Below are 115,343 nucleotides of genomic sequence, written 5' to 3' on the forward strand. Positions count from 1 at the left end.
GGGGGGGGAGAGCCGGTTGCGCAGCTCGTTCAGCATGACGGCGAACAGCACGGCGGTGACCAGCGTCGAAACGATAAACACGAGATTGTACAAAATCGTGTTGCGCGTAATCGTCCAGGCGTCCGGGGTTTTAAACAAATACTCGAAATTTTTGAAGCCGATCCAGTCGCTGCCCCATATGCCTTTCGAGTAATTGATTTTTTTGAACGCGATGATCGTGCCGAACATCGGCAAGTAATTGTTGATCAGCAAGTATAACGCCCCGGGCAGCACCATCAGGAGCAAAAACCTGTCTTTTCGCAACCTTCGCAGCAACGTCGTTCTTTTTTCGCTCTTCCTCCGCTCCATGCCGGCTACCTCTTTTCTCGCTGCAATGATCGTTTCTTAAACGCTTGCTGTACCTTTATTATAAAAACGCTTACAGCACGAAAATACGAACGGAAATGACCTCATTGACGATATTGTGACTTCTGTGTGTAACGTATCACTGGCCCGCCATTCGGCCGAGCGTCATGTTTTTCCATGCGGCGTTGCGAGCGCGGACGCGTTTACTCGAGCGGACGCCTCTTCCAGCATTTTTATAAGATCTCGCTATAACCGAAGCGTTCCAGCACGGTATCTCGCAGGGTACGGAAAAGCGAACTTCCACGCAACAAAAAAGCGACCTTGCACAGCCGGACAGGCTGTCAAAGTCGCTTTTTTCACAGCTTAAAGACGCTTACCCTTCTCCTTCGTCCTCCAGCTCATGAAAGTGCTGCGGCAGCTGCAGCCGGACGACGGCCCCCTTCTCGCTGCCGTTCTCGAACGCAATGCTCACGCGTCGCCGAACTTCATGCGCAGCCGGTTCAGCACGTTCCATATGCCGAGCCGCCCTTTCGTCGTTCCCGTGCCGAAGTCGCCGCTCCGGAACCGCGCCAGCAGCTCCGGCGGAAACCCTTTCCCGTTGTCGGCGATTTCCACCTCCATGCAGTTCCCGCCCTCTGCAGCCGCTCTTACCGCAATATCGACGCGGAAAACCGACTTCCCTTTATCCATCCCGTGAACGATAGCGTTCTCGACAAAAGGCTGCAGCGACAGCGGCAACACCCGGCATGACCGGAATTGCTCGGGCAAGTCGATGTTGTACGCCAGCTTGTCGTGAAAACGGAGCGCCTGAATGTCGAGATAGTTGCGGATATGCTCCAGCTCTTCCTCGAGCGTGATCGATTCGCGGTGGGAGCGCGTTATAAAGCGAAAATAGTCGGCGAGATGCTCGGCCATCCGTTCGACGAGCCGGTTTTCGCCGAGCAAGGACAAGCTGTGAATGACGTTGAGCGAATTCAAATAAAAGTGCGGGTTGATTTGCGCCTGCAAATGCTTGAATTCGGCTTCCTGCGCTTTCAGCTTCTCCTCGTACACGTTGATTTTCAAATTGCGGATTTGCGAAACCATCGTATTGAACGTTTCGATCAAAAACTTGAGCTCCGTCGAGTTGTTCACTTTGAGCCGAATATCGAAATTGCCCATCATCATTCTGCGCATGCCGACAATGAGCGCATTCATCGGCACGAGCAGCACCCGTTTCAAGAAATACGAGTAACAAACGAGCACGACGAGGGCGCCGATCGGGATGAGCACGATCACCCGCTGGAAAAAAGGGAGCTGCTGCAGCTTTTCCTTTTCGGGGACGAGCGCGGCGAGGCTGAGCGGAGCGAACCGGAAGTTCGCGCCGGTGAGCAAGTACGATTCGCTCCCGGAGCCGTCGCGGAACACCCGGTATCCGCTTATGCCTTGCTGCAGCTGGCGGCGGATTTCCTGCAAGCCTGAAGCCGATACGTTCGTTTGCGTGAGCGGCTTTCCTGCGGACGTGAGCAGGACCGATTTCCAGTGCGCCCCGAAATCGAGAGTCTGCAGCGGCGCCAGCATCGGCTCCACGTCGACGATGGCCCCGACCCAAATTTCCGTATCCGTCGCCTTCTCCACTCTGACGAGATAGTTTTTGCCATTGTACGATGCAGGCAGCCAGTCGCGCACCCGCGTGGCGTCGCTTTGCTTCATAAACTGTCGAACGAGCTCTTCATTGCGCCGATTCGTCTCATACGTGCGCTGCGTCGCGATCAGGTCATCATTTTTGGCGTTGTAGACGAACAAGGTGTCGACGATTTTGTAGGTGTTGATATCGTCTTTCATCTTGTTCAGCATCGTTTGCTTGGCCAGAAAATAGTCCCCGCTTTCGGCCGGATACAGCCAAAGCGTGACGAGATATGGGTACGAAGCATCGGAGGTTATTTGCCTGAGCAAATAATAATCCGTCTCTTCCAGCGATTTGTCGATTTCCGAGACGTGGAGCGAAAGCGCGGTGCCGATCGACTGCGACACTTCCTCCCGCACGATCCGCATCGCTTCGTAATTGTTGTAAAATAAAAACAGCGCGAGCGGCACAAGAATGAGCAAAAAACCGGAAACGAGCTTGAATCTGAGCGAATGTTTGTGCACGCGCCCCGCCTCCTTGTACGCTTATAGCTGTATCGTATCATATCGGGTTGAGGCGCGCTTCTTCCAAACTATGCAAGCAGAGTGAGCGGATCACCGGAGGAGATATGGGCAATCGGGACAGCAGGCAGAAGCGGCCGCAGCCAGTCGGCCAAGTACCGCATCCCTTCATCCTCGCTGCCGCAGTGGCCGAGCACGACGAGCCCCCGCGGCCGGCCGCCGGCGCATGCATCGCGCACATATTCGCACGTCTGCCACTCGGCCGTCTCGCCGCAGACGACTGCGTCGACATCGTCGCGGCGCAAATAGTCGATCTGCCTTTCCGCCCCTACGGCGCCCAGCAGCATCCCGATCTGGCGGCACGCCATCTCCGGGTCGCCGGCGATACGCACGAACGGCAAAGCCAGCTTATGCTTCAGCTCCAGCGCCAGCGAGCGCAGCGTCGTCGCCGGCACGACGGCCATCGCCGGACGACCTAAGTCCAAATACGGCTCCCAGCCGAGCTTCCGCGCAACGCCGGTCAAAATGCCGTCCGGCCGATGGGCGTGCCAATAATCGTGGAACCGCCATACGGTTAAGCCAAGCTCTTCGAGCGTGCGGCGCTTCGTTTCGTAGACCGGATCGCCGGCCAAACCGTCGGTACGGTCGTGATGGTTGTAGTACGTCGGCTCGTGCGTAATGATCAGGTTGGCGCCGAGCGACGCCGCCTCGCGCATGACGCGATGCGTGACGGTAAACGCCGTAACTATGCCGGTCAGCGGCTGCGACGCATCGCCGCATTTGACCGTATCGACCGAGCCTTCCCGCGACGCGCCGGGAATTTGCGCCATCATCGTATCGATCGCTTGTCTAATCGTCATCGTCATGCCGAACAGCCCTCCTCATTCGCATTAACGGTGATCCTCATGCCTTTATGATGCCTCCATCCCGAGCGCGATGCGGTTCGCCTGCTCGTACAAGCTTTCGCTGACGGGCGTCTCGAGCATCCGCAAGTTGTGCAGCACGTGCTCCAGCTTTTTCGAGCCTACCAGCACCGAACTGACTCCGGGGTTGCGGTACAGAAACTCGAGCGCGAGCGCCCCTAGCGCCGCCCCGTCGTAACGGACGAGCTCCAGCAGCTTCAGCACTTTGTCCTTGTCGCGCATCTCGGCATCGAGATGATGCACGACTTTCGGCGACAGCTTGCCCATGCCGAGCCCGCCGCGAATAAAAACGCCGATGCCGCGCTCGTGCGCGAGGCGGATGTTGTCTTCGTTTTCGCGATCCAGCAAGTTGTAGTTCATTTGCAGCACGTCGAAGTCGCCGCTTTCGATGGAGCGCCGGGCCAGCTCACGGTCGATCGAGGCGCCGAGGAAGCGGATTTTGCCTTCCTTCCGCGCATCCTTCATCGCCGCCACCGTCTCTCCCCGCTCCAGCACCTGCTCGGGGCCCGGGCCAAAATGAATTTGCATGACGTCGATAACGTCCGTTTGCAGCAGCTGCAAGCTGCGGTCGATCGACTGTTTCACCGCTTTGTACGAGAAGTCGTAATACGTGCGCGGCTCGTCGCTATGCTCGCCGCATTTGGTCGCGAGCACGTATTCGCTGCGGCGGTGCGACACGAAGCGCCCGATCCGTTCCTCGCTGCGGTGGTAGGCCGGGGCCGTATCGATGAGCGTAATGCCGGCGTCCAGCACGGCGTTGAGGACTTTGCCCGCCTCGTCCTCACCCGGGCGGCGCGCCGCCTCTTCGTCGCCAAATCCCCAGTCGCGGCCGATTTCAAGCGCCCCGAAGCCGATGAACGTGACCTTCGTATTCATGCGCGGTATCGCGCGTTGTTCCAATCCTTTGCTCGCCATAAATGAAGCTCCCTTCTTTTATTCGAAAGCGCCGATTCCGTCCGCTCCGGTCCAATCGTACCGACGCGTCTCTTCGCCGCACCGCCACAGCCGCGGGCACGTCGTATCGAGCCAGTCCAGCGGCTCGCTGGCCGACTGCGGCCGCGAGGCGATCCTGAACGCTTCCCGCAGCGCCCTTTCCTGCTCGGCCCCCACCGCATCGCGCGCCGCCGAAACGAACAGCGGTGTGCCGCTGCCGGCGAGAGCGTCCAGCCATTGCGCATTATGCCGCCATGGAATGTCTCGCGTCAATCCGACGCAATCGGCGTCAACCGCAAAAAAAGCTCCGTGCTGCGGCATCCGGAATGCGAGCGTATTGACGCCGTATTTTCGCGTCCGTTCCCAAACGCGGCCGCTCGTATCGTCGCCGGTGCGCTGCAGCTCGACGTGCCCCGCGGCAAGATGACCTACCGTGTTGCAGCCGATGAGCATCATCGGCCCGGCAGCCTCGCGGATCGTGCGGTACAGCGCCGCGATAATTTCCGCTGTCGTTCTCGCTCCGTCCGCAAACCGCCAGCCGCCGTTCGTCAGCTGCCCGCCCATTTGAAAGCCCCACCGTCCGAGGATGTCGTACGTAGTGAAGTCGTATTTCACCAGGTCGTAGCCCCACGCCCGGAAGCGGGCGATGTCGTCGGCAACGAGCTGCAGCGCCTCCGGTACGCTCGGATCGAGATACCGCCCGCGGTCGCTCGCGGCAAATCTGCTGTTTGGCAGCAGCCACGACGAAGGAACCGGCAGCTTCGTCAGGAGCGGCCGGCACCAGATGCCGGGCAGCGTACCTTCGCCGCGCATCCGCGCGGCAAGTCCGGGCATGTCCGGAAACTTGCCGTTGCCGGCATGCCACGGGCCGCCGTTATAAGGGCCGTCATGCTCGCACTGCCAGCCGTCGTCGATGACCATATAAGGGCGCCTGCGGCGCGGATGACAGCGCTGCCATAAACGCCGCGTCGGCGACAATGTTATCGTGAGAGCTGTCGCCGTAGGCGTAGTACCAGTTGTTGCCGCCGTACACAGGCCCGGCGGGCAGCAGCGGCCTATCGCACAGCATGCGGCACAGAGCCGCGGCCGCCGCGAACGGCGTCTCGCTCTCCGCTCCGCTGCGACGTACGATCGTCGCCGCTTCCAGCCGCCGTCCGCCCAGGCGGACTCCGACGCCTCCGCACCGCACGTCCAGCCATAGGCTGATGCCGGTCTCGTCGGCTTGCCAGAAGCAAAACGCAACGGCGCCGGTGCGGACGCCGTACCCGTCGGTACGGACGCCGTCATAGGCGAGCCAATACCACGGCAGCACCCGCTCCGGCACGATACCGCGCCATTCGAGATCGCCGTAGCTCCGCTCCCAATGATCGTTCAAAATGCGCACGCCGGCTCCAAGCTGCTGCCGCCAGCGCAGCTTCACCCGCCGCACGCTGGCGCCGGGCGCCTCCAGCGCAACCGCGGTGCCCGCCTCGCCCGGCGCGACCGTTACGGCTGCTCCCGCGACTTCCCATACATCGCCGCTGCGCGTCATTTCTGTCCATCCCTCGGCCTCGTCCGTCTGCACCCAGACCGCATCCGGCGCCGGCATCGAAGGCGCGGAATGCGCTTCACTCCCTCGAGTCGTCAAATGGTTCCCCCGTCCTTTCAGCTTTGATCGTCGCCTTGTCGCCGGATGCCGCACACCCCTGCACTATGACGATTGTAACGGAGCCGCCGCCGCTGACGCTATCGACAAGTATGACCGAATTGACGTTATTGTGATTCGCCGAGCCCTTGGAATCGTTTGCGGTATTGTTGCGGGGTGAGGCCGACCGATTTTTTGAACGTTTTGCCGAAGTGGGAAAAATTGTCGTAGCCGAGCGATTCGCCGATATCGCTGATTTTGCGGTTCGATTCGGTGAGCAGCAGCTTCGCCCGGTTAATTTTCGAGTGGATAATGTAGTCGACGAGCGACTGGCCGGTCTCCTTCTTGAAGAGGCGCGACAAGTAGGCCGGGTTTAAATAGACGTGGGCCGCGAGCTCTTCCCTCGTCACTGTCTGAAGATGGTCGTCGATGTAGCGCTTCACCTTCTCCACCACAGCCGAGCCTTGGCGCTCTTGCTGCTCCAGTGCGTCGCATGCGGCTGCGATGAGCCGCGTCGCCCAAGCCCGGAGTTGCGAAATAGACTTCGCCGCAGTAATGTCGTCAGGCCGTTTCTTGCCTCCCATCAGCTCTTTCACCGACAAACCGTGCTTATGGGCCACATGGTACAGCAAATGCAGCACAAAATGGTACGCCCCTTCGAGCGCCTCCGCATCCGCCTTCTCCCGTTGCAATGCCGCCAGCATCGTCTCCAGCCGGCGCAGAAGCTCGTCCTTGCGGCCGGACTCGAACAGAACGACCCAGTCGTCCCGGTCGGCGGGAAGCGCCATTTTCTTTCTGGCCTCTTTGCCGGCTCCGCCCGCTGCGTGCGCCTCCGCTTCCCGGCGCAGCTCCGCGACGATAACGGTCCCCGCCGCGGCCACGTTATCATGCTCGATCTCGATCAGGCTGTGGCACTGCGCGGCGAGACGGTCGATCGGCGCCGCCTCCCCGATGTAGCACGAAAGCGTACAGTAAAAATACCGCTCGCACGCCGCGATATAGTCGCGGCAAGCCACGGCAAGCGCTTCCCGGCGCGGAAACGCCGCAGCGTCTCCGGCATACAGCAGCGCCACGTTGAGCCCGCGCCTGTCGCGCACAATATCGCTCTGCAAGCCCGGGTACAAAAATTCCGACGCCGCATTGCGCAGCGCATATTCCATAATTTCCTCGTCCCGTTCGTCGAATTCCTTATGCCAGCGGTCGACCGAAAGCAAAATCGGCAGCACCGGCGTATCCGGCTCAACCGCCATATTGGCGGCGGACAGCGACTCGCGCAAATTGGCCTCGGTCGGAACAAACCGTTCCGCCAGCACATCTTGCCAGAACCGCTCGACGAGAACCGGCTTGTGCGCTTCCCACAGCTTGACGTAGCTCCGGTATTGGGTGTAGAACTCGCGCGCCTCTTCCTGCCGCTTGATTTTGTCCACCGCTTTGGCCACGACTTCAGCCAGCTTGTCGCGCTTGACCGGCTTCAGCAAGTAGTCGAAGCTGCCGAGTCCGATCGCCTGCTGGGCGAAAGAGAAATCGGCGTGGCCTGTCAAGAAAATCGTCTCCACCGCCGGATAATGGTCCGTCGCCCATTCGACCAGCTCAAGCCCGTTCATGCCCGGCATCTCGATATCGCAAATCATCAGGTCGATGCGCTCGCTCTGCAGCTTCTCCATCGCTTCGTCCGCATCCAGAGCGCTGAACACTTTGCCGAAACCCAGCGCTTCCCAATCGAGCCCCTGCACGACTGCGCGAACCGCGAACGGCTCGTCATCGACAATCAGCACATGATACATTCCTTGCCTTCACATCCCCGAAAAGAGTGATCGTGCAATTATCGTATCATAGGTTGCGCTGCGGTGGCGATTCGGATTCCGCCGTTATAGCTTTGCCTCCCGCGACAAGCGTAACGGCGTCCATCGGCCGTTGGAAGTATTGTGATTACCAGGGTTAGACTGGCCGTGTGGCATTAAAGGCACATTGCTCACTGTTCCACCTGAGGCTTACTGCCTAGCGGCGGAATCAGCTAAGTATAGGCGCAGCTTATGCTCAATTTTGAAAAAACATAGCCATCTTCTCCATAAGTTGGGTCCATCCTCCCCCTAATTGGGACCCTGAATCCGAGCAATCGTTGCTAACCGACGCAATAAAGCCCGTGTTCGCTGAATAGAGACTTTACGGGCGCAGATTTTAAGTCAAAATGAAAAAACAAGACGTTAGCGCCCCTAAAGTCGCTCTATGCGAATTTTCGTCGCTATTCATGGAATACTCGGTCTCTGCGCGTTCATTCCGTCAAATCGGCTCCTAATAGCGCCCAGCATAACGCTGTATAACGAACCCGTTCTTTCAGCAGATTGCGAACCCATTCTTTCAACCGATAACAACCCGTCATTTCAACAAAACAACCCAGCTTATCGAAACAGAACAAAAAAAACAACTATGCCCATCGAAGCGGAACTAAGCCGGCCAGTTTGTCTTCTCCACCGCCAGCCCGCAATGCCTCATTACCGACAAGCCCAGCTCCACCTTAAATTTTCGAACACGAGCGATCTTCTAGGGTTGCGCATTTAGCCCAGCGGGACTCACTCGCTTGGCAAGCAACCAAGAGTATATCCCCGAGTGGAAAATTTTTATGAAAGCCTTAACGTTCCGATCCAACAAACAAAATCCCCCTCGCCTTATACGGAAAGGCTGCGGAGGATCCAGTTCCTATCATAGTTTATCGTAATGCTGCCGAATGAGCGGGAATTCCCCGATCCGCAGCCGGGCGCTGCCGTAAGGCACAAGCTCCAGCTTGACGGCCGGTTGCCCGGCGACGTCCGGATTGAGAGGCGGCGTTCCTGCGTTGTTTTTCTCCATTTTCCAGTTGCGCACAAGCCGGCCTGTCGCCGTTAGCCGCACCGGCGCATGCTGCGACTCGAACGGCTGCGCAGGCACATCATCGCTCACCTGCACCGCAAACTCCGTGCCTTCCTCCAGCCCGTATTTCCATGGCGAGGCCGGGTATACTTCCCAGTCGTGAAAACGTTCCCGCTCCCGCAGCAGCTGCCAGCTTTCCCGAATCGGCAGCACGTACACGAGCGGCCCCCGCTCGACGCTGACCGCATGCAAATGGCGGGACGAGGTGCGAACCTCCATCGGCAGCTCCAGCACCGCCTTGTCGCCGTCCGACCATTCGCGAAGGGCTGCAACATAACCGCGCTCGGCTTCGGGCAAAACGATCCGCTCCCCGTTGACCGTGAGCTGCGGATTCGTACACCATGCCGGAATGCGCAGCCGCAAGGCGAACCGTTCCGTGCGGCTGAGGCGGAGAGACAAACCGATTTGCTCGAGGAACGGGTACTCGCCGCTTACGTCCAGCTCAAGCTTTGCCCCAGAGCCTACAGTGGCGCGAACGGTGCAAGGCGCGTAGCTGACGGCGGCGAGGCCTCCCGCCCCGTCTCCCATCCAGAGATTGGCGGCTAGCTTCGGCCAGCCCTGGTGCATGTTCGCCGTACAGCAGCCGAAGTTGGGCTCAAGCCCGAACAAGTTTGCTTCCGGTCCGTTGCTCCATGGGCGCGGCGCGACGTTGCACATAATCTGATTCACCTGCTGGTCGTATTGATGCGCCGTCCAATCTGCGGTTATGGCGGCTGGCAAAGCGTTGAAGGCGACCTTTTCGAGAATGTCCCCGTACCGCCCCTCTCCGAACACTTTCGCCAGCTGCTCCATAGTAAACATGTATTCGACGACCGCACACAGCTCGACGCCTTGGCTCGGGTGCGTGCCGGACAGCCATTCGTCGCCCGAGAACATGCCGTGAGCTTGTCCGTGATACGTCATCAGGCTGTCGATGCCGCGGTGCACCGCCGCATGCTCCCGCTCGTCGCCGCTCAAGCGATACATCATGGCCGGCGTTTTCAGCCCCATCGCGACATTGACGACATGCGTCCGCCAGTCCCACTCCTTCACTTTCCGCCAAAACGGGAAGTCGTGATAGATCGTCGTCCAATCGGTCGTCTGGCTCGCTACAATGCGCGCCAGCTCGAGCAGCGAGCTGTCCTGCGTGCGCTCGTGGAGCCAGAAAATGGACAGCAGCATCTCCGCGCCGCGAACTTTCGCCCAGCCTTGCAGCGGACGCTGTTCGATTGTCCCGCGCACGTAGCGGAAGTACCGCTCCAGGAACGGCACGATCCGCTCGTCGCCCGTCGCTTCCGCATGCTGCGTCAGCACCTTCAGCATAATCATGAAATGCCACCAGTCCTGCTGCTTGTCGACGTCGTTGTTGACGGTTTCGATCCGCCCCGGCCCGAAATCGCCGTTCTCCTTCTGGCTCGCCAGCGACCACTCCACCCAGCGGTTCGCTTTGGCGATAAGCTTCTCGTCGCCGAGCAAATAAGCGAGCGGCAGCAAGCCGTCGACGTAATACGGCCCGCGTTCCCAGCTCTCGCCCTTGCCTCCGATCCAGCCGTTGTCGGGCCCGACATCCGCCCAATGCTCTTCCAGGTGGCCGGTCAAGCCGTTCGCCTGGATGCGCAGCTGGCCAAGCAGCCACCCGGCCGGCTTAATGGCGCCGAGCGGAAGCGGCTCAAAAACGGGTTGCTTTAGCGATACGGTCATAGCTAATCACTCCTTGAATGGGGTTCGTTGCTGTACCCAATGTACCACGTTGGAACGCATCCCCAAGAGCACCAAAAGCAACCTATTTTTATCCATTCGCAACATGACAAAGCAACAAAATCAGCTTCATACGGGAAGGTAACCGAAAACAATTGTCGAATCTAATGTGAAGAAAAGGGGTGTTCTCCATGCTGCAGTTCATTTGTCCGCCTCTGCCTCATTTTACGGTTGGCGGTGAAGATACGTATCCGATCGGAGGCAAGCATGCAAGCCGCTCCAATATCGGCGTATTCGATTTGCTCATCGTCACCCGCGGCTGCTTGTTTCTGGAGGAAGACGGGCAGTCATACGCCGTAGGACCGGGCGAATACTTGATCCTTATGCCTGACCGCTCGCACCGGACGGCGATGCCTTGCCGGGAGGAGACGCATTTTTATTGGGTTCATTTTCAAACGGTGGGCGAATGGTTCGAGGTTAGCGAGAAGCTGGCGGACGACGGCGCAAGGTCGGGCCAGCCTTATGCCCAAATCGAGCAGTTCGCTTTCTACGTGGCGAAGACGGGGGCGCTTCTGGCGCAAGAAGACGTCTTCCGCAAAATGAACGAGCTGCTGCAGCTCCACGACGATCCGGCCTCCGGCGCCCGCTGGAGACAGCAGCAGCTGTTTCACGACTTGCTATTGCAATTGCAGGAAGAGGGCGGGCGAACGGAGCTGGCGCACCATTTGCTGGTCGCCGAACGGGCCGCCGCCTGGCTGCGGCAGCGGTACAAAGAGAGCGTCAGCTACAAGCAGCTGGCGGAAGCGCTCCATTTTCACCCTAACTATATTGCGCTCTGCATGAAAAAGGCGTTTGGCTGCACGCCGCACGACTATTTGACCCGGCACCGGATCGAACAGGCGAAGCAGCTTCTGATCCATACGAACGAGCCGGTCGGCGCCATCGCCGAGCAAACCGGGTTCGGCTCGTTTCCGTACTTTGTCCGCTGCTTCGCGCGTTACGCGGGCGAGAAGCCGACGGCGTTCCGGCGGCGGTATCGGGCGGGCTAAGCTTCCATATTTCTTCCCAAAACGGAACAGCCTGCTATTTTGACCAAGCTGCCCTTGGCTCGAGGCGGCATCACAATATCCAGCCCAAGATGGAAAAGAGCCTGAACTTTGGCAGCATGAAACGAAACGCGTTCCAAAGAGGCTCTTCAATGACGAGTATGCAGGGACTAATGAATCCGGAATTCCGCGGTTTCGTCGATTTCCGCCTTATGTTCTTTCCCGCCGCAACGAATATTGACTGTCAACGGGGCATCGCTGGAGACACGGATTCGATACGAGCCGTCGGTCTCCTCTGTTGCTAACAGATCCACAGTCTTACCCGCAAACCAATACCGTCTGCAGCCTACCGTCCCCATGCCGGGTTCAAGCCTCCACGACAATTCATTGGCAACGGCATCACCCTTAAGACCGATGGCGTGTTCCAGCAAATAAAGCGTCGGCGAGATGCCGGACCAACCAACGAAATCTTTCTTGTCGGCATTTCCCGAGTCGATGGAATCGGGAGGATAATTTTCCCATATCGTACCGGTAGCTTGATAGACTTTCACGACATTATCAAGGTGGTTGAGCGCGATTTCTCTCGCCAACCCGTGATACCCGTATTTCTCCAAACCGCGAATCACCATCGTGTTGGTCGGAGCCCAGACAGACCCCTTCCAATACCCGCCCTGCGGATCATATCCCGGCTCGTCGGCGGCGCAAACCGGAACGCGATGTTTCCGGTTGAAGGTGTTCGGATCGTTCAACCATTCGGCGAGCTTGGCCGCTTGCATTTCGTCGGCAACTCCGGCCAGAAGCGCCCAATAAGCGGCAATCGTTTTGACGGGAGCGCGCCGCCCCTCATTCGTAATGTCGTAATAAAACCCCGATTGAGGATCCCACATAAGCTCGTTGATGGAATCGGTAAAGGTTTGCGCGTCTTTGACCAATGTGGCGACCTGACCGGACAGACGTTTCGCCTCGGCAACAGCCCCTTCTCCAATCTTTTTATCGACCAGGATACTTGCTATCTCAACCAAATTTCGAGCGAAGAGCACCATCTCGCAACTGATATCAACCCCGCTCCCCAAATACTTGTTGCGCGGCGAGTTGTCCATGCTGGCCCAATCGGTGACGAACAAGCCGTAGTGATTGTAAAGGTGATACCTCAGCGCATTATAATAACGGACCAGCGGTTCCCATACCAACTCCAGACGATCTCTGTCCCCCGTATGCTTGAAGCTTTCCAGCTCCGCCCAAGCTGCGATAGGGTGATTCAATGCGTCCAGCCTCATGTAAGGCGGATGTTCCACGACGCGGCCCAAGTCCGGCTTGAGCATCGCTTCATAGTCGAGGTCGTTAATTTGCGCGAGCCCCCTATGTTTGTAGTGATTATGGAAGAAAGAATGCAGCGGTTTTCGGTCGGCGTTCACCCATTTATATAAATCTTTGCCCGTCTCCCTCGCATATTGGCGGGAGATCTCGCCGTCGTCAAGCTGCTTGCAGTAAAAGTTATCTAGAGAACGGATGCCCGGGATATACGGATGGGCCAGGTTGCAAAACATGGTGATAAAGGCAGTGTCCCACAAAAAGATATTATCGCTGAATGCCGCGTCGACGAAATTGCTGACAAAGCCGCTTTCCGGCGTCGGCACATGGGTATTGCGATAAGCAATTTCCCATGTCCGCCAGTAGCATTCGATATAATCCGGACGTTTGTCGAATATAGGATCCGGCAAACGGCTGCGAGCTTCCTCGAACGTCAGGAGAGGAGTATCCGCATACGTTTTCTTACCGAAAAAAATCCCTCTTGTCCACTGTTCCGGCTGAGTCTTCTTGTTATTTGGCATGAGTCGATCTCCCTGCTCCGCTGAAGGTAATTTATTTGATTAGGTCAAGACGGCGGATCGTTCCCGCGATTTCTTCCGCAATGAGCTCATAAGCGTAGCGGCTGGGATGGATATGGTCATTTTGATCGATAAACCAGCTGATCGGGACGCCCTTCCCCACCTTATCTCTGACGCGCTCAAACACATTGATGCATGGCACATTTTCATTGTCTGCAAACTCTGCAGCGGCTTGCAGATACATCTCGCTGTATGCGGCCCATTCCTGCCTTAATTCCAGCGCCACATCCCGGTACGTCGGAACATGGTCGAGGAAATGATCCATATCCGGCGGAATGGTAATGAGGAAGACGAGCTCCGCAGGAGTCGTGGCACGCAGCACATCAAACATCCGGCGCAAGACGTTATGATAATTTCCGATGCGATGCTTCCCGTCCAGCCGATGATTGTATGCGAACGACTCGACCACGACCAGATCGGGGCTGACGGACGAAAGGCATTTTTGCGAGCCGGCTCCGAACGGATTCGGGAAATCGTGCGTGACGCGGTAAATCCCGTATTCCGCGCGGGTGCCGCTTACCCCGTAGTTAAACAGCTCAAACGGCTGCTCAGGAAATTCCCGCTCCAGCGAGTCTCTTAACTCAGGCATCTCCGATCCCCAGAAAGCGGTCATCGAATCGCCGAGACAAGCGATTTTATATTTGCGTTTCATATGATCTGCTCCCTTCTACCCTTTCACCGCTCCCGCCATCAAACCGTTGACAAATTGCTTTTGAAGCACTAAAAAAACGGCCAGCGCCGGAAGTAAGGACATGACATTCGCCGCCAAAATTTTGGACCACGGGATGTTATCCGAATTCTGAAGCATCACGGCCAGCTTAAGCGGCAAGGTGTAGTTCGCTTCGCTTTGCAGCAAGACCAACGGCATGGTGAACGAGTTCCAGTTTTGCACGAAATCGATGATTACAAGCGCCGTTATTGCCGGACGAATCAGGGGAACAACGATTTGAGTAAACGTGCGGAAATCTCCCGATCCGTCTATTTTGGCGGCCTCGAGCATTTCATCCGGGATGTCGTCGATGTACTGCTTCGTAAAAAATATGGCAAACACGGTCACGGAGAAAGGCAGGATCAAACCGAGCAGCGAATCGAACATGCCCAGCTTCGTAATAATGAAATAGAGCGGCAAGAGCAACACGGTCGGCGGTACGATCATCGTCGCGATCAAACCGGAGAACATGGCATCCCTGCCCAGAAACCGCTTTTTGGAAAAGGCGTACCCGGCCATGCTGGAGAACAGCACCGTCAGGGTAACGGTCGGAACCGCCACGAGCAGCGAGTTCGTAAAGGTGACGCTGATCTTGAGCTTGTCCCAAATGTCGGGGTAGTTTTGCCAAACCAACGTCTCGGGAAAAAAAGTAGGCGGAAATCTCGTAATCTCCAAGTCGCCTTTCAGACTCGATGCCAACACCCAATAAACCGGTATCAGGAATAAGATTCCGATTGCCCAGAGAATGACTGTGGACAGTACATTACTGCGTTTCATTCCTTCACCCCCCTAGCCTAATCTTCTCTCGACAAGTTTTCTTTGAATGATCGTTATGCCTACGACAAAGATGAACAGCAGGTAAGACATCGCGGCTGCAGGACCGAACTCGTAATATTTGAACGCCCTGTTATAGATGAGGAATGGGACCGTAATCGTAGAATCCCCAGGGCCGCCTCCCGTCATGATGTAAATCTCCTGAAATACGTTAAGCGAATGAATCAATAGCAAAATCATAACGACTAACGATATACGACTTAGCAATGGCCAAGTGATATACCGGAATTTTTGAATTTTGGTGGCGCCTTCCACATCGGCTACTTCATAAAGATCTTTTGGGATATTTTGTAAACCTGACAAATAAATGATCATGTAATACCCGATATTTCTCCAGCATGACATTAACACAATGACCGGCATCGCCCAGACCGCATTGGCCAACCAGTTGGGACCTGTCAAACCGAGCTTCTGAAGCAAGGCATTTACCAATCCTTTGTCCCCATTAAATAAAAACATGAAGATCAGGCTTCCGCTAACAATTGAGATAATATAAGGAATAAAGAAAATGGATCTGACAAAATTAACGCCCTTAAGTTTCTGATTGACAAGCATGGCAAGAAACACGGATCCAAACACGGAAAGGGGAATAAATAGAACGCCAAAATAAGCTGTATTGAAAACCGCTTTAAAAAATAACGGATTATGAAGCGCCGCCGCGTAATTGTCGAAGCCGACGAAAGAGCCGGGAATCTCGAATAAACCGGCAGTTTTAAGAGCAATCGGTTTAATATCCTTGAAGCTGACGATGACGGACCAAATGATGGGATAAATCAAAAAGAGACCTAGAACGACGATCGAAGGCAATAGAAATAAATACGCGTTAAGATCCCCAAGCTTGCTTCTTACCAACTTCACGGCAGCTCCCCCTTAAGAAATAGGGAGCCCCCGGGACTGCGGGGCGCTCCCCTCTTGTTTACTTGGAATTCTTAATGATCGCGTTGCCTTTATCCTGAACCATCTTCAAGGCATCTGCGGCGGAAATTTTCCCGGACACAGCCTGATTTAATGCGCTGGTGTAAACTTCATCGCTAATTTGTGCCCATTGCGGAATCGGATATAGCGTCATCGGATACTCGATGCCCTTCATAAACACGTTGAATTCAGGGTGATCTTTATAGAATTGCGTATCCCCCATATCTTTGCGAATCGGCATACGGTACGGATAGTATTTGCCGTCGTCTCCCTTTTCGCCCTTCATCACCATTTCTTGGCCCGGCTTGGAGCACAAAAACTTGATGAGCTTCTCGGAAGCGGCCAGTTTGTCGCCTGTAACCCCGGTAGGAACGGAGAGAAGGTACGTGGTAACCTCAGTCGCCTTGCCTGCGGGACCGGTCGGAACTTCGGCCACACCAGCCTCGAATGCGCCGTTTGTTTTCCAAGCTGTACCAACTCCCCAAGGTCCGGACATTTCCATCGCTACGACCTGGTTTCCGAAATCCGTCTGAATCGCTCCTCCGTCTTTATTGAGCGAATCCGGAGGCGAGGTTTCTTTCAACAGCTTCGTATAGAACTCCAGCGCTTTAATGCCTTCAGGGGAATTAATGGCCACTTCATACTTACCGTTATTTTGGGTTACGAGCTTGGCCCCGGCTTGACCTGCAAACAAATCGTACATCCACGCCAAGTCGCCGCTCTGCTTGCCTGCCAACCCGATCCCGAATTGATCCGGCTTTCCGTCGCCGTTCGTATCGACCGTTAGCTTTTTGGCGTCTGCATAGAGCTCATCCCATGTTTTCGGCGGTTCTTTGATTCCGGCTTTCGCAAACAAGTTTTTGTTGTAAATGATCTGGATCGTATGGCCGAGCCACGGCATCCCCATCAGTTTGCCGTTATCTTCGGCCAAACTCCAAATTTGCGGCATGTAATTCGCTTTCTCGGCCCCGAAGTCCTTCGTTAAGTCGACGAACGCTCCTTGAGCGGCCAGCGGTTTGGCATCGCCGTAAGCAACCTGAAGCACTTCCGGCGACTTTCCGCTTAAAATTTGCGTCAGCAGCTTCTGTCCGGTCTGTACGCCTCCGAGCAGCTGCACCTTGACGTCCGGATTTTCCTTCTCGAACTGGTTGATCATTTCCTGGATCGCTTTGCCTCTGCCGGAATCGCTTGCCCAAGCAATCTGCATGCTGATGTTCGTCACTTTACCGCTGCTTTGCGCCGGTGCCGATGCATCCGATTTTGGTTGGGCCGCCGGTGTTGCTGCAGCTCCGTTGTTCGTATTTGGACTGCTGCACGCCGTCATCAGTCCCATTAAACCTGCGATTGAAATTAACCCTAACTTTTTGTTCATTGGATGACCTCCTCAATGATGGCATAAGGGCGATACGATTGGATTCGTTTGAAACATAGGTTCTGTCAATCTGCAATCCGTTCCGAAAGCGGTTTCCCATGAAGCGGCAGGCTGCCAATTGAAGATCAAGATTGCAGGAATCCGTCACTTGAAGGCAGGATCATATCTCCCCGGCAATGACGCTTGGAAACAGTCCGGGGAAATGACGATCTTCATTTTCCATCACCTCCCTCAAGCCTTTTGATCCACATTACTTGATAAGGCTCCAACGACAACCGAAGGGAATTTTCCAAGTTGAAGGATTTGCCTGAAAGCAAATCGACCGCAGTTCCCCCGTTCATCCACCCCGTGTCGATAAGCGGGCAGAGCAACTGTACCGGATCGTTGGTAATGTTCACAAGCACGAGAACATGCCCGCCTTCCGACGACTTTCGCACGATCGTGAACAGCCTATCATCGCACTTTAGGACCTTCTGCGAGGCATTGGGGTGGAAGCTCGGCTCGCCGGCCCGAACCTCGATTAATGTTTTCAGGGAATGAAACACCTGCTGGCGGAGAGAACCTTCCCGTTCCAGCTCGAACTGCAGCTCATCGTATTGCAATCGCTTCCGGTTAATGGATCGGTAACGTCCGGTTGCCTTTACGCCCTCAAGATCGTTCTGAGATCCGAACAAGCTGTGAACGTAAATCGCCGGCATTCCCATAAAGGACAAGAGAATAGCATGGGCTGCGATAAACCGCTTCACCTTCAGTTCATCCGGATCCTGAGGATGGGAAAGGGCATTTAAATAGTTAACATTTAACTCGTAGGGGCTTTTCGTTCCGTCCCCGTTATCTTTATAAGAGATAAACCCGCCGTGCTCCTGCACCTTCCGGGCCATGGCGTTCACTTCATCCTTGGTCAGGATCCCTTCCACCGGGCGCACACCGATCCCGTCGTGCGACGCAAGGAAATTGAAGAAAGCCGTCTCTTCTGATGTGGGTTCAAGCGCATCGGCCCAAGCCAGAAGTTTGCTGCTGTTGCCGGTGTGAAGCGTATGCAGGGTTAGCGGCGGCAGCGGGAATTGATACACCATGTGCGCTTCGTTGGAGCCATTACCAAAATAACTGATGTTGTCCTTATGAGGAACATTCGTCTCGGTAATTATAATGGTGTCCGGGGTGGCACTTTCCAATACTTCCCGTATCACTTGTACAATTGCATGAGTTTCTTCCAAGTGCATGCAGGTCGTCCCAAGCTTCTTCCACATAAAACCGATGGCGTCCAGACGAATGTAACGAGCTCCCCGTGCCGCATACATGAGGAGGATGTCCAATATTTCAAGAAGCACCTTCTCGTTGGCATAGTTCAAATCGATCTGATCGTCGCTGAATGTTGTCCAGATGCTTTTTTCTCCTGCAGGGGTATTGAACTTGGTCAGCAGCGGCAAAGCGCGCGGACGCGTCACGCTGCTGTAATCGGCATTGGGATCGGCTTCGACAAAATAGCCCGCATATACCGTATTTCCCGCCAAATATTCTTGAAACCAGCGGCTGTGCTGAGAGATATGATTGATTACCCCGTCAAACATCAAATCAAAGTGATGCGACAGCTCCGTGATATCCTCCCAATTTCCCAGTTCGGGGTTGACCTCGCGATAATCGATGACCGAGAAGCCGTCGTCGGAAGAATACGGATAGAAGGGGAGTATATGTACTGCCGACAATATCCCCTTGCAATGACGCTGCAAAAAGTGCCCGAGTGTCTGCAGCGGCACCTCACCGCCGCTTCGGATCGAATCGCCGTAGGTAATAAGCATGACGTCCTTTTCCGATACCCAGCGTTTAGGTTCCGCCTTCAGCGATTCCGAATAGCGCTCAAGCAAACGACGGATTTGACCGATAATGGCGGAAGCCTTCTCTTGCCCGTATACGAATTCGATATTGCGGCCGATCCTATTTGAGAGTTCTTGCTCGCTATATGGAGACTTATGATCTGCGTTCATCGGAATCACCTTCCTAATGGTCTTGCAACATATGATAAATGCCAAGGAATGTACTTCGCTGCGTATCGTCGCTAATGACGACGTAAGCATGAATTCCTCTTTGAAGCAGTCCTTGGCGAAAGCCGGGAACGAATAGTTCTCCGCTTTTGGAAATTTGACCGCCGAGCACGACGATGTCGGGACTGAAAGCCTTTAACGCCGTCTCCAGGCTTCCGCCATCCGGCTGCCGAATGTATCGAACAGCCGGATCGAGTCCTCATCCCCCCGGCGAGCCGCTTCGGCAAGTCCTTTCACGTCTTGACCTTGCAGCTTTATTCCCATTTCACGGGCAAGTTCAAGTATCCCGCGCCGCGAAACGTAATCGTCAACGACGCTGGAGCGGTACGGCAGATGATACACCCAGCCGTTCTCCGGAACGTCGTCTCGCTGCCGAATCAAGCGGCCGGTCTCTACAAATCCCGAACCGATTCCGGTTCCAAGCGTAAGACAGACGGCCCGCCGATACATTGCCGCTTGTCCATAATGCGCTTCTCCCATCGCGAACAGAGCGGCGTCGTTCGCGAAGCGCACCAGGGGCTTCGCTTGGAGCCTATCGGCTATTCCGCTGTTTGTCCTCATCCCGCAGAGCAGCCGATCGCCAACGCGCATCCCGTACAGGGCCTCGAATTTATTCAACCCTCGAATATAACTGATTCCTCGCTCATAATCGAACGGTCCAGGAAAGGCGTAACCGATGCCGGCAATCTGTTCGGTGCCGTCGGGATCCGCCTTTTGCAGCACATCGGCAGCCGTACGGACAAAATGGCCGAAGATTTCATCTGCCTCCCCGTTCGCCATTGACTCGTAATGGGAGAGAGTGTGCTCCAAGAGCCGCCCCGAGGCATCGATCGCTCCCGCCTGAATAGACGTACCTCCGACGTCGAAAGCCAGGTAAATTCCTTTCTTCATCCCCGATCCCTCCGCAAGAAGTTGTTTGTCAGCCTTTGACAAACGCCTTAATCGTCGCGATGGTCCGACCGACGCTCGGCCCGCTAGGTCTGATGACAAAACGCTCGATGGAAGCCGGGATGATAAAGGTCTCCGCATAATGCACAACGAACGGCTCGAACATGCCGTCCGGGCTTTCCACGACGGCCTCTTCACCCTCAACGAGATTCAGCATTTGAACGCTTCCGTTGCCGGTGTGGAGCACAGGCTCGGAGAACCAGTGGCGGCGCGTTTCGATGAATTCGAATTCGTGCAGACCGGTTCGCTCCTCCCGCCAGCCGTTGCCTTCGGCCACCAGTTCCACCCGGCCCACTAACTCCCGTTCAACCCAGGACGTCGTTCGATCCCATTGAATGACCTGGGCGCCATGGTCCAGGTGAACCGGACGGGGCTTGCCGTCCAGACCGAGCCGATCCCAATCCCATAACTTAAAGGTGAAAATATACGGCGTCGCGCTAATCTCAAGCACCATACAATCGCTTCCCGAGCAATGAACCGTACCCGCGGGAATTAAGAAGTGATCGTGCTTGGAAGCCGGAAAAACGTTCACATACTGTTCAGCCGGAAACGAACCGCCTCCCCGCTCGGCTTTCCGCAAGTCGTTCAGCATCTGCTCCGGAGCCACGCCCTCCTTGAGGCCCAAATACACTTGAGCTCCAGGCTTGGCGTCCAGGATGTAGTAGCTTTCGTCCTGCGTATAGGGCATGCCGAATCGAGTTTGAATATAATCGGTCGTTGGGTGGACTTGCAGGCTTAGATGCTGCCCGCCCATCGTATCCAGGAAATCGAAGCGGATCGGGAACTCCGCACCGAAACGCGAGTACACTCGCTCCCCGAGCAGCGACTTCGGTTGCAGGAATACGAGATTAATCGCCGGCACTTCCATCCGGACCGAACCGAAATCCAGATACAAGCTGTTCTCCTCCGGCACACCGTCGAAGCCCCATGCATACGGATGCTCTTTGTTCGGTAAAAATAGCTTGCTCTCGAGCCATATTCCGCCCCAGACGCCAGGATCAAAATACGGCACAAGCCGAAACGGCTGCCGCGAAATCTGTTCCATCCCGTCCAGCACAGCGTCCCATAACGCCAGCTTCGGATCGTTCTGCGCATTGGTGTCGAGATAATAGTCGATCCGTTGAAACAACGAACGTTTCAAACGATCCGCCATGCGCCACTCATGAAAATAGCCCCGCTTGTATTTTCTCAGCATATCCTCGTCTTCGTTATGCGCCAGCCAATTGCCGAACTCCTTCGACCGGTAGCGAAGCTGGATCTCCCAGCGGGCCAAGTCCGCGTACACAAGCAGGTCGCCGTGAGTTACAAGTGAGGCGCCGAAGCCGATCACGATGACCGTCCCCTCGGGAACCGCCTCCACCCGCTCTCTGAGCTTTGCGAGTTTGTGCGGATCGTACATTTCTTCAATATGAAACGGCGCCATGTAACCGAACACACGATCATCCGTCAGGTAACGCTCAACCATGCCGTTAATCTTGGCGGCATCTATTGCTGCAGCTTCTGCCTCGATGACGTCAGTCGGATGGAGATAAGGCCGGAGCCCCTCCATAATTTCCTGCTGCCGAACACCCGGATAGCACTCAATGACAACAACGGACTTAGTATTGTTTTGCAGTCGCGATTGCAGAACCGTTCCGATGGCCGCATAGCCGCGGCATACATCTTGATCCCTCCCCCGAATTCCAATCGACGGCTCCTTGTTGTATGCTGTGGTCATCGCTGCCTCCCGCATTTATTATCATTATCTCTCATAATATAACATATATGAACACACTCGACTACAAAAAAATCTCTTCGCGTCCAAACAGACGCAAAGAGATTGCCTTCATCCGACTTTACACCACATGCAGTTCTACATTTGCCGACTCGCAAGCGGTGCGTACGTATTCCGGCACTCCGCTGTCCGTCACGAGCACCGACACTTCGTCCAGGCGGGCAACCGTGGCGAACGACCGGCTGCCGAATTTGGAAGAGTCAAGCAGCATTACCGTTCTCGCGGCGGACTGGATCATCACCTTCTTCACTTGCGTATCCATCAGGTTCGGATCGGTGAACCCCGCATCCACCGTGAAGCCAAGTGCGGACAGGAATGTAGTGCGGGCATGATACTGGGCGAAAAACGACTCTGCCACCGGACCGACGAATGTGCCCGAAGGCTCACGCAGCACGCCGCCGCAGCATAGCACGGTGTGACGTCCCGCCACCGCCCTCAGCTGCTGGAGAGCATCTAATCCGTTCGTCATCAGCGTCAGTTGCGAATGCTTGATATAGGAAGCCATCTTCGATACGGTCGTCCCGCCTTCCACAATAAGGACATCTCCGTCGGAAATAAACCGCTCGGCGGCATAAGCCGCAAGTTTCTCCTTCACATCGGCGTTCTTCGCCAGCTTATCGCGCAACGCCGGCTCTTTCAACAATTTATCGGCGTACATGGCTCCCCCATGGGAACGAACGACATCTCCTTGCTGTTCCAGCAGTTCAAGATCGCGACGAATTGTCATCTCGGAAACGCCGAACTGGTCGCTGAACTCTTTAATCGAACCCCCACCGTGGCGGATCAAATAATCGAGTAGAGCCTGCCTTCTCTGAATCGGCAACACAATCGAACACCTCAACATATGAAATAGGAACATTATCACATAACATAACACATCTTAGACATTTCGTAAAATAAAGATTCAATGATTTCTATATCAATTCCATCGACCCAGTTCACAATCTGTCAATTAAAATCATGTAAAATCAAGAGCGCGGCGAAATGTCGGCCCCGCTCGCACCGGACGGCGATGCCTTGCCGGGAGGAGACGCATTTTTATTGGGTTCATTTTCAAACGGTGGGCGAATGGTTCGAGGTTAGCGAGAAGCTGGCGGACGACGGCGCAAGGTCGGGCCAGCCTTATGCCCAAATCGAGCAGTTCGCTTTCTACGTGGCGAAGACGGGGGCGCTTCAGGCGCAAGAAGACGTTCCGCCCTGCACTTGCGCACGCGGACGATCCGATGGAAGAATATTGCACCGATTTTGGCACCGCCGGCCGCCGATAGCGAAACCGGCTGCCGCTTCAGCGGCAGCCGGCTAGCTTTTACAAGATCAGAACGGCTGAGTCCGATCCGGCAAGTAGCGAATCAGACGCTCCACGAACGGCTCCTGCGACGAGGACTCGTGCGCCACCATCGACAACTCTTCGACCCAGCCGAACGACCAGCGGCTTTTCGGCACGTCCGGCCAATGCTGGATGACGGCGATCGCGCCGTCCGTAAGCTGGCCGCGCAGGAACATGATGCACAGCAGCTTAGCCGCCGCTTCCCGCTCGATCGCGCTGTCCAAATTCGCCTTGTCGCCCCCGATTCCGTCCACATACCGGAGCGCTTTCGCCGTGCCGGCGGCAAGCTGCCCCCAGTGGCCTTTCGTATCGCTGAAGCCGTTTAGCGGATACGGCGTTATGCCCCGCACCCGAAGCATAAGAACGATGAATTCACCGCGAGAAATCGGATCGTCGGGCCGGAACGCACCGCCGCTGCCGTTCATATAGCCTGCGGCTGTAACTTTTTGCACATACGAGTATGCCCAATGCGAAGCCGGCACATCGTTATAAATGTAAGGTGTTTTCGCTTCCGGCAAGCCAGCCAGCCTCGATACGATCGCAGCCGTTTCCGCGCGGGTCAAGTTCGAGGCCGGATGAAATCCGCCGTCGGGATACCCGTTAAACACCGGCTGATCGATTTCCGTGCCCAGCCTGATTTCGATCGCAGGGCTTTGCACGGCGAGCCCTCCGTCCATGCCACCGGTGCACGCCACTTGGGCTTCGCCTGCCGCGGCGTCCGCCTTCACCTTCAGGTTAAAATGAATGACATCGGCCCCGTTGTTGTTCAGATCTTTCAAATTCCACGTCAGCGTTCCTTTGTCCGCTTCCCACACTGCCCCCGCCGTGTCGACAATGTCCAGACTGTCCGGCACCTTCACTTTAACCCAGGCTTTCGACATGCTCTTGTTGCTCACATAATGATACAAGATGTGCATGCCGACATGGCCGCCTTTGTCGACCGCGCGTTGGTCGGCCACGCATTGCAGCTCCAACGGAGACGCCGGATCGGCGGCAGAAACGGCCGGCAACGCCAGCACCGCGAGCAGCACGGCTGTCAAAATGCGCCGAATCCAATACGGCTTCCACATGGGATCATCCCTCCTCATTCTGATGCGGGCGACGATTCTGTAGCCCTATGCTAATCGATTCGCTTCCGGCTTATCGTTTGGAGGGGGAACATATGCCTTTTTTTCCAGTTCTTGTACATGCAGTCCCATCGACCGATATCGGATAAGAAAAACCGGAGGTTTTGCCTCCGCTTTATGACGAGAATACTTGTGCCCGGTCGGAGACCTGCGGCTTGTTGAGAATGTTTGCGGGAAAGTCTCGAATATTATTTATAGTAATGGAAAGTACCAGGGATTTATAATAATAGAAAAGGAGTGATTGCGATGGTTCAAACTGCTTTAATCATTGGAGGAACAGGGTTTCTGGGCTCCGCTATCGCCGAAGAACTGGGGCGGGCCGTGGTGGATATTTCCGTTCTAAGCAGAGGTCGAAAAATCCAATCGTCCGAGCGGTATAAGTTCATTCAAGCAGATCGTACAAACGCTGATGAGCTAATGAAGGCTTTGGGAAACCGTACCTATAATCTCGTGGTCGACTGTTCCGGTTATCAAGGTGAGGACGCGGCACATGCAGTCCGCATCTTTCGTGAAGCATGCGGTCATTATGTGTTCATAAGCACGGATTATGTATACGCCTCCAGCAGCGAAACCACCCTTCCGATCCGGGAATCGGCATTGACCCATCGGGATACCCCTTATTCCGCAGGAAAGCTGGACTGCGAGACTGTATTCCTTGAAGCTTGGAACGAATCCCGGTTTCCTGTAACCGTGCTTCGGCCGCCGCACATTTTGGGGGCGGGCAAGGGGCTGGGCTCCGACCAGGTGCTCGGCCGGCATCCCGGTATTCCGACAATGATCCGCGAGGGCAGCGGCTTGCGCTTGCTAGCGGAAGGCCAACTCCTGATCCAACCCGTATGGAATCGTGAAGTTGGTCTTTGCATCGCGCATATCGCGTGCATGGAGGAAAGCTTCGGGCAGTTGTTCAATTGCACCGGTCCGGATTGCGTGACGACACGGCGCTATTACGAGATCGTCGCGGAGATGCTGAATGTTCCGCTTCATTTTGAATCGGTTGCTGTACAGCATTTTATCCGCGAGAATCCGGATCAACGCCACTACACACGTCATCGTATCTATAATACTGGCCGATTAACCGAAGTAACCGGTTATGTGCCGCACCTTCCTGTAGAGAGTGCTATCCGCGAAACGCTGGATTGGATGCTGGCCCACGATTCCCTGCGATAGCAGAGCCCTAATAGGGATTTGGTTGTTGTCCTCTCGGAGTATCCGCAGTGTTCTTGTCCGACATATTCAACGGGCTCTTGCTCTTGGGCTTTTCAAGAACATGAAGAGAGATTGACCAATTCATTTTAAAAACGAAAAAAGCCCGCGATATCCGCGGACTTGATTCGTCACCTTCGCCTTGCTATTGATACACGTTCATCGGTTGCTGATACGGGACCTCTTGGTAAATTTGGCCGAGCGTCTGCATGACGCCCGGCTGGGCCATGGCTACAGGATACCAGCCTTTGCGCGCCATGTACGCCCATACCTCGTACGCCTGATGGGAGCACATCCGGAAAGCGTCCTCCAGGAAAGCCCTAAGCTGCGGCGTCGAGCATTCGAAAGCTCCCCACGCATAATCGCGGCCAGACCGTTTCAGCGTCAATAAGTACGAAGTCGCGATCGATCTGTCGTCCAACTGCGATAGCTTCACCTGCGGCTGAAAAGCAGGATATTGCTGCTGGGCCGGCGGCATGCCCGCCGCCATTTGCAGCTCCGGGACGTTCAGCTGATCCCGGGACCCCATCGTTTGTTTCGCGAATTCCACCTTCATGTTGTAATCCTGAATGTGGGCCGGATAATGCCGTGCGATCATGTCGCGTAGCTCGGGATCTGTAGCCTGATTCAGGAACAGAGCCATCGACTGAATGGAATTCGTGCAGCTCAGCAGCAATTCGTTTAATTCGTGGGCTTCGTGGGCAGCAAGTTGCATTGGAAATCATCTCCTCTTTAGGCATTTATTACTCAAAGTATTATTCCAACCGGGAGATGATTTATACGCGGCAAAATCCATCGAAATCCGCCAGCGGCATCCTTGTTTCCCGCGGATCAGGTTCAACCGACCGTCAGCGCATGCTTGATCGCCGCCCGTTTCGCGCGCTGCCGCCGCTCCGCTGCCGGCTCCGTCAAGAAGCCGGGCGTCCGCGCGAGCTCCAGCAGCGCTTTTTTCGCCGCATCGGCCGCACTGTTTTCTCTCTGCAGCAAGTAGTACGCAATTTGATAGCAGTAGCCTTCATATTCCTTCAAAATGACTGCCAATGCCTGCGAGTCCATGGCCTCCCGTCCTCTTGGCGGCTATTTTACGGATAAACTGTATATATCTAAATTGTCGAGCGTCTCCTCGGGATAACGATCCGGTTCTGCGAGAGCGATCTTTCCTTCGTAGATCGTGCTGCCTGTCTTCATATCGGCAATGAGGAGCGAGGGCGAATGGGGGCCATCCTTGTCAGAGCCGGTCACCATGTACAAGCGTCCGCCTTTGATCTCCATCGAGCGCGGCTTGGAGCCAGGGTGCAACGAGTATACTGCGGACTTGGCAGCGGCAATATCGTACTGAATCGCCTTTATCTCTTGACCGGTTTGTTTGTTGCTCTTGGCGAAGAAAATCGAATCGCCCGCAACCTCGATTTGCATCAGTCCCTCACGGCTGCCGCTCAAGAAATCTCCGATTTCCTTCGAATCGACCTTCACTTCCCGGCCGCTCTCCACATCGTACACAAACAATCGTCCCCCCACCTCATCGGAACGATAACCGCCGCGGGCATCTTGAATTTTCTTCACCAGGGCGGCGTAGACGACCGCATACTTGCCTGGCCCCATTGGCTTCGAGATGGTTTGCGGTTTCAGAACCGTTTCGATTCCCGGTGTTCCCGTATTGTCGTACGGCAGCGTTCGATCTGCGGGTGTTTGCCCGCTTTGCAGGCCCAGCGTGTACATGTGGATTTCCGCAGGTTTGTTTTTCAAATAATTGACCGTTACAACTTTAAGCTGTTCCCCTGCGGCCAGCACATCGTTGACGAGAATAAGCTCGTACCGTTCTCCGTCCGGCACTGCCGCTTCGTAGGAAACCGTACGCTGCTGCTTTTTGTCGAGCACCGAGACCGCGAAACGAAAATTCCTCTTGTTTGCTTCTTTGTTTCGTTCGACATTGGCGTACGCAACCCGCGCATCATCCTCGTATAATGATCTGATCTCCCGCTTTCCCCGCATGAATTGGGGATAACTTTCGATCAGCGAACCGAGCTGCGTGCCGCTCCAATCGATACCGAGCTTTTGAAACAAGTGGCGCTCCCGGCTATATTCGCTTCCTTGCGCATCGATAGAGACCGTTTCTCTCATTTCCCGGTTGCCGTACGACCCCCGCAAGGTCACTCCGTCCGCCGCCCGTCCATCGCCGGATTGCTGCTGCAGCACGAACTCAGGCAGCCGGTTCGCCGCAGCCTGCACGTAATACGAGCCGACTCCGGCTACAATGAGGGGCGCAAGCAATATCGATAACCAATACCGTTTCATCGTGGTAGCCTCCTACACCGTCACTTTGTTTTTGATCAAATATGAGCTGAGTCCGAGCGATCCGCATCCGATCAGGAAGCCGATGGCCAGCTCCATCCACCATAGTTCTCGCGGGTACAAATAGTTCGGAAACGCGCTTTCCGCCACGAACGCAGGCAAAACGAAGATGAGCACGGTTGCCGCACCGTACACGACGGCGCCGATCGCCCCTTTGAACCGGAAGCTTCGTTCAAAGAGAATCGCTGTAAAGACAACGATAACTCCGGCGAGTCCGGCCCCGTAATACAACAGAAAGTCGCCGATACGATTCGGCACCAATATTTTCAGGAGCGGATGGGTTGCCACTATGTCGGGTATGGAGAACGAGTACCTCAGATCGCTTGGAACATACCCGTTGAACGCCGCGTTTTGCAGCGGAAGAATGAGCAGCTCGAATGCGACGAGCCCCAACACCAGCAGCAGAATCGCGGTCAGCTTGGCCAAATAGACGCTCATGCGGGAGGCGGGTATCATGAGCAGCCTGTAAATGAACATATTTTTTCCGAGCCAGTCCCGATACCAGATAAGGAATACATAGAGCAGCAGCGCCGAGGCGCAGATGGCAATGGGCCCAGTAAAGAACAAACTGCCGGTCGTGTAGCGATAAAAGCTGGTCGGCCCGTATTTGGCCGCATAGTCGGCCGCACTGATCGATTCGGTAAACATCGCCTCGCGGACCTGGTTCAAATAAGAATGAGCAAACAGAAAGATTCCGGCGAATTGCAGCAGCAGCGTCAGCGCGAATAGTGCGGCGTACAGCTTCCGGATGCGAAATAGCTCATAATGGAGCAGCTTCAAATAACGATTCATGTCTGGTACACCTCTCTCATGACGTCTACAACGGATTTGCCTTCGGATAAGCGGAGCTCCTCCGTAAGGAATTCCTTGAGTACCGTGCCCCGGTCCAGCAGCACAGCTTTGTCGATCAGATGCTCGATATCGTGGATTTCGTGAGTCGTGATGAGCACGCCCCGATCCTCGATGAGATGGCTGGTGAACACGTTCGCGATCTGCTCCCTGCTGAACATATCGATGCCGGAAAACGGTTCGTCCATCAGCAAGTAATCCACATCCAGCGCCAGACCGAGCAGCATGTTGGTCTTGGCTGCGTTGCCCTTCGACAGGTCGGAGATCCGGTCATCCCGGTTCAGCTTGAAGAACGACAGCAGCTCTTCCGCCCGCCCCTCATTCCATCTGGCGTAAAAGTCCTTCATAAAGAGCAGCGCTTCGCCGATCGTCATCTGCGGAGGCATGATGATCGTATCGGGAATGAATGCCACTTTCTCGTAAAGGTGTTTATCGATCGGCTGTCCGTCGATCAGGATGCGGCCGCCTTGAATGGGCGTAAGCCCCATAATGGCTTTCATGATGGTCGACTTGCCCACCCCGTTAATGCCGATCAGGCACGAGATTTGCCCTTTATCCGCGGTGAAGCTGACGCCGCTGAGCACTTTTTTGCGGCCGTATTTCTTCGTAACCGATGTCACTTCGATCATCTCGTTATCCCCCTACTCCTTGGAACGTTCTTTGGCGTAAACCTCTTTCACGATGTGCAGCAGCTCGTCTACAGGCACATCGATCGTCTTGATCGAAGATACGAACGTATGAACCGCATCCAAAATGAGCTCTTCGCGAAGCGAGCTGAGCACGCGCTCATCCGTCGTAATCCGGCTTGGGGAATTGCCTTCCGTTCGAATCAACCCTTGTTCCTCCATTTCCTTATAGGCCTTCTGCGCGGTGTTCGGATTAATGTGGAGAGCTCCCGCCAGCTCCCGCCGCGACGGGATCTCTTGGCCCGCTTGCAGCCTGCCGGTTGCGATCTCCTGCTTGAAGTACCGGACGACCTGCAAATAAACCGGATCCCGGTTATTGAACGTAACCTTCATGAGCCCATCTCCTAGGTTCGCTTGATCGTAGCAAGTGTATGTACTATGTAGTTCATACACTTTATACGTGTACTATACGATTAATACACCTGTCGTGTCAACCCCCGTGGCGGAAATAAATTACGTTTGGTAATAACGATTGAACCAACTGGGCTGGTTATGTTCATATTTTTCCCATATAATGAAAGACAAGTGACGAAGAACGTCCCGTTCCATTCCGATGAGTGGAAACGGGACGTTTTCTATTTTGTTGGAGGGAGATGAAAAAGTGACTTTTGCAGAAGCGCACGACGCATTTATCCGTCATCATCTCGAAAGCAGGACAGGAGAGCGCAGGGGCCGGCTGGAAAGGGGGCATCTGCACGGTGAAGCGCTGTTCCTCAGAAACGTTTGGTGGCCCCTCCGGGGAAGTTTCGAAGATCTTCATCCGGAATACGAAGTACTCGATTGGCGGGGCAGATCTTATTTTGCCGATTTCGCTTGGCTTCCGGGATTCGTGAAGCTTTTGTTTGAAATCAAAGGCTTCGCCACGCATGTACGGGACATGGACCGGCAAAAATACTGCAACGAGTTGAACCGCGAAACGTTCCTCCACACGATGGGGTATAACGTCATTTCTTTTGCTTACGACGACGTCGAACAGCGCCCCGACCTGTGCATCACGTTGCTGCGCACAGTGCTGAGCCGGTATCAGCCTAGCCAGACGCCAATCTCCCGCGCGCTGCTTGCGGAGAAAGAGATTATACGACTTGCGATCCAATTGGCCGGGCCAATCCGACCGAAGGATGTAGCATGTCATTTTGAAATCGATCACAAGACAGCGGTCCTGATGCTGAAAAAGCTGTGTACAAAAGGCTGGCTGTCCCCTTCATATCGCGGCAAGGGAGAAAGGGTTGTCCGTTATGAGTTGGCGCGCGGTATGCTGGATTATTTTGATTAAAAGGAAAATGTCCTGATAAATGTTCTGATTGATTGCTTTTCTCTCCGTATAACGGGAAAACATCCTGTTATTTTGGTTATTTTTGATTAATTAACCACCTAATCGCAATTTTTGATGGAGGATTTCCGGTTAATTCCTCCTTAAACGTTATTACAGTCAAATTGGATGGAGGATTTCCCTTTAATAAAGCAGTAAGGTGTCGCTAAAACCGCAGCGAGCCTATGCGGTACAACGCGGGGTGCCGCAGAGCGGACGAACGTTAATAAGCAAAAAAGACGGGAAACCCCTGTTTCCCGTCCATCCCAATGATGCTACATCACTTGCCCGGCAGCGGCCTCGTCCAGCAATACCGTCAAGTTCGGATGAAGCTGCAAAACGGATGCCGGCACTTCCGTCGTCACCGGACCGAATAAGGCGGTTCGCACGATATCGGCCTTGTCGCTCCCTTTGGCCATAAGTACGGCATGCTTGACGTGCATGATCGTCTTAATCCCCATCGTCAGCCCCTTACTGGGCACTTCATCCAGCGATGCAAAATGAAACTTGGCTCGGATCGATTCCCGCTGCGAACCGTTAAGCTGCACGACATGGCAGCCGGAATGAAACGGGGTGCCCGGCTCGCAAAAGGCGATATGCCCGTTCGTGCCAATGCCGATAAATTGCAGATCGATGCCCCCGACTCGCGCAATGGCCGCTTCAAAATCCCGGCATTCCTGCTCCAAATCCCCCGTCGTCCCGGTAAAATACCGGATTTGCCCGGGCTCAAGCGCGATCGGATCGTACAGCTGCTCCTTTAAGCGGCAAATGCCCCGGGACGGATGAGTGTCCGGCAGTCCGACCGTTTCATCGAGATTGAATGCGGTAATTTGCGACACGTCCACGTTCTCTTCGATGATTTTTCGAGCCAGCGCCCGGTGAAAGCCGTTCGTCGTATTCCCCGTCGCAAAGCCGATAGCGCTGTTTCGTTTCATGCGGATTTGATCTACGGCGAGTTGTGCGGCTGCTGCGTCAAACTCGCTGGTTTTCACGGCAAGGATCGGCATGCTTCAGTTCACCTCCTCTTGATTGAACGCCAGGCACGCCGCCCCCAGCAGCCCGACCTGATCTACGGGGAGGCTGGAGGCGCGGACGCTTTTGAGCGATGCCCGATTGCCCGCGAGCGCATAGCGGGATACATATTCCTCCAAGTATGCGATCAGCTTCCGGCTGCGGAGCACTCCCCCGCCGAAAATAAGCTGCTCCGGATCCAGCAAATTGACGATATTCACCATAGCGATCCCGAGGCCCCGCAACGCTCTCCCGGCAATAGCCGCAGCCAGCTCGTCCCCGTCTTCCGCCGCCCGAAAAATCGTACTGGAACTAAGCCGGTCTTCCTCACGGAATTGCCGCAGCACCGTGTGCGGGTACCGCTCCATTTGCTTGATCGCGCTTTGGATCATGCCTCCTCCGGAAGCAACATTTTCCAGGCAGCCGGCATGCCCGCAATGGCACGGTTCGCCCTCGGGTTCCACGACCATATGCCCGATTTCGCCGGCAAAATTGGACGTCCCCCGCAGCAGCCGGGCATTCGATACGATGCCTGCGGCGATGCCGGTTCCGATATTGACGTATACGAAGCTTTCGGAATCTCTTCCCGCTCCCCAGTAAAGTTCGGCCAGCGTCGCCGCATGCACGTCGTTATCGACAAATACCGGACATCCGTATTGCACGCGCACCAGATGCGCCAACTCGACAGGCTGCGAGATGCGCATGTTCAAAGAGCGAAGCCACACTCCCCGCTGCGGATCGATGTCGCCGGGAAGACCGATCCCGATAGCGGGAAGCTTCGCCCCCGGCCACGTTGTGCCCATAAAGTCGCGGAGAGCGTCAATAACCGATGAGACGGTGGCTTCCTGCGAGCTTCGGTCCATACTATATCGTTTGGAGCAAAGGACCGTTCCATCGCCGAGAACGGCGCCGATTTCAATTTTCGTGCCTCCGACATCGACGCCGACCACCGCTCGTTCACTGCCAAGACTAAAATTCATAGCTCACTCCTTCACCACCGCAAACGGCTTCATTTTCGATGGCTATGCATGGAATACGGACAAGACAAAACCGCCGTACGCAAAAGCGGCAACGATCACGAGAGCGGGATGTACCTTCTTTACCCCCATAAGCCAGTAGGCGGCTGCGGCAATGCCGATCGACTGCCCTATGCCTATCGCATGCAGGGAACTGCCTCCCATTTGCCACGTGAGAAATAGCATCATGACCGCGATGACAGGCTGCACCAACAGCGTCATGCCTTTGACAACCGGGGAATTCCGATAGCGCCGCAGCACTTTCAGCAGCCATATAAGCGCGATGGCGGAAGGGGCAACCGTGGCGAGCAAAGCAACGATTATTCCCCATAATCCGGAACCCGAAGCCGACAAAAGCCGCGATTTTGGTTGCGATCGGACCGGGCAGCGCGTTGCCCAAAGCAAGCATGTTGGAAAAGTCCGTATCGGTGGACCACCGATAATGAGTAACGATCTCCTGATACATAAGCGGAATGGAGGAAGGCCCTCCGCCGTAGCCGAGCACATTGGCAACGAAAAAACCGATCAAGAGCTCAATCCAGTTCATGCGGAGTAATCCCCGTTTCTTTCCGCTCTTTGCCGCCGCATGCGCTGCCTTTTCGCCGTCAGCCAGGCCGCCGTCCTATAGTGAGCGGCGCCGTAGCCGAGAAACAGGACGATGACGAGAGCCGGATGAAGATGCACGACCTGCAGCAAGGCAAACGCTGCGACGAAACAGGCAAAGCCGAGCGGTTTGCCGAGCCCTTTCACGGCACGTTCGGCAAATTCGTAGGCCATCATGCCGAGCATGACCGCGATGACCGGCACAACCGCCGCAATAATGCCCTGGACAATGGCGCTCTGGCTAAACAGATGTACGGCGGAAAGCAACGCGATCATGCAGATTGTGGAAGGAAGTATATGCGCGACGACCGCTACCGCGGCACCCAGCGCTTTCTTTTGGCTGTAACCCAAATATGCGGCGATTTTGGTCGCGATCGGTCCAGGCAATGCGTTCGCCAGCGCCAAAATTTCGCCAAATTCGTCGTCCGTAAGCCAGCGGTACCGCTGTACCGCTTCATATCGGATCAGAGGGATAACGGAAGGGCCGCCTCCGTACCCCAAAATGCCGGTTTTCAGCAGAGCCCAGGCGAGCTCCGCATAAGGTTGAACGAGCTTACGTTTGTCCAATCCGCATCAGCCTCATTCCCGTTCATCTCTACTCAACCGTTTTGACTTTGAACATTTGGTGCAGTCCGAGCGTCGCCGCACCGATAGCTGCGCCGAACTCCTTCCAATACGAAATTGCGATCGGAGTATTCGTCCAGTTGTCTTCATGCTCATGAATCAGATCGACAAGCTCGCGGAAAAACTGCTCGTCGGTCGTGATCCAACCGCTTAAAATCAACTGCTCTGGGTTCAGCAGCATCAGCATGTCGCCGCAATATTTGGCGATCCGCTTCATGATGCTGCGCATTTCCGATGCAAACGGTTCGGTCCCTTGCAAACCTAGCCGGATAAACTGCCGGATCGTTTCTTCCGGGACCGCCGACCGAAACGTGTCGGGATAAAGCCTGGTCAACCGGCTTGCCAAATCGCCCGTGCTGTAGCCGAAAAACTCGCGGACTCTCCCGGCCCTGCCCGTGCTTCCCCGATAAATTTGGTTGTTCAGCACAAGACCGGCGCCGATGCCGTAATCGATCAAAATGTAGACGATCGTTTGATGCCCTAACGCCGCACCGCTAAAACGCTCGGCGAAGCCGGCCGCATCCAGGTCGTTCACCAAATGGACCGGAATACGGAACGCCTCGTATAAAATGTCCTTTAACGGCATATTCTCGACTTCAAGGTACGTGGAAGAGACGAATTTTTGATCCGCCGTAATTCTTCCCGGAACGGAAACGCCCATCCATTTGATCGACGTTAACTCGATGTTCTGCTTTTTGGCGAAATCGCGAATGAGCTCGACAAGCTCGCCCCGAATCGTTTCCTCGCCGATCATGCGCTTGAGAGGCTGCGTCGCGACAATTTTCCCTCTCATGTTCAGCAGCACGCAGTGGGACGGCGAGTTGGAGAGGTCGATCCCCAATACGTAGCCGCTGTCTTCCTTTATGCTGAGCATCGTCATCTTGCGGCCGACCCCGGTTCCGCTCGTTCCCGATTCGTAGATGACGCCGTCTCTGATCGCTTCGTCAATCAGTACGGATACCGTTGTCGGACTGAGCTTGGTCCGCCTGGATAAATCCACTCGCGAAATAGGCCCGTCCTGATATACCAAATGCAGCAAAAGCGATTTGTTGATTTCCCGCATCGTCTGCTGATTGCCGAGTTTCTCCATATAGATCTCCTGATTCCCTTTTTTTGACTTTAAGCCATTATACCATCTCGCGTGGGACGACGATACGAAAGGACAACGTTTGCACAGTAAACGAAGGCACCCGCTGCCGCTTTCGCATCACCAGGAGACAAATTCATCGATTACCAGGACGCCACGGCTCCGTCGGCTCTCGGCTCGGTTCCCCCCGCCAGCACGCCGGAAGCGGGATCGCGCCATATGATTTGCCCGCGGCCGAACATGCCGGAATCGAGCGCGCGCTGCACGATATGCCCTTTTCTGGCCAGCGCCTGTGCGATATGGTCCGGGAACTGCGGCTCGACTTCAATCATTTTTTCCTTGATCCAGCGCCATCTGGGAGCGTCCAGCGCCGCCTGCGGATTGAGCCGGAACTGAATCGCATTCATGACGATTTGCACGTGCGCTTGCGGCTGAATCGAACCGCACATGACCCCGAACGGCCCGACGGCCTCGCCGTCCTTCGTAATAAAGCCGGGAATGATCGTATGGTACGTCTTTTTACCCGGGGCAACGACGTTCGGATGAGACGGGTCGAGGGAAAAGCCCGTGCCCCGGTTCTGCATGCAGATGCCGGTTCCCGGTATAACGATGCCCGAGCCGAAATCGCCGGCATGGCTTTGAATGAACGAAACCATGTTGCCTTCTCCGTCGGCGGCCGCCAAATAGACGGTGCCGCTTTTTTGCGGCTCCCCGGCTTCCGGCAGCAGCGCCTGCTGCTGGATGAGGCTTCGTCTCTCCTGCGCGTAAGCTTCCGACAGCAGCTGCTCGACCGTCACGTCCATGCAGGCCGGATCGGTGATGAAGCGGAGCCCGTCGGCAAAAGCGAGCTTGACCGCCTCAATCTGCTTGTGATAGGTTTCCACCGTATCTTTGGCGTCAAAATCAAGCCCCTTCAAAATATTGAGGGCGATGAGGGCGATCAAGCCTTGGCCGTTCGGCGGTATTTCCCACACGTCATAGCCGCGAAAATGTACGTGAATGGGGTCGACCCATTCCGGTTTATAGGCAGCCAAGTCCTCTTTCCTTAAAAATCCGCCGTTCTCGCGGTAAAAGGCGTCGATCCGCTCCGCCAGCTCTCCGCGATAGAACGACTCGGCGTTCGTCTCGGCAATGGACCGCAGCGTTGCGGCGTGATCGGGCGAGCGCCACATTTCCCCTATGAACGGCGCTCTTCCTTGCGGGGCGAACGTGCGCAGCCAAGGCTCGAACAGAGCATCGTTCAGAGCGCTTATGTTGCGGAAGCCGAGGTCCCAATATTTGCCGATCGTCGGAGAGACCGGAAATCCGCGTTCGGCATACTCGATAGCCGGCTGCAACACGTCGGCAAGCGGCAGGCGGCCGAAACGCTCCGACAATGCCGCCCAAGCGGCGGGAGTGCCCGGCACGGTAACCGGCAATACCCCGTAAGCAGGGATCGATTGGTAGCCATGCTCCTGAAAATAAGCGAGGTTCATCGCCGCCGGAGAAGGCCCGCTCGCATTGAGCCCATGCAGCTTGCCGTCCGTCCACACCAAGGCGAAAGAGTCTCCTCCGATGCTGTTGGAATTCGGTTCAACGACAGTCAAACAAGCTGCCGTGGCAATCGCCGCATCGATCGCATTCCCGCCCTTCTTCAACATGTCCAGTCCTGCTTGCGCGGCAAGCGGCTGGGCGGTGGTGACCATGCCACCCCTGGCATAAGTCGTCATTCGCTGTGAAGGATACGGATTCAGTAATGAGTCATAGTTCATTTACATGCACCCCTTCGCTTCAGAATTCGCTATGACTTCTTCAGCCGTCACCTCGCGGGCGAGCCGGTCGGACAAATAAATCCCTTCGCTGATCAGCATCGTTTGCAACGCCAATTCCGCCGTAGGCAGCAGCTCCACCCGGCCTTGCAGGGCAGCGATCCAATGGTGCTGCGACGATTCGTACGCGTCCTGATTGTCCCGCAGGCGGTTCCAGCGAATATCCATCGCGTTTAAATCCGGATAGCTGTCAAAATCGATGTCGCTGATGGTGGAATGGAAGCTGAACCCGTTCCCTGCGGCGCTTGAATTGGAGTAAGCCGGAAGACGAATGCCGCCGAGCGATCCGGCAATGCTGGAGCCTTCAAACGGGCCGAGATGAATCGACCACGCTTCAATGATGTCCATCGTGATGCCGTCTGCCATCGTCACGAATCCTGTTCCAAGCTCTTCCACGTCAAACCCGCTCTCCCGGCGCCTCGCTTCGTCCATGTCCATCTCTTGGTACACTTTACCGGTAATGCGCTTCACTTCGGGATTGCCGAGCAAGTAAAGCAGCTGCGCGATATGGTAGACGCCCATATCCAGAACGGCTCCCCCGGTCGCGGACTCCTTCCTTGTGAAAAACTTGGTGCCGTAGCCGTCGACAAAAGGCCGGCCCCGCCGGCGGTGTCCGGTCGACCTCGCATGATAGAGCTTGCCCAGCCGGCCGTCCTCGATAAGCGCTTTTGCCGCTTTCGTTTCTTTGCGGTACAACGTGCCCAGCTGAATGTGCAGCATGCGTCCGGTTGCTTTAGCCGCATCGCACATCGCTTTGCCGTCCGCATACGTTCCGGCAATCGGCTTTTCGCAGTACACGTGCTTTCCCGCCTGCATGGCGGCAATGGAAACCGGCGCATGAAAATTGTTGTGCAGGCATACGTCCACGGCATCGATATCGTCCCGCTTCAGCAGCTCCCGGTAGTCCGTATATACGTGAGGAATATGGTATGTTGCGGCTACTGCCCGCGCCTCTTCCTCGTTGACGTCGCATACCGCGACGATGTCGGCGCCGGCAATTTTCGCATAATTGTCCAAGTGAACTTTCCCGATGAGTCCTACTCCAATAATAGCTATTCGAATCGGTGCCATGGAATGCCGGTCCCTCCCCGTTAATTGTTTCGTTCCGCTGTACGGAGCAGCTTCTTCACAGCCGCCAGCATCCATTCGATTTCCTCGTACTGGTTGTCTTTGGCGTTATGTTCGACTGCCCAATAACCGTCGTATCCCGCTTGATGCAGTGCTTTCAAGGAAGCAAGGGCATTCTCCTCGGCTGCGGCCGTTTTCGTGTCGACATGCGTATGCACGACCCAAGGGGCTACCAGTTTGTCGCCGACGTGCACCTGATCCGGATTCCACCGTCCGAGATGCAGCAATATGCCGAAATTGGGGTGATCGACCGCCTCCGCGATTCGTTTGAGCAAATACGGATCGAGCGCCGCCCCCATATGATTTTCCGGACCGACGAAATAGCCGCCAGCCGCAGCTCTGTCGCACAGCTCCCGGTATTTGCCGACGATGTATTCGAATTGCCGCTCGCTGATTTCGGACGTTTTCGCCGTGCAAAAATCGATGCGGACCGTTTTCGCGCCCAGCATTTCCGCCACGCGCATATTTGCCAAAGCGTTTTGATACAGCTTATCCGTCATGCCGGGGTCCGCATCGATGAGATGGGCGCTGTCGATGGCGATATTGGGGACGATGAGCTGTCTCTCGTCCAAGGCCGCACGAATTTTTTTCACCGCATCGTCATCGGGCAGGACGATTTGGTTCGACGCGTCTCTGCCGAACTGGCCGTTCCACAAATCGGCGGCGTTCAAGCGGTACCGGTATTTGACCGATTCCAAATAACCGAACAAGTCCATCGTACCGGCATTCATGGAATTGAAGAACGAAAACCCTCCAATAGAAAGCTTCATAATCTCCACTTCTTCCTTATTTGATTGGGAGGCAAGCGCTGCCTGGCATAAGGAAGACCGGAGCGGTCCGGTCTCCCCCGCCATCGCCGCAAAACTTTATTTGCCCGCGCCTGCTTTATCTTTAATTTGCTGCAGCAGCTTGTTGAATTTCGTATTCATGTCCGGCAGCACTTTCGCCGGGTCTTCCCCGTTCGTGAAAATTTGCTGCTGCTCGTTTTTCATGAACGACGTCACTTCCGCGTACCCGGCAATGAGATGGTTCGGAGATTCTTTGCCGTGCGCGATCGAATCTTGAACAACCTGGGTCAAGTAACCGAGATCGACTTGGTCGCCGAACTGCTTCAGCCACTCTTTGTACGCTTCGGAGTCGGCCGGCGGATAGCCTGTGACGGTCGCCCACTTCTTCTGCACTTCCGGAGACACCATGTACTTGACGAACTTCCAGGCCGCATCCGGGTGCTTCGATTTGGAAGAAATCATGAGCGGATCGATATACGTAAACGGCGTGGACGTCCCCGCTGGTCCGAGCGGCATCGGCAAGACGCCAAAATTAAACTTCTGGTTTTTGTAAGTCGCCAGCTTCCACGCCCCGTTCAGGTCGAAAGCCAGTTTCCCCGTCAGCATCGGATCGCCGGTTTTGGACAGGGCATCGTTAATCGCGATCGTCGGCGTTATTTTTTCTTTAAATATCAAGTCTTGGTACCATTTCACCGCGCTCACGAACTTCGGATCCGTCAGATCGGCCTTATCCAGGAAGCCGGTTTTGTACCCGTCCTGGAAAATGTCCAAGCCTCTATCCCAGCTGTACGTCGCCATATGCGTGCCCATATTCCACGTAAATCCGTAAACGGCGGTCGGTTTGCCGTAATCTTTGGCCACCTGCTTGGCGTAGCGACCAGCTTATCCCACGTCCATTCCGGATCGCCGTATTTGTAATTCGGAATTTGCACGCCGGCTTTCTGCAGCAAATCTTTGTTGTAATACACCATGCTGGGGAAAATGGAAAGCGGAATGCCGTACTGCTTGCCGTCGATGTTATACACTTTCAACGTGGAATCCCCAATGTTCGGATTGCCGAGATCTTTCATGTAGGGGGTCAGGTCCAAAGTCAGTTTGCGGGTCATGTAATCGACAAATCCGCTATGTCCCCAGTGGCTCCACACATCGGGCGGTGTTCCGGCTGCGACCAGCGTAGACATTTTGGAATCGAACTCTTCGTAGGGCGTGTTGATGACTTCCAATTTGATGCCCGGATTTTGTTTCTCGAATTCCGGTATGACCGTCTCGGCAAAAAACTTTTCGCGAATTCCGTCGGATTGAGCGTTGAGAAGCGTAACGGTTACCGGCTCAGATTTGGAACCGGACGCCGCATTCCCGCCGCCCGAGGCCGGTTTGCCAGCATCCGCGCCGCTGCTATTACTGCTGCCGCTGGAGCAAGCTTGAAGCACTAATGCCATCAGCAACAAACAACTCATTGCAATACCAAGCCACTTCTTTGACATTGAATAACCTCCCCGGAATTTGTGCCATTTGACCTTTAACCTTGCGCAGCATGCTCCTTGCTATCGTTGCCAGGCATCCCCTCCCTTCGGTTGTCGCTGCTATTTCAGTCCGGAGACGACAATGCCCTGGACGAAATATTTTTGCGCGAGGAAGAAGAGCAGCACGGGCGGCAAAACGGCTACAAGCGACGCCGCCATGAGCAAGTTCCACGGCACGACGGAATACATCGACCGGAACGAGGCGAGCGCGATTGAAAGCGTATACTTGGTGTCCGAATTCAAATAAATCAATGGCTGTAAATATTCGTTCCAGCGCCACATAAAGCCGAAAATCGCAGCGCTGGCAATCGCCGGCTGGCACAAAGGCAGGGCGATGTTCCAATACGTTCTGAATTCGCTGCACCCGTCAAGTCTCGCCGCTTCAAACAAGTCCATCGGCAGCGTATTGAAAAATTGCCGCAGCAAAAAGATGATGTAAGCGGACCCGAACAAAGAAGGGATCAGCAGCGGCAAGTACGTGTTCGTCCAGCCGAGCGTTTTGAACAGCACGAATTGCGGAATCATGATGACGGGGTACGGGATCATCATCGTGGAGAGCAAAATCATAAACACAGCGTTGCGCCCTATCCCCTTGTAGCGGGAAAAGCCGTAAGCGACGACGGACGAGACAAGCACTTCTCCGAACGTACCGAAGACGGAGAACATCGTCGTGTTGGTAAAATAGCGGCCGAACGGCTTGGACTTCATGGCGTCCACGAAATTGTGCCAGACGATTTCGTTCGGAATCCACGTCGGCGGAACGAGAAACATTTCCTGCTTTGTTTTGAGCGCCGTGCTGAGCATGATGTATAAGGGCAAAATCATCACCAGGCAGATGCATACTAGAAGGAGGAACGCCAACACTTTCACCGTTGTTTCGCGAGTTTTCATCGAACCGTAATACGAGGCCCGCATATTCGGCCGAACTGAGGCGGTGCCGCTCGGCATTATTGTTCTCCCCCTTCGTAATGGACCCATTTGCCCGACAGCTTCATCATGAACCAGGTCAGGGCGCCGACAAACACGAACAAAATCCACGCCATGGCTGAGGCATAGCCCAAATTAAACGATTTGAACGCTTGTTGATACAAATAGTACACGTAAAAGTAAGAAGCGTAGTTGGGTCCGCCGTCGGTCATGACGCTCGCCTGCACGAATACCTGGAAAGAGCCGATAATGCCGGTAATGAGCAGAAACAAGGTGACCGGCGAAACCATCGGCACCGTAATGTTCCAAAATTGCCGCAGCTTCGAGGCGCCGTCGATCTGCGCCGCTTCGTACAAATTGGCCGGCACTCCCTTCAAACCGGCGATATAGATGACGACATGATTGCCCAGTGTCCAGAACGACATCATGATGAGCGACGGGATGACCCATTTCTGATCTGTCAGCCACCCAGGCCCTTGGACATGGAACACGTTGTAAATGAACATGTTGACGGCGCCGAAGTCTGGATTTAACAGCCATAGCCACAGCAGAGAAAGCGATACGCCGGAGACGACCGAAGGCATATATACAATAGTCCGAAAGAGCCGTTGGCCCGGAATGGCGACGTTGAGCAGCATGGCGGCAAGCAGCGAGATGAACAGTCCTGCCGGCACGCCGACGAGCGTGTAATACAAAGTGACGCCGGCCGATTTCCAAAACAGCTCGTTTTGAAACAAATCGATATAGTTTTTCAGTCCGATAAATACCGGAGCGTTGGCGATGTCATATCTGGTTAAGCTGTAATACCCCGAAACGACAATCGGACCGCCGATAAACTGAATAAATCCGATGATCCAAGGCGCGGTAAAGGTGTACATATACGCGGTCTCCCGCAGCTCTGATTTTGTCATCCATCTCATGTCCTCAGCTCCTTACAGTTCGACGGCGATCCCTTTTGCTGCCGACTCGTACATGGCCTCGATGACGGCCAAAGAGCGAAGCCCGTCCTCCAGCGTGCTGGACGGCTGCGCCAGCCCTCTGACGCAATCGATGAAGTGTTTCACCTCGAACGCGTGGCCTTGCTGCATAACATCTTTAGGCGCCGGGAAGCTCCACCCTTTCGTATCGACCACATGCGGCTTCTGGCTTGCTTCCACCTCGAGCGGCCTGCCGTAGCCTTTGTTGCTGTAAATTTTAAGTCCGCCGGCTTCGTGAGTCGTGCTGACGTAAGCGGTCCCTTCGGTTCCGAATACTTCGAGGCGCACATCCATACCTCCCGAAATTGCCCAGCTGATCGCCAGCTCGGCCATTCCGCCGTTCTCGAAGCGAAGCACGGCCATCGCCGTATCTTCGGCGCCGTTCTTGCATTGCTCGCTCCATTTGAGCACTCCGGTTTCGGCATATACCCGCTTGATTTTCGAGCCCATGATCCATTCGAGCGTGTTGACGCCGTGTATCCCCATATCGATCGCCGCACCGCCTCCGGTTAATTTGGCGTCCCAAAACCACGGCGCGTGGAACGGTCCGTTATGTATTTCGTTCGAGCGCAGCATCAATATGTTGCCGAACGCCCCTTCGTCGACAAGCTGCTTGGTGCGGACGAGAGCCGGCTTGAAGCGCATATTTTCCGCATAGACGGCGACAATGCCTTTTTCTTTCGCCGCTCTTACGATCTCTTCGCCTTCTTCGGTGTTGCGTGCAAGCGGTTTCTCAATCAGGAACGGCTTGCCCGCCTTGATACAGGCCATGGCGATTTCGTAGTGCAGGTGGTTGGGCACCGTGATGTCGACACAATCGATTTGCGGATCTTGCACCAGCTCCAGCCAATTGTCCGTCCACCGCTCCACGCCGAACTGCTCAGCGGCAGACCCCGCATTTTTGAGCGTACGCGAAGCAAACATGCCGACAGTTATGTCGAACAGCTGATACCCTTCCGCATGAGCTTTTCCCATAAACCCGGTGCCGATAATGCCGACTGTAACCGCTTTCCGTTCCATGCTTTCAACCCCTTTGAATGGAATTTATTCCCTTGGACATCATCTTAACACATTATTTTGTCCATTGGAATAATTAATTACCGAGCAACGAGAAATTTTTTGGCATCGGTTACTTTGGATGCCCGGAATCGCCGTCAAAGATGAATACATTTTGTATTTTACTCATACGTTTGCTAATGTAACGCAGCGAACTTCAGCGAAAGGAATGGTGAATGATGAAAATGCTAAAAACAAAATTATCGGTGCTGGCGATGTGCTCGGCGTTCATGCTGCCGACTGCGGTTAGCGCTGCAACTGCGGACGACTCAACGAAAGCGGCTGCCCCCTTGACCTTTTTCGGCTCGGCGATAACTCAAACTAATGTACACGGCGTACTCGTTCCCGGAATTTATATCAACTTCGAAAATTGTAGAGTCGCCTTTGTACCGGACGGTGTTGGCATTGTTGTGGTAGATAAAAACCTCGTTCTGCCGCAAGGCTCGAAATATTTGGATTGAAATATGCGCGAGCAGCCCCGCTTACCGGCGGGGTTGTTTATTGTTGTGGGCAAAATATTGTATAATCAAGGAAAATCAGGGACTGGGAGGGTTATATGTACGAAAAACTCTATCCAAACGATGAAATCTTGCATCGGCATCCCTTTATCCATTCGGAAGTCCAGTACAATCTGATTCACTTGATTAGCAGTGACGAGCATAGCAAATGTTTCAAAAGCAAAGAAAATAACCTGATCTTCGCTCAATCATCAGGGAATAACACTTGGGTTGGATTCATAAAGGTTTGAAGGAATCGAATGTCAAGGAACTTATTGACAACTTAATCGAATATTTACGAGATGAAGAATTACCGGGAGTGGCGGGAGAGCCCGAATTCATAAAGGAGTTGGCAAGCTCTTATTCACATGCCCGCGGTGTCTCCCATGAAATCAACATGACGATGGAGTCCTATTTCTGTCCGAAAGTAATAGCACCTATTGAAGTCGAAGGTACAATTAACAAGGCCGGTCATGGGCAGATTGAAACCGTTGCGGAATTTCTCGCCGGTTTTTCCGTGGGAGCTTCCGGAATTGCAGTGGAACCCTCAAGCCAACTTGCAGCGGCTGAAAAGATGGTCCAAAGAGGAAACTTGTATCTTTTGTTTGTCGATGGCACTCCTGTATCCATGGCTCAAATTGCGCACCGCTCGGCAAGACATGCACGAATTAATGCCGTATATACGCCGCCGCAGCATCGAAAGCAAGGTTTTGCAAGCGGATTGGTGGCAAAATTGTGCAAAATTATAAAAGAAGAAAACCTGGTGCCAATGTTATATGCGGATTTGAACAATCCCGACTCAAATAAAATTTATAAAAACATCGGATTCTTGGCATGCGGGAAAATTATGGATATTAAATTCACAAAGTAATCAACAAAATGACGCGCCAATTTGCTTGACAATTGGCACGCCATTTTAGATGTAAATTTTATTTTTCCGCCATCCCGTTCAACACTTAGGCAGACCGCTTCGTTATTCCAGTTGTTGACATAGCATCACAACTCGAATATAATCAACTATGTAAGTAAGTACTTGCACCCAAGGTGGGCAGACAAATGAATGATAGTCAAAGCACTCGCGACAAGCTTCTGTTATCGGCAATCGACATTATGGCGGAAAAAGGGTACGACGGCACGACGACGAAGGAAATCGCCGCTGCCGCCGGCGTGAACGAAGTCACGTTGTTTCGCCATTTCGGAACGAAGCAGAAACTGATGGAGGCTGCGTTCAGCCGCTTCCACTATGCCGACGAGATGACGAAGCTGTTCAACGAAAGCCTGACTGGGGATCTGCATGCGGACCTGCTCACGATCAGCCGGACGTATCATAAGATCATGTACCGGAACCGGAAATTGATGTATATCGCGCAAAAAGGAAGCAGCACTCTCCCGGAAGAAGCGTATCGGGAGGCGGGGCGCCATCCGCGGCATATGCAAAAGCTTTTGACGGACTACTTGATCGCCATGTCGCAGCAAAATAAAGTGATGACGCCGAATCCCGAGCTAACGGCATGGACGTTCATGTGGATGAATTATGGCGCCTTCACCAGCAGCATGAACGGCAAAAAGTCGGTGACCGAAGATTCGTTGAACGCATTTATCGAGGAAAGCGTACGGTTATTCGCTAGGGCTTTAACCCCCTAGCTTTTTTATAAATCACCATGCAAGTATGTACTTGCCTGCGTATATTCCAAAGGAGTGATTATTCATGATTTCCGATTCGCGGCAGCAAAAAGGTTTCATCTTAATGCGCTTAATGATGTTCACCGTTATGATTTCATCGATGAGTGCCCTTATGTTTAACGTCGTCCTCCCGCAAATCAGCAAGGAGTTTCACCTCTCCCTCGCTCAGGTGAGCTGGCTATCATCCGCCTATGCGCTGATCTACGCGTTTGGGACTGTAACTTACGGGAAACTGGCGGACAGATTTCAGTTGAAGAGCTTATTGACGTTCGGACTGTCGCTCTTTGCCATCGGGTCTCTCGTCGGGCTCGTTTCCCACACGTTCTGGATCGCGCTTCTCGGCAGATGTCTTCAATCTGCAGGAGCTTCGGCTCTTCCGGCAATTGCCCTCATTATCCCGATTCGGTATTTTTCACCTGAGAAGAGAGGCTCCGCCTTAAGTATGACTGCCGTCGGGCTTGCGCTCGGAGGCGCTCTTGCCCCTGTCATTTCCGCGATTGTCGTCAGCTTTGCGAACTGGAGATGGTTGTTTTTGCCTTCGCTGCTCATTTTGGTGCTGCTGCCGTTTTATCGCAAACATTTGGAGCGCGAACCGAAGGAATCTGCCCGAACATTCGATTGGCTTGGCGGAATCTTGCTTGCTGCATCCATTGCGCTAATTCTGCTCGGGGTCACGAATCGAACCTGGTCATATCTGATTTACGGAGTGGCGGCATTACTGCTTTTCATCGCCAGAATCCGCGCTGCCAGGGAAGCTTTTATTAGTCCCCGATTGTTCCGAAACAAAGCCTATACCATCGCGCTGGCGCTAGCCTTTCTCATCAGCGGTATAGGCACATCCTTGTATTTGTTAACTCCGATTCTGCTTTCGGAAGTTTATCGCCTCGGTTCCAATTGGATCGGTTTTGCCATGGTCCCCGCGGCGGTAGCCACTTCCCTTCTCGGGAAAAAAGGCGGGAAGCTGGCTGATAAGAAAGGCAATTCCTATCTGTTCTCCGTCGCCTCCGGCTCTTTAATTGCCTGTTTTGCGTTGTTGTCCATCTTCACGGGAATATCGCCGCTATGGATCTCGTTCTTTTTAGTATTCGGCAACGTTGGCCAATCGTTCATGCAGATTGCGATGTCGAATTCCATTTCGAGGTCGCTGCCCAAGGATCAGGTTGGCGTAGGCATGGGACTATTCTCGATGGCCGGTTTCATTGCCCAAGCAATCGCTGCGGGCGTTTACGGCATCGTAGTGGCACAAGGTTCATCCGTGAATTGGAATCCGCTCCATGCCGATTCGGGCAGCTACCTGTTCGGCAATATTTATCTCGTACTTGCCGCACTGCACATAGGCATCTTGTTGCTATACCGCTTGCAATTCCGCACACGGAACTCAAGCGTTGCAATAAAACCCACCGCAAATCATAATTAAAGGAGACGGGAACATGATGATGAAAGACAAAGTGGCTATTGTGACCGGCGGAGCGCGCGGCATCGGCGCTGCCGCCTCGAAAGCGCTGGGACAGCGCGGGGCGAAGGTCGTCGTCAACTATTTGAGCAACAAGGACGCCGCACATGCTGTTGTTGCCGAGATTCAAGCTGCCGGCGGCGATGCGGCCGCTTATCAGGCGGATGTGCGCGACGAGACGCAAGCCGGCGCTCTTGCGTCGTTTGCGCGAGACGCCTTCGGCGGCCGCATCGACATTTTGGTAAATAACGCGAACGTCCCTTTTGCGGTGATGCCGTTTGCCGACATGCCCTGGAGCGCGTTCTCGCAGAAGGTGAACGAAGAACTGAAGGCGGCTTTCTTGATGACGAAAGCCGTTATCCCGGCCATGACCGAGCAAAAATACGGCAAAATCGTCTACGTTTCAGCCGGTTTGGGAAAAGCCGCCGCGCCGAACATGATTGCCCACGGGACGGCCAAAGGGGCGCTCGATACGTTTGCGAAATATATCGCCCATGAATTCGGCCCGATGGGCATTACCGCCAACGTCGTTGCTCCCGGCGCGGTGGAAACCGATGCGTCCGCCCGTTTCCCCGAAGAAGCGAAGCGCGCCATCAGCAGCTTTACGCCGCTGGGCAGAATCGGGCAGCCAGCAGACATAGCGGGAGTCATTGCGTTCCTGGCAAGCGACGACAGCCGGTTCGTAACCGGGACGTACACGCCGGTCAACGGCGGCTATGTGATGGAGTAAGGGAACGGAAAGGAGAAGGCATATGACGTTATCTGTGAGGCAGGAAATTACCGGGCAATTGCTGTCATGGCCGGAAGTATGTGAGCAGCCCCATCGCTTCGGCGGAATTGAATTTCAGTTTAGGGGCAAGGAAATCGGCCATCTGCACGGAGATCATCTGGTCGACCTGCTGTTGCCCAGAGCGCTCCGCGATGAGCTCGTAGCCGGGGGACGCGCGCAGCCCCATCACATTTATCCCGATTCCGGCTGGGTTTCCGTTTATATAAAATCGAAAGATGATGTCGCCAAGGCTATTGGAATTTTACGGCTCAAGTACGATGATATGGTAAAGCGGGAAAATAAGCAGTCTTCGGAGCAGCGAATATAACTGGGGTGAATGGATGAAATTCCGATTCAAAAGTCTAATCGCGGCACTATCGATCTCTTTCGTTGTCTCGGCATGCGGTTCAACCAAAGATCAGGCCCATCAAGGGCACAGTATGAACGGGGACCTGCAAGAAAAAACAGCCTCGGTCAAGGTGCTGCCCAAATTTTTAAGCAATCAGCCCGAACAGATCCGCTTGGTTTACGAAGCCGCAGGAAATGCGACGGAAGTTTTGAAATGGATTCCTTGCTACTGCGGCTGCGGGGAAAGTGCCGGACATGCCGGCAATATGAACTGTTTTATCAAACAGGTCAATCAGGACGGATCCGTTGTTTGGGACGACCACGGAACCCGTTGCGGGGTTTGTTTGCAAATTGCAGCGCAGTCCATCAAAATGAAGCAGGACGGCAAGACGCTGAAAGAAATTCGTTCCTATATCGATAAAACATACGAAAAAGGCTATGCAAAGCCAACAAATACGCCAATGCCTGTTTAAGTTGGCCGTACCCCGTCAGGACAACTGTCGGACGTACCTGTTGGCTATTTGGTCGACATCATCACCAGACCGGCGAATCCGGAACCGAAGAAGCCGGACCCGTGCTGAACGCTTCCCTGCAGCGCCGTTGCGTTAAATAATGACTGCTTGGGAACGATGGCCGGCATCAGGGAATTCGTGCACGTGATTTGCATATTAAAGGATATTCCCAATAGAAACGCGCTGGCGATAATCAGCCATGGAGATTCGAATCCTAAACTCAGAAGCACCGCCAAACAGCCGATATTGGAACTACTAAGCAAAAAGGAAAGCGTCAGCAAACGTCGCCGATCAAAACGGTCTACAAGCACGCCAATCAAGGAACCGAACAAAACGCCGGGAAGCATCGACGCAAACACGGTCATCCCTACGAGCGCGGTCGATTGTGAGAGAGAAAAAATAAGCCAGCTTGCCGTAATGCAAACGCGTACTGGCCGCTGTTGGCGATCGCCGTGCTGAACCACATCAACCGAAAATCTCGATATGCCAGCGAAGCAAACATTCGGGGTAGTTTCATCTCAGTCTCCTTTTTAAAGGCACGCGATCATTCAAACTTGCGTATTGCTTTGAAAGAAAGAGCAATGCCGATAATCAGCAGCACGAGAACCGAGTCAATGCCCATCGTCCATAAGCCGCCGATATGCTCCGCCAGCCATCCGGTCAGGACATATCCCAGAGGAAGCAAGGCTACAGAGCCGAAGATGTCCAAGCTCACCACACGTCCGTACGCTTCATGCGACACCAGCTCCTGCAAGCTAACCTCCCAGATCAGACCGAACAGCATGTAACCGGCCCCATGCAGAGCCATCAGGACGACGATCATCGGGAGCCATGCAACAAAAGTAAGGCAGATTAAGGAGATCGCCGATATAGCCACACCGAAATACGCGAGAATACCTCGGCGTTTCCACGTACGTTTGCTGCCGAATAATAAGGACATCGCCAACGCCCCTACAGCACTGGCCGAAGATACGAATCCGAAATCGTAGGATGGCATGTGCAGATGGATGTTGATCAGCCACGGCAGCATAACCGCGATCATGCCCCGCCCCAGTATATTGATCAATGAAAATGCGAGGATCGTAACCCACAACCAATCGTGTTTGCGAAGCTCGCGGTATCCGATCAACAGCTCATCTCGAATGTTTCGCCAAACCTTTGAATTCGCCTTTGCTTGACCTGCATTCTCTAGCCTTGGAACTTTGACGAACAGAAGACTGATAGCGGAAAATAAAAATCCGAGCGCATTGACCCCCAGCCCCACAGCGCCGGAAGAGATTCCCACGATGAGCCCGCCGAGCGAAGGACCGGCCATCATAGCAAGCTGCTGAGTTCCCTGAGTTAACGCAGTAGCGGCATTCCGAATCGATTTGGTAAAAATTTGCGCCCTTACCGCCGCATACGCCGGTTGAAACAGCGCCTGCATGGCGCCGAAAAGAACGGCGAACACGTCCAGATGCAAAAGCGTCATTCGCTGTGTAGCCGCCAACGCGGCGACAATGGCCAATAAAGAGAAGCGCACCATATCTGTAAAAATCATCATGGGTACCCGCGGCAGCCGGTCTGCCAATATGCCCGAAAATGGCAGCAGTAAAACCTGCGGGATCATTAGCAGCGTCATGAGCCAGCCTATCGTCAAAGGCGAGGCATGCAAAGTCAGGGCGATCACGGGTAACACGACATTTAACACGGCGCCGCCAAGATTAGCCAGCGACTGGCCGATCCATACGGCCGTGAAATTGCGGGATACGCGGATCGGCCTGAAGATTTCAAACCGCGCATTGCTCTTCGCGACTTCCGTCTCCACTTAAGCCCTCCCGAGCGCAAATTGCTACACGGTCCATGCGACCTGTACTCTATTCTCGACAACCGCCCGTGTCACACCGAATAATGAAGCGTCATCACCAAGCGGAGTGATCAGCATCTTCGGATTGATGGTAATCAGCCCGGACAGAGCGTTCAACAGCCTGCCGAGGAAATTGTCGATTCTTGCCGTCATCATGCCTCCGAAAACGATCGTATCCGGATCCAGCAGCGCAACGACGTTGACAACCGCGTAGGCAAAATGCTTGATAATCCAATTTTCCCGGTCTTGGTTCCCGGCATTTTGATTGTCGTCGGTTAAATTAAGAGCCGTCAAGCCGTACTGGGCTTCGAAGAAACCAAACCGGCGTTCCGCCATTTGCAGCGTCGAAGGAATTTGAACGGGGTCCACGATCAAATTGCCGATTTCGCCGGCTGCAAAGTTAGCGCCGCGATATAGTTTCCCGTCAATTAAAATACCGGCGCCGACCCCTCGGTCCAGGTGAACATAGACGGATACGCCTGTCAAAGATTTTCGCTTCCAGGCGTCGCCAATTGCCGCCAATTTGACGTCATTCTCTACGATCACCGGATAAGGAAGATGTTTGGACAGATGGCTTTTGATAGGCTCAAGCTCCCACCCGAATTCGGGCGCGTTGGAGACGAAGCCCTGGTTATTGACCACTCCGGGCACAGCGATGCCGACGCCCAAAATGAGGTCGGAATCAATCTGCTGCGCAGCGATCAAATCCACAAGACGTTTGGCCGCTTCCATGCAAACATACGGACCGTCGTATTGCACAGGCTTAAATTGGTCCTCGGCGAATACGGTTCCTACCAGGTTGGTTATGCGAATCCGGATTTTGTCCTGATTCATTTGTATGGCGCCGATATATCTCGCATTCGGATTGAGCTTTATTAATTTCGGCGGTTTGCCGCCTTGGGAGACGCCGTCTCCGGCGTCGTGGAGCCATCCTTCGTCAAAGAGCTCCTTCACAATGGCGGAGACGGTAGGCGGGCTGATCCCCGTCAACATGCTCAATTCCGCACGGCTTGTAATATCAAGCTGTTCCAGCATAGAAACAATCGTATTGCGATTGACCAGCCGCAACAGATTGGGAGTGGCCAGTACATTGTTTTTCCTATCCAACAAATCCACGCTCCTTTATTGCTTTGCATACATTACGGGAAAAAGCGGCGGAAGGAGCATGGTTGTAACGGGCGAAAACTTCTCATTATATTCTCTCTATTCTACGATAACCGATTTTGGATGCTTCAACTTCAAAATCCGGGCCGCGTTTCCGCCAAAAATCAACTGCATGTCTTCCTTCGGTACTCCAATATTGTGACAAGCAGCCTCTTGCAAATCAAGATATCTCTTTGCGAAGCCGCGAGGAAAGTCGCTCGAATCGGATCCGAACACGATTCTTTTCGGCCCTATCGTTTCGTATGCCTTCTTGAACAAATCCTGCAGCGTCAAATGATAGGGCATCCATCGAATCCAGTCGTTCGATCCCGAACCGTCCACATGCACGTTCGGACTGGACCAAGCGAGGTGCAACAGCTCTTGCCAATAGCCTGCTCCAAAATGTGGAAAAACAAACGGAATGTCCACGTACTCCTGTACGACCCTCGCCATTGTCAGAGGATTAATGTAAGGATGATCGACGATGCCGCCGGGGCCTCCCAGCACGCCAAAATGAATGAGACAAGGCAGCTTGCGGTCCGCCAAATAGGTCCAGAACGGCTTTAGCTCCGGCGCATCAAACGACTTCGTCATCAGCGGCCCGAACCATTTGTATCCGTGCAGCCCCAATTCTTCAATGGCGTACTGCAGCTTTTCCGCTGCACCGTCCTGAGACAAGTCGTGATGGGCAAAGCCCGTAAATTTATCCGGATGTCTCTTGACGAGAGCAGCCAGCTTCTCGTTGCCGCCGCCTGTCAGGAAATTGACATGCTGAAGGTCGTTATCCTCCATTTCCCGGAGCCATCTTTGTTCCTGGACGTCGTCACCGGGGTGCTCCGCTTCCGGATCTCCGAACTTAAACTGCTCGCGCCATTTGGCCCGCAGCTCCTTCTGATACTCGATGATGGCCGGCGGAACTTGGCGCCTCCGGGGCTCCTGCTTTGCGGGAAAGTGGACATGGAAATCGATCACGTTCTTAATCACGAATATCACCTCATGATTGTTTATTTGAGCCCGGTCAAAGAGATGCCCTCGACAATGCGACGCTGGAAAATGAAGTAGACGATAATAATCGGAACGACGGCCATCGTGCTCATCGCCATAATTAAGTTCCATTGCAGTCCGCCCGCATCGGCTGTCGAGAAGAGGGACATGCCGACCGGCAACGTGCGCATATTTTCCGACGTGATGGCAATAACGGGCCACAAATAAGCGTTCCAATTGCCCAGGAAAGCCAAAATGGCGAGCGCCCCGAGGGCCGAAGTCACTTGCGGCAGCACGACTTTCAGAAAGATGCCGAACTCCGACATTCCGTCGATTCTCCCGGCAGCGATCAAATCGTCTGGAACGCTCAGCATAAATTGCCTCATCAGAAACACGGAGTAAGCCTGAATCATGCCGGGGAACATAATGCTCCAATACGTATCCGTCCAGCCCAAAGCGGTGCTCATTACGTACCAGGGGATGACAAGAAGTTCGGTGGGCACCATCATTGTGCTGAGAATCAGAATGAAAATGATTTTATTCCCTTTAAATCGGTGCTTGGCAAGCGTATAGCCGACGAGCGAAGCGAAAAACAATTCGCTGACGGTAACGACGATGGCCACAATAAAGCTGTTCCCGTACCAACGGACGTACTTGGTATGGGCAAATATATGTTGGTATGCTTCCAGGGTCCAACTCTTCGGCAAAAATTTGAACGTATAAAATTCAGGCAACGTTTTAAAGGATGATAGAACCATCCAGACAAACGGCATGGCCACAACCAGGATTCCCACGCACAAGACGAAATGAATGACGATGGCAGCCCCGTCGACCCTCTTCCGCATCCCCGCATCCCCTTTCAGTAGTCATAAGTTCGGTTGATCAGCTTCATCTGAAGGATCGTTACGATCAGAATCAAGATAAACAATACGACCGTTACCGCCGATGCAAACTGCAGATTGAAATTGTTGAAGCCTTGGTTATACACGTAAACGACAATGCTTAGCGTGCTGTTGAGAGGCCCGCCCGCCTGACCGCCGCTTCCCCCTGTCAGGTTGGCAATTTGCGTGAAGGTTTGCAGGGCGCCGATCACGCCGGTGACCGCCAAAAACACCAAAGTCGGATTGAGCAGAGGCCACGTGATGCGCCAGAACAACTGCCAAGGGCTGGCGCCGTCGATTCTCGCAGCTTCATAATAGCTCTTGGGAATGGACTCCAGACCGGCCATTGAAATAAGCGCGGCATATCCGGACGACTGCCAGATGATCACAATACTTACGGCGACGAGCGCCTCACTCGGGCTTTTCAGCCACTGTTGGGCGGGGATGTGGAACAATTCGAGGAAGGCATTGATGAAACCGTTGTTCGGGTCGTACATAAGACGCCAAACCCAGCTGATCGCTACGGCCGACGTAATATACGGGAGAAAATAAATCGTCCTGTACAATCCTTTGAATCGTTCAATCCTGCCGATCATCAAGGCGAGCACAATACCGATCGCCAATTGGCTCGGAACGGTAATGATCACGTACAACAACGTGTTTGTAAGCGCATGCCAAAAATCGGGCGAAGCAAACATCTTTTGATAGTTGTACAGCGTGAAACCGGATCCGTTCTTTTTGAAAAATGACATCGCGAACGCATAGATCGTCGGCGCAATGCGAATCCCGAGGAAAAACAACATGGGAATGGCCAAAAACGTGTACGCAGTGAGAGCCCGTTTGCTTTCCAGCGATCCACGGTTTGGCCAGTCGCGCAGCAACGATCTCATTTGGGGAGATTCAGGGGCCACTCGTTTCACTGCCGCACCACCTTCCGAAGAGCTATTGGAATGCCGGGAACTTTGCGCTCCCGGCATTGTCACTGCATGTGCAATTAATTGGAATGCTGGCTGAAGTACTCGTCGCGTATTTCTTGCTGCTTCTTCACCAGATCGTTAAACGTTTTGTCGACAGGAGCTTTGTTCAATATTATCTCATTCGTCTTATCGATGATCGCCTGTCTTTCATCCTTTTCATTGACGAAATACGTAGCGTGTGCGTCCTTAAGACCACTGACGAACGGACCGTATATCGGGTCTGCCTTAATCGAAGCGTCGTCCGACAAAGAAGCTGCGGCAGGCAGCTCGCCGACCTCTTTCAGCCACGTTTTCTGCGTTTCTTCGGAAATGAGGAATTTCAGAAACTTCTGCGCAGCTTCCAGTTTTTTGCCGGATACGCCTTTCGCAATGCCGTGCACCCAATAGGAGCCGAAGTTCGATTTTAAGCCGCCGGGATCTTTTGTCGGCAAAGTGGTTACTCCCCACTCGGCAGCCGTATCTTTCTTGAGCGATTGGATGGCGAAGGAACCGTCGATGATCATGCCGGCTTTGCCGGATTTAAACGCTGTCTCATAATCCGTGTTGAAGTTGGGATCGCCGATTTTGTCTTTGGTAAACCAATCCATGTAATACTGGAATGCGGCAAGACCTTGCGGAGAGGAGTTCCACAGCACCTTCTTATGGTCGTCGCTGAACGGGGTCACTCCCCACTGACGAAGCAGCACTTCTTCGAATACGTGGTAGCCCTGGCCGCTTACATCCGGCGCGAATCCTTCCTGCTCCAGCTTGCCGTTGTTGTACACGGTCATCTTTTGCGCGTAACTGATCAATTCATCCCACGTCTTGGGCGGGCTATTCGGATCTAGACCCGCCTTCTTGAACATATCTTTGTTATAGAACAAAGCGAGGGACCGTACTGCAGTCGGAACGGCGTAGTACTTTCCGTCGATCTGAGATTCTTTGACCATTGGTATGTAATATTTCTCGATATCCGCTTTGCTCATGAAGCTTTCCGGAAGAGGCTGCAAAATGCCATCCTGCACGTATTGCGGCAGCCATCCGTAGTACAGGTTCAGAACGTCCGGACCGTTTTTGGCGTTTGTGGCTGCGGTTACCTTCTGGTTGTATTGGTCGTACGGGAAATCTTGCGCCACAACTTTGATATTCGGATTTTGCTTTTGAAACTCCTCGATCAGCTTCTGAATCAAAGTCACTTTAGCGGGGAAACTGTACTGCCAATACGTGATCGTTACCGGCTCCGAGTTGGAACTAGAACTCGAGTTCGGGCTCGAACCCGAGCCGGGACCGCCTTCGGCAGGCTTGGAGCTGCACCCGGCGAGAACCGATAAGGCCAAAACAGATGCTGCCGCCGTAACTCTAACTTTACCCAACATTCAAAAACCCCCCTTAATGAATTAGGATGAATGAAGAATGCTCGCTGACACGCCCTGGAACGTTTCTTAACTTTCCGAATAAAGAGATTTCACCTTGGATTATAAACTACGCCACCTTGCCCGTCAAATAGAAAATATGGATGATATAGCGCTTTCATTGTTGACATGCCAAGGTTATCCGCATAAAATATGGATGTAAATGGCATCCGGCAACTATGGGGCTGAAACCCGGGGGAGTGGTGGGAGCACACTTGCATTTATTAATAAACTTAATTAACTTATGTGAACCGGAGCCGCATTATTGAAACGCAGAATGCACGCTGAGGAGGACAAGCAATGAACGTACGACAAAGCATTCTAAACAGCGAAGGACAGTGCTTTCCAGGCGCCACTTATACCGAGGTTGTATTGGCCCCCGCATACGACAACCAAAAGTCAGTCTTATTGGAGCCTATGATCGCGATCCACAAGGCCCATCTTATTATGCTTGTCGAGCAATCTTTGCTTACTCGCGAGCAGGCGGCTCCGATTATGGATGCTATCCGCGCGCTGGATCTTCCGCGCATTCAACAGACCCCCTATGACGGCACCTTCGAGGACCTGTTCTTTCTCGTGGAGCATCAAATTATGGAGAGGGCAGGAGAAATCGGCGGAAGCTGCATTTGGCCAGAAGCCGCAACGACATGGGCGTTGCGATGTATCGCCTGACTTTGCGCAACAAGCTGATTGCTGTTCTGCGGTCCGCCGGAGTTTTGTTGCAAACGTTGCTGGACACGGCCGAAAACCATGTCGATACGGTCATGCTCGGCTATACCCATACGCAGCAGGCTCAACCGATGACATTCGCCCATTATCTGATCGCCGTATTTGATTCCGTAAGCCGTGACGTTAAACGGCTTCAAGCCGCATATGAGACCTGCAACCGCAGTCCTTTGGGCGCTGCCGCACTGACGACGTCCGGGTTTCCGGTCAGCCGTTCGCGGGTAGCCGAGCTGCTTGGCTTTAACGGCCTTGTCGAAAATTCTTATGATGCTATCGGCGGAGCGGATTACCTTGGTGAAGCCGCTGCCGCCCTACAGCTATCTTTTCTTGGCATCGGCCGCTTTGTCCAGGATTTGCTGCTGTGGTCGACGCAAGAATTTGCCGCGATCCGCGTCGCCGATCCGTACGTGCAAATCAGCTCCATCATGCCGCAGAAGCGGAACCCAGTCTCCCTAGAACACATCCGTTCGCTCAGTTCTAGCGGAGTCGGCACCGCTTCCACGGTTTTGCAGATGCTGCACAATACCCCGTTCGGCGATATAGTCGATACGGAAGACGACTTGCAGCCACATCTCTGGCACAGCCTTAAATTGTCGGAGCAGTTATTCCGCCTTTTGTCCGTAGTGGTAGGAACGCTGGAAGTAAACAGAGAGCTGCTGCTCGAGCGGGCAAGGCGCAGCTTTGCAACCATCACAGAGCTAGCCGACACCCTTGTACGCGAGAAAAACGTTCCATTCCGCAGTGCGCACTCTATTGCAAGCGCCGTGGTCAAGGCGGCTCTGTCCCGTCAATTGGACGCTTCGCAGGTTACCGGCGAACTGGTTGACGAAGTAGCCGAGCAAGTTACCGGCCATCGGCTCGGCGTATCGCCGGAATTGGTTGCCCGGGCGATGGATCCCGTACATTTTGTTCAGATTCGCAAGCTGCCGGGAGGTCCAGCTTCGACCGAGATGCGGCGAACGATCGAAGAGCGTAAACAAACCCTGAAGGCCGCCAAATCCTGGTTAGACGAACAAACGAAGCATACGGACCAAGCCGACGCCGAGCTAAACCGGATCACTGAGGAATGGAACCTGTAACATGAAAAGGGTTCCGCTACTCGCCATTGATGCCGGAGGAACGAGCTACCGTGCACTGCTAAGCACATTGGAAGGAATATTATCCAATACGCGGAAGGCGGCCCGTGCAACTATCAGAGCGTCGGGGTCAATCAGGCCAAGGAAAATTGGAGGGTGGGAACGATATGCAGCCCATTAATAAAGCGGATGTTCAAGAAAAATTGAATCAATTGGTGAACCAAGACGTCTATATTCATCTTGAGACTACAACCGGGTCGTACGCTTGCTTGCAAGGAGAAAAGGCTGTGTCGGTGTGCGCCTACATTCGCAACGGAAAGGTGAACTACCAGCGCGGCCAAATAACTGGCAGCGGGCCTTACCGGGTCGGTCTTAAGATGCAGGATGGTTGGGTATACGCCGAAGGACTGACTGATTTTGAAGTGATGGACGGGGAAAAGCTGCTTCTGGCCGGGCACGATGATCAAGGACAACTGGGAATCGCGCTGCAGATCAGTCCAGAGCCTTTCAAAAATGATTCCGGAAGGGAGTAACTGTCTATGAATCGACCTGTTTTGGCTGTATTTCCTCACCCCGACGACGAATCGTTCGGCAAGGCCGGCGCGCTTGCGCTTCACGCGCAGGAGGGGACGCCGATTACGCTGATTTGCGCAACTTCGGGGCAAATGGGCCGCCGTATGGGCAATCCGTTTTTCGCCAATCGGGAAACGCTGCCGTTAATTCGCGAGAAGGAATTGAAGGATGCTTGCGAGGCTATCGGCATTCATGACCTGCGCATGTGGAGGCTTCTGGACAAGACGTTGCAGTTCGAGGATCCGGAGGAGCTCGCCGATCGCATTTTCCAAGTGATACTGGAAATTCGTCCGTTCCGCATTTACACCTACTATCCGGAACACGGCGTACATCCCGATCATGATGCGCTCGCCGAGGCTACGATCCGTGCGGCCAGCCGCCTTCCCTTGAACGAAAGACCGGAAATTTATGGCTCCGCCTTCTCCAAAAACTGCATGGAGGTTTTGGGACCGCCTGACATTATCATAGACGTGTCGAGCGTGCTGGATAAAAAGATGGCCGCGATTCGCGCGCATCGCTCCCAGTCGGAAGTGATGACCAAAAAAATAGATGAAGAGCTCGCTGCCAACGCCGCCCGGAAGGATGAGATTCTCGCCTCGCAGATGAAAGAGCAATTCTGGACCTATCGCTGGCCTGAGGAGCTCGTGACACGCCGATGAGCAAAAAGCCGAAGATCGTCATTATCGGGGCCGGCAGCGTCAAGCTTTACAAATTTTTTAGGAATTAATGGCGCTGAATAAGCTCCATCTTCCTCAATTTCAGCAATAACCCACCTCGGAATTTAAAGCCCCTTGCCTCAAGTCCGGCAAGGGGCTGTTGTCATAAAGGTCCATAAATATATTGCCGCAGTTCGTCCATCACGTTCGGTGTCCACTCGATGCATTCGAACACCAGCGCGTCCGGATGAAGAGTAAAAAAGAGGATAAGGTTGCCGACATTGCCGAACGCCAGCAACATTATCCCCTATCTCAAACCGGACTCCGCTAGCTGATCTTGATCTGCACTTTCAAATCGCTCGCATCTCTCGGTCCGTGCAAATAGGCTGCCGTCTCTTCCAGCGATATTTCCCTGGAAATTAAAGAAGCCACGTCGATTCGGCCGGACTCCACCCAGCGGAAAGCAGGCAGGAACGTATGGTTGATCGCCATCGAACCGATCATCGTCCAGTCTTTGTTGTACAGCTGAAACGGCTCGATTTCGATGATCGCGTCCTTGGGCGTTACCCCGAACTGCAAATACTTCGCGCCCTTCCCCATAAAACGAAGCGCTTGCCGAATGACGCCCGGAATGCCCGTCGCATCGACCACGATATCGAAGCCGCCGTTCCGCTCAGCCAGCTCTTGCTCAAGCGCCTCATCGCTGCTCAAAATGCCGCGGGTCGCACCGCGCGCGATCGCCATATCCAGCTTGTTTTGCGATATGTCGACGACGGCAAGCTCCGATACTCCCGAATGCGACAACGCCTGAACGAGCTGCTGGCCCATCGCCCCGGCGCCGAACAAAATCGCTCTCTCCCCGGCCTTGGCGCCGAGACGGTTCATCGCATGTACGACACAGGCCATCGGTTCGACGAACGCGCCCTCGGCAAACGACATCGCATCCGGAAGCTTGACGACATTTCCGGCGGGAACGCGCACAAATTCGGCCATGCTGCCGTCCACCGTGTTGCCGAGCGCCCCCCAATTGTCGCATTGGTTGCCCAGCCCGATTTGGCAGTAAGGGCACTCCCCGCAAAACAATGACGGATCGGCCGTTACGCGATCTCCGGGGCTGAGCCCTTTAACCCCTTCGCCGACAGCATGAACGATCCCGGAAAACTCGTGGCCCGGTATGATCGGGTACGGCGACAAAAACTCTCCTCTGTAAATGTGGATATCCGTCCCGCATATGCCTACATTCGCCACCTGAATCGTCACTTCGCCGCGGCCCGGCTCCGGGTACGGGACTTCCTTGATGACCGCCTGATAAGGGGCTTCAATAACGAGCGCTTTCATGATCGGCTCCTCCTTGGTTCCGTACGATGATCTTGCAGACATAAATGCATTTTAACCGACAGCTCAGAGCTGAGTTACCGCCCATGTGTAATCGTTTACACAAACCCATTATAAAATCAATCCGCGCCGCTGTCAATAAACGGATCGGTCGTTTAAGCCAATTGTCATGCCGGCTGCGGCCGGCCGGCACGGCGAGAAGCAAGCCGGCCGTTCCGCACCCGTATGCAGCCGAACAGAGGCCGCCCCGTTACATCGGAACGCCAGTCGGCCTCGTTTCCGCCGCCTTCAGCGTGCTGCGCAGCGAAGACAGCAAGCCGATGGCGACGAACAAAACGACAAAGACGAAGCCTGTCGACATCATGATGGCGGCGGGGCTGACGATCGTTCCGAGCGATCCGTAACCAAGATTGCACAGCGCCATCAGTCCCGCTGCGATGATAATATAGACGCTCGATACGCGGCCTTGGTAGCTCGGATCGGTACGCTGCATAATGAGCGCATTGCTCGATGCCATGAATACGGCCTGCGTCGCGCCGACGAAGAACGCCATAAGGATCGTCATCCATGGCGCATATGTAAAAGCAAGAAAGCTTAGCGACAAGCCGCTGCCGACCGCTGTGACCGCATATATTCGGACCAGCAACCTTTTTTCGGATACCCCTGCTGTCGAAAGATTGCCCAGTACGGCACCGAGCCCGACGAAAGTCATGATGCTGCCGTACAAGCTGCCGTCCATCCCGTCCATCCCCTCCATCCCTTCCATCCGATGCGAGCTGAAAGATGGCAGCAATCCGTTAAAAGACATCGTCAACGCGCAGTGCAGGCCGACAAGCAGAATCAGCAGCCCGATCGGCTGCAGCCGGATGTACGTAAATCCGTCCAGTAACGAGCGCAGCACCGTGCTTCCGCGGGCAGCGGATGCGTGCATGTAATCGTCGCGGATTGCGATGCGTGCCGAGCACAATGCGGCACCTGCATAGAGCACGACGCTAAGGCCGATTACCGCATTGACGCCGTACCCAGCGAGCAGCGGCGTCGCAAGACCCGCGCCGAAAAACTCGGCCCCGTGACTCACTACTCCCATCAACGCGGCGGCGTTGTGAAGCTTTTCCTTATGTACGATAACCGGGATCATCGCATTCGACATGACGAGCTGGGTGCTGGACGTAATGCCGAGTCCCAAAGAGCATGCGATCACAAGCCATAGCGATTGGTTGCCCGACAAGTGGGCGGCAAGCTGCAACGCTACAAAACAAGCGCTTAGCGCCTGCGCAGCCGTGTATATTTTGCGGCGGTTGAACTTGTCGGCGAGCACGCCGGCATACGGCCCGATGAGAATGACGGGAATCATCGTCGCAAACATACCGAACCCCACCCACAGGGAAGAATGGCTCAACGTGTACAACAGCCAGCCGACGCCGACCATATAGGACCAGTTCGCGGAATTCGAAAGCGCGCTCGAAAACCACATCAGGCGAAAATCGTGGTTGCCGAACGATGACCAGACGCTGCTTAATTTCAAAGCGGACCCACCTCATTTGCTTGGTATGGATGGCATAATAAAAAGGCAGCCGAACATCGCTTTAGGCTGCCTCTAGCATCTATATTAACAGAAACTGGCCGCGTTTTGCCATCCTTATGTTTTGGATTGCCGCGCTAAAAACATAGCGTATTGAATTGGCCTACGAATGGATGTGCGGTATGCGGCAAATTGCTTCGCTTTCAGAAAAGCTTCGTGGCTCGGCTTCGGGTTGGCTTCGATTAGCCAGACGTTGCCGTTTACATCGATCCCGACGTCAAGTCCGAATTCGATCATGGAGCCGAAGCGCTGCTCCACCACGTTCATCAATTGGAGAGCCAAGCTTTCGCACTCCCGCTCGATTTCCGCCGCTCTCTGCGCTCCGAACCGCTCTTTCATAAACGTCTGAAAATTTAGCGCCTTCCCGTCACCGTAAATGAGATTGGTGGTGGGGCTGTTTCGTCCGCCTACACGCAGCACTTTTCCGGTTACTTTCCAATTTCCGTACCCGTCTTTCTGAATAAGCAGACGGGCATCGACAAGGCGGCCGGAAATGAGCTCCAAGTCCAATCCTTGCTGCACCATGAACTTTCCGGAACGGATCTGTTCCGTTTGAACCCACTTGCCGGCCCAGCGGGCTACCGCTTTTTCGGAGTGCAGCTCGTGCTTGACGACGGCACCCGACCTTTTCCTCCCCCGAATCAAGTATTTGCCGTTTACGCTCCGAATTTTGGCTACGCTATGCCCGCCCGTTCCGTTACCAGGCTTCACATAGACGATAGGGTACTTCGCCAGCATCTGTTCGAGCCCCGGAGAGGAAAAGATGCGCGTTTCAGGAATCCAGCGCCTCACCTGATCGGAGCCGGCGAACAGCTTCATCGCCTTCCATTTATACGTAAACTTATGATTGGCGTAAGTAAACAGATCTTTGCGCCGGCGCATATCCCGAAACGGTTTGTACAGCATCCGGCAAAAATCGATTACGACATCCGGCCACGGGCACGTTTCTTCCCGCCACCCGCCGCCGGACGCCGGTGTAAAGCCGCGGATCGTTCTGCTCGCTTCCCTAAGGTCCATATGCGAAAACACGTACACGCGAGCTCCCAGCTTCTCGCCTTCTACCGCAAGATCCCGCAAAAACTTGGCATTCATAAATACGCGCCCGCTTCGATGCGCGAGAATGCCAACCACTGGTTTGGACATATAGGCCTCCATGCAACCGTTTTGTGTCAATGTACACGGAGCCCAAACGTTCGGTCACGGCAGTAGCCTATAGCCGCTATGATTAGCGCCTTCGCAATATGCCCTCGATTTCCTTCATCTGCTCCGGCGCCAGCGGGCCGAAGCTCATGGCTTGCGCCGCTTCCTCCACTTGCTTCACCGTTTTCAGCCCGGGAATCGGAATCGTGCAACCGCTTCTGCCCCAAATCCATCCTAGCGCCCCTTGCACGAGGCTGCGCTGTCCGGAAGTCAATATTTCCTTGACCGAATGGAGCGCGTCCAAATATTCGGCGCACGGCTTGCCGTCTTTAAAATAGATCACCCACTCGTGCTTGCTGCCGCGAACATCGTCGGACGGCAATGTCGACTCCCTGTTAAACTTGCCGCTCAGCAGCCCCATGGCAAGCGGCGTATTGTTGATGCTGCTCAGCCCCCGCCGCTCGCACAATTCGATCATTTCCTTGTTATCGCTCAGTACGTTTAAATCGTGCTGGATGGCAGCGCCGGAAGAACGCTCGGCGAACGCTTCGGCCCTGTCCGTGTCCGCTGTGCTCCATCCGTAGGCGCGGATCAAGCCTTGCTCCTTTAGCCGCTCCAGCGATTCGATGACGGAGTCCAACTGCTCGACAGGCATGTGACCGACATGAATTTGATACAAGTCGATGTAATCGGTCGCAAGGCGCCGCAGCGACGCCTCGCAAGCTTGGCGTATATACTCGGGGGACAAATCGTAGCGGGCATACACTTGTCGGGTTTGAGCGTCGTGGGGAAACCCGAATTTGGTAGCGATAACCGTTTCATGCCGCCGGCCCTTTAATGCTTGGCCGATAATCTCCTCGCTATGTCCGGCCCCGTAGGCGTCCGACGTGTCAAAGAAATTGATGCCGAGCTCCAGCGCCCGTCCGATCGCGCGGATCGACTCCCGATCGTCGACCTCTCCCCATCCGTCCGGCAATCCGTCCAGCCAAAAAGGCCCGCCGATCGCCCAGCAGCCGAACCCGACCGGACTGACCTCGATACCCGTAGTGCCCAGTTTTCTTTTTTGCATATGAACGCAGCCTCCATTTCCCAATTGGATTCGAATTCATTATAATAATGGAAATTGGTCGATGTTAGATCCAATTACAGAGAATTCTAAGGAACCAATTTGAAAGGAGGCTATGGCATGTTCGGCATTTATCTCGATCACCGTTCCGGAGCATCGATCACTTCCCAGCTATGCAGCCAAATCCGCAGCAAAATCCAAACCGGGGAGCTGGCGGAAGGGACGCGTCTTCCCCCTACCCGCAAACTTGCGCAAGAGTACGGCATCGCGAGAAACGTCGTCATCGACGTGTACGAACAGCTGACGGCGGAAGGCTATTTAATCGGCCAAATCGGTTCCGGCACCTACGTTGCTGGCGGGATCGCCTCGAATGAGCAAAGCTTCGGCGCCGAATCGGAGGCCATCGACGTTCCGGAGCTTGCCGAAAGCGGCAAGGGAACGATCGATTTCGCGACCGGAACGCCCGACCTGCGGCATTTTCCGCAAAAAATGTGGGCGAAATATTTGAAAGCGGCAATGGAAGCTGCGCCGGCCGGTCTGCTCGACTATGGACACATTATGGGCGACGATGAGCTCCGGGCGGCGATCGCAGCCTATTTGCTCAGAGTGAGAGGAATGCGCTGCCATCCGGGGCAAATCATTATCGTTTCCGGCTCCTCGGACGGTCTCGCGCTGATCGCCAGAGCGCTATATCCTCAATATCGGTCCGTTTATTTGGAGGACCCGACGATCGAGTTTGCGCAAAACATTTTCCGGCATATGAATTACCGGATCGCGCCGGTAGAAGTGGATCGGTCCGGGATGAAGCTGCACGAAATAGACCGTTTCGAACCCGGCCATTTGATGCTGCTCACTCCTTCCCATCAGTTTCCGAGCGGCAGCATCTTATCGATTCAGCGGCGGCAGCATGCCGTAAAGCTGGCTGAGCAGGCGGATTCGTACATCATTGAAGACGATTACGACAGCGATTTTCGGCTCAAGGGCGTTCCTATCCCGCCAATGCATACCTTGAGTCCGTCCAGAGTCATTTATGTCGGAACGTTCAGCAAAACGCTCGCTCCCGGGCTGCGCATCGGCTTCCTGGCCGTTCCGCGCCACTTGGCCGGTATCGTGGCAAACGTCAAAGAGGAATTAAACCTGCGAACCCCCTGCGGTTTTGCAAAACGCTCTGGCCCGGTTTATCCGGGAAGGCCAGCTGGACCGCCACGTCCACAAAATGAAAAGCCTGTACAGCAACGGCGCAGCTTGCTTATCGCCGCGTTAAAAAATCATTTCGGCGAACAAATCGCGATCGGCGGCGATGAGGCGGGCATGCATTTGCAAGTGGAATTTCCCCGCGAACAATGCTTTGCGGTCGATTGGCAGCAATCCGCCAGTTACGGGGTCAAAGTCCATGGCGTGGAAGACTATTGTCTTGTGAAAGGAAAACATGCCAATAAAATCTTGTTAGGCTACGGAAACGTCCGCGAGGAGGATATTGAACCGGGGATTGAACGATTGCGCCGTTTTGTCGAGGAGCGGAGCGCGCTTCCCTAAATCGACTTGCTTCGCCGCTTTAAAGCGGACGGAATGAACAATTCCTCGCGGTACTTGGCGATGGTGCGGCGGGCGATCAAAATGCCTTGCATGCCCAGGCTTTCGGCAATTTTTTGGTCGGGAAGCGGCTTGCGCTTGTTCTCGGCCGCGATCAGTTCGGCGATTTTGGCTTTTACGCTTTTCGACGACGCGTAGCCGCCGTAAGCTGTCTGCAGCCCCCCGGAAAAAAAGTGCTTCAACTCGTTCAAGCCTCTCGGCGTCTGAATATACTTGTTTTGCACAGCTCTGCTGACGGTAGATTCGTGCAGGTGAAGCTTCTCGGAAATCGTTTTCAGATTTACCGGCCGCATCCCCTCCACACCATGCTCCAGAAAAGGAATCTGTTCCGCGACAATCGCTTCGATGACCCGGTTCAAGGTGCGCTGCCTCCGATGGATGCTGCGGATCATCGAACAGGCGGCCTCCATGCGCTCTTTCAAGAAAAGAACAGCGCTGTCATAGCTCGACCCGCTTTTGATGCAGTCTTCGTAATATCGGTTGATGGAAAGCTTGGGCAGGTGACGATTTTCCATGCGAACCGTATACACTCCCTGCACCTTCTCCACAACCGCGTCGGGGACGATGTACTGCCGTTCCAGGCGGGCAAAGGCAAGTCCGGGCCGGGGGTTCAGCGTGCGGATGTAGTCGGCGATGCGCCGGACCTCGTCTGTTGTGGCGCCGAGCCTTGCCGCGATTTCGTCCGGCTTTCCTTGCGCCAGCAAAGGCAAATAATCGCGGATCACCTCTCGGGCTCCGGGCACGGCGGACGGGTCTCTGTCCAATTGCGCCAGCAAGCATTCCGCTAACGTCCGGGCGCCTACGCCGGCAGGCTCGAGCGATTGAAGATGCTGAAGCGCCAACTCCACCGCCTGCGGCGATTGATTCAACAGCGAAGCCGCTTCCTCCGCCGAAATATCCAAATACCCGGATTCATTCAGGTTGCCCGCCAAAAAGGCGGCAATACGAAACAGCCCCGCGGGAAGATGCAACATTCTCAGCTGGCTCAGGAGCAGGTCCTCCAGCGTTTCCTCTTGCGCCGATACTTTCAGCAGTGGGTCTTCCGCTTTCGCGCCGTCTGCTTGGCTCGGCCCCGTTCGCTCCCGCGCGCCGCGCTTTCCGCGCAAATCTCCGTCCCAGTCCATTTCCAGGCATGGATTGTCCGCCATCTGTTCGAGTACAAATTGCGACAGATCGAGACTGGACATTTGCAATATTTGAATCGACTGCCGCATGGCCGGAGTTACGACCAATTTGGCCTGCTGCTCCTGGGTTAACATCATGCCGGGCTGCATCGTCGTCCCCCCCCCTCGCCATATGTTCTCGCATCTACACCTTCATGTTATATTTGTTTATTTTATAAAGCAGGCTTTGACGGGAAACGCCAAGCCTTCGCGCCGCTGCCGCCACATGTCCCTGGCATCCTTCCAAAGCCTGCTCGATAAGGGTTCTTTCGATTTCGTCCAGCTGGTCCGGAAGCGATGCGGCATTGCATGCGGCATCGTGCGGCATAGCCGCGCCCGGCGAAGCCGCTTCGCGGGATTCCCGGTGCAACTCCCTGATTTCCCGCGGGAAATCTTCGATGGACAGGTTGTTGTCGCGGCAAAGCACGACAGCCCTTTCCACGGCATTTTCGATTTCCCTGACGTTGCCCGGCCAGTGATAGTCCATGAGCAGCCGTAGCAGCTGCGGAGAAATGTGATACGGCTTCCCGTGCTTGATCCGATGCCGCTCCAGAAACTGCTCGACCAGAAGCGGTATATCTTCCGTCCGCTCGCGAACAGGCGGAACGTACATGTCTACAATATTGAGCCGGTAGTATAAATCTTCGCGAAAGCTGCCTTTGTTCACCATGCTGCGCAAGTCGCGGTTGGTGGCGGAGATGATTCTGACATCGACATGTTTCAATTTGTTGCTGCCGAGCCTCATGAACGACTTTTCCTGCGTTACCTGCAGCAGCTTGGCCTGCAGCGCGGCAGAAATCTCGCCGATTCGTCGAGAAAGATCGTTCCGCCATGGGCGGCCTCGAATTTTCCGCTGCGCGCGGCGGCGGCCCCCGTGAACGCGCCTTTCTCGTAGCCGAACAGCTCGCTTTCCAGCAGCTGCTCCGGAATCGCCGCGCAGTTGACGGCGACGAACGGAGCTTGCGAGCGCTCGCTCAGGTCGTGAATCATCCGCGCGATTCTGCTCTTCCCCGTTCCGCTTTCCCCTTCCAGCAGCACCGTCGCGTCAGTGCCCGCCACCCGTTCCGCCAGTTGAAAAATGCGCTGCATCGCAGGGCTTACGCCGATCAGTTCGCGAGAGCGGTCCGAAAAGCTGAGCTTTTGTTTCAGGCGGACGTTCTCCTGCTTCATGTCGATCCATTCGCTCGCTCGTTGCAGCGCTATGACGATTTCCTCCAGTTTGGCCGGCTTCGTAATATAATCGAACGCTCCCGACTTCATGGACAGTACCGCGCTCTCCACATTGCCGTATGCGGTCATGACGATAAACGCCTTTTGCGGATACAGCGGGACAAGCTCATGCAGCAGCTCGAGGCCGGTTGTGTCCGGCAGCATCATGTCCAAGAGCACAATATCTGCCGCTTTGTCCCGAACGAACTCCCTGGCCTCTTTGCCGTTCGCTGCGGTGAAGACGGGATAGCCCATTTTCGCCAAAGAAGAATGCAAAATTTTGCGCAGTTTCGCTTCATCGTCGACGAGCAACACCGGTTTCATGGATTCGTTCTCCTTTCGCCGCAGTTTGCTTCATCCGGCTTTTGGCAGCTTTACCGTAAGGCAGGCGCCCTTTCCTTCCGGACTCGCCGCCGAGATTTCCCCGCCGTGCTGGGTCACAATTTCGTAGGCGATGGACAGACCTAAGCCCGTACCTTCCCGCTTGGTCGAGAAGAAAGGGTTGAATATGCGCTGCAGCTTGCCGGGAGCGATGCCTTTGCCCGTATCCTCGAGCTCCGCCAGCCAGTGGCCGTCTTGCTCCCTGACGCGAATAAACAGGTGCCCTCCGCGCTCCATCGCCTGCATGCTGTTGATCATCATATTCAAGAACACCTGGGACATCTGATTTTTGTTCACAAGTACGCCTGCATCTCGCGTTTCGTATTCCCGGTGCAGGACAATGCTTTGTTCTTTCATCTTATTGCGCAGCAGAGTCGCCAGCTCGTCGAGAATCTGGACAAGATTCAGCTTCTTCTTCTCTTCGCCCGCGCTTTCTTTCGACAGCTTGAGAAAATCGGCCAGCAGGCCGTTCATACGGTCCGACGTTTCCAGAATATCGTCTGTTAATTCGCGCAGCATCGGTACGTCAGCCGTGCCGCCCTTCAGCTCGAGCCGGATCGCCTCGGCGGCCGCCTGAATGATGCTGAGCGGATTTTTAATTTCATGGGCGACGCCTGCGGTCAGCTGGCCGAGGGAAGCGAGCCGCTCGCTTTGCCGCAAATATTCCTCCAGCTTCCTCATATCGCTCACATCGCGGATGACGAGGATGGCCCCGATCACGTTCCCGTCTTCGCCGCGAAACAAGGACGAATATAGGACGACGTCGCGGCGGTTTTTGTCCTTATCGAAAATATAGCTTTCGACTTCGACAAATTCGGTTCCCTCCTGCAGCGTCTTCCATGAAATGAATTCCTCCGCGTTTTCCTTGAACGGCACATCGATGATGTACTTGCCGATGACCTCGTCTCTGCGGAATTGGGTCAGCTGTTCCGCCCCTTTGTTAAACGTGGCGATTCTCCCGTGGTGATCCGTTGTGATGACGCAGTATGGGATCGACTCGAGAATGTAAAACAGCCTTCTTTCTTTGTCGGTGAGCGATCTGGCCATCTCCCCCATAATGTTCGACAAATCCTCGAGCTCATCCCGGGTAGAGATGCGGTCGAACGTCTTCCGCTTGTTTTCCTTATACTCCCTAGCCTGCTTGGTGAGCCGGAACACCGGCTTCAGCACGCTCGACGTGTTGTACAGCACCAGCAGGATGGAAACCAGCAGGACGACGATAAAGCCTTGGGACAAAAGAATTTGAACGTTGCGCGCCGGAGCGAGCGCCTGCATGCTCGATTCGCCGACAATGAGGCCGAATCCGCCGTACTGAAGGGGACGGTAGGCGACAAGCCGGTCTTTGCCGAACAACGGCCCGCGCCATACGCCATACCTTTCTTTATACAGAAAATCACTCAGAGGGTGCTCCTTCAGCGAACTCCCGATCAATTGCTCGTTGTTATGGGCTATGATCGAGCCTCCGCGATCCGTGATCAGAGTGATGCCTTCATCGCCGATACGCAATTCCCGCAAATAGTCTGAAAGCGTATCCAAATTGACGAATGCGACGATGCCGCCCCAGAACTGTCCTTGACTCAGCGCCGGATAACAAATGGCAATCGTCTTCCTCCCGTCCGGCAGCGTGAGCAGGTCGGAAATATAGTACGTTTGGCTCCATTCCATACGTTTGACCAATTTGCCGATGTCGAGCTGCCCCTTGAACGTGACGTCCGGAACGGTCACCAGCGGATTGCCCTGACTGTCGAACGCCTGCACGAATAAGTACAGCGGATTGTAGGTCACGATTCGTTCCATCTCGGCGTAATAAAATTGCTTGTCCTCTTGCGAATATTTGAGCACGTAATTGGAGGCGATCCGCGTGTCATTCTTCATGCCGCCGAACAATGTCCCGATTTGCCGGCTCAACGTCTTGGCAATCAATTCGTCGCGGTACACAATTTCCTGCTCCAACGATCTGCTCAGCACTCCGATCGTCACGAAGTAAATGGACGCCAAAGCGAACAAAATGACGACGATCGTCTTGGTCATGAACCTTTTGGTCAATTTCGATTTCAGCAAAAATTTCATGTGACCGCCAGCTTTTTGTCGTATTTTCGGAGGAGATCATTTCTCTATCATTATAGTATAGTGGTGGGGCTTTCGGGAATCTAACATTTTTTGCTGGTTGAACCACCATTCCGGCTGAATCGTGGTAAAAGCGACGGAAACTGCCTCTTCGTCGCGCGCCGAAGCGATAATCGGCCGATCCAGACCGTAAAACGGATCCAAGGTGTACATAGCACTCCGTCCCCCATAGGGAGTCGCTGTCCCGACATAGTTGGCAACCAGCGTATACGCTTGAGCTGCAACGGCAATGCCCGCCCAGGCCGCCACCGCGCCGTCGGGATACGGATGGCGGGTGAGCAGCGGGTCGGTGGCGAGCGCACAGCTGATTTCCCCCCGCCAGCTCGACGGGATGGCGATTATGTCGGCCCGCTGTGCCGCAAGGACGCCGGCAACCTCGGGAAAAGCCGCATCGTAGCCGATCATGACGCCGATGCTGCCGAGCATCTCTGTGGAAAAGACGGCAATGCTGTCGCCGGGATGCGCCCACCGGCGCTCGTCCGCTTGCAGATGGGTTTTGCGGTAAGTGCCTGCGACTTCGCCCGCATCGTCGATGAGGACCGCGGAATTGTACAGACGGTCGCCTTCGCGTTCGACAAAACCGAACACGAAATGAGTTTGCCGTTCGCGGGCTGCGCGGCGAAACAAAGCCACGGCATCCCCGTCGATATGCTCGGAAATGTCCCATATCGTCTCCGGCTTCAAGCCGTCGACCGGTCCCGTCACCGACAGCTCGGGAAAGACGACGAGATCGGCGGCGGCTTGGTCCGGAGCGGCGCGGCCTGGGATCAACTGCAGCATTTTGCGCACATTGGCCAGTTTGTCGCCGGGAACCGGCTCGTATTGGGCGAGGACAGCGCGAATTGGCCGGGGCTGCCTGTCGCGGCGTTCATCCCATGGCAAGTGCGACAGCATGATATCTTTGTACAGCCCGGACCTGCGCTCCTTCAGCCGCTCTTTGGCCGGATTGCGGTACAGGCTCGGGTCGATTTCTGCATATACGATGGTCGGCTCGTCGCACACTCGGTCCGAGGAAGCCATCACCTCCGCTTCCGCCAGCTTCTCGCCGAGCGGGGACCAGACCGCACTGCCGCCTACCATGTGGAAGCCGAGTTCCTTGTTGCTGCGGTTGGCGCTGACGACATACAGCCCGTTCGCCTCCGCTCTCGCCTGCAGCACCGCAATCGACTGGCCGCTCGAATTCGTCGGGAACGACAAAATGTCCGCCCCCCCGAGGGCCGCAGCCCTCGCGGTCTCGTAATAGACGGAGTCCATGCAGATCGTTATCGCGATATTTCCTAAGTCTGTCGCAAACACCGGGATGCCGAGATCGCCGGCGGCCGCCCAGCGAGCCTCGCATTCCCATAAATGAGTTTTGCGGTACGTTCCGATCACGCCGTCCGGCCCGATGAGCGCCGCAGAAATATAATAAAGGTCCGTCTTCGCGTCCGCTTCGGGCATGCTCAGTACGATGTAACTGCCGTACAACCGGCATATTTCGGCAAAACGCTCGGTCGTCCGCCCCGGGATCGTATCGACGAAGGGACGGATCGCTTCGCGATCCCGATAATGGTATCCCGTTGTCGCCATCTCGGGTGTGACGATCAGCCGCGCTCCTTGCCGGGCCGCGTCCTCGACAACCCGAAGCAGAGCGGCGACATTGTCCTCGCGGCAGTTCAATTGCGGATTGAATTGCACGCAGGCGGCCTTGAACGGCTGCAGCGTTGGCGCAGTCATGTCGAATCCCTCACTCTCTCCATCCGCGTTCCTTCAGTCCTGCTTCTGATTTACTTGAGCCCGCACGCTTCGGCCAGCACGTCGACGATATGCAGAGCTTCCATCTCTCTGTTTTCCGCTTTTCGCTCTACGCCGAGCCGCATTTGCAGCAGACAGCCCGGGTTGGTCGTGACGATCGTATCGGCCTTCGTCACGTTCGCTTTGTTCATTTTGGCATCCAGAATGTTCATCGACTCCCTGAAGTGCAGGAGGTTGTAGATACCGCCCGACGCGCAGCATTGGTCGCAGCCTTCCATTTCCACGAAGGTGGCGCCGGGGATCGACTTCAGCAGCTCGCGCGGCGGGGTGCGCACCCCTTGCACGTTGCGCAAGTGGCACGAATCCTGATAGGTGATAACGCCATGCCGCTCTCGGGTAAAAGGCAGCGGCCCGTACTGATGCAGGATTTCCGTCACATCCTTCGACTTTTCCGAAAAATGCCGCGCCCGCTCTGCCCACGCTTCATCTGCCGCGAGCAGATCGCCGTACTCATGGAGCATCGCCCCGCAGCCGCCGGCATTATTGATGTACAGATCGGCCCCCGACTGCTCGAAGGCCGCGATGTTCGCTTTCGCCAGCTCTTGCGCCTGCGCTTTCAACCCTTGATGGGCATGCAGCGCCCCGCAGCACGTCTGCCTCCCGGGAACGACCACCTCGCAGCCGACCAGCGTCAACAGCTCGATGGTGAGGCGGTTCGTACGGCTCATCATCGCGTCCATCATGCATCCGGCGAAAAAAGCGACGCGCGCCTTCTTCTCGCCCTTCGCCGGGAAAACGCTGCCCCAGGCATACCGCTTGTGGGGCGGCTCTACCGCAGGCAGCACTTGCTCGAACGCCGCCATCGGCTCGGATAGACCGGACAACAGCTTCGTCCGGCGCAGCAGCCGACCGAGCCCGCTCTTCTGGTACAGCCAGAGCATATTGCCGGCGGCCCGCAGCCTGCCCGGATAAGGGAATAGCTGGGTCATGGCCAGCCGTTTCAGCCGGTCCGGCCACCGCTCCTTCCGCGAGCTGGGCGTCCGCGCGGCGGCCGACTGCTGCCCGGCCGGCGCCGCTGCCCGGCCGGCGGCGGACGGCTGGCGCTGCGCCTGCCGGTCGGCGATCGCTTCCTTGGCCGACTCCAGAATGTGGCCGTACGGAACGCCGACCGGGCAGGCCACCTCGCAGGCGCGGCAGCCCAAACATAAGTCGATCGGCTGCGCCAAATCATCGGCGATATCGATTTTTCCTTCAGCCGCCAGCTTCACCAAATTGATGCGTCCCCTGGGCGAAGCCGATTCCTTGCCCATGGAAATATAAGTAGGGCACGCCGGCAGACAGTAGCCGCACTGCACGCACCGGTTGGCCTCGTCGTGCGCCGAATCGAACAGCTTTTGCTGCGGCCCCGTTTTGTCCATTACGTCAGCACCACCTTGATCTGCCCCGGCCGCGGAAATATTTTGCCCGGGTTCATAATGTTGTACGGATCCCACGCCTCTTTGATCTTTTTCATCATCGACAAGCCTGCTTCGCCAAGCTCCATTTCCATATACGGCGCTTTCAGCGTGCCGATTCCATGTTCCCCGGAAAGCGTTCCCCCGAGCTCCACTGCAGCCGCGAAAATTTCCCCGACCGCTTCTTCCGCCCGCTTCATCTCTTCCTTGTTGCGCTTGTCGGTAATGATGTTCGGGTGCAGATTGCCGTCCCCGGCATGTCCGAACACGACCAGATTCAATTGATATTTGCTGCGAATCTGATTCAGGCGCTCCATCATGTCCGGTATTTTGCTGCGCGGCACAGTGGCGTCCTCGGATATTTTCGTCGGCCCCATCTGCGTAATCGCCGGCGACACCATTTTGCGGGCGCGCCACAGCTCCTCCCGCTCCCGCTCGTCTTTTGCCACTCTAACCTGGCTGGCCCCCTGCTCGTAGCATATCGCCTCGCACTGGCGAATTTCCTCTTCGATCGCCGCGGGGTGCCCATCCACTTCAACGAGGATCAGCGCCTCTTTATCGACCGGCAGACCACACGGCTCGAACTGCTCCACCGCCCGAATGCAGGCGTTATCCATCAGCTCCATGGCGGCGGGCAAAATGCCGGACGATAATATTTTCGTAATCGCATGGCCCGAGTCTTGCAGCCGGTCGAATGTAGCGAGCAGCGTCATGCGCGCCTTCGGCTTCGGGATGAGCCGCAAAATCATTTCCGTGACGATCCCGAGAGTGCCTTCCGAGCCGACAATGAGCCGGGTCAAGTCGTAGCCGGTTACGTTTTTCACCGTTTTGCCGCCGGTGCGAATCAGATCCCCGAGCGGCGTCACCACTTCCAGGCCGATCACGTATTCCTTCGTCGTGCCATACTTCAGGCCTTTGGGGCCGCTCGAATTTTCCGAGATGTTGCCCCCGATCGTCGACACGTGCGAGGAACTCGGATCGGGAGGGTAAAACAGTCCGACCTCTTCGGCCTTCTTGTGAATGTCCGCCGTAATGACCCCTGGCGACACGATGGCGAGCAAATTTTCGCGGTCGATAATCAGCTTATGCGCGAACCGGGTCATATCGAGCACGATGCCGCCCTCCACCGGAAGCGGGCCGCCGCTCAGCGAAGTGGCCGCCCCCCGCGGATAGAGCGGAATCCGGTGCTTGCCCGCGAGCTTGACGATACGGCAAACTTCGCCGGCGTTCAGCGGCTGCACGACCGCTTCCGGCAAATATTCGCCGAAAGACGCATCGTAGCTGTACGAATACCGCTCGGCCAAATCGACAAACATGCGCTCCTCCGGCACAATCGTACGTAGCTCCTGCAAGATGTGCTGTTCCATGCTCTGCACCCTCTTTCAAATCCCTAAAAGCTGCCGCGGATTGGCCGCGATCATCGCCCTGATGTCCCGCTCCGCGATGCCGTGCTGCAACATATGCTCGACAAATTCGCTCAGCGCCTGAACCGGCGGAATGTTATGCTCCTGGCCGTAATCGGTGACAAGGACGCACGATCCGGCCCCGAGCTCGCGGATCGTCGCAGCCATGCCCTCGACGGACAGATCCGCGAAGTCCGCGCTGCAGGCGAGGTAGCATTTTTCCAAAATGGCGCCTTTGCGCGCAAGCTCCTTCTGCAGCTCCATCGGCACCGGGGCGATACCCAGATCGGCGTGCTGGATCAATATTTTTTCGACCTTGTGCCGTATCGCCGCATCCGTCAAAACGGCGACTTCCTCGGCGGCCAGGTGGCCGGTCGCGAGCACGATGCCGGCTTCGGCGATGAGCTGCAAAATCTCGTGCACCTGCGGCAAAATGCGCTTCTGCTCGTCCCAAATGCGGAGCCCCTCGGCGGGGTGGACGAGAGGCTTGCCGCTGTTGAAAAACCGCGTTTTCTTTTTGCCGAAATGGCAGCAGTGCTCATGCGACGAAAACGTCGGCATCCAGATGATTTTCGCCCCGAGCCGAATGGCCGCATCGACCGCGGAGGGCGAAAGCCCGCCTGTAAAATGATTGCAGACGAGCCCTCCGTACACGTGCAGTTGCGGTTCTTTGGCGCGGATAAGCGCCGCCCGGTCAGCCGTCTGCGATTCGTGCGACTTCAGCACGACGCCGGCCATTCCCGCCTTCTTCACATCCTCGATTAACTCCCAATCCGTCTGCTTGCGCGGAAAAATGCTCGGGTAGCTGTGGCAATGAAGCTCGATGGCGCCCTCAAGCAAAGCGTGATAAGATCCCATGCGCGGCGTACCTCCTTCCCGAATCGCGCTCCGCTATATCGCCGCAAAAAACCGTACGACTTCGTCCATAAGCGGATTCAGCACCGGATGACCGTAGACCATAAAATCGTTATGTTTGCCGTCGATCAGGTACAGCTGCTTCGGCTCCTTGGCCGCTTCGTACAAGGAAACCGATTCTTCCAGCGGGTGCAGCAAATTGTGTTTGCCGTGCGCGACAAACAGCGGCCGGGGCGCAATGTCCGCGGCCGCCCGCTCCGCGTTCATGCCGACAATCGACTCGGTGAATTGCAGGGCGGTCGGTTCGCCGAACGGATAATTGACAGCCAAATCCTCATTCACCGTATGATTCGTCGCCGGGTCGAGCGGATAATGAATGAACGGGTCGGCCAGCTGCGATGCGCCGGTCGTCACGCGCCGGACGCGGTCTTCCGCGATCGTCTGCTGAATTTCCTGCCATTGCACATACGCGTGGATCGTCTTCAGCCATCTGGCCCCGTTGAAAAATCCGTTCAAGGCGGCGACAGCCTTCACGCGTTCGTCTTTGGCGGCGGCGCGCACCACATTGGACGCCCCCATGCCCCATCCAATCAGCCCGATCCGCTCAGGATCGACCTCGTCCTGGATTTGCAAATAGGTCAGCGCATTGACGATGTCTTCCACCTGCTCATCGAGAATGACCCGGCCGCGCGGCCCTTCGCTGTCGGCAAAACCTCGGTAATCGAACCCGAGGCACACGAACCCGGCCTTCGTCAAATAGCGGCTGAACATGCGCGGATAAAACCCGTTAAAGCCGTTGTAGCCCGAGCACGGAATGATCGCCGGGCGCTTCTCTCCCGGTTGGTAATCGTCCGGCAAATAAACGGTCCCTTGCAATTTGCATCCTTCGCTGTAAAAATGAATGCTGCGTTCCTGCATGTACATTTCCTCCCTGTTATGAGTGCGTATTTTTATCGAGCCGAGGCGGCGATCAGAGCGGTCAACCGCCGCAAGCTGTCAAGCTCCTCGATCCGTTCCAACGTATCCAGCAATTCCGCGCTTCGTTCCTGCCCAAGTACCGGCACAGTCAATTTCATAAACTTGCCCTTCTTCTGTTCCGCCGTCAGCGGAAAGTCGTAATCGCCCTTTGCCTGCTTCACGTCCGAGACGTAGCGGGCCCCGTCCGTAGTGCGGATTTCCACGCGGCTTAACGCCTTTTGCGGGAATTCCCGGTTCAGCCCGGGATCGACTTGCGCCTCCATCTTGCCCATCAGCTTCAGCACTTCCGGATTGCGCAGCTCGTGCAGCACTTGCTCCGGACCGACTTCGCCGAACACAAGACGGCAAGCCGCCGGGAAAAACAAGTGGTACTGCGCTTCCTCCGTACTTGCCGGAGGCGTTTGCTGCAGCCGGGCCGATTCGGCAAACGTATAAATGATCATCGCTTCAATCTCCCGGTAGGGCAAACGATGCTGCCGCATCATATCGTCGATCGCCTCCACGGCCGGCTGGGCCCAGCGGCAGCACGCATGCGGCTTGTAATAGAGCTGATGAATGCGATAACTCCCACCCAGTTCGTCTGTCAAGCTGGTCGTGTCCTCCAGCGTAAATAAAGAAGGGATGCCGGTAAAACCTTCCGCTGCCAAATAAGCCGAACTAATGCCTGTCATGCTGCCCCAGCCGATTCCGTCCTTGACCATCGATGGCGTATCGATGCAGCGCATCATTGGCGAATACGTGGAATGGTACTCCGCAACGCCGAGCGCGTGCTCGATTTGCCGCCCCTTAAGTCCGAGCAGGCACGCGGCGGCCGCCGCGGCGCCGAGCGCCCCCCACGACCCCGTGCAGTGATACTCCGGCCGCAACCGGTGGGCGAGCATCCCGGCCCGTATGCCCACTTCATATCCTACGAGCAGTGCTGACAGAAATTGCCTGCCGTCAGCCCCCGCATCTTCCGCCGCGGCGAGCGCCGCCGGAAATACGACCGCCCCCGGATGGCCCTTGACGAGCCGATGGCCGTCGTCGAGATCGAGCGAGTTGGCTAGCGTGGCGTTGACGAGCGCGGCCCCTGCCGGGCTCAGCCGTTCCGCGGCCAGAAACAGCGTACAGTCGCCGCGACCCCATTGCCGGATCGCGAACATGCGTGTCATAGCGGCCGCCGGCGCCTGCCCGCCGGCCACCGTGCAGCCTACGATGTCGATCAACGCTTCCTTGAGCGCCCGAACGGTTGCCGCATCGCACAGTTCGATGGATTCCGTTTCCACATAAGAGACGACTTTATCGTTTAAACGAGTCATGTACGTTCTCCTTAAACGGCAAGCGCGGCTATTGCTTGATCAGCTGCGCCGAAACGAGCCACTGTCTGGCAACTTCGGCAACGTCTTTATGCTCGACGTCGACGGTATAGTTCAATTTGATCATCGTGTCCGTATTGAGCTTGTCGGAGAGCTTGTTGAGCAAGTCGGCCAAGCTGGGGTTTTTGTCCAGCGCCGCCTGTCTGACTACAGGCGCGGCATTGTACGCCGGGAAAAACATTTTGTCGTCCTGCAGCGCCACCAGATCGAAGCCTTTAATGCGGCCGTCCGTCGCAAAACCGACCGATACGTCGACCTGCTTGTCTTTCAGCGCGTTATACAACAGACCGGAGTCCATCTTGACCACGTTTTTCGCCGGGAACGAAAAGCCGTATTTTTTCTCCACGCCTTTCATGCCGTCTTCGCGGGCGTAAAACTCCGCATTCGAGGCGAACTTCAGCTTGTCCCCGTTTTTCTGCATATACTGGGCCAGATCCGATATGCTTTTGATGCCGAGCTCTTTCGCCTGATCCCCGCGCATCAAAATCGCATACGTGTTATTGAAGTCTGCTTTGTTCAGCCAAGCGAGCTTGTTTTCCTTGTCCTTCGTTTTGACTTTGTCGTAAGCTTTAGCAGGGTCCGTTTCCGCCGGCTGCTTTTGATAAACGACAAGGGCCGTGCCGGTATATTCCCAGTACATATCGATTTGCCCGTTCTCCAGCGCATTGCGGACGACCGTGCTGCCCATGTTGCTCGCTTCCTCTACGGGATAGCCGTTTTCCTTCAAGTAAATCGAAGTCATTTTCGACAAAATTTGCTGCTCCGTAAAGTCTTTGCCGCCGATGACCACTTTCCCTTTGCTCGCGCCGCCGTCCTGCTTTGCGGGCTCCGCTTTGCCCGGCTCCGTCTTGGACGGTTCCGTCTTCCCCTGCGTTCCCGTATTCGCAGTTCCGCATGCAGCGAGCATCATCATGGCGAGCAACAAGGTAAGGAGGATTGCCGCATACTTTTTCCCATATTTGTTCATGTATTACCCCTCCGTTTTTCACTGTGAAATGATTATAGCGTTTCCAAATTTCTTTGCAGGCCTTTCGGAATGACAACGCGTTCCAACTTTCCCAGCACGAAATCAATGATAACCGCGAGCACCATGACAGGCAATGCGCCGGCCAGCATAATCCCGGTATCGTATAAGGAGATGCCGGTAAAGATGAAATCGCCCAAACCACCTCCTCCAATAAGAAATGCCAGCGTCGCCGTGCCGACGTTGATCACGATCGACGTGCGGATGCCTGCCAGAATGGCGTACGAAGCGTTTGGCAGTTCAAGCTTCCAAAAAATTTGCCCCGGCGACATGCCCATTCCTTTGCCCGCATCCAAAATGGACGGACTTACGTTCTCCAGTCCGGCAATCGTGTTGCGCAAAATCGGCAAGAGCGAATTGATCCAAAGAGCAAACACGGCAGTCTGATAGCCGATGCCCAAATAGCTCATCACCAGGGCCAGTATCGCCAAGCTCGGAATCGTCTGTCCCAAATTGGCGAAATTGGTGGCGATCCACTGCAGCTTCCGAAACCGCTCCCTGGTCACGATAATGCCTGCCGGAACGGCTGCGGCGACGGCCAGCAGGGCCGACAGCCCGACCAGCTGCAAATGCTGCAGCAACAAATAGATCAGGTCGCCGGGCCGGTCGATCATCAATTGAAACGAGCCCGCAGCGAACGCCCAGACGACCACGCCGGCAATCACGAGCAGCAAACCGGCTTTGACGACTTTCTCCGTAAACGATCGTTTTTTCATACTCTCACCTCTTGCTCGCCGCTCATACCGACGATTTCAACTCGAAGGGATGGATGTCCGCCAAAGCCTCGAAATCATGCAAGTTCAACAGCCCGACATGGTTGTTCTTGCTGTCTGCGACGACCGCTTCCCCCGTCGGCGATGACAGGATGACGGAAAGAGCGGTGCGGAGATTCGTTTCCATGTCGATGGTCGGAGAACCGGAATGCCTGGCGTCGCCGTTCAGTTTGCGCGGGTGCTTTAATTTGAAAAACAGATCGTGCACCGTCAGCAGCGTCAGCCGCTTCAAAGCGCGGTCGCCGCCGACGAAGTCTTCCACAAACTCATCTTTCGGATTGGACAAAATTTCGTCCGGCGTCCCGTACTGCATCAGCTGCCCCGCTTTGAAAATGGCGATTTTGTCGCCAAGGCGAATCGCTTCGTCAATGTCGTGGCTGACGAACAGGATCGTCTTCTTGACATTTTGCTGGATGCGTAAAAATTCGTTCTGAATCCGTTCGCGCATGATCGGGTCCAGCGCCCCGAACGGCTCGTCCATCAGCATGACCGGCGGGTCGGCCGCCAGCGCCCTGGCTACGCCGATCCGCTGCTGTTGGCCTCCGGAAAGCTCCCAAGGATACCTTTTGCGGTATTCATCCGGGTTAAGTCCCATCAACTCCATCAGCTCGTCGTAACGGTTTTGCATTTTTTTCCGATCCCACCCGAGCAGCTTCGGCACGACGCAAATATTTTGCTCGATCGTCATGTTCGGAAACAGCCCGATTTGCTGAATGACGTACCCGATCGAACGGCGCAGCTCGATCGTGTCGAACGACTCGATGCTTTTCCCGTTCACGTGGATCGCTCCGCCGCTCAGCGGGATAAGCCGGTTGACCATTCGCAGCAGCGTCGTTTTGCCGCAGCCGGAGGGGCCGAGAAACACGCAAATTTGGCCTTCCTCTACGTGGAGGTTAATGCGGTCTACGGCCTTGACTTTTTTGTCGGCGCTTTCATAAATCTTGGTCGCGTTGTCAAAAACGATCATCTGTTATCACCTTCCTTCTTTTACGATGAAGCTTTATTTTTGACAGGCTGCACTTTCGTCTGGACCCGGCCTAACGCGTAGTCGACGGCGATCGCCAGCACCGATACGGATATCGCGCCGGCTTGCACCATGACCGCATAGCTCGTCGAGATGCCGCGTGAAATATAGACGCCGAGCCCGCCTGCGCCGATATAAGCGGCAATGGCTCCAATGCCGATCGTCAGCACAACCGCAATGCGCACGCCCGCCATAATGACCGGAAACGCGAGCGGTATTTCCACTTTTCGGAGCCGCTGCCACGTCGTCATGCCCATGCCGATCGCGGCGTCGCGCAAGCTGGCGTCGACGTTCTTGATCGCGATATACGTGTTGCGGATAATCGGCAGCTGCGAGTACAGGACAAGAGCGATAAAAGCCGGTAAAAATCCGATCCCCTGATGAATGAGCGACAGGACGGGGATCATAATGCCGAAGAGCGCCATGCTCGGTATCGTCATAATAATTCCGGCTACCGCGAGCACGAGATTCGCCAGCGTTTCCCGCTGCGTAATGTAGATGCCGAACGGCACTCCCGTCAGTATCGCGACGATGACGGCAGAGCCTACCAATTGAATGTGCTGCCATGTCATGCCCAGCAAATGATTCCAGTTGTCCGCGAAAAATTGAACCAGGCTCATATGACATCCTCCTTTCTTTACAGCGCTTTCATTTCGTTAAATGTTTGTTCATTTCTATATCAAGCAAGAATCGTGCCAACAACAAAAGAGGCGGCAAATCCGGCATCAGCTCGAATTGCGCTGCAATCAAACGCAAATTTTTTTGTCATGTTGTAAAAAAATTTTGCCTGCCGGTATTCCCGCGAAGTGCTGCGCGCCAAGTAAGTGCGGATTGCCGCCTGCACGACGCGGTCGCGCACCGCTTGCACCACCTTCTGATTGAATACGCTCGGGATAATGTAATGCTTGTTTCTTTGATCGAGGCGATCGCCATGTTTCGCACCCCACATCGCTTTCCCCTCCATGTGATTGTTGCCATTACGCTTAACAGACCATAAGCAATTCGCGTGCCGGCTCCATCAGCGGTTCAGCTTCTTCGTCCAAAATCCGCCGACGAAGCGGTACGCTTCATAACAGCAAGGCTGGGGATAACACTGCATCAAACAAGCGGAGAAAAAAGATTGCTCCTTTCTTTGGGATGCTGCGGCCCAGCCGGCCTTTGCAGAGTTACCTCAGCTAACCGAATGTCTTGTTTATCAGCCATGCCCTCATGGTGAATGTGTCGGACGGTTCGATGGATAATATCTGGAATTATGAGCTCCGAATCCGGCCTACGGTCCCAAACAGATGGCGTTATAAGCTGTAATATAGCCCGTGTTCGTTAAATAGCGGCTTAGCGGACGCTGACTTTGAGCCAAAATGGAACAACCGGCTATTACCGCCTCGAAGGTCGTTCCATGCGAATTTTCGTCGCTATGTAGGGAATAGTCGGTCCTTACACGTTCATTCCGTCAAATCGGCGCTTAATAGCGCCCCGCTTGACGCTGCATAGCGAATCGGTTCTTTAAACGGAACAGGCGGAACAGTTAGGCAGACGGACAGACAAAACAGACGGACAGGCGGAGTAGATGAAGCAGACAAACAGACGACAGACGGGGGACGGCAGACGAAGCAGACTGCAGAAGGACAGACGGAACATACTGGAACGAAAGCACAAACTACCAGCCGGAACAATGCCGGCAAGTATCCCCCGGCACCGGCCAGCAACGCCTTTTTCTCGATAAGCAAAACTCCTATTCGGAGAACTTTCCACAAAGGCATGACTCTGCGTAAGCGGAAGCTTTTCATGCCGTAAGGAATGCTCTCCTCATCGCTTTATCGCTATAGAAAACTTAAACATTCCTTATGGCGCAGTTTACATTGGTTGAGGCTTAACTGGAATTCCTCCTGTTCATGCTGCTGTATGAAACGATGTTATTCAGTTGCATGGAAAACCTACCGCTATTTTCAACGAATTCCGACGATGTAGGGACATAAAGCCCAATTTACAGGAGGTTTTCCCGTTACCCTACCTTATATCGAGATTCTGATCAAAATTAACAGGAGGATTTCCTGCAACAGTCGACGGTCAGGAGACCAGGGTCGTTCCCGCTAAGCAACGATGTTTTTACACTGTGTTTTTCTCACCAGCAAAAAACGAAGACGCGACCGGTCGGCCGCGTCTTCGTTTACTGCATCTGCTTTAACGGATGAAACGGTACATCAGCCCGGATAGCGGGCCACCACCATTTTCTTGCGCGTATAAAACTCTACCCCGTCTTTGCCGTTGGCGTGCAAATCGCCGTAAAACGATTTCTTGTACCCCGAGAACGGGAAGAAAGCCATCGGCGCCGGAACTCCGACGTTCACCCCGAGCATGCCGGCATCCATGTTCTCGCGAAACTCCCGAACCGCTTTCGCGCTGTCCGTGTAAATGCAGCCGCCGTTGGCAAATTCGGATTCGTTGGCTATGGCGATCGCTTCGGCCAGCGTATCCACGCGAATGACCTGGAGCACCGGCGCAAAAATTTCGTCGTTCCATATCGTCATGCCAGGCGCCGCCTCGTCGAACAGCGTTGGCCCGAGGAAATACCCTTCGCCCTGAGCGGCCTCGTGCGCTCTACCGTCCAGCACGAGCTTCGCTCCTTCCGATATGCCCTGTTCAATGTACTTGACCGTTCTTTCCTTGTGCGAATCGCGGATGACAGGGCCCAGGAACACGTTCTCCTGCAAGCCGTTGCCGACCTTCAGCCCTTTAGCCGTCTCCGTCAGACGCCGCACCAGCTCATCCGCAATACTGCCGACCGCTACGACGACGGATGCGGCCATGCAGCGCTCCCCGGCGGAGCCGAATGCGGCGTTCGTAATCTCTTTGACCGCGAGCTCGAGATTGGCATCGGGCATGACGATCGAATGGTTTTTCGCGCCGCCGAGCGCCTGCACCCTTTTGCCGTGAGCCGCTGCCGTTTTATAGACGTATTCGGCCACCGGCTGCGAGCCGACGAAGGAGATCGCGTTCACGCCCGGGTGCTCGAGCAGCCCGTTCACGACGTCGTGGGCGCCGTGCACGATGTTGAACACGCCTTGCGGCAAGCCCGCTTCCGCCAGCAGCTCGGCCAAACGGCCTGCCAGCAGAGGCGTTCTCTCCGACGGCTTCAGCACGAACGTATTGCCGCACGCAATCGCGAGCGGGAACATCCAGCAAGGAACCATCATCGGGAAGTTGAATGGCGTAATGCCGCCGACAACGCCGACAGGGTACCGGTACATGCCCGACTCCAAACCTGTAGCGATATCCGGCAAAACGCTGCCCATCATGAGGGAAGGCACCCCTGCGGCGAACTCCACGCACTCGATGCCGCGCAGCACTTCCCCGTGCGCCTCGCCGTAGCTTTTGCCGTTTTCTTTCGTAACGAGCTCGGCCAGTTCCTGCCAATGATCGACGAGCAGCTGCTGATATTTGAACAAAATGCGCGCGCGCTTCGGCACCGCGACGTTTTTCCAGTCCCGGAAAGCGTCTCTTGCGGCTTGCACGGCCCGATCCAGATCGGCGCGCGACGAGATCGGCACCCGCGCGATCGTTTCGCCGGTTGCCGGATTCGGCACGTCGTCCACCCGGCTTGCGGCTGCTTCGACCCACTGTCCGCCGATATAATTTTTCAATATTGCCCGTTGTGTCATAGATCGTTCCTCCCGGAATGCTGAGCGATAACCGCTTCGATTTGCTCTACTGTCGGCATGGCGTCAGAGCAGCTGTGGCTGGACACGACGATCGACGCGGAAGCGCTCCCGAACTGTTGGCAGCGGTCGACGCTCCACCCCTGGAACAGACCGTATATAAACGCGCCCGCGAACGAATCCCCCGCGCCGAACGTTTTGACGACATTCGCCGGGAACGTCCCCGCCCGGTACGTTTTGCCGTCTTTCGTAAAAGCGATCGACCCTTTCGAGCCGTGCTTCACCAGGACAAGCCGGGCTTTGCAGCGGAACCACATTTCCGCCGTATACCAATCGTCGTGGCGCAGCTCCCCGAACGGCGCTTCCATCAAATCGAACTCTTCCCGCCCGGCGATGATGACGTCGCTTTTCTCCGCGACCATGCGGCAATAAATGCCCGTTTCTTCAAGGGAATTCCACGAATAAGGCCGGTAATCGACATCGAAAATGACTCGCACGCCATGCTTGACGGCGTATTCCAGCGCCATGAATACCGCTTCCCGGGAAGGGCTTTTGGCCAGCGCCGTGCCGGAAATGAGCAGCGCTTTGGCCTGCTTGATGTAATCCTCCTTCACCTCGCCCGGCGCCAGCTTCAAATCGGCGGCATTGTCCCGGTACATGAGAATGCTGCAGTCTTGCGGCGAGCGAATTTCCGTGAACGCGAGACCCGTCACGCTGCCTGTCCGGTCCGTAACGACATTGTCCGTGTTGATGCCCTCTTTGGTTAAATACTGCCGAATGAATCGGCCGAACTGGTCGTCGGCCACTTTCCCGACAAAGCCCGTCCTTACCCCGAGTCTGGCGGCAGCAATCGCGATATTGGCCGGAGATCCGCCCAAGTACTTCGTAAACGTGAGCGTCTCCTCCATCGGTCTGTTGATTTCATTGGCGTTCATATCGATGCACAGCCGTCCGAGAGCAATCAGGTCGAGCGGCCGGTCGGCGGGAAATGAAATGAGGCTCATTGCTCCCCCTCCTTTGCAGGCTGTCGAAATAACCATTCGTGATCGGGATCGTTATGGAATTTCCACGTGCGCACCGGCCCCGCCATCACGTTCAAATAATAAAGGTCGTAGCCGGGCGCGGCGGAAACGGGATGATAGCCTTTCGGCACCAAAACCGCATCGCCGTTCGCCACGGCCATCGCCTCGTCGAGCGACCGGTCGTCCGTATACACCCGCTGCAGCGCAAACCCGTGTCCCGGGTTTACCCGGTGGTAGTAAATCTCTTCCAAATACGACTCGTGCGGCAAACGGTCGCGGTCGTGCTTGTGCGGCGGGTAGCTGGACCAATGGCCGCCCGGCGTAAACACTTCCACGACGAGCAGGCTCCCGGCCTCTTGCTGCTCCGGCAAAATATTGTGGACGCGGCGCAGCATGTTGCCGTAACCGCGCATCTCCGCCTGCACGTCGGCCGAACGAATGAAGTGCGCCTCGCCGCCCGCTTTCCCCGGAGCGCTGCATACCGCGATTTCCAAGTCGGTCAACGCTTCGATCTCGTATTCGTCGTTCATCGGCACATAGACCGAGTCGGGAGGCGTCCCCTCGAAAATGCTCATGCGGCTTCCGATATTTAGGCATTGCAGCCGGGACGTCACGATGTTCGCTTTGCCCTGCAGAAGGGTCAGGCATACTTCCGCGGAGCCCGTTCGTTTGTTCACCTTTTGGCCGGGCTTTAACCGGTACACGTGCAGCCCGATGTACGACCAGCCTGCCGATTCGGGCGTGATCGCCAGCACGTTCCCTTCGGCATCCGGCTCGCGGCTCTTGACGACAAGGTTAGGCATACGTTTCTCCCCATTCCCGATCTATTTTTATATCAGCTTGGCGGCGCTCCGTTTGCCGCGGAATTGCTCGTGGGCTGCTCGCACTTTGGCGCTAGCCGAAACTTCCGCCACATCGACTCTCCACCACGATTCGTAGCCGCCCGTATTCGTGCCTGGCAGCACTCGGATATGAATGAGCGAGCTTGCCGTTTGTTCGCGGGCGCGTTCCAGCGCTTGACGCAGCTCAGACAAAGTTGAAGCCGTATAGGCGTTCGCTCCCAAGCTCCGGGCGTTCGCTGCGAAATCGATCGGCATCAAATCTCCCGTCAAGCCGCCGGTTGCCTCCGAGCGGTAGCGAAACTCGTTGCCGAAGCCGTCGCTTCCGTGCTCGCGCTGCAAATTGTGAATGCATTGGAAGCCGTGGTTGTCGAACAGCAAAATCGTAATTTTACGCCCTTCCTGCAAGCTGGTGACGAGCTCGGAATGCAGCATCAAATAGCTGCCGTCGCCGACCATCGCATATACTTCCCGCCCCGGCTCCGCCAGCTTCACGCCGAAAGCGCCGGCGATTTCGTATCCCATGCAGGAGAAGCCGTATTCCATATGATACGTTTTGGGCCGCTCCGCCCTCCACAGCCGATGCAGATCGCCCGGCAAGCTGCCGGCTGCGCAAACGATCACGTCCTCCGGCTGCAAAAAGGCGTTGATCTCGCCGAGCACCCTGGTTTGCGCCAGGCCGTCCGCCCTTTCGAGCGCGTACAAACGGTCGGTTTCGGCGATCCATTCGCGCTTCAGCTGCGCAAGCTCCTCGGTGATGTATGCGGAGCTATAGCCAATTGCTTGCAAATCCTCCCGCAGTCCTTGCAGCGCCAGCTTGGCGTCGGCTTGCACAGGCACCGCGCCCAGCTTGACCGAATCCAGGCTGCTCACGTTCAGCTGCAAAAAATGCACGTCCGGATGCTGAAACGCGCTCTTCGACGCCGTCGTAAAATCGCTCAGCCGCGTGCCTACGCAAATGACCAAATCCGCATCTTTCGCCAGCCGGTTGGCGGCAAGCGAGCCCGTAGCCCCGATGCTTCCCATGTTCAGCGGGTGGTCCCACGCCATGGCGCTTTTGCCGGCCTGCGTCTCTCCGACGGGGATGCGGAACGTTTCCGCGAACGCTTGAAGCTGCTGTGCTGCGAGCGAATAATGGACGCCGCCGCCGGCGATAATAAACGGCTTTTTCTTGCCCGCAATGAGCTCAGCCGCGCGCCTGCGGGCCGATTCCGACATCGGCCGCCGGTCGATCGGATGCACCCTTTTCGCGAAAAAGGCAGCCGGATAGTCGAACGCCTCGCACTGCACGTCCTGCGGCAGCGCCAGCGTGACGGCTCCCGTCTCGGCGGGGTCCGTCAGCACGCGCATCGCTTGCGGCAGCGAAGCCATCAGTTGCTCCGGCCTGACGATGCGGTCCCAATACTTGCTCACCGGTTTGAACGCGTCGTTAGCCGAAACCGTGTAATCCGCCGCGTGCTCCACTTGCTGCAATACCGGATCAGGCTGTCTCCCGGCGAAAGTGTCGCCCGGAAGAAATAGCGCCGGGATGCGGTTGACCGTCGCCGTAGCGGCCGCCGTCACCATATTCAGAGCCCCGGGGCCGATGGAGGACGTACAGGCGAAGATGCCGAGCCTGTTTTTTTGCTTGGCGAAGGCGACGGCCGCATGGGCCATGCCTTGCTCGTTTTTTCCTTGAATGAATTGCAGGCTGCCGGGGTCCCGCTCCAGCGCTTCCCCGATGCCCGTCACGTTGCCGTGGCCGAATATGCCCATAACGCCGTGCACGAACTTCAGCTCTTGCCCGTCGATTTCCACATACTGCTGATCCAAAAACCGAATCAGCGCCTGCGCCATCGTTAATCGAATCGTTGTCATAGCACCCTCCCGAACGTTCCGGCGTTACAATCCGAGCTTTTCGGACATGGCGATCAAATTGCCGAGACTGAGCTCCAGGCTGTCGAACGGACTGCCCGGGCATTCGTCCTGCTCGACGGCGTACCATTCCACGCCATGCTGTTCGCCCCATAGCAAAATCGGCTCGAAATCGATCAGCCCGGTCCCGACTTCTGCGTAGAACTTGCGCCCGTCCGCCGTCATATCTTTCAAATGAAGGATCGGAATGCGGCCCGGGAACTTGCGGATATAGTCGAGCGGGTCGTGCCCGGCCATTTTCACCCAATACGTGTCCACTTCGGGATAAAGGAACTGATTGCCTACCGGGGTCATCAAGTAATCGAGCGCCAGCTTGCCGTCGACGACGGTCTTGAACTCGAAATCATGGTTATGGTAACCGACCCGGTACCCGAACGGGGTTACTTTGCTCGCCGTTGCGAGCAGCTCCCGCTTGGCTTGCTTGTAGCCTTCGACATGCTGCATATCGTCCTCGAGATAATGGCAGAAAAAATCTTTCGTCCCGAAAGTTCTCGCCTCTTCCATAACCGTCTCAAGCTCGCCGTTCATCCGGTCCAGGCCGATATGCATGCCAGCTGCGCGGAGCCCCGTCTCTTTCAGCACGGCGGCGATTTCATGCGCGGGATACCCGTGCAGCCCGTCGATTTGCACCGCGGCCCAGCCCATTTGTTTGAGCGTTCTCAGCACGGAATAAAAGTCCTTCTTCAGTTCGTCGCGCAGCGTGTACAGCTGTGCCGCGAATTTTTCCCTCATCCTCGTTCCTCTCCTTTCGTTTTGCGGCGAGCGGCGGCGGCACGGTTTACGACTTGACCGCGCCCGCCGTCAGTCCGTCGATCAAGAACCGCTGGAACAGAAGCGAGATCAAAATCGGCGGAAGCAACCCGACAACCCCGGCCGCCGTCAGCAGCCCGTAGTCGACCGAGAAGCGGCCGAGAAACTCGTTGATGGCCACCGGCATCGTTTTGGCCTGCGTCGTGCTTGTGAGCACGAGCGGAGTCAGGAAGTCGTTCCACGAGTTCAGGAACGCAAAGACGCCCGTTGCAAACAAGCCCGGCGTGCTGATCGGCAAAATGATCCGAAACAGCGCCCCGAACCGCCCCAAGCCGTCAATAAAGGCGGCGTCTTCCAGCTCCTTCGGAACGGTGTAGAAAAAGCTGCGCATCACCCAAATGATAAACGGCAAAATAAACGAGATTTGCGTCATAATGAGCGAAGATTTCGTGTCCAGCATGCCGATATTTTTAAAGATGATATAAATCGGGATCAGCACGGCAATTCCCGGAATCATCTGGGTGAACAAGATGAACAAAATGAAGTATTCGCGAAATTTAAATTGCAGCCTGGCGAACGCGTAAGCGCCGAGCGCCCCGAACAGCAAGCAGACGAACGTCGTCACGGAGGCGACGATCAAGCTGTTGAGCAAAGAGTCCACATAGCCGGAAATGTTCGTTTGATCCGTGAACACTTTGGCGTAGTTTTGCAGCGTAGGCTCTTTCGGGAACCAGCTGAAAGGGCTGCCCGTAATTTGCTTGTTCGTCGAAATGCTCGTAATGAGTATCCAGAGGAACGGTGCGATCGTAAAGATCATGACCGCCAGCGCCATGAGATAGGTCGCTATTTTTTCGAAAGTATGGTTGTTGGTCAACGCGGCCGCCCTCCCCTCACTGAATATCCTTCAATTTGAAAAGCTTCACATAAACGAACACGAGCAGCAAAATGAGCAGCGTGACCAAATAGCTGCCCGCGGCGCTTTCGCCGAATTTGGTAAACATAAACCCTTGCTTGTACAAATATAGCCCGACGATTTCCGTCTTGTTCGCCGGCCCGCCCTTCGTGAGCGCAAAAATCAAGTCGAAGGCGCGGAAAGCGTCGATCGTTCTCAGGACAAGCAGCACCAAGGTAGCAGGCTGCAGGAAAGGCAAGGTGATGTGGCGGAAATTGTGCAGCGTCCCGGCCCCGTCCACTTTGGCCGCTTCGTACAAATCCTTCGGTATCGTCTGCAACGCGGCGAGATACAGGAGGGCGACGAACGGGAACGATCGCCACAATTCCGATAAAATGAGCATGAAGAACGACCAGCCCGGCTCCGTCAGCCAAGCGATATTTTTATGGATGATTCCCGTCTGCATCAGCAGGGCGTTAAGCACGCCATAGTTCGGATGCAAGATCAGCTTCCAGATCATCCCGACGATAACGAGCGGAATCGCCCACGGGATCAGCAGCAAGGAGCGGAACAAGCCGCGGAACATCAGCTTCTGATTCAGCACCAGCGCCGCGATGAGCCCGATCGCTAGACTTCCCGCCACGCTGAAGCCGGAAAAGAGCGCCGTTATTTTCAGGCTCGACCAGAACTCCGGGTCCATCAGCGTCGTCGTAAAATTGGCCAGCCCGACAAATTGGGTGCCCAGCCACGGCTTCGTCAGATTCAAATTCACGAAGCATAAATAAATGGAGTAGATGAAAGGATACAGAAGCAATCCGGCCAAGAGTACAATGGTAGGCAGGAGGAGCAGGAGGGCGAACTTGCCCTCCGACACCATCTTTGTCGTGCGCATGTTGTCATTAACCTCCCTTGGAAAGGGCGGAACGGGCTTCCGAGACGTCCCCGTCCGCCCGTTCCGACAGCTCGATTACTTCTTGTTGTCTTGGATCAATTTCGCGGTTGCTGCGCGGCGGCGTCGAGCGCCTGCTTCGGCGTAATGCTTTGCGTGAGCGCCTGCTGGATTTGCGACTGCATCATGTCCGACCATTCCTGGTACCAAGCCACTTGCGGCCGTGTAATGCCGGATTGGCCTTGCTTCAGAATCGTATCGAATCCAGGCAGGGACGCTATTACTTCTTTATCCGCAACAAGGCTCTTATAGCCAGGGAATACGTTCGTGCCGCCGAGCTCTTTCAGCTGCCGCTTCGTGCCTTCGGGACCGTTCATGAAGTTGATGAAGTCCCATGCCGCCTTCGGGTTTTTGCTGCCGTACGAAATGCCCTGCACCCCGCTCGTGGTTGTCGTCGCCGTACCGGCCGGGCCGGCGGGGAGCAGCGCCATTTCCGTCTGATTCGCGACTTTCGATTTGGACGTATCGTTTTCGTTAACGGTCGGTACGCCCCAGTTGAATTCAAACGCGTTTTTCCCGGCGCTCATTTGCTCTTCGACGTTGCCTTCGCTGAACTGAAGCGAGGAAGGATCGACGATTTTGTATTTGTGGACCATGTCCACCATCAGCTGCAGCGCTTGCACGCCTGCGTCGCTGTTGAACGACGGTTTTCCTTGGTCGTCGAACATTTTCCCGCCGAAAGAGGCGACGATCGGAATAAAGTCGCACATGAGCGCTTCCGATTTGTTCCAGCTCCAGGAGGACGCATACTGAACAAGCCCTTTCGCCTGCAGGTCCTGGCTCATCTTGATGAATTCGTCCCACGTTTGCGGCGGCTTATCGTAGCCGGCCTTCTTCAGCAGATCTTTGTTGTACACCATCGTTTTCCAGGAGGAGTACCAAGGAAGTCCGTAATAATGGCCGTTAAAGCTGATCAGCTTTTGCGTAGCCGGAGTCAGGTCGTTTTTCAAAGCGTCCGTCATATACTCGTCCGTAGGCTTGAGCCAGCCTGCTTGGGCGAATTTGGCCAAATAAATGTCGTCGGCAATGACGATATCGTACTGGGTGCCGCCGGCGACCATGGACTGCGTCAGCTTCGTAATCAAATCGTCCCAAGCTACGGATTCGACCTTCACGGTCGCCCCGGTTTTAGCTTGAAAATCGGCCGCCACCTCGTTGTAATATTTCTCAAAATCGGGGGGTGTAATCGCCTTCAGAACAACTCCGGCATAAGGCTTATCACTTTGGGCGCCGGCGGCTCCGCCCGCTTGATTTTGCGGTGCGGCGCTCTTGGAGCAAGCCGAAGCAAGGACCATGGTTGCAATCGTCAAGACGATGGATGCCGATTTCATTATTTTTTTCATAGCCGTATCCCCTTGTATGAAAGTTTAGTTGCTGCTCAAGGTGTCGGTCTGCAAGTCCAGCCAGCGAATTTCGCCATCCGTCAGACGAATGCTCGCGCCTTCGACGGATGACAATAACTCTGCAGGCGTTTCCGGGCCGATGAGTGCTGCCGTAGGAAAAGGCTGATTCAAGACAAAGGCGAGAGCGATCTGGATGGTCGAAACATGCTTCCGCTCGGCAAGGAGCTGCGCGCGGCGGTATCTTTCCCAGTTGTCTTCCGTGTAGTACACGTTCACCATCTCTTCGTTGTCCAGCTTGTCCGGCGCGAACCGTCCGGAGAAAAAGCCGCCGGCTTGGGAAGACCACGATAGGAGCGGCATTTGGTTGTTTTCGTGCCATGCGCAAGTATCGTGATCGGCGGACACGCATCCCGCCCAGCGCGGAACGCGGCATTTGGCCAAGCTTAAGTTCGGGCTGTTGAAGGTAAAGCCGATGAGCCCGTTAGCTTGCGCGTAGTCGTTCGCTTCCTGGATCCGCTGATGCGTCCAGTTGGAAGCCCCGATCGCATGAATCCGCCCGCTCGCGATATGTTCGTTCAGCACGTCCATGATCGGACCGACTTCGACGGAAGGATCGTCTCTATGAAGCGCATACAAATCGACATAATCGGTCTTGAGTCTTTCGAGACTCTCCATTAAATCGCGGGTGATCGCTCCCGGATTGACGCGCGGACCGGGCTCCCCGTCGTCGTGGTGAGCTCCTTTCGTCAGCACGATGACCTTCTCGCGGTTGCCGCGCATCTCCATCCATTTGCCGATGGCGGTTTCGCTGCCGATATATTGATGCGCCGTATCGAACGTATTGCCGCCCACTTCCAAATATTTGTCGAGCATCAAACAAACTTGCTCCATATTGTCGGGCCGGAGAAAGTCGCCGGAGCCCATAATGCATCGTTTTGCAATCGGACTGCCGTCCTTGACTGCTGCAACTTGTATATAGTTCATCGTTCGCTGCCCTCCTCGCTTGCATAGTTCAGTTTTGCGGCTGCCTGCTCGTCTACAATGATGCAAGCGTTGGGATGGCGCTGCAAAACGCTGGCGGGAACTTGCTCCGTGACTGCGCCTGTGGCGGCAGCCTTCACAATGTCCGCTTTCTTCGCGCCGTTCGCGATTAAAATAACCGTTTTGGCTTCCATTATGTGCTTGATTCCGAGCGTGATGCCTTTGTTCACGTCTTGCTGCTCTTGGAAGTATTTGACGGAGACGCTCTTTGTCGTTTGATCCAGCAGGGTGACGTGAGTGTACAGATCGAAGCTTACGCCTGGCTCGTTGAAGCCGAGATGGCCGTTCATCCCCACTCCCAGCAAAAACCCGTCAATCGGCCCGTTCGCTGCGATGAACGAATCCATCCGCTCGCATTCCAGCTTCAGATCGGGGGCCGTTCCGTCAAAGAAGCAGATTTGCTCTTCCGCAATCGCCAGCGGCGAGAAGAAATGGTCGTGCAGCGTCTGTCTGCAGCTTCCATGCGTGCGCCCGTCCAGCCCTACCCATTCGTCGAGGCTGACAAACTTGCAGCGGTCGAAGCGAACCCGGCCTTCCCGGGCGGCGCCAACCAAATGCGCGAAAGTGCCGAGAGGCGTCTCCCCGGCGGCGAGAGCGAGCAGAGCATCCGGCTTCCGCTTCACGACATCGATAATAAGCTCCGCCGCCCGGGCTGACATTTGTTCATAATTAGCGGTTACGATGAGATTCATGAAACTGCCTCCTTTTTTAGCTGCGCAATCCGGTCTGCGGCGAACGCGGCCGCGCCGATCGCTCCGGCATGCTCGCCCAGCTGCGAAAGCTCCAAGCGGAAAGGAATCGGCGTAATTCGGGCGACGGACGCCGTCAGCGCCTCCATGACGGCCGGCATCGAGCGGGAAACGCCGCCGCCGATGACGACTTTTTCGGGATTGAGCAAGCTGACGATGTTGGCAACGCCAAGCGATAAATCGGTTACGAATTGGCCGATGATCTGCGCCGCGAATTCATCTCCGTTCCGGTAGCGGGCGAACAGCTCTTCCGCCGGGCATCCGTGCCGGGATAGCGCCAAACCTGAAGTTTTCTTCTCGAACATGCCGTAATCGCCGAACTTGTTCACCTGATGGTTCCTGATGTCTTCGTCTACCGCCAAATAAGCGATTTCGCCGGCCATATATTGGCTGCCCTGGACGAGCGTCCCGTTCGCCACGATCGCGCTGCCGACCCCTGTGCCGATGGCGATAAAGACAAAATCGCTGCTGTTTTTCGCGCTGCCGACCCATCTTTCCCCAAGCGCCGCACAATTGACGTCATTGTTGACAAAAATAGGGCGATGAATAAGCGCTTTCATGTTGTCGATAAAAGGCTCGTTTTTCCACTGCAACGCCGGCGCCTCGATAATCACGCCGCTTTCGCTGTTTGTAATGCCCGGCACCCCGAAGCCGATCGCCGCCACCATATCCAAAGAAACAGAAGCTTCCCGTACGAATTCCATAATGTATTCGCAAAGCTTGCGGTAGTCGCTTGTTGTCGCCACCTTCTTCTTGTGGATGACGTTCCCGCCGAAATCCGAGAGGTGCATCCAAATCTTCGTTCCGCCGATATCGACGCCGATAAGGAAACGTTGTGATGGAGCCGCTTCGGAATGCGGATGATTGTCCATGATGTTCATAATAACTCCTTAATCCCAAGCAAATTTTCGGGTCCGACTTCGCAATGAGGCCAGCGGAACACCCTCCTTTGAAGCTTGCTGTTAGTTTGTTTGTTCTTTGACCGTACTAACTAACTTGACTATACTCCCGCCACGATGCGTTGTCAATCGGAAAAATTTTAATAAAAAAAGCCCTATGCGCTCCACAGCCGGTACGAGCTGCTGCCGCACAGGGCATACCATCCAATCAGATTACGGACTTCTCCTGTTCAAATGCGAACGAAATGGCCCCTAGCGCCCCCGCTTCTTCTCCCAGGCCGGACAATCCGATGGCGGTGCGGATCGGAGTAATCGCGGATACGGTCGACTGAATCTGCTCTACTACGGGCTGCATAAACCGCGACACTTCGCCGCCGATAATCACTTTCTCCGGATTGAGCAAGCTCACGATGTTGGCGATGCCGAGAGACAAATGATTGACAAAGCGGTTTACGACCCGCGAAGAAGCTTCCGCTCCCCGCCGCGCTTCCGCAAATAAAGCTTCGACGGAGCTGGCGTATTGCGCCAACGCTTGTCCCGACACTTTTTTGTCGAACACACCGTATTCGCCGAGATTGTTAAAGTTTCGATGAAGCAAATCTTCCTCCAGAACGAGGTAGCCCAGCTCGCCGGCCATATAATCTTTGCCGTGAACGAGGCTGCCGTTGGCGACAATTGCGCTCCCGACGCCTGCCCCGATGTGAATGTAGACGAAGTCGTCGATATTTTGCGCGGCGCCGATCCATCTTTCGGCAAGCGCCGAGCAGTTGACGTCGTTATTGATATAGATCGGCTTATCGAAATATCGCTTCATCTCGGCCACGAAAGGAACTTGCTCCCATTTCAGCTCCGGCGCATCCACAATGATGCCGTCTACGCTGTTCGTCAAGCCCGGAATGCTGAACCCCAAGGAAATGACTTTGTCCATCGGAACCTCGATCTCGTCGAGGCTTTTGACGATGTAGGCATGGATGGATTCGCGATCCGCCGGTATTTCCGCCCGCTTCAAATAGTCGATATTCCCGTCCAGGTCGGCGATGCATACGTGCAGGCCGCTTTTCGTGATTTCGACGCCAACGCCGTAGCCGGATTTCGGGTTGAAGCCCAGCTTGATAGCCCGCCGTCCGCCTTCTTTCGTGGAGTCGCCCAGCCCGGTTTCGCTCACAAATTTTTTTGGCAATAAGCTCGTCGACGATGGACGACACCGTGGAACGGCTTAAATTCAATTTTTTCGCCACGTCCGCTCTGCTGATCGGCTGGTCTGTTCGAATCGTGTCCAGGACAAGGTCTTGATTAATTTTTTTTATAAGCTCTAAATGGGCTTTGCTCATAGCTCTAATCCCCTGTCACGATAAGTTTGTTATACCATCGAATTAACTGTTAGATTTAAAGTATACTTTGCGGAAACAAACGTCAAGTCTTTACCGCCTCGCACTCGCTCTTTGCCGCCTCCATTCCGGTGTCCGCGAAATCGTCCCGGCATATACATATACAATTAACAACCTTGATATGAAAGAGGGTGCCGGTTCGCATGATTCGTGTTTTTTTGGACGACAACAGGCCCTGCCCCCGCGGTTACCACCTGGCGAGATCGGTGAAGGAATGCATTGAACTGTTGAAAAAACATAAGGTGGACATTTTATCTCTCGATTACAACCTGGGACTAGGCCGGCCTAACGGAATGGACTTGGCTCAATATATGGTAAAGCACAAGCTGTACGCCAAACGAATCGTCATTCACAGCGCAAATCCGTATGGCCGCTTCAGAATGTACCATTTGCTGCAAGCAAACAAACCTAAGGGTGTGGCGATAACGATTCGTCCTAAGCCGATTTACTTCGGTTTTTAACTGAATGTGCCCGGTACAAGTGTCCATACCGTCTTTGAGCAACCACATATTTATGTAGAAAAAGAACCGAACCAGGGTGATCGATTTGAATCCAGGGCCGCAAGTCGAAACTGTATCCAAGTTCCTTCAATCCATTCAAAATATCGTTGTCTCCATTAAGGAATTGGCGCCAACGATCAAAAATGTGGTAGGCTTCTTAAATGGTCCGGCAACCGATGTCTACACAGACGACGATGAAATTCCCGAGGAGGGATACTTAACCTACCCTCGGGCTCGCCCTAAAAAGAAACCGAGGAGAAGGAAGAAGGTTACATCGAATAAGAAGCGCGCGAGGACGAAAAAACGCAATAATACCTAGCCCTCACGGTTTGTCGGCAATTTTGATCGTCACCTCGACGTACCGCTTATGGCGCATCAAACATATAAAAAAAGAAATTCGTTGAAAAAACAAAAACCTTACCACAGTAAACATGCCCCTCCACCGGAGGGATATGGTTACGGGTAAGGTTTTCTCTATAGGCTCGTGCCCGACCGTGAACTATTCCGTTGATCGCCTACCATATAGAACGGATTCCGCTATTGGTCAATTGAATGGTCCAAGCATCCAGCTTGGCCGGCGCTTACGTGCGATAGCCGAATTTGTTGCAATCTACGACTCTTGAGCCTTGCGTCTACCGCTTAACTTAAATACCAAGATGCCGCCTACTATGACCAGCACGCCGATCAACTGCTTGAAAGTGAAAGGAACCTGTTCCAGACCTAGCCAGCCAAAGGAGTCGCATAATAATGCAAACGCAAGCTGCGATGACAAAACTATCGAGATGGCATACGTAGGACCGAGCAGCCGTATTCCTTGCACCAGACAGACGACCACTCCTACTCCTAATAAGCCGCTCGCCCAGTACCATGGCTGCATATGTTGCAGTGCAAATAGCTGCTTCCCTTGCAAGATGAGACCGATCGTCAAGGAAGCCGCAAACCCCATGCCCAACACTAATGCCGTTGTTGCCCAAGATCCCGCCCGTTCATTCACCTTGCTGTTGAAAATATTTTGCAGACTGACGACGAGAGCCTGCCAAGTAGCGCCAATAGCAGTCCCAGGACCATCGCTGTTCCGCCTCCCTTTTTGCGCGAATGACTTCGCTATTCGTAAATATTATGGCTGGCCAGCTCGCTTAATTTCCCCCTGTCGTTAACGAGGATAACTCCCTTTTTACGCTCAATCAGACCTTTGCCGCATAACTGCCGAATAACCCGGTTGAGGTGCCTGTAGCTGGTTCCAATCAAGTTCGCCACATCCTTCAGATCGGCTGTCCGCAGCTGCCCCTTAAAGAGAGAGTCGGATTCGTCGAAGGAGACCGACAACAAATAGCTGGCCAAACGCACTTCCACCGGATGCAGCAAATTGAAGCTCAAGGAATTGGATTTTATGTGGAACTTTCGCGTAATCATTTCCAGCAAAAATTGCAGCAACGGCGCGTAATCCGTTCCGTATTTTTTTAGCCACCGGTAGTGAACGGCGATCATGGTGACGGGCGATACGGCCTCAACCGTGTTGATTATGTCAATCCCGCGCACGTATTCGACATCCCCGATCAGATCCAGCGGCGTCTTGAAAGAGAGGATAAGCGTTTTGCCCTCCGCCGAGGTAGTGTAAATTTTAATCTTCCCTTTCACAAGCACATACAGATGCTGGGCTGGCTCTCCTTGCGAACAGATCAGTTCCCCTTGATCAAAGCTGTACAGCGACAAATGCGGCAGCAATTGTTCGTTAAATATGGACTTCAAGTGATGAGCTTGCAAATAACGGTTCAGCTGCTCCCGGTCGTTCAGTTGCTTCATTCCTCGTTTTCACCTCCTGCTGTTCGCCTGCCACCTCTTATATGTTATCAGAGCCTTAGTATCGCCACACCGGCAATCATCATCCCGATGCCGATAAACTGGGGCAGCCCCATCTTCCGCTTCCCGACGCCGAACCATCCGTTGCTGTCGATTAAAAAGGTCAGGCTCAGTTGGGCAATCAGAATAGCGGATACGGTAACGGTAACGCCGATCTGCTGAATAGACGTAACATTGCTGAAAATAATGACCGCCGCGAAAGCGCCGCCGATCAAATATAGCGGCTTCACTTGCTTAAATCTTTGCCATTTGCCGTCCCGGACGAACATCAAAATAAGCAAGGCCGCAAGGAATCCGGTCAGCTGCGTAACCGTCGCCGCTTGCCAAGTGCCGATATGTTGGCTGATCTCGGAATTGGCAACTCCTTGCAAAGTAATCAGAACCCCGCCCAGCAACGCGAATAAACTCCCTTTCATCTCGTTTCTCTCCATGTTTTCGACATGCCATTATTACATGATATTTTGCGTGTTTGGGAAAGGACAAATGTCCCTAAACAATAACGAAAAGCCCGTTTACGCCATTTCAAGGCTAAACGGGCTTTTCAGGTTGCCCAAGAAAGTATGGCTGCGCTGCGGATTGGAAATGTGGGTCTCCGGCTTCCTTGAACTCGTGTTCCAATGAATAAGGAAATAAGGTTGGAACACGAGTGCAAAGGCACACGCTACGCTCTCTGACCCACATTTCCATCCTCCGCTCCGCCGTTCTGGGGCAGCCTGGGCTTTTTTTCATCTATGCAAGCCGCTTCATCTCGCGCAATTGTTCAAAAATGAGCCGGCTGACAGGAGATATGCGGTCCCGGTCCTTATAGGTTAACCAGGCCAGCTCTTCGATTTCGGAAGCCGGCCTCAGCTCCCCCTCGAAATCGGCAAAGTAACAGGCCATTTTCACGACAACCCCTTCCGGTTTGCCGTGGGCCCCGGCTTCGAACGTTCCGAGCGGTGCGGCCGTCTCAGGCTTGATTCGAACGGAAAGCTCCTCTTCGATTTCCCGCACAAGCGTGTCGATGTCGGTTTCGCCGGGTTCCCTCTTGCCTCCGGGAATATAGTAAGTATCGTTTCCTTTGGAACGGGCGCAAAGGATTCGGCCCTCCACAATGTATATCCATGCGATCTTGTCGATGATTGTTGCCATTTCAGCGGCCCTCTGTTTTCAGTCCTTCTCTAATAGCGCGGTTGACCGCTTCCCGGCGGCTTAGCAGCCATGCGGTATCGGTCGGGCAAACGTCGAAATCGAGCCCTTCCGGCAGCCCTTCTTCCACCAGCTGCAGCACTCGCTCGCGCCCGATCATGCTTTCCAGCAGCTGCAGCGCACGGAGATCTTGCAGCGCCTCGAAAAATACTTCCAGCCGGATCGACTCGATCGGCCCGTCTTCGCCCGGATAAACGACGAACGCATCGCCCGACGGAAAAGCCAAGCCGGCATCCGTCACCCGGTACGGATCGATCGGGTACTTCGAATATTGCGAATACCAGAAATTGTAGCCCCAGTGCAGGAAGCCCGCGATGTTTCCTTTATACAGCTGCATCCCTATGACGCGGTTCCGAACGGAGGGCATATTGAAAAACCGGTTGGACACCTGCTTGTACTGCGAGCAGCAATAATAGGTCCATAAATTCGGTATGCCGTTCTCCTGAAACTCCCGGATATGATTGCTCGCCGGAATCGGGTTCCTCACAAGCCCCTGCTCGTAAAATTCGTAATTCGACAACGCATCGATAACCGGGTAATCAGCCAGATGCTTGGCAACGATTTGGCTTGCGCTCCGATAAGTAGGCAGATGATTCAAGCCGGGTTCGTCCGATACGTGAAAATAGCTGTGCGCTTCCAAGCCATGCTCCCGGATAAACTGAAGCAACGACGGCAGAAACTGGTCGAGAAACGCCGCGTACTGCCGGCCGGAAGCGTCGGTTTCCCAGCCGAAGATCTGTTTGTACTGTCCGTTCTCGCTCGCCATAATTTTCGGCGCGTGAGCGGCGCCCCATTGGGTGAACAAGTGGGAAAATTCGAGGAAACGAATGCCGTGCCGTTCGCAAAGGTCGACCCAGCGCTTCAAGCGGCCAAATCCGAACGTGTAACGATCCCCGTCCTTGACGACATCGACCAGCTGCACCGTCGGGCGCTCCCCGCCCACCTGCGTGTCCAGCGGCGGCGTAAAAATCGGGGTCAATATCATATTGATACCGTGCCGCGACGCCGTTTCCATATAGCGCTCGATCCAAATCCAGTGAGCTTCGCTGAATATATCCACCCGATAATAGGTAGCGAGGCAGTCGGTGTGGAGCCATTCCGTATGGAGCAGCTTCTGTTCCGGCAGCCGCGCGCCGACGATGTCCAGCTCGAAAGCTTCTTCACCGATCCGTTCGCCTTCGGCGGACTCGAAAATGACGCGGATCGGGTAGTTCCCTGCTTTCGCATCGCTATCGATTTCCGCCGTTATCCAGATCGAACGCCATTGACCGGGGACGGCGGCGATACCTTCATTCGGGTGAACGGGAAATAGCGGATCCGGATACAGCCCCGGCGTCGACCGGAGCACGTGGCCGTCATGATCTCCGTAGCAAGGAAATTCCGACGGAGCGAGACCGACGGAACGAATGAGGAGCGCCGCCGGCAAATCCGTCTCGATCCGGACGCCGATCGACTTCAGCGTGCGGGTTTGCGGTCCGCCGAGGCGATAGGCGATCTGGAACGAATACGTTTCGCCCTGAAGCGCCGAAGCGTTCGCATAAGGGAGATCTTGCAGTTCCTCATCCGCGAACACCTTGGTAAGCGAGCTCAAACATCGGGTTTGAAACGAGTAGTTGCCGCTGGACATGGAGAGAGTCCTCCTTCATAATAGCTGCCTTTTATTCGGGTCTTTCCAGATTATACAAAAGGACGCACCTAACGACAACAAGAAAAGGACAAGCCGCTCGGGAATATCGTCCCGAGGCTTATTCGACTATGCCAGATTAATTTCCTTAATGACCTCAAGCGGAATTTTCGGGCTTCTTCCTTCCGTGAGCAGACCGTTCATCTCTTGTTGAACGTCCGTGATTTGCGTATAACAGTATCCGCAAATGTAGTCTATGCTCTTGATTGCTTGCGTGATTTTGCGGAACCGCTCGATAAAAGCTTCCTCGCCCGCGACTTGATTTCCGTAGCCCCAACCTTTCTCGGTTTGGAAAGCGATGCCGCCAAACTCGCTGACTATGATCGGCTGCCCCTTGTATTCGTAGCCTTGAGCGAGCGCATACTTCCAATTGTTAAAAGTAATTTCATTGTTTACAATCGCCTGTTTATCCGCGTAACGGGACAAAAACGCGTCTCCGCTCTCCTCGTAATCGTGCAGCGTCAATATGTCGGAAACCGTATGCTCCCAGCCGTCATTCACAATAACGGGACGGCTCGGATCGATCGACTTCGTCAAATGATAAATGCCTTCCGTGAATTTCTGCTGCCGGCCGTCCGTCAGTACATGCATAATTCCCCAAGATTCGTTAAAGGGCACCCAGGTAATGATGCTGGGATGGTTGTATTGCTGCCGAACGATCTCCAGCCACTCTCTCGTAAACGTTTCGACCGCGATATCGTTGAACTCGAAAGTCGCCGCCATTTCCGACCAAACCAATAGCCCTTTGACATCGCACCAGTACAAGAAGCGGGCATCCTCGATTTTCATGTGCTTACGCACGCCGTTGTACCCCATAGCGAGTATCTTATCAATGTCTTCGATAAGCGCCTCTTCCGAAGGAGGGGTCAAATGAGTGTCGGGCCAGTAGCCTTGATCCAAAATCAATCTTTGATAGACGGGGGTATTGTTCAGGAGCACTTTGCCTTTCTCAATCGAAACTTTTCTCATCCCGAAATAAGAATGCACATGATCGATCACGACGCCGTCCTGGATCAGAACAAATTCAACGTCGTACAAATTCGGATTTTGCGGCGACCAAGCATTCACTTTCCAAGGTCCGTTCGCTTCATGCAGCAAATCCGTTTCGACTTTCAGCCATGGCCGGTCGATGGCCAGGCTGAACCGCTTGAGCACCGTGTCCTTAAAGCTGATTCGCGTCTCCAGCTCGAGCCCGGGATGGGACAAATCGCCCTCCGTCTCATATTCGAAGCGGACCGCTTGCTTGTCGAGATCAGGCGTGATTTTTACCGATTTGATATAAGTATGCGCGACATATTCCATCCAAACGCTTTGCCAAATGCCCGTCGTTTGAACATAAAAGCACTCAAAGCTGTCTTTCACCCAACGCTGTTTGCCCCGCGGCTGCGTACAGCTTTGGCTGTCCTCCGCCTTAACGACAACAATGTTCTCATGCCCGTACTGAAGGTACGGAGTAATATCGAAGGAAAATGCCGCATACCCGCCTTGGTGCCCGCCGACATACGTTCCGTTTACCCACAGCTTGGCCGAGTAGTCTACCGCTTGAAAATGGAGGATAGCTCTTTTCCCGGCTTGTTCCGTTGGAATGGCCAGCGAACGCCGATACCATACATTCGGATGGAACGCTTCTTCGCCGATGCCGCTCGCTTTCGTTTCATAAGTAAAGGGAACGACGATTTTATGGCTCGCTTCAAATGCGTCAAACCATTTCTCCCGCTCGCCTGCATTGTCATCGTCAAAACGAAAATCCCATTCTCCGTTAAGGCAGAGCCATTCGTCGCGTACATACTGGGGCCTGGGATAGTCCTTGATATACTTCTTGGTCCGGTTCAACCGATTCACTCCTTATCGTGTACATATACAGAAAAGGAGCTGGCTCAACAGCTCCTTCTCTTCCTCAACTCTCAACTCATTGCTTCATGATGCCGGTGGAAGCGATGACCTCATTGAAGCTTTTCTCCATACTGTCCAACGCCTTTTGCGGCTGAAGCTCACCGCGCAATACGGACTGAATATTAAGCTCCATAATATCGTCCAGCTTCGGCGAGACGAACGGTACGTCCGGATCGGCCAAAATTTTGCCTTTCGTCAACGAATCGAGCAAGGTCGGATACATCGGGAATTGCTTTTTCAATTCGGGTCTCATGTAATTGGACGTTCTGGTCGGGTCCATGTTGTTCTTGATCTTCAGCACTTCCAAATCCTTTGAAGTGACATATTCCAGAAACTTATAGGTCAATTCCGGATTTTTCGTTGCGGAAGACATCGCTGCGGACCATCCTCCCATCGTCGGCGCCCCGCCGGGAGTTACCGCGTAGCCTACTTTGCCTTTTACCTTCGACTTGTCCGACTCCGCCGCCTGCATAAGTCCCGGCCACTGTTCCATCATGGCGACTTCGCCATTGGTGAACAACGTGTTCGCTTCGTCCCAGTGCAGAGTCAGAAGCTCTTTCGGCGCATACTTGGACAAATCCACTGCGAATTGCAGCGCCTTTAGACCAGCCTCATTGTTGAACGCCGGCTTGAAATCTTTGTCGATGTCTTTACCGCCGAACGCCGCAAGACGGTTCGTCCAGATCCAGCGGCTGGCTGTGTTGTCGGCCATGGTGCTGTATCCGTAGGTAACGGGCGAATCCGGATTCAAGCTCTTGGTGAAAAACTTGGCCGCGGCCAGCATTTCTTCCGGCGTTTGCGGCACAGTCAGCTCTTTTCCGGTTTTTGCCTTGAAGCTTTCCTTCATCTTCGGATCTTCGAAAATATCTTTCCGGTAGAAAAAGATTTGCGAGTCCGGCTTATAAGGAAATGCCACCAATTTTCCTTTATAATTGCCGTAAATATCGAGCAGGCTCGGAATGAAATCGTCTAATGCAAGATTGGGGCTAACGAGATCTTTGTTATTAATGTAAGGCTTCAGATCCTGGACAAGCCCTCCCTCGGCAAAGCCGTGAATGAGCGCAACGGGCATGACCACCGCATCGAAAGATTTGTTCGTTTGCAAATCAAGCTGAATTTTCTCCATATACGATTCCGCCGGGAAGCTTTGCACCTCGACCGTCGCTCCGGATGCCTTCTGGAAGTAACCCGCTGCGTCTTTCAGCGCCTTTTCCGTATCTCCGGCCATCGTAGCGACGACGATCTTTTTGCCTTTATATTGACCTTTAAGAGTACCGCCGGCATCCATGTCCGTCAGCTTGATCCCATACACTTCCGGACCTTCTACTTTAACGGCGGGACTAGCAGCCTCATTCGAACTGTTCGTCTTGCCCCCCGCACCGGCTTCATTCTTCGAAGACGCGCAGCCCGACATGACGCTCCCAGCAATAATAACCGAACCTAGCAACATCAAACCCCGTCTATTCATCATGTTTACCATATTCAACCCTCCTAATTGACTCGACCGGCTTGTTATCAAATACCCATTCATACAGCTTGCCCTATCTATTCCCCGTACAACATCACCTCCCTCAAGAATAGCGCAGCTCCCCTACCCTTTAACAGCGCCCGCCGTAAAGCCTTCGACGATATATTTCTGCGTTGTGAGCGACAAGATCACCGTCGGAATCATGGCAATCGTTCCCGCAGCGGCAATCGTCCCGAGGGGCGTATCCTTTTGCACTTCAATCAGACTGCTTATGGCCAGCGGAAGCAGCTTCTTATCGTCGGAGAACGTCAAAATGAGCGATAAAGAAAACTCGTTCCAGGCGCCGATGAATACTAAAATGGAAGTAACGACGATGCCCGGAGTAACGAGCGGCAAAGCGACTTTGGCAAATTTCCCGTATTCGGAGCAGCCGTCCATCGTGGCGGATTCGAATATTTCGGAAGGCATTTCGTTATAAAATCCCATGAACAAGTAGATGGCGAGCGGCAGAGCGGCAGTCACGTTGACGATAACTAGTCCCGACAGCTTGTCCAGCAATCCTACCTTCTGAAACATGACGTAATACGGAATGATGAAGAGCAGCCCGGGAATCATCCGCACGATAATGGTCGTGTATACCCAAAAGCTTCTTCCCCGAAAGCGAAATCTGGAAAAGCCGTACCCGCCTAATGCGGTTATGGCAACGGTAATTACGGTCGTAGCGGACGCGACAAACAAACTGTTGAAAAATATGCGCAGGAGATGATTTTGAGTGAACACGTCCGCATAGTTCGTTAACGTAAAATGAACCGGAAACCATTCGGGAGGAAGCTTGATGATCGCTTCTTTCGGCTTAATGGATGTCGTCAGCGTCCAATAAATCGGAAACATGAAGAAAAACGTAAACACGCTTAGGAAAGCAGCGACAATGAGGCGATTCACATGACGTTTCATAGTTGATTTCTCCTCTAGGAAGTAACGGCCTTACGCTGCAGCAGGATAAAGGAGCATAGCGAGAACACGACGATAAACAGGAAGTACAAAATGGAGCCCGCCGAGCCGGCGCCGATATCCGCGTAACGGAAAGCCGTCTTGTACGTCATCGTAGCCAGCGTCTCCGTCGCCCCTCCGGGAGCGCCGTTGGTGAGAGCGACGACACTGTCGAACACGCGGAGCGCATCCATAATGCGAATCGATACGACCAGCGCGATAAAATTGCGAATGAGCGGCAAGGTGATGCGGAAGAACGTATGGACAGGACCCGCCCCATCCATCATCGCCGCTTCCGTCATTTCCTTTGGCACCGTTTTCAAAGCGGCCAGAAGAATTAACATGCAGAAGGGCGATGCTTGCCAAATATCAACGAGGAGAATCGACAGTTTGGCCGGCAATACTTCGCCGCTCCAACTGATTTTCGAATAACCGAGAAGCGTCACGACATAATTGATCGGCCCGTAAATGACTTGAAACAGCAACGACCACATCTTGGCCGATACGATCGGAGCGAGCATAAGCGGCATGATAAAAAGGCTCTTGAATACGTTCTTCTTCGTTCCGAATGCCTTGTTGTTCAATACAAGCGCCATCGCCATGCCCGTCGTGACCTGTATGATTACGGCAACTGCGGCAAATTCGAACGTCCACCGGATCGCTTTCCGGAACGCGGGTTGCTTCCATATAGCGGAGAAGTTATCGAGCCCGACGAAATGAATCATCTTGGCAGGCAGCATCAATTTGTAGGATAGTGTGCTCAAGTATACGGAGTATATGAACGGAATGATCATTAGTAAGGTAATGACGATTACGGTCGGTGCTACAAAGACGATCGGCGCCCACCGGTCCATTCGGCCGCTTAACCTGCTGCTTGCTGGCATTCTTGCTCCCTCCCTTTCATCTTCATTATTGTCCTGCCATTTGATATTCCCGATTATAGCATCCGGTTCGATGCGAGATTATCCGACACTTTTGACCTGTGAGGTATACCTTTTTGCACAGTGAAGAACGCACAAAAAAATCGCTCAAGCTGAGCGACGATTAGACGGCGATGAGGTTAAGACTGAAGGTTGCGAAATTCGGATGGCGTTAGTCCCGTTTGTTTTTTAAATACTTTAAAGAAATACTTCAACTCTTTATAGCCGACCAGATAGGCAATATCTTGCACCGTCATCGAAGTTTCGCGCAGGTACTCTTTGGCCCGCAGCATCTTCAGTTCCGTCAAATAGGCATGGAAGTTCACGCCAAACTCGCGTTTAAACAAGCGGCAAATTTGGTAGATGCTCATCCCGAACTTGTCGGATAAGAAGGTAAGCGAAACCTCATCGGAGCTGAAATTGTCGGTCACATACTGTTTCAAATGCCGAATGAGAACGTGCGAGTTCGGGTAAACCGGGTTTCCGCCGCTGAGCCGAGCCGCAACATAATCGTACAGCCAGCTGCCGATTTCCTCTATGGAATCGAATGAACGGAAAAGCGCATATTCAACATTCATCGAGTAATCTTTACCGCGATATAAGTCGCCCTCATGCGGATGGATCCGGTTGACGAAAGCAGCCATCTTCCCGATCGCGTCGAACACTTCTTTCCGGGTCGCATTCCTTGCTTCCGTTGAATGGAATAACGCGGTAATAAGCTCCTTGATTTTCTCCTCGTCCTTTTGCTCGATAGCGCTTTGCAGGAGCGATTCGAATTCCGGGGTCATCAGCACGGTTGTTTTGCGTACCGGCTTTGTCTCCACAAGCTTCAATTGGCCGTGTTCGGCGAAAGTCGTCTGTTCAACGGCGGCGCAAGCTTCGACAAAGGAGCTGTGGATCCCTTTCCATCCGGAATGCGGCTGCCCTACGCCGATATTGGCCGCGATTTTGCTATATTTCTGTATATTCGCCAGCAGACGCCGGCAAGATTGCACAAAGCGCTCAGCATCTTTAGCCTCATTGGACGTTTCGATGCCTTTGAGCAATGTAATCTGTTTGTTTAGGCCGTATTGCTGAAAAACAAACGTATCCTCGCTGACTGACTCTTCACAAATATTTACCAGGCTGAACAGAAGCGCGGCTTCATCCCCTTCAAACCGGACGCGAACGGCTTCCTGGAGATTTTCTATCCGCAGTACGGCGCACATATACTTCTCCGCGTTCAGGCTTTGCAGGAAGGGATCCTTCTTAGCAGGCTGCAGAGGGTCAACATCGCCGAGTGTCAGCCGATTTAACATTGCGGTATGCAGTACATTCCTGCTTTCCCGAATAAGCGTATTTGTTTCAATATGCTGCCGCTTGCTGGCCTCGTCTTCGCGAATTTGCCGAACGGCCTTGAGAACAACGCGCTCGAGCTCTTCCTGGTCGATCGGCTTCAGCAGGTAGTCGAACAAGCCGAGCTGCAGCGACTGGCGGATGTATTCGTAATCTTTATATCCGCTAATGATGATAATTTTCACATCCGGCAGCGCCTGCAGCACTTTGTGCGCGAATTCGAGGCCGTCCATGCCGGGCATGCGAATATCGGAAAAGATCAGATGCGGACGAAACTCGCGAGCGAGCTCCAGCCCTTCGACCCCGTCTCTCGCTTCAGCTACGATGGATAATTCATAATGTTCCCAGTTCAGCGAAACTTTAAGCCCTTCCCGAATGATCGTTTCATCTTCCAGGAGCATCACTCTATACATGGCTTTCACTCTTTTCATTGTTGCCCGGAAAGAGGCAGCGATATTTCGATGACCGTTCCTTTTCCTTCCTGGCTGGATATGTCCATCCCGGAGCTTTGGCCGTAAACGAGCCACAGCCTTTCCTTCACGTTCAATAGACCGATTCCGTTCAAAGACTTATGCCGCTGCTCCTCTACCGCCGCTAGCATGTCGTTTAGCTCGGCGAGGCGCTCGGAACTCATGCCGACTCCGTCGTCTTCAATAGAGAGATGGAGCAGGCGCCCCCGCTGTGAAGCCCGGATTCGGATGCTTCCCGGCTCCAGCTTCGGTTCGATCCCATGAAGCACGGCATTTTCTACGAGAGGCTGCAGAATCAGCTTGAGAACGGTGCAGCCCTGCAGCTCCTCCGGAATCTCAATGTCAAACGACATCTTGTCCCCGAACCGAACATGAATGATTTTCAAATAATTTTCCAAAATGCGAATTTCATCACGCAGAGCGACAAAATCTTCTTCGCCGGCGATGCTATAGTGAAAAATTTGCGACAGCCAAGTCGTCATTCGGCTGATGGGCTGCACGCCGTTGATTTTGGCCAAGCTGGAGATCGTCTCTAACGTATTGTATAAAAAATGGGGATTGATTTGCGCCTTTAAAGCTTTAATTTGCATCTCTTGCTTGATCAGCTTTTCCCGGTACAGTTGATTGATCACATCGTTTAACCGTTCGACCATGCGATAATAAGATGCGGTCAGATGCTGAATTTCATCCCGCCCCGTATCCGGTGACATCGCTTGCTGAAAATCGCCTTTTTCCAGGCTGCGCATCGACTGCATGAGTGCATAGATGCTGCCGAATATGCTTTTGAACACAAGCAGCGCCACATATCCGCACAACAGCATCATGGATATGGAAAGGGCAATCGTGAACATATTGATCTTTCTTATGCTGCTCAGCAAATAATCGTAAGAGATTTGATTTACAATCGTCCACCCGTTTTCTTTCATTTTGGTGAACGAAACCATGTATTTCTTCCCATCCGCAGTCTTGAAATCGAACCTGCCTTTATCCCGGGAGTCATCGCGGAGCGATATAGCCAGCTGCGCATCCTGATATGGCTCTCCCCATTCGCCTGGCTTGTCGCTATATACGGTAGTCCCGGCATTGTCCAGGATGATGACGTTACCTTGCTCGGATTCCGCCAGCCCCGCGAAAATATGGCTAAACACGCTTGGGCTGATCGCCAGCGCGGCCATGCCGAAATTGGTCCCTCTCCAGCGGTCCTGAATCGGCATGGAAACGCTCAATATTTTGTTCCCGGTCTGGAAAAATCCCTCCACTTCGTTAAGATGAGGAGGGAGCCAGGTAAAACCTTTTTTCGAATCCGCTATCGTTTGTTTATACAGCGTCGTATTCGTATAAACGGGAGGCACCATCCGGCTGCCGGCAAACATGGAGTATTCGTTGTCTAGCAGCGCAACGGTTATTCCTTCAACAGCCAGGTTGTTGATTAGCTTGGCATTCAGCATCTTCTTGATCGAATCGTCCAAGCTGTATTGCTGAAGCTTGCTGAAGCTTGCCGCCCGCTTCATGTCGCTCTGGATCAAGTCGTCGTTGGCTACCGCCTGGAGCAGAGCCTCATAGTTCGTCATCAGCAATTCCGTGCTGACTCTAATTTGCTGAATCAGCTGCATGGACGAGGATTCGTTTTTTTGCATGGCGTCATTATAGGAGTATACGAACGATACCGCTGCCGCTATGGCGAGAGGAATGATGGAGATCGTCAGAAAGGTAAGAAACAACCGTTCCTTGACCGTAAATTTTCGAAGAAGCCTGATTTGCCATTGCAAGCTGCCGCTTATCCATCGCCGAATCCCGGACATGCCCCATTCCTCCTTGCCTTGCTCTCCAATATAGCATACATATGTCCATAGTGGAGGGTGGGAGCGCGGAAAAGGATGCCTCCAAAATTTGCAAGCTTACAGCTCTTCTACGAGCTCCCCTTCGTTGATGCGCCGAATCAAGCTGAGCGGGATTTTAGGCTGGCGCTCCCAAGTGAGCAAGCCGCAAATTTCCGTCTCCGTGTCGGTTAATTGCGTATAGCAATACCCTTGCACCATTCCGGAAACAACCATCGGATGAATGACATCGACAAGTTGCTTTAGAAATTCGCGCTCATTGGCAGCACAAGGCGTAACGACAGGCGATTCGGGCAGCACTCTCAGGTTGACGCCGCCGAACTCCGTAACCAGTACCGGCTCTCCGCCATACTGATATCCTTCGGCATAAATGAATTTCTTGCCCGGCAAGTCGTTCATTACGCGCTCGATGCTTGTATATCGCTCCATCAGCAGCGCTCGGTCATGCGCATAATCGTGAATCGTGCACAAATCCGATATGCAGTGCTCCCAGCCGTCGTTCGAGAGAACAAGGCGCGTATCGTCCACCGATTTGGTGAAATGGTACAAAGACATCGCATGGTGGCGCTGTTTCGCGTGATTCCAAATGTCCGGAACGCCCCAGCTTTCGTTCAGAGGCACCCAGGCGACAATGCACGGATGGTTATAATCCCGCTTGATTACTTCGCCCCACTCGCTAGCCATTTTGTAGGCATAAGACTCCGAGTACTTGTACGCGTTGGCCATCTCGCCCCATACGAGCAAGCCAAGCTTGTCGCACCAATACAAGTATCTGGGGTCGGCTACCATCTGATGCTTCCTTGCTCCGTTAAACCCCATTTGTTTGCATAACTCTACATCAAGGCGAATGGCTTCATCCGAAGGCGCAGTCAAAATACCGTCATGGTAGTAGCCTTGATCCAGCACCAGCTTCATCTGATACGGCTTGTTGTTCAGGCACACTTTGCCGTTCTCGATGGAAATTTTGCGCACGCCAAAGTAGCTTGTCACCCGATCGACGGGCCTGCCGTCCAGGAGCAGCGTAAATTGCACATCGTACAAATTCGGTTTTTCCGGCGACCACCATCTTCCAAACCCGTGATCGTTAAAATCGTTCAGATGGATGCGTCTGCTCTCCTCGTTCCCGGCGCAAATCGTCTCTTTTGCGATGAAAGCACCTTTGAATGTGATCTCAACGCACAAATCAACGCGCTGTCCCCGCGCCAAGCCTTCAATGAAGGTTTCGATTTCAATTTCATTCGTGTCCAGATGCGGCGTAAAACGAACGCGCTCCAAGTAAACGCTGTGGACGAACTCGATCCATACCGATTGCCAGATTCCCGTCATGTTGGTAAACCACATGACTTCGCCCTTTTCTTTCCAATATTGCTTGCCTCGCGGCAGCGTCAAATCTTCGAAATAATCTTGCGCTCTAACAACGATATGGTGTTCTTCACCTTTCAACACGTCCGTGATATCGACGGAGAAGGAACTGTTGCCTCCTTGATGGGTGCATACGAGCTGACCGTCAACCCATACTTTCGCATCGTAATCGACGGCTCCGAAATGCAGGATGGCTCTCTTTCCCGCATGCTCCGCCGGAATCTTGAACGGGCGCCGGTACCAAACGACATCATGGAACGTACTTTCATGAATACCGCTTAACTGACTCTGATAAGCAAACGGGACGCAAATTTGGCGCTCGAACGGGCCGTGCTCGTACCACCTTTCCGCAGCACCCACGTGCTCATCATCCGCAGCGAAGTCCCAAGTTCCGTTTAAGGTCATCCAAGCGTCTCTAACAAATTGCGGGCGAGGATAGTCGTCTCTGGCGATCATAATGATTCCCCTTTACTGAAATAGTCTCTTAGGGAATCATTCTATCATCGGTGATTCAAGCGAATAATCCAATAGGTTTGATCATTTAGGTATAACTTTTTGCAAGCCGCCTTAGAGCACAAAAGGCTGCCACGGCAGCCCTTTACTTGGTCCATACATAATGAACAATATAAGCGATTAAAGCGATCACCGCAGCGCCAAAACAGAGAATGTAAAACAAAGTCAACCGGGTGATGTTGGCTTTCGTTTTTTTGAAGTATGACGGGTTGCCTTCGCGGTTCGCTTGCGAAACCCCGACGAGAATCGTCCCCACGACAGCTATACCCATTATGACAAAAACGAGCGTATACAGTAACCACGTCATGCGAATGTCATCACCTTTACAATCCAATTAGTGGGCAGTGAACAATTGTTCGTTTCCAAGCATTAAGTTAATTAAAAAGTAAAAAAGCGGAGAAGCCATAATAACGGCAAAAATAATAATTAAAGGCAGCAGTCCCGAGTTTTCGAGCTTTTGGCCGGTTGTGAACGGCGTTTTCATAGCAACATTCCCCTTTTCAAAAATAAATGCGCTGCTGGCTATACAAAAATAGTTTATTTCCCTCTTGCGCGGCTGTAACCGTCCATTTTGCAAGATTTTATACCATCCACTGTTCACAATACCCTACGCCATCGGAGAAAAGTGCAAAAACCCTCCTAATTCGGAGGGTTTCTTTTATGGCCTCTTTGGCGGTACCATTCATTCAATTCCATCGTATCGAAATAATCACTGACGTCGAGTTCGATCGGCGCCATCAATTCCAGCAAATTGCCGTCGGGATCTTCAAAATAGACGGCCGCATGCGCTTGCGGAAATAGAGGCGGTACAAGCGGTTGCTGATGCGGCTTGAAATCGTAAAAATCGACGATCTCCACGTTTCTCCCCCGCAGCCACGTTTTCGCTTTTTCCATATTTTCCAGCTCTATGCGAAAGGCAACGTGGCGTATGGAGACATGGTATGGAACGTTCACTTGTTCGGCGACCCATAGCCCTAACCAGCTCTTCCCTTTTTCGATCCAGAAAAAAGCGCGCCCGTCGGTTCTGTGGGCGAGTTCCAAACCCAAAGCTTCGTAAAATCGAATAGCGCGTTCAAGATCGCCGACAGGCAAATGGGCTTCATATAAACCTGCAATCACTTGACCACCCCATCGATTGCCGGCTCCTCCGCCCAAGAACTTGCCGCCGATTCCGCCTCTTGAAACGCTTTGGCCAAAATTTCGCCCCGGTCGAGAAATGCGTTCCCCTGTGCGCGAATGATTTGATAGTCCTTGACTCCGATAAAGTTGAACATCGATTTTAAATATTTATGCGAGTACTCTACTTCGGTGTACCAGTCGTTATTGGTATAAACGCCGTCGCTCGCTTGAATGACAAGCACGCTGCGGCCGTCCGTAAGCAAACCGACCGAACCGGATTCCGTATATTTGAAAGTCTCTCGGGCAATGAGAACGTTATCCATATAGTCTTTCAGCTTCGAGGGAACGTTGAAGTTATGCAGCGGCATGGCGATGACGTATTTACGCGCGCTTTTAAACTGCTGCAAAATGTCCGACATGCGCGAGGTCAGCCGCTGCTCCTCTTCGCTTGGCTGCTCCCCTTTTCCCAGCTTCCCCCACGCGGTTAAAACGGTGCTGTCAATGCCCGGCACATGGTCGCGATACAGATCGATTTGTTCGATCGGCCCGGATGGATTGAGCTTTCGGTATGCCGCCAAAAAGCGATCAAGCACTTGCAAGCTGACAGACGACGACACTGCGTCCACTTTCGGATGCGCATTAATAACGAGCAATTTGTCCATTTGCTTTCTCTCCTCTTCGCTTCTGCTTTCATGGCTGCCGTTGCTTGGTGCGAACGATCCGTGGGAACCGCTTTACACCTGCTTCAGAGCGCCGCCGTTGACCATATACTCGGAGCCTGTCACGAACGAAGCTTGCTCGGAAGCGACGAAGGCGATGACGGCCGCCACCTCTTCCGGAGTGCCGATTCGCTCCAGCGCCAATTGACGGACGTTTTTCGTAAAATGGACGATGGCCTCCTCTTTGCTCATGCCGAACGTCGCAGCCAGCGTGTCGGCAAAGCCGCCGGGATTATCCCAGAGCGGGGTTCGAATGGGCCCCGGAGATACGACGTTCGCGCGTATCCCCATAGGCCCGAATTCGTTGGATATCGCTTTGGACAAGCTCAAGATGGCTGCCTTGGATACGCTGTAGTCCGGGAGCATGGAGTCGGGCTGATGCCCGACTTCCGAAGATACGCTCACGATTACCCCGCTTTTTTGCCGAATCATAGAGGGGAGAGCTGCCCGCGTCGCGCGAACCATACTCATGAAGTTCGTTTCCATTACGGTGCGCCAGCCTTCGTCGTCTACGCTGAGGAAGCCGCTGCGGATAGGGGCGATCCCGACATTATTGACGAGAATGTCGATTCTGCCGAACGCTTCAACGGCCTTGTTCACCACCGCTTCGGGACCTTCGGCCGTGCTAAGGTCCGCAGACACCGCAACCAATCTGTCCGAGCCGAGGCGCTCCAAGGCACTGACGCTGCGGCTGCCTCCGACAACTTTGGCTCCCTCCTGCAAAAACAGTTTTGCCGCTGCCAGCCCTATTCCGGCACTCGCTCCCGTAATGACGACAACTTTGTCTTTAATGCGCAATTCCATGAATTTGTTCTCCTTTCGTCGCGGCAACGGCTTTCGATTGTTTGCGAATCAATACAAAGGT

General features: G+C 54.5%; 105 protein-coding genes and 6 pseudogenes (1 of these 111 running past the window's edge). 16 read left to right on the forward strand and 95 right to left on the reverse strand.

Translation table 11 applies throughout. The features are described from left to right. The 8 genes and pseudogenes from SD70_RS10385 to SD70_RS10415 all read right to left on the reverse strand — a co-directional run. Positions 1–348, reverse strand: a pseudogene (locus SD70_RS10385) (sugar ABC transporter permease); the annotation flags it as partial. 465 nt (positions 349–813) lie between these two features. Then, positions 814–2,475 carry a sensor histidine kinase gene (locus tag SD70_RS10390; protein ID WP_041047513.1) on the reverse strand — a complete coding sequence of 554 codons (1,662 nt, stop codon included), beginning with the start codon at positions 2,473–2,475 and terminating at the stop codon, positions 814–816. A 68-nt stretch (positions 2,476–2,543) separates the two neighbouring features. Further along, complete coding sequence (locus SD70_RS10395) at positions 2,544–3,338, reverse strand: Nif3-like dinuclear metal center hexameric protein (RefSeq protein ID WP_041047514.1); 795 nt, start codon at positions 3,336–3,338, stop codon at positions 2,544–2,546. A gap of 45 nt (positions 3,339–3,383) precedes the next feature. Beyond that, a complete protein-coding gene (locus SD70_RS10400; protein WP_041047515.1) occupies positions 3,384–4,310 on the reverse strand; it encodes an aldo/keto reductase in 927 nt (308 codons plus the stop codon). Between the two features lie 18 nt (positions 4,311–4,328). After that, a complete protein-coding gene (locus tag SD70_RS35940) occupies positions 4,329–5,249 on the reverse strand; it encodes a hypothetical protein (RefSeq protein ID WP_156157967.1) in 921 nt (306 codons plus the stop codon). Continuing rightward, positions 5,215–5,955: a hypothetical protein gene (locus SD70_RS35945; protein WP_156157968.1), complete on the reverse strand. Its 741-nt coding sequence runs from the start codon at positions 5,953–5,955 to the stop codon at positions 5,215–5,217. The genes SD70_RS35940 and SD70_RS35945 overlap by 35 nt, the downstream gene beginning before the upstream one ends. Positions 5,956–6,080: 125 nt before the next feature. Then, entirely contained in the window at positions 6,081–7,727 is a 1,647-nt protein-coding gene (locus tag SD70_RS10410; RefSeq protein WP_197080987.1) for a response regulator, read from the reverse strand. Between the two features lie 925 nt (positions 7,728–8,652). Then, a complete protein-coding gene (locus SD70_RS10415; RefSeq protein ID WP_041047517.1) occupies positions 8,653–10,539 on the reverse strand; it encodes a beta-L-arabinofuranosidase domain-containing protein in 1,887 nt (628 codons plus the stop codon). A gap of 188 nt (positions 10,540–10,727) precedes the next feature. On the opposite strand from SD70_RS10415, the gene SD70_RS10420 reads away from it, so the two are divergent. Beyond that, positions 10,728–11,585 (forward strand): helix-turn-helix transcriptional regulator, encoded by an 858-nt coding sequence (locus SD70_RS10420; RefSeq protein WP_041047518.1) that lies wholly within the window; start codon positions 10,728–10,730, stop codon positions 11,583–11,585. Between the two features lie 167 nt (positions 11,586–11,752). Here SD70_RS10420 and SD70_RS10425 read toward each other — a convergent pair whose 3' ends face one another. From SD70_RS10425 to SD70_RS10465, 9 genes are all read right to left on the reverse strand, one after another. Further along, positions 11,753–13,414, reverse strand: coding sequence for an MGH1-like glycoside hydrolase domain-containing protein (locus tag SD70_RS10425; protein ID WP_052487269.1), 1,662 nt, complete (start codon positions 13,412–13,414; stop codon positions 11,753–11,755). 31 nt (positions 13,415–13,445) lie between these two features. Beyond that, the gene (locus tag SD70_RS10430) at positions 13,446–14,123 is read right to left on the reverse strand and encodes an SGNH/GDSL hydrolase family protein (RefSeq protein WP_041047519.1); all 678 of its coding nucleotides are present in this window, start codon (positions 14,121–14,123) and stop codon (positions 13,446–13,448) included. 15 nt (positions 14,124–14,138) lie between these two features. Next, positions 14,139–14,957, reverse strand: a complete 819-nt coding sequence (locus SD70_RS10435; RefSeq protein ID WP_052487270.1) for a carbohydrate ABC transporter permease — start codon at positions 14,955–14,957, stop codon at positions 14,139–14,141. Positions 14,958–14,969: 12 nt separating this feature from the next. Further along, on the reverse strand, positions 14,970–15,872 hold the full coding sequence (locus SD70_RS10440; RefSeq protein ID WP_052487271.1) for a carbohydrate ABC transporter permease: 903 nt from the start codon (positions 15,870–15,872) through the stop codon (positions 14,970–14,972). A gap of 58 nt (positions 15,873–15,930) precedes the next feature. Continuing rightward, the gene (locus SD70_RS10445; protein WP_041047520.1) at positions 15,931–17,301 is read right to left on the reverse strand and encodes an ABC transporter substrate-binding protein; all 1,371 of its coding nucleotides are present in this window, start codon (positions 17,299–17,301) and stop codon (positions 15,931–15,933) included. Between the two features lie 212 nt (positions 17,302–17,513). Then, positions 17,514–19,286: a sugar phosphorylase gene (locus SD70_RS10450; protein WP_052487272.1), complete on the reverse strand. Its 1,773-nt coding sequence runs from the start codon at positions 19,284–19,286 to the stop codon at positions 17,514–17,516. Positions 19,287–19,478: 192 nt separating this feature from the next. After that, positions 19,479–20,234, reverse strand: coding sequence for an ROK family protein (locus SD70_RS10455; RefSeq protein WP_041047521.1), 756 nt, complete (start codon positions 20,232–20,234; stop codon positions 19,479–19,481). A gap of 28 nt (positions 20,235–20,262) precedes the next feature. Then, positions 20,263–22,008, reverse strand: coding sequence for a class I mannose-6-phosphate isomerase (locus tag SD70_RS10460; RefSeq protein ID WP_041047522.1), 1,746 nt, complete (start codon positions 22,006–22,008; stop codon positions 20,263–20,265). 118 nt (positions 22,009–22,126) lie between these two features. Then, positions 22,127–22,891 (reverse strand): DeoR/GlpR family DNA-binding transcription regulator, encoded by a 765-nt coding sequence (locus SD70_RS10465; RefSeq protein ID WP_197080988.1) that lies wholly within the window; start codon positions 22,889–22,891, stop codon positions 22,127–22,129. A gap of 234 nt (positions 22,892–23,125) precedes the next feature. Here SD70_RS10465 and SD70_RS10470 point away from each other — a divergent pair, with 234 nt between their 5' ends. Further along, positions 23,126–23,368, forward strand: coding sequence for a hypothetical protein (locus tag SD70_RS10470; protein ID WP_156157970.1), 243 nt, complete (start codon positions 23,126–23,128; stop codon positions 23,366–23,368). 11 nt (positions 23,369–23,379) lie between these two features. Here SD70_RS10470 and SD70_RS10475 read toward each other — a convergent pair whose 3' ends face one another. Next, the gene (locus tag SD70_RS10475) at positions 23,380–24,462 is read right to left on the reverse strand and encodes an S-layer homology domain-containing protein (protein WP_041047525.1); all 1,083 of its coding nucleotides are present in this window, start codon (positions 24,460–24,462) and stop codon (positions 23,380–23,382) included. Between the two features lie 303 nt (positions 24,463–24,765). On the opposite strand from SD70_RS10475, the gene SD70_RS10480 reads away from it, so the two are divergent. Further along, entirely contained in the window at positions 24,766–25,686 is a 921-nt protein-coding gene (locus SD70_RS10480) for an NAD-dependent epimerase/dehydratase family protein (RefSeq protein ID WP_041047526.1), read from the forward strand. A gap of 181 nt (positions 25,687–25,867) precedes the next feature. On the opposite strand, the gene SD70_RS10485 is transcribed toward SD70_RS10480, so the two are convergent. From SD70_RS10485 to SD70_RS10510, 6 genes are all read right to left on the reverse strand, one after another. Beyond that, positions 25,868–26,437, reverse strand: coding sequence for a spore coat protein (locus SD70_RS10485; protein ID WP_041047527.1), 570 nt, complete (start codon positions 26,435–26,437; stop codon positions 25,868–25,870). 122 nt (positions 26,438–26,559) lie between these two features. Beyond that, positions 26,560–26,778 (reverse strand): hypothetical protein, encoded by a 219-nt coding sequence (locus SD70_RS10490; RefSeq protein ID WP_052487273.1) that lies wholly within the window; start codon positions 26,776–26,778, stop codon positions 26,560–26,562. 21 nt (positions 26,779–26,799) lie between these two features. Next, positions 26,800–28,017: a hypothetical protein gene (locus SD70_RS10495; RefSeq protein ID WP_041047528.1), complete on the reverse strand. Its 1,218-nt coding sequence runs from the start codon at positions 28,015–28,017 to the stop codon at positions 26,800–26,802. Between the two features lie 12 nt (positions 28,018–28,029). After that, complete coding sequence (locus tag SD70_RS10500; protein WP_041047529.1) at positions 28,030–28,866, reverse strand: hypothetical protein; 837 nt, start codon at positions 28,864–28,866, stop codon at positions 28,030–28,032. Continuing rightward, positions 28,863–29,552 (reverse strand): ABC transporter ATP-binding protein, encoded by a 690-nt coding sequence (locus SD70_RS10505; RefSeq protein ID WP_041047530.1) that lies wholly within the window; start codon positions 29,550–29,552, stop codon positions 28,863–28,865. The genes SD70_RS10500 and SD70_RS10505 overlap by 4 nt, the downstream gene beginning before the upstream one ends. 12 nt (positions 29,553–29,564) lie before the next feature. Then, positions 29,565–29,942, reverse strand: a complete 378-nt coding sequence (locus tag SD70_RS10510; RefSeq protein WP_041047531.1) for a GntR family transcriptional regulator — start codon at positions 29,940–29,942, stop codon at positions 29,565–29,567. Between the two features lie 268 nt (positions 29,943–30,210). Between SD70_RS10510 and SD70_RS10515 the strand changes: the two genes are divergently transcribed. Continuing rightward, on the forward strand, positions 30,211–30,882 hold the full coding sequence (locus SD70_RS10515; RefSeq protein ID WP_041047532.1) for a hypothetical protein: 672 nt from the start codon (positions 30,211–30,213) through the stop codon (positions 30,880–30,882). A 311-nt stretch (positions 30,883–31,193) separates the two neighbouring features. On the opposite strand, the gene SD70_RS10520 is transcribed toward SD70_RS10515, so the two are convergent. The 13 genes and pseudogenes from SD70_RS10520 to SD70_RS10580 form a co-directional block, all read right to left on the reverse strand. Continuing rightward, entirely contained in the window at positions 31,194–31,925 is a 732-nt protein-coding gene (locus SD70_RS10520; protein ID WP_041047533.1) for a glucosamine-6-phosphate deaminase, read from the reverse strand. Positions 31,926–31,928: 3 nt separating this feature from the next. Beyond that, on the reverse strand, positions 31,929–32,909 hold the full coding sequence (locus SD70_RS10525) for an ROK family protein (protein ID WP_082053254.1): 981 nt from the start codon (positions 32,907–32,909) through the stop codon (positions 31,929–31,931). 42 nt (positions 32,910–32,951) lie between these two features. Further along, positions 32,952–33,492: pseudogene (locus SD70_RS10530) on the reverse strand (chromate transporter). Next, a complete protein-coding gene (locus SD70_RS10535; RefSeq protein ID WP_041047535.1) occupies positions 33,489–34,115 on the reverse strand; it encodes a chromate transporter in 627 nt (208 codons plus the stop codon). The pseudogene SD70_RS10530 and the gene SD70_RS10535 overlap by 4 nt, the downstream one beginning before the upstream one ends. Before the next feature lie 28 nt (positions 34,116–34,143). Further along, the gene (locus SD70_RS10540) at positions 34,144–35,262 is read right to left on the reverse strand and encodes an ROK family transcriptional regulator (RefSeq protein WP_041047536.1); all 1,119 of its coding nucleotides are present in this window, start codon (positions 35,260–35,262) and stop codon (positions 34,144–34,146) included. A gap of 140 nt (positions 35,263–35,402) precedes the next feature. Continuing rightward, on the reverse strand, positions 35,403–37,010 hold the full coding sequence (locus tag SD70_RS10545) for a gamma-glutamyltransferase family protein (protein ID WP_041047537.1): 1,608 nt from the start codon (positions 37,008–37,010) through the stop codon (positions 35,403–35,405). Further along, entirely contained in the window at positions 37,011–38,138 is a 1,128-nt protein-coding gene (locus SD70_RS10550) for a Gfo/Idh/MocA family protein (RefSeq protein ID WP_041047538.1), read from the reverse strand. It abuts the gene before it with no gap. A gap of 20 nt (positions 38,139–38,158) precedes the next feature. Next, a complete protein-coding gene (locus SD70_RS10555) occupies positions 38,159–38,965 on the reverse strand; it encodes a sugar phosphate isomerase/epimerase family protein (RefSeq protein WP_041047539.1) in 807 nt (268 codons plus the stop codon). 96 nt (positions 38,966–39,061) lie between these two features. Then, positions 39,062–39,793, reverse strand: coding sequence for a sugar ABC transporter substrate-binding protein (locus SD70_RS39210; RefSeq protein ID WP_082053255.1), 732 nt, complete (start codon positions 39,791–39,793; stop codon positions 39,062–39,064). Further along, complete coding sequence (locus SD70_RS39215; protein ID WP_197080989.1) at positions 39,700–40,422, reverse strand: ABC transporter substrate-binding protein; 723 nt, start codon at positions 40,420–40,422, stop codon at positions 39,700–39,702. Before SD70_RS39215 ends, SD70_RS39210 begins: the two co-directional genes overlap by 94 nt. A 144-nt stretch (positions 40,423–40,566) precedes the next feature. Continuing rightward, on the reverse strand, positions 40,567–41,454 hold the full coding sequence (locus SD70_RS10570; protein ID WP_231571144.1) for a carbohydrate ABC transporter permease: 888 nt from the start codon (positions 41,452–41,454) through the stop codon (positions 40,567–40,569). Beyond that, on the reverse strand, positions 41,454–42,353 hold the full coding sequence (locus SD70_RS10575) for a carbohydrate ABC transporter permease (RefSeq protein ID WP_231571145.1): 900 nt from the start codon (positions 42,351–42,353) through the stop codon (positions 41,454–41,456). Before SD70_RS10575 ends, SD70_RS10570 begins: the two co-directional genes overlap by 1 nt. Before the next feature lie 12 nt (positions 42,354–42,365). Continuing rightward, the gene (locus SD70_RS10580; protein WP_041047541.1) at positions 42,366–43,430 is read right to left on the reverse strand and encodes a Gfo/Idh/MocA family protein; all 1,065 of its coding nucleotides are present in this window, start codon (positions 43,428–43,430) and stop codon (positions 42,366–42,368) included. A gap of 212 nt (positions 43,431–43,642) precedes the next feature. On the opposite strand from SD70_RS10580, the gene SD70_RS10585 reads away from it, so the two are divergent. From SD70_RS10585 to SD70_RS10615, 7 genes are all read left to right on the forward strand, one after another. Continuing rightward, positions 43,643–43,927 carry a hypothetical protein gene (locus SD70_RS10585; RefSeq protein WP_156157971.1) on the forward strand — a complete coding sequence of 95 codons (285 nt, stop codon included), beginning with the start codon at positions 43,643–43,645 and terminating at the stop codon, positions 43,925–43,927. Between the two features lie 262 nt (positions 43,928–44,189). Beyond that, positions 44,190–44,834, forward strand: coding sequence for a GNAT family N-acetyltransferase (locus SD70_RS10590; protein WP_156157972.1), 645 nt, complete (start codon positions 44,190–44,192; stop codon positions 44,832–44,834). 185 nt (positions 44,835–45,019) lie between these two features. Continuing rightward, on the forward strand, positions 45,020–45,607 hold the full coding sequence (locus SD70_RS10595) for a TetR/AcrR family transcriptional regulator (protein ID WP_052487277.1): 588 nt from the start codon (positions 45,020–45,022) through the stop codon (positions 45,605–45,607). A gap of 115 nt (positions 45,608–45,722) precedes the next feature. Next, the gene (locus SD70_RS10600; RefSeq protein ID WP_331436763.1) at positions 45,723–47,063 is read left to right on the forward strand and encodes an MFS transporter; all 1,341 of its coding nucleotides are present in this window, start codon (positions 45,723–45,725) and stop codon (positions 47,061–47,063) included. A gap of 13 nt (positions 47,064–47,076) precedes the next feature. Continuing rightward, positions 47,077–47,829 (forward strand): SDR family NAD(P)-dependent oxidoreductase, encoded by a 753-nt coding sequence (locus SD70_RS10605; protein WP_231571146.1) that lies wholly within the window; start codon positions 47,077–47,079, stop codon positions 47,827–47,829. Positions 47,830–47,851: 22 nt separating this feature from the next. Next, entirely contained in the window at positions 47,852–48,196 is a 345-nt protein-coding gene (locus SD70_RS10610; protein WP_041047546.1) for a luciferase domain-containing protein, read from the forward strand. A gap of 13 nt (positions 48,197–48,209) precedes the next feature. Next, the gene (locus SD70_RS10615) at positions 48,210–48,689 is read left to right on the forward strand and encodes a PCYCGC motif-containing (lipo)protein (RefSeq protein ID WP_041047547.1); all 480 of its coding nucleotides are present in this window, start codon (positions 48,210–48,212) and stop codon (positions 48,687–48,689) included. 44 nt (positions 48,690–48,733) lie between these two features. On the opposite strand, the gene SD70_RS10620 is transcribed toward SD70_RS10615, so the two are convergent. The 7 genes from SD70_RS10620 to SD70_RS10650 form a co-directional block, all read right to left on the reverse strand. Then, complete coding sequence (locus SD70_RS10620; RefSeq protein WP_041047548.1) at positions 48,734–49,192, reverse strand: MFS transporter; 459 nt, start codon at positions 49,190–49,192, stop codon at positions 48,734–48,736. Between the two features lie 80 nt (positions 49,193–49,272). After that, the gene (locus tag SD70_RS10625) at positions 49,273–50,535 is read right to left on the reverse strand and encodes an MFS transporter (protein WP_041047549.1); all 1,263 of its coding nucleotides are present in this window, start codon (positions 50,533–50,535) and stop codon (positions 49,273–49,275) included. Positions 50,536–50,559: 24 nt separating this feature from the next. Further along, on the reverse strand, positions 50,560–51,681 hold the full coding sequence (locus SD70_RS10630; RefSeq protein ID WP_041047550.1) for an ROK family transcriptional regulator: 1,122 nt from the start codon (positions 51,679–51,681) through the stop codon (positions 50,560–50,562). A gap of 96 nt (positions 51,682–51,777) precedes the next feature. Continuing rightward, on the reverse strand, positions 51,778–52,701 hold the full coding sequence (locus tag SD70_RS10635) for an amidohydrolase family protein (RefSeq protein ID WP_231571147.1): 924 nt from the start codon (positions 52,699–52,701) through the stop codon (positions 51,778–51,780). Positions 52,702–52,721: 20 nt separating this feature from the next. Continuing rightward, on the reverse strand, positions 52,722–53,546 hold the full coding sequence (locus SD70_RS10640) for a carbohydrate ABC transporter permease (RefSeq protein ID WP_041047552.1): 825 nt from the start codon (positions 53,544–53,546) through the stop codon (positions 52,722–52,724). Between the two features lie 14 nt (positions 53,547–53,560). Continuing rightward, positions 53,561–54,502 (reverse strand): carbohydrate ABC transporter permease, encoded by a 942-nt coding sequence (locus SD70_RS10645; RefSeq protein ID WP_197080991.1) that lies wholly within the window; start codon positions 54,500–54,502, stop codon positions 53,561–53,563. 74 nt (positions 54,503–54,576) lie between these two features. Further along, positions 54,577–55,914, reverse strand: a complete 1,338-nt coding sequence (locus SD70_RS10650; protein ID WP_041047553.1) for an extracellular solute-binding protein — start codon at positions 55,912–55,914, stop codon at positions 54,577–54,579. Positions 55,915–56,250: 336 nt separating this feature from the next. On the opposite strand from SD70_RS10650, the pseudogene argH reads away from it, so the two are divergent. The 3 genes and pseudogenes from argH (at position 56,251) to bshB2 (ending at position 58,984) form a co-directional block, all read left to right on the forward strand. Continuing rightward, positions 56,251–57,755, forward strand: a pseudogene (argH, locus tag SD70_RS10655) (argininosuccinate lyase). A 164-nt stretch (positions 57,756–57,919) separates the two neighbouring features. After that, on the forward strand, positions 57,920–58,285 hold the full coding sequence (locus tag SD70_RS10660; protein ID WP_041047554.1) for a YojF family protein: 366 nt from the start codon (positions 57,920–57,922) through the stop codon (positions 58,283–58,285). Positions 58,286–58,291: 6 nt separating this feature from the next. After that, the gene (bshB2, locus tag SD70_RS10665) at positions 58,292–58,984 is read left to right on the forward strand and encodes a bacillithiol biosynthesis deacetylase BshB2 (RefSeq protein WP_041047555.1); all 693 of its coding nucleotides are present in this window, start codon (positions 58,292–58,294) and stop codon (positions 58,982–58,984) included. Positions 58,985–59,144: 160 nt separating this feature from the next. On the opposite strand, the gene SD70_RS35950 is transcribed toward bshB2, so the two are convergent. From SD70_RS35950 to SD70_RS10685, 5 genes are all read right to left on the reverse strand, one after another. Further along, a complete protein-coding gene (locus SD70_RS35950) occupies positions 59,145–59,282 on the reverse strand; it encodes a hypothetical protein (RefSeq protein WP_156157973.1) in 138 nt (45 codons plus the stop codon). 26 nt (positions 59,283–59,308) lie between these two features. Beyond that, entirely contained in the window at positions 59,309–60,319 is a 1,011-nt protein-coding gene (locus tag SD70_RS10670) for a zinc-dependent alcohol dehydrogenase family protein (protein WP_041047556.1), read from the reverse strand. A 247-nt stretch (positions 60,320–60,566) separates the two neighbouring features. After that, positions 60,567–61,841 (reverse strand): MFS transporter, encoded by a 1,275-nt coding sequence (locus SD70_RS10675; RefSeq protein WP_041047557.1) that lies wholly within the window; start codon positions 61,839–61,841, stop codon positions 60,567–60,569. A 114-nt stretch (positions 61,842–61,955) separates the two neighbouring features. Continuing rightward, entirely contained in the window at positions 61,956–63,041 is a 1,086-nt protein-coding gene (locus SD70_RS10680) for a YheC/YheD family endospore coat-associated protein (RefSeq protein ID WP_041047558.1), read from the reverse strand. An 82-nt stretch (positions 63,042–63,123) separates the two neighbouring features. Next, the gene (locus SD70_RS10685) at positions 63,124–64,107 is read right to left on the reverse strand and encodes an aldo/keto reductase (protein WP_041047559.1); all 984 of its coding nucleotides are present in this window, start codon (positions 64,105–64,107) and stop codon (positions 63,124–63,126) included. Positions 64,108–64,224: 117 nt separating this feature from the next. Here SD70_RS10685 and pdxR point away from each other — a divergent pair, with 117 nt between their 5' ends. Continuing rightward, entirely contained in the window at positions 64,225–65,640 is a 1,416-nt protein-coding gene (gene pdxR / locus SD70_RS10690) for a MocR-like pyridoxine biosynthesis transcription factor PdxR (protein ID WP_231571150.1), read from the forward strand. Here the strand turns inward: pdxR and rpoN are convergent. The 28 genes and pseudogenes from rpoN to SD70_RS40290 all read right to left on the reverse strand — a co-directional run. Then, on the reverse strand, positions 65,637–66,971 hold the full coding sequence (gene rpoN / locus SD70_RS10695) for an RNA polymerase factor sigma-54 (RefSeq protein WP_041047560.1): 1,335 nt from the start codon (positions 66,969–66,971) through the stop codon (positions 65,637–65,639). The two genes, pdxR and rpoN, sit on opposite strands and share 4 nt — an antisense overlap. 34 nt (positions 66,972–67,005) lie before the next feature. Continuing rightward, entirely contained in the window at positions 67,006–67,530 is a 525-nt protein-coding gene (locus SD70_RS37880; protein WP_394297952.1) for a helix-turn-helix domain-containing protein, read from the reverse strand. A gap of 3 nt (positions 67,531–67,533) precedes the next feature. Next, positions 67,534–68,393 (reverse strand): annotated as a pseudogene (locus tag SD70_RS37885) (sigma-54-dependent transcriptional regulator); the annotation flags it as partial. Positions 68,394–68,423: 30 nt separating this feature from the next. After that, entirely contained in the window at positions 68,424–70,520 is a 2,097-nt protein-coding gene (locus tag SD70_RS10705) for a sensor histidine kinase (protein WP_041047561.1), read from the reverse strand. A 36-nt stretch (positions 70,521–70,556) separates the two neighbouring features. Then, positions 70,557–72,293, reverse strand: a complete 1,737-nt coding sequence (locus SD70_RS10710) for a nitrilase-related carbon-nitrogen hydrolase (RefSeq protein ID WP_041047562.1) — start codon at positions 72,291–72,293, stop codon at positions 70,557–70,559. 50 nt (positions 72,294–72,343) lie between these two features. Continuing rightward, entirely contained in the window at positions 72,344–73,729 is a 1,386-nt protein-coding gene (locus SD70_RS10715) for a (Fe-S)-binding protein (protein WP_052487279.1), read from the reverse strand. Further along, a complete protein-coding gene (locus tag SD70_RS10720) occupies positions 73,729–75,132 on the reverse strand; it encodes an FAD-binding oxidoreductase (protein ID WP_041047563.1) in 1,404 nt (467 codons plus the stop codon). Before SD70_RS10720 ends, SD70_RS10715 begins: the two co-directional genes overlap by 1 nt. A 15-nt stretch (positions 75,133–75,147) precedes the next feature. After that, positions 75,148–76,026 carry a DUF6282 family protein gene (locus SD70_RS10725; protein ID WP_041047564.1) on the reverse strand — a complete coding sequence of 293 codons (879 nt, stop codon included), beginning with the start codon at positions 76,024–76,026 and terminating at the stop codon, positions 75,148–75,150. A gap of 33 nt (positions 76,027–76,059) precedes the next feature. After that, the gene (locus SD70_RS10730) at positions 76,060–76,941 is read right to left on the reverse strand and encodes an alpha/beta hydrolase (protein ID WP_041047565.1); all 882 of its coding nucleotides are present in this window, start codon (positions 76,939–76,941) and stop codon (positions 76,060–76,062) included. 32 nt (positions 76,942–76,973) lie between these two features. Then, entirely contained in the window at positions 76,974–78,299 is a 1,326-nt protein-coding gene (locus SD70_RS10735; protein WP_052487280.1) for an MmgE/PrpD family protein, read from the reverse strand. Between the two features lie 28 nt (positions 78,300–78,327). Continuing rightward, positions 78,328–79,323: a glycine betaine ABC transporter substrate-binding protein gene (locus SD70_RS10740; protein WP_052487281.1), complete on the reverse strand. Its 996-nt coding sequence runs from the start codon at positions 79,321–79,323 to the stop codon at positions 78,328–78,330. Between the two features lie 32 nt (positions 79,324–79,355). Then, entirely contained in the window at positions 79,356–80,096 is a 741-nt protein-coding gene (locus SD70_RS10745) for an ABC transporter permease (protein ID WP_041047566.1), read from the reverse strand. Between the two features lie 22 nt (positions 80,097–80,118). Further along, positions 80,119–81,120 (reverse strand): ABC transporter ATP-binding protein, encoded by a 1,002-nt coding sequence (locus SD70_RS10750; RefSeq protein ID WP_041047567.1) that lies wholly within the window; start codon positions 81,118–81,120, stop codon positions 80,119–80,121. 20 nt (positions 81,121–81,140) lie between these two features. After that, positions 81,141–81,797 (reverse strand): ABC transporter permease, encoded by a 657-nt coding sequence (locus tag SD70_RS10755; protein ID WP_041047568.1) that lies wholly within the window; start codon positions 81,795–81,797, stop codon positions 81,141–81,143. A gap of 59 nt (positions 81,798–81,856) precedes the next feature. Continuing rightward, the gene (locus tag SD70_RS36875; RefSeq protein WP_197080992.1) at positions 81,857–82,036 is read right to left on the reverse strand and encodes a hypothetical protein; all 180 of its coding nucleotides are present in this window, start codon (positions 82,034–82,036) and stop codon (positions 81,857–81,859) included. Positions 82,037–83,378: 1,342 nt separating this feature from the next. After that, the gene (locus SD70_RS10765; RefSeq protein ID WP_041047570.1) at positions 83,379–84,836 is read right to left on the reverse strand and encodes a CoA-acylating methylmalonate-semialdehyde dehydrogenase; all 1,458 of its coding nucleotides are present in this window, start codon (positions 84,834–84,836) and stop codon (positions 83,379–83,381) included. Beyond that, positions 84,833–85,837, reverse strand: a complete 1,005-nt coding sequence (gene iolC / locus SD70_RS10770) for a 5-dehydro-2-deoxygluconokinase (protein WP_041047571.1) — start codon at positions 85,835–85,837, stop codon at positions 84,833–84,835. The genes SD70_RS10765 and iolC overlap by 4 nt, the downstream gene beginning before the upstream one ends. After that, complete coding sequence (iolB, locus tag SD70_RS10775; protein ID WP_041047572.1) at positions 85,834–86,658, reverse strand: 5-deoxy-glucuronate isomerase; 825 nt, start codon at positions 86,656–86,658, stop codon at positions 85,834–85,836. The genes iolC and iolB overlap by 4 nt, the downstream gene beginning before the upstream one ends. A gap of 27 nt (positions 86,659–86,685) precedes the next feature. Beyond that, positions 86,686–88,551 (reverse strand): 3D-(3,5/4)-trihydroxycyclohexane-1,2-dione acylhydrolase (decyclizing), encoded by a 1,866-nt coding sequence (gene iolD / locus SD70_RS10780; protein WP_041047573.1) that lies wholly within the window; start codon positions 88,549–88,551, stop codon positions 86,686–86,688. 24 nt (positions 88,552–88,575) lie between these two features. After that, complete coding sequence (locus tag SD70_RS10785) at positions 88,576–89,340, reverse strand: sugar phosphate isomerase/epimerase family protein (RefSeq protein WP_041047574.1); 765 nt, start codon at positions 89,338–89,340, stop codon at positions 88,576–88,578. Positions 89,341–89,386: 46 nt separating this feature from the next. Continuing rightward, on the reverse strand, positions 89,387–90,232 hold the full coding sequence (locus SD70_RS10790; RefSeq protein ID WP_052487282.1) for a carbohydrate ABC transporter permease: 846 nt from the start codon (positions 90,230–90,232) through the stop codon (positions 89,387–89,389). A 16-nt stretch (positions 90,233–90,248) separates the two neighbouring features. After that, complete coding sequence (locus SD70_RS10795; protein ID WP_052487283.1) at positions 90,249–91,142, reverse strand: carbohydrate ABC transporter permease; 894 nt, start codon at positions 91,140–91,142, stop codon at positions 90,249–90,251. 95 nt (positions 91,143–91,237) lie between these two features. After that, positions 91,238–92,542, reverse strand: a complete 1,305-nt coding sequence (locus tag SD70_RS10800; protein WP_041047575.1) for an extracellular solute-binding protein — start codon at positions 92,540–92,542, stop codon at positions 91,238–91,240. A gap of 24 nt (positions 92,543–92,566) precedes the next feature. Further along, positions 92,567–93,526, reverse strand: coding sequence for an aldo/keto reductase (locus tag SD70_RS10805; protein ID WP_041047576.1), 960 nt, complete (start codon positions 93,524–93,526; stop codon positions 92,567–92,569). Beyond that, entirely contained in the window at positions 93,523–94,275 is a 753-nt protein-coding gene (locus tag SD70_RS10810) for a glucosamine-6-phosphate deaminase (protein ID WP_041047577.1), read from the reverse strand. The genes SD70_RS10805 and SD70_RS10810 overlap by 4 nt, the downstream gene beginning before the upstream one ends. Then, complete coding sequence (locus SD70_RS10815) at positions 94,272–95,213, reverse strand: ROK family protein (protein WP_052487284.1); 942 nt, start codon at positions 95,211–95,213, stop codon at positions 94,272–94,274. Before SD70_RS10815 ends, SD70_RS10810 begins: the two co-directional genes overlap by 4 nt. Positions 95,214–95,439: 226 nt before the next feature. Next, positions 95,440–96,411, reverse strand: a complete 972-nt coding sequence (locus SD70_RS10820; protein ID WP_082053260.1) for an ROK family protein — start codon at positions 96,409–96,411, stop codon at positions 95,440–95,442. A 31-nt stretch (positions 96,412–96,442) separates the two neighbouring features. Continuing rightward, positions 96,443–96,562 (reverse strand): annotated as a pseudogene (locus SD70_RS40290) (hypothetical protein); the annotation flags it as partial. Positions 96,563–96,762: 200 nt separating this feature from the next. Here SD70_RS40290 and SD70_RS10825 point away from each other — a divergent pair. Then, positions 96,763–97,080, forward strand: a complete 318-nt coding sequence (locus tag SD70_RS10825) for a cyclic-phosphate processing receiver domain-containing protein (protein WP_041047579.1) — start codon at positions 96,763–96,765, stop codon at positions 97,078–97,080. 649 nt (positions 97,081–97,729) lie between these two features. On the opposite strand, the pseudogene SD70_RS10835 reads toward SD70_RS10825, so the two are convergent. The 18 genes and pseudogenes from SD70_RS10835 to SD70_RS10915 form a co-directional block, all read right to left on the reverse strand. Further along, a pseudogene (locus SD70_RS10835) lies at positions 97,730–98,187 on the reverse strand (DMT family transporter). 36 nt (positions 98,188–98,223) lie between these two features. Next, positions 98,224–98,922, reverse strand: coding sequence for a Crp/Fnr family transcriptional regulator (locus SD70_RS10840; RefSeq protein ID WP_041047581.1), 699 nt, complete (start codon positions 98,920–98,922; stop codon positions 98,224–98,226). A 47-nt stretch (positions 98,923–98,969) separates the two neighbouring features. Beyond that, positions 98,970–99,395, reverse strand: coding sequence for a DMT family transporter (locus tag SD70_RS10845; RefSeq protein WP_041047582.1), 426 nt, complete (start codon positions 99,393–99,395; stop codon positions 98,970–98,972). Between the two features lie 313 nt (positions 99,396–99,708). After that, positions 99,709–100,110 (reverse strand): NUDIX hydrolase, encoded by a 402-nt coding sequence (locus SD70_RS10850; RefSeq protein ID WP_041047583.1) that lies wholly within the window; start codon positions 100,108–100,110, stop codon positions 99,709–99,711. 1 nt (position 100,111) lies between these two features. After that, positions 100,112–101,794: a DUF4091 domain-containing protein gene (locus SD70_RS10855; RefSeq protein WP_041047584.1), complete on the reverse strand. Its 1,683-nt coding sequence runs from the start codon at positions 101,792–101,794 to the stop codon at positions 100,112–100,114. A 126-nt stretch (positions 101,795–101,920) separates the two neighbouring features. Continuing rightward, positions 101,921–103,684, reverse strand: coding sequence for a glycoside hydrolase family 2 protein (locus tag SD70_RS10860; RefSeq protein WP_041047585.1), 1,764 nt, complete (start codon positions 103,682–103,684; stop codon positions 101,921–101,923). A gap of 76 nt (positions 103,685–103,760) precedes the next feature. Next, positions 103,761–105,224: an ABC transporter substrate-binding protein gene (locus tag SD70_RS10865; RefSeq protein ID WP_041047586.1), complete on the reverse strand. Its 1,464-nt coding sequence runs from the start codon at positions 105,222–105,224 to the stop codon at positions 103,761–103,763. Positions 105,225–105,335: 111 nt separating this feature from the next. Next, the gene (locus SD70_RS10870) at positions 105,336–106,166 is read right to left on the reverse strand and encodes a carbohydrate ABC transporter permease (protein WP_052487285.1); all 831 of its coding nucleotides are present in this window, start codon (positions 106,164–106,166) and stop codon (positions 105,336–105,338) included. 14 nt (positions 106,167–106,180) lie between these two features. Next, complete coding sequence (locus SD70_RS10875) at positions 106,181–107,086, reverse strand: carbohydrate ABC transporter permease (protein ID WP_041047587.1); 906 nt, start codon at positions 107,084–107,086, stop codon at positions 106,181–106,183. 176 nt (positions 107,087–107,262) lie between these two features. Beyond that, positions 107,263–108,870 (reverse strand): response regulator, encoded by a 1,608-nt coding sequence (locus tag SD70_RS10880; protein WP_041047588.1) that lies wholly within the window; start codon positions 108,868–108,870, stop codon positions 107,263–107,265. Positions 108,871–108,884: 14 nt separating this feature from the next. Beyond that, positions 108,885–110,729 (reverse strand): cache domain-containing sensor histidine kinase, encoded by a 1,845-nt coding sequence (locus tag SD70_RS10885; protein ID WP_041047589.1) that lies wholly within the window; start codon positions 110,727–110,729, stop codon positions 108,885–108,887. A gap of 96 nt (positions 110,730–110,825) precedes the next feature. Then, positions 110,826–112,583: a glycoside hydrolase family 2 protein gene (locus SD70_RS10890; RefSeq protein ID WP_041047590.1), complete on the reverse strand. Its 1,758-nt coding sequence runs from the start codon at positions 112,581–112,583 to the stop codon at positions 110,826–110,828. Positions 112,584–112,725: 142 nt separating this feature from the next. Next, positions 112,726–112,947, reverse strand: a complete 222-nt coding sequence (locus SD70_RS10895) for a hypothetical protein (RefSeq protein WP_041047591.1) — start codon at positions 112,945–112,947, stop codon at positions 112,726–112,728. 27 nt (positions 112,948–112,974) lie between these two features. Further along, positions 112,975–113,241, reverse strand: a complete 267-nt coding sequence (locus SD70_RS35955) for a hypothetical protein (RefSeq protein WP_156157976.1) — start codon at positions 113,239–113,241, stop codon at positions 112,975–112,977. 38 nt (positions 113,242–113,279) lie between these two features. Then, positions 113,280–113,759, reverse strand: coding sequence for a VOC family protein (locus tag SD70_RS10900; RefSeq protein ID WP_041047592.1), 480 nt, complete (start codon positions 113,757–113,759; stop codon positions 113,280–113,282). Next, entirely contained in the window at positions 113,756–114,421 is a 666-nt protein-coding gene (locus SD70_RS10905) for an FMN-dependent NADH-azoreductase (protein ID WP_041047593.1), read from the reverse strand. The genes SD70_RS10900 and SD70_RS10905 overlap by 4 nt, the downstream gene beginning before the upstream one ends. Before the next feature lie 72 nt (positions 114,422–114,493). After that, positions 114,494–115,282 carry an SDR family NAD(P)-dependent oxidoreductase gene (locus SD70_RS10910; RefSeq protein WP_041047594.1) on the reverse strand — a complete coding sequence of 263 codons (789 nt, stop codon included), beginning with the start codon at positions 115,280–115,282 and terminating at the stop codon, positions 114,494–114,496. Continuing rightward, positions 115,266–115,343, reverse strand: the end of a protein-coding gene (locus SD70_RS10915; RefSeq protein ID WP_052487286.1) for an MFS transporter. 1,503 nt of this gene lie beyond the right edge of the window; the window shows 78 of its 1,581 coding nt (coding positions 1,504–1,581); its start codon lies beyond the right edge, outside the window; its stop codon occupies positions 115,266–115,268. The genes SD70_RS10910 and SD70_RS10915 overlap by 17 nt, the downstream gene beginning before the upstream one ends.

Source organism: Gordoniibacillus kamchatkensis, assembly GCF_000829455.1.
Classification (GTDB): domain Bacteria; phylum Bacillota; class Bacilli; order Paenibacillales; family NBRC-103111; genus Gordoniibacillus; species Gordoniibacillus kamchatkensis.

Bases quoted from the DNA above. Each gene is read 5' to 3' on its own strand.
- SD70_RS35950 (WP_156157973.1), bottom strand. From the start codon at position 59,282: ATGTTGCTGGCGTTCGGCAATGTCGGCAACCTTATCCTCTTTTTTACT.
- SD70_RS10500 (WP_041047529.1), bottom strand. From the start codon at position 28,866: ATGAATCGTTATTTGAAGCTGCTCCATTATGAGCTATTTCGCATCCGG.
- SD70_RS10525 (WP_082053254.1), bottom strand. From the start codon at position 32,909: ATGAATTTTAGTCTTGGCAGTGAACGAGCGGTGGTCGGCGTCGATGTC.
- SD70_RS10460 (WP_041047522.1), bottom strand. From the start codon at position 22,008: ATGACCACAGCATACAACAAGGAGCCGTCGATTGGAATTCGGGGGAGG.
- SD70_RS10575 (WP_231571145.1), bottom strand. From the start codon at position 42,353: ATGAGATGGATGACAAAATCAGAGCTGCGGGAGACCGCGTATATGTAC.
- SD70_RS10705 (WP_041047561.1), bottom strand. From the start codon at position 70,520: ATGAAATTTTTGCTGAAATCGAAATTGACCAAAAGGTTCATGACCAAG.
- SD70_RS10910 (WP_041047594.1), bottom strand. From the start codon at position 115,282: ATGGAATTGCGCATTAAAGACAAAGTTGTCGTCATTACGGGAGCGAGT.
- SD70_RS10755 (WP_041047568.1), bottom strand. From the start codon at position 81,797: ATGAGCCTGGTTCAATTTTTCGCGGACAACTGGAATCATTTGCTGGGC.
- SD70_RS10395 (WP_041047514.1), bottom strand. From the start codon at position 3,338: ATGACGATGACGATTAGACAAGCGATCGATACGATGATGGCGCAAATT.
- SD70_RS10480 (WP_041047526.1), top strand. From the start codon at position 24,766: ATGGTTCAAACTGCTTTAATCATTGGAGGAACAGGGTTTCTGGGCTCC.
- SD70_RS10895 (WP_041047591.1), bottom strand. From the start codon at position 112,947: ATGACGTGGTTACTGTATACGCTCGTTTTTGTCATAATGGGTATAGCT.
- SD70_RS10490 (WP_052487273.1), bottom strand. From the start codon at position 26,778: ATGGACTCGCAGGCATTGGCAGTCATTTTGAAGGAATATGAAGGCTAC.
- SD70_RS10795 (WP_052487283.1), bottom strand. From the start codon at position 91,142: ATGCGCACGACAAAGATGGTGTCGGAGGGCAAGTTCGCCCTCCTGCTC.
- SD70_RS10715 (WP_052487279.1), bottom strand. From the start codon at position 73,729: ATGGACAAAACGGGGCCGCAGCAAAAGCTGTTCGATTCGGCGCACGAC.
- SD70_RS10815 (WP_052487284.1), bottom strand. From the start codon at position 95,213: ATGAACATCATGGACAATCATCCGCATTCCGAAGCGGCTCCATCACAA.
- SD70_RS10615 (WP_041047547.1), top strand. From the start codon at position 48,210: ATGAAATTCCGATTCAAAAGTCTAATCGCGGCACTATCGATCTCTTTC.
- SD70_RS10725 (WP_041047564.1), bottom strand. From the start codon at position 76,026: ATGGGATCTTATCACGCTTTGCTTGAGGGCGCCATCGAGCTTCATTGC.
- SD70_RS37880 (WP_394297952.1), bottom strand. From the start codon at position 67,530: ATGGTGAACAAAGGCAGCTTTCGCGAAGATTTATACTACCGGCTCAAT.
- SD70_RS10880 (WP_041047588.1), bottom strand. From the start codon at position 108,870: ATGTATAGAGTGATGCTCCTGGAAGATGAAACGATCATTCGGGAAGGG.
- SD70_RS10600 (WP_331436763.1), top strand. From the start codon at position 45,723: ATGTTCACCGTTATGATTTCATCGATGAGTGCCCTTATGTTTAACGTC.
- SD70_RS10670 (WP_041047556.1), bottom strand. From the start codon at position 60,319: ATGAAAGCGCTCGTTATTGAAGCCCCTTATCAGGCGGTCATCAAGGAA.
- SD70_RS10430 (WP_041047519.1), bottom strand. From the start codon at position 14,123: ATGAAACGCAAATATAAAATCGCTTGTCTCGGCGATTCGATGACCGCT.
- SD70_RS10740 (WP_052487281.1), bottom strand. From the start codon at position 79,323: ATGAACAAATATGGGAAAAAGTATGCGGCAATCCTCCTTACCTTGTTG.
- SD70_RS10720 (WP_041047563.1), bottom strand. From the start codon at position 75,132: ATGGAACAGCACATCTTGCAGGAGCTACGTACGATTGTGCCGGAGGAG.
- SD70_RS10765 (WP_041047570.1), bottom strand. From the start codon at position 84,836: ATGACACAACGGGCAATATTGAAAAATTATATCGGCGGACAGTGGGTC.
- SD70_RS10510 (WP_041047531.1), bottom strand. From the start codon at position 29,942: ATGAAGGTTACGTTCAATAACCGGGATCCGGTTTATTTGCAGGTCGTC.
- SD70_RS39215 (WP_197080989.1), bottom strand. From the start codon at position 40,422: ATGGCATTAGTGCTTCAAGCTTGCTCCAGCGGCAGCAGTAATAGCAGC.
- SD70_RS10610 (WP_041047546.1), top strand. From the start codon at position 47,852: ATGACGTTATCTGTGAGGCAGGAAATTACCGGGCAATTGCTGTCATGG.
- SD70_RS10555 (WP_041047539.1), bottom strand. From the start codon at position 38,965: ATGAAGCTTTCTATTGGAGGGTTTTCGTTCTTCAATTCCATGAATGCC.
- SD70_RS10825 (WP_041047579.1), top strand. From the start codon at position 96,763: ATGATTCGTGTTTTTTTGGACGACAACAGGCCCTGCCCCCGCGGTTAC.
- SD70_RS10745 (WP_041047566.1), bottom strand. From the start codon at position 80,096: ATGAAAAAACGATCGTTTACGGAGAAAGTCGTCAAAGCCGGTTTGCTG.
- SD70_RS10905 (WP_041047593.1), bottom strand. From the start codon at position 114,421: ATGGACAAATTGCTCGTTATTAATGCGCATCCGAAAGTGGACGCAGTG.
- SD70_RS10455 (WP_041047521.1), bottom strand. From the start codon at position 20,234: ATGAAGAAAGGAATTTACCTGGCTTTCGACGTCGGAGGTACGTCTATT.
- SD70_RS10735 (WP_052487280.1), bottom strand. From the start codon at position 78,299: ATGACTCGTTTAAACGATAAAGTCGTCTCTTATGTGGAAACGGAATCC.
- SD70_RS10420 (WP_041047518.1), top strand. From the start codon at position 10,728: ATGCTGCAGTTCATTTGTCCGCCTCTGCCTCATTTTACGGTTGGCGGT.
- SD70_RS10580 (WP_041047541.1), bottom strand. From the start codon at position 43,430: ATGGAACGGAAAGCGGTTACAGTCGGCATTATCGGCACCGGGTTTATG.
- SD70_RS10585 (WP_156157971.1), top strand. From the start codon at position 43,643: ATGATGAAAATGCTAAAAACAAAATTATCGGTGCTGGCGATGTGCTCG.
- SD70_RS10545 (WP_041047537.1), bottom strand. From the start codon at position 37,010: ATGAACTATGACTCATTACTGAATCCGTATCCTTCACAGCGAATGACG.
- SD70_RS10855 (WP_041047584.1), bottom strand. From the start codon at position 101,794: ATGTCCAGCGGCAACTACTCGTTTCAAACCCGATGTTTGAGCTCGCTT.
- SD70_RS10660 (WP_041047554.1), top strand. From the start codon at position 57,920: ATGCAGCCCATTAATAAAGCGGATGTTCAAGAAAAATTGAATCAATTG.
- SD70_RS10445 (WP_041047520.1), bottom strand. From the start codon at position 17,301: ATGAACAAAAAGTTAGGGTTAATTTCAATCGCAGGTTTAATGGGACTG.
- SD70_RS10520 (WP_041047533.1), bottom strand. From the start codon at position 31,925: ATGCCGATCCTTGCCGTGAAAACCAGCGAGTTTGACGCAGCAGCCGCA.
- SD70_RS10885 (WP_041047589.1), bottom strand. From the start codon at position 110,729: ATGTCCGGGATTCGGCGATGGATAAGCGGCAGCTTGCAATGGCAAATC.
- SD70_RS10730 (WP_041047565.1), bottom strand. From the start codon at position 76,941: ATGCAGGAACGCAGCATTCATTTTTACAGCGAAGGATGCAAATTGCAA.
- iolB (WP_041047572.1), bottom strand. From the start codon at position 86,658: ATGCCTAACCTTGTCGTCAAGAGCCGCGAGCCGGATGCCGAAGGGAAC.
- bshB2 (WP_041047555.1), top strand. From the start codon at position 58,292: ATGAATCGACCTGTTTTGGCTGTATTTCCTCACCCCGACGACGAATCG.
- SD70_RS10785 (WP_041047574.1), bottom strand. From the start codon at position 89,340: ATGAGGGAAAAATTCGCGGCACAGCTGTACACGCTGCGCGACGAACTG.
- rpoN (WP_041047560.1), bottom strand. From the start codon at position 66,971: ATGCAGCCCGGCATGATGTTAACCCAGGAGCAGCAGGCCAAATTGGTC.
- SD70_RS10800 (WP_041047575.1), bottom strand. From the start codon at position 92,542: ATGAAAAAAATAATGAAATCGGCATCCATCGTCTTGACGATTGCAACC.
- SD70_RS10640 (WP_041047552.1), bottom strand. From the start codon at position 53,546: ATGCGGAAGAGGGTCGACGGGGCTGCCATCGTCATTCATTTCGTCTTG.
- SD70_RS10680 (WP_041047558.1), bottom strand. From the start codon at position 63,041: ATGTCCAAACCAGTGGTTGGCATTCTCGCGCATCGAAGCGGGCGCGTA.
- SD70_RS10400 (WP_041047515.1), bottom strand. From the start codon at position 4,310: ATGGCGAGCAAAGGATTGGAACAACGCGCGATACCGCGCATGAATACG.
- SD70_RS10450 (WP_052487272.1), bottom strand. From the start codon at position 19,286: ATGAACGCAGATCATAAGTCTCCATATAGCGAGCAAGAACTCTCAAAT.
- SD70_RS10810 (WP_041047577.1), bottom strand. From the start codon at position 94,275: ATGAATCTCATCGTAACCGCTAATTATGAACAAATGTCAGCCCGGGCG.
- SD70_RS10865 (WP_041047586.1), bottom strand. From the start codon at position 105,224: ATGGTAAACATGATGAATAGACGGGGTTTGATGTTGCTAGGTTCGGTT.
- SD70_RS35940 (WP_156157967.1), bottom strand. From the start codon at position 5,249: ATGGTCATCGACGACGGCTGGCAGTGCGAGCATGACGGCCCTTATAAC.
- SD70_RS10870 (WP_052487285.1), bottom strand. From the start codon at position 106,166: ATGAAACGTCATGTGAATCGCCTCATTGTCGCTGCTTTCCTAAGCGTG.
- SD70_RS10840 (WP_041047581.1), bottom strand. From the start codon at position 98,922: ATGAAGCAACTGAACGACCGGGAGCAGCTGAACCGTTATTTGCAAGCT.
- SD70_RS10595 (WP_052487277.1), top strand. From the start codon at position 45,020: ATGAATGATAGTCAAAGCACTCGCGACAAGCTTCTGTTATCGGCAATC.
- SD70_RS39210 (WP_082053255.1), bottom strand. From the start codon at position 39,793: ATGGGCACGCATATGGCGACGTACAGCTGGGATAGAGGCTTGGACATT.
- SD70_RS10415 (WP_041047517.1), bottom strand. From the start codon at position 10,539: ATGACCGTATCGCTAAAGCAACCCGTTTTTGAGCCGCTTCCGCTCGGC.
- SD70_RS10850 (WP_041047583.1), bottom strand. From the start codon at position 100,110: ATGGCAACAATCATCGACAAGATCGCATGGATATACATTGTGGAGGGC.
- iolC (WP_041047571.1), bottom strand. From the start codon at position 85,837: ATGAGCCTCATTTCATTTCCCGCCGACCGGCCGCTCGACCTGATTGCT.
- SD70_RS10495 (WP_041047528.1), bottom strand. From the start codon at position 28,017: ATGAAACGGTATTGGTTATCGATATTGCTTGCGCCCCTCATTGTAGCC.
- SD70_RS10710 (WP_041047562.1), bottom strand. From the start codon at position 72,293: ATGACTGCGCCAACGCTGCAGCCGTTCAAGGCCGCCTGCGTGCAATTC.
- SD70_RS10605 (WP_231571146.1), top strand. From the start codon at position 47,077: ATGATGATGAAAGACAAAGTGGCTATTGTGACCGGCGGAGCGCGCGGC.
- SD70_RS10550 (WP_041047538.1), bottom strand. From the start codon at position 38,138: ATGGCACCGATTCGAATAGCTATTATTGGAGTAGGACTCATCGGGAAA.
- SD70_RS10845 (WP_041047582.1), bottom strand. From the start codon at position 99,395: ATGAAAGGGAGTTTATTCGCGTTGCTGGGCGGGGTTCTGATTACTTTG.
- SD70_RS10435 (WP_052487270.1), bottom strand. From the start codon at position 14,957: ATGAAACGCAGTAATGTACTGTCCACAGTCATTCTCTGGGCAATCGGA.
- SD70_RS10685 (WP_041047559.1), bottom strand. From the start codon at position 64,107: ATGCAAAAAAGAAAACTGGGCACTACGGGTATCGAGGTCAGTCCGGTC.
- pdxR (WP_231571150.1), top strand. From the start codon at position 64,225: ATGTTCGGCATTTATCTCGATCACCGTTCCGGAGCATCGATCACTTCC.
- SD70_RS10485 (WP_041047527.1), bottom strand. From the start codon at position 26,437: ATGCAACTTGCTGCCCACGAAGCCCACGAATTAAACGAATTGCTGCTG.
- SD70_RS10475 (WP_041047525.1), bottom strand. From the start codon at position 24,462: ATGTGGAAGCCGTATTGGATTCGGCGCATTTTGACAGCCGTGCTGCTC.
- SD70_RS10570 (WP_231571144.1), bottom strand. From the start codon at position 41,454: ATGCCGAGCGGCACCGCCTCAGTTCGGCCGAATATGCGGGCCTCGTAT.
- SD70_RS10875 (WP_041047587.1), bottom strand. From the start codon at position 107,086: ATGCCAGCAAGCAGCAGGTTAAGCGGCCGAATGGACCGGTGGGCGCCG.
- SD70_RS10750 (WP_041047567.1), bottom strand. From the start codon at position 81,120: ATGATCGTTTTTGACAACGCGACCAAGATTTATGAAAGCGCCGACAAA.
- SD70_RS10650 (WP_041047553.1), bottom strand. From the start codon at position 55,914: ATGTTGGGTAAAGTTAGAGTTACGGCGGCAGCATCTGTTTTGGCCTTA.
- SD70_RS10505 (WP_041047530.1), bottom strand. From the start codon at position 29,552: ATGATCGAAGTGACATCGGTTACGAAGAAATACGGCCGCAAAAAAGTG.
- SD70_RS10890 (WP_041047590.1), bottom strand. From the start codon at position 112,583: ATGATCGCCAGAGACGACTATCCTCGCCCGCAATTTGTTAGAGACGCT.
- SD70_RS10805 (WP_041047576.1), bottom strand. From the start codon at position 93,526: ATGAACTATATACAAGTTGCAGCAGTCAAGGACGGCAGTCCGATTGCA.
- SD70_RS10540 (WP_041047536.1), bottom strand. From the start codon at position 35,262: ATGGAGAAACTCGGCAATCAGCAGACGATGCGGGAAATCAACAAATCG.
- iolD (WP_041047573.1), bottom strand. From the start codon at position 88,551: ATGACAACGATTCGATTAACGATGGCGCAGGCGCTGATTCGGTTTTTG.
- SD70_RS10425 (WP_052487269.1), bottom strand. From the start codon at position 13,414: ATGCCAAATAACAAGAAGACTCAGCCGGAACAGTGGACAAGAGGGATT.